105 protein-coding genes, 3 tRNA genes and 1 pseudogene (1 of these 109 running past the window's edge) are annotated in these 115,088 nt (G+C 69.1%); 49 read left to right on the top strand and 60 right to left on the bottom strand.

What is annotated here, in order from left to right; genetic code table 11:
- From rpmE to argS, 8 genes are all read right to left on the bottom strand, one after another.
- A protein-coding gene (rpmE, locus tag NA8_RS19465) for a 50S ribosomal protein L31 (RefSeq protein ID WP_039796334.1) crosses the window boundary here: on the bottom strand, nt 1-99 show its 5' portion. 132 nt of this gene lie to the left of the window's left edge; only the first 99 of its 231 coding nucleotides appear in the window; the start codon lies at nt 97-99; its stop codon lies off the left edge, out of view.
- A 423-nt stretch (nt 100-522) separates the two neighbouring features.
- Nucleotides 523-684: a hypothetical protein gene (locus NA8_RS33860; RefSeq protein WP_157106788.1), complete on the bottom strand. Its 162-nt coding sequence runs from the start codon at nt 682-684 to the stop codon at nt 523-525.
- 34 nt (nt 685-718) lie between these two features.
- Nucleotides 719-2,770 carry a transcription termination factor Rho gene (rho, locus tag NA8_RS19460; RefSeq protein WP_063051790.1) on the bottom strand — a complete coding sequence of 684 codons (2,052 nt, stop codon included), beginning with the start codon at nt 2,768-2,770 and terminating at the stop codon, nt 719-721.
- Between the two features lie 328 nt (nt 2,771-3,098).
- The gene (thrB, locus tag NA8_RS19455) at nt 3,099-4,052 is read right to left on the bottom strand and encodes a homoserine kinase (protein WP_063051820.1); all 954 of its coding nucleotides are present in this window, start codon (nt 4,050-4,052) and stop codon (nt 3,099-3,101) included.
- A 25-nt stretch (nt 4,053-4,077) separates the two neighbouring features.
- The gene (gene thrC / locus NA8_RS19450) at nt 4,078-5,199 is read right to left on the bottom strand and encodes a threonine synthase (protein ID WP_063051819.1); all 1,122 of its coding nucleotides are present in this window, start codon (nt 5,197-5,199) and stop codon (nt 4,078-4,080) included.
- 23 nt (nt 5,200-5,222) lie between these two features.
- A complete protein-coding gene (locus tag NA8_RS19445; protein WP_084466920.1) occupies nt 5,223-6,578 on the bottom strand; it encodes a homoserine dehydrogenase in 1,356 nt (451 codons plus the stop codon).
- On the bottom strand, nt 6,575-7,996 hold the full coding sequence (gene lysA / locus NA8_RS19440) for a diaminopimelate decarboxylase (protein ID WP_063051789.1): 1,422 nt from the start codon (nt 7,994-7,996) through the stop codon (nt 6,575-6,577). Before lysA ends, NA8_RS19445 begins: the two co-directional genes overlap by 4 nt.
- A 61-nt stretch (nt 7,997-8,057) precedes the next feature.
- Entirely contained in the window at nt 8,058-9,716 is a 1,659-nt protein-coding gene (argS, locus tag NA8_RS19435; protein ID WP_063051788.1) for an arginine--tRNA ligase, read from the bottom strand.
- 93 nt (nt 9,717-9,809) lie between these two features.
- Between argS and NA8_RS19430 the strand changes: the two genes are divergently transcribed.
- The 3 genes from NA8_RS19430 (at nt 9,810) to NA8_RS19420 (ending at nt 11,973) form a co-directional block, all read left to right on the top strand.
- A complete protein-coding gene (locus NA8_RS19430; RefSeq protein WP_063051787.1) occupies nt 9,810-10,730 on the top strand; it encodes a thioredoxin-like domain-containing protein in 921 nt (306 codons plus the stop codon).
- A 395-nt stretch (nt 10,731-11,125) separates the two neighbouring features.
- Entirely contained in the window at nt 11,126-11,794 is a 669-nt protein-coding gene (locus NA8_RS19425; RefSeq protein WP_063051817.1) for a DUF305 domain-containing protein, read from the top strand.
- A 106-nt stretch (nt 11,795-11,900) separates the two neighbouring features.
- Nucleotides 11,901-11,973: transfer RNA gene (locus NA8_RS19420), tRNA-Arg, on the top strand.
- Nucleotides 11,974-12,188: 215 nt separating this feature from the next.
- On the opposite strand, the gene NA8_RS19415 is transcribed toward NA8_RS19420, so the two are convergent.
- The 4 genes from NA8_RS19415 to NA8_RS19400 form a co-directional block, all read right to left on the bottom strand.
- Nucleotides 12,189-12,566, bottom strand: a complete 378-nt coding sequence (locus NA8_RS19415) for a hypothetical protein (RefSeq protein ID WP_063051786.1) — start codon at nt 12,564-12,566, stop codon at nt 12,189-12,191.
- 68 nt (nt 12,567-12,634) lie between these two features.
- Complete coding sequence (locus tag NA8_RS19410; protein WP_063051785.1) at nt 12,635-13,009, bottom strand: hypothetical protein; 375 nt, start codon at nt 13,007-13,009, stop codon at nt 12,635-12,637.
- A gap of 254 nt (nt 13,010-13,263) precedes the next feature.
- Complete coding sequence (locus NA8_RS19405) at nt 13,264-13,470, bottom strand: DUF397 domain-containing protein (RefSeq protein ID WP_063051784.1); 207 nt, start codon at nt 13,468-13,470, stop codon at nt 13,264-13,266.
- Nucleotides 13,460-14,362: a helix-turn-helix domain-containing protein gene (locus NA8_RS19400; protein WP_063051783.1), complete on the bottom strand. Its 903-nt coding sequence runs from the start codon at nt 14,360-14,362 to the stop codon at nt 13,460-13,462. The genes NA8_RS19405 and NA8_RS19400 overlap by 11 nt, the downstream gene beginning before the upstream one ends.
- Before the next feature lie 158 nt (nt 14,363-14,520).
- On the opposite strand from NA8_RS19400, the gene NA8_RS19395 reads away from it, so the two are divergent.
- The 3 genes from NA8_RS19395 (at nt 14,521) to NA8_RS19390 (ending at nt 15,992) form a co-directional block, all read left to right on the top strand.
- Nucleotides 14,521-14,808, top strand: coding sequence for a hypothetical protein (locus NA8_RS19395; protein ID WP_063051782.1), 288 nt, complete (start codon nt 14,521-14,523; stop codon nt 14,806-14,808).
- Nucleotides 14,809-14,902: 94 nt separating this feature from the next.
- A complete protein-coding gene (locus NA8_RS33855; RefSeq protein ID WP_157106786.1) occupies nt 14,903-15,073 on the top strand; it encodes a hypothetical protein in 171 nt (56 codons plus the stop codon).
- A gap of 217 nt (nt 15,074-15,290) precedes the next feature.
- Complete coding sequence (locus NA8_RS19390; protein ID WP_157106785.1) at nt 15,291-15,992, top strand: L,D-transpeptidase family protein; 702 nt, start codon at nt 15,291-15,293, stop codon at nt 15,990-15,992.
- A 164-nt stretch (nt 15,993-16,156) separates the two neighbouring features.
- Here the strand turns inward: NA8_RS19390 and NA8_RS19385 are convergent, their stop codons facing one another.
- Both NA8_RS19385 and NA8_RS19380 read right to left on the bottom strand, forming a co-directional pair.
- Nucleotides 16,157-16,840 (bottom strand): hypothetical protein, encoded by a 684-nt coding sequence (locus tag NA8_RS19385; protein ID WP_063051781.1) that lies wholly within the window; start codon nt 16,838-16,840, stop codon nt 16,157-16,159.
- A 287-nt stretch (nt 16,841-17,127) separates the two neighbouring features.
- The gene (locus NA8_RS19380) at nt 17,128-17,502 is read right to left on the bottom strand and encodes a hypothetical protein (protein WP_063051780.1); all 375 of its coding nucleotides are present in this window, start codon (nt 17,500-17,502) and stop codon (nt 17,128-17,130) included.
- A gap of 148 nt (nt 17,503-17,650) precedes the next feature.
- On the opposite strand from NA8_RS19380, the gene NA8_RS19375 reads away from it, so the two are divergent.
- From NA8_RS19375 to NA8_RS19350, 6 genes are all read left to right on the top strand, one after another.
- Nucleotides 17,651-18,052, top strand: a complete 402-nt coding sequence (locus tag NA8_RS19375; RefSeq protein ID WP_063051779.1) for a nuclear transport factor 2 family protein — start codon at nt 17,651-17,653, stop codon at nt 18,050-18,052.
- Between the two features lie 44 nt (nt 18,053-18,096).
- Entirely contained in the window at nt 18,097-19,002 is a 906-nt protein-coding gene (locus NA8_RS35920) for an Rv0361 family membrane protein (RefSeq protein WP_439957402.1), read from the top strand.
- A gap of 145 nt (nt 19,003-19,147) precedes the next feature.
- Nucleotides 19,148-20,425 (top strand): metallophosphoesterase family protein, encoded by a 1,278-nt coding sequence (locus NA8_RS19365; RefSeq protein WP_245663909.1) that lies wholly within the window; start codon nt 19,148-19,150, stop codon nt 20,423-20,425.
- A gap of 109 nt (nt 20,426-20,534) precedes the next feature.
- Nucleotides 20,535-21,557 carry an iron ABC transporter substrate-binding protein gene (locus NA8_RS19360; RefSeq protein WP_063051776.1) on the top strand — a complete coding sequence of 341 codons (1,023 nt, stop codon included), beginning with the start codon at nt 20,535-20,537 and terminating at the stop codon, nt 21,555-21,557.
- 2 nt (nt 21,558-21,559) lie between these two features.
- Nucleotides 21,560-23,113 (top strand): ABC transporter permease, encoded by a 1,554-nt coding sequence (locus tag NA8_RS19355; protein WP_063051775.1) that lies wholly within the window; start codon nt 21,560-21,562, stop codon nt 23,111-23,113.
- Complete coding sequence (locus NA8_RS19350; RefSeq protein ID WP_063051774.1) at nt 23,110-24,162, top strand: ABC transporter ATP-binding protein; 1,053 nt, start codon at nt 23,110-23,112, stop codon at nt 24,160-24,162. Before NA8_RS19355 ends, NA8_RS19350 begins: the two co-directional genes overlap by 4 nt.
- A 100-nt stretch (nt 24,163-24,262) precedes the next feature.
- On the opposite strand, the gene NA8_RS19345 is transcribed toward NA8_RS19350, so the two are convergent.
- Nucleotides 24,263-24,337: transfer RNA gene (locus NA8_RS19345), tRNA-Cys, on the bottom strand.
- A gap of 114 nt (nt 24,338-24,451) precedes the next feature.
- Here NA8_RS19345 and NA8_RS19340 point away from each other — a divergent pair.
- Nucleotides 24,452-25,003 (top strand): MarR family winged helix-turn-helix transcriptional regulator, encoded by a 552-nt coding sequence (locus NA8_RS19340; protein WP_063051773.1) that lies wholly within the window; start codon nt 24,452-24,454, stop codon nt 25,001-25,003.
- Nucleotides 25,004-25,128: 125 nt separating this feature from the next.
- Nucleotides 25,129-26,175: an Hsp70 family protein gene (locus NA8_RS19335; RefSeq protein WP_063051772.1), complete on the top strand. Its 1,047-nt coding sequence runs from the start codon at nt 25,129-25,131 to the stop codon at nt 26,173-26,175.
- A gap of 49 nt (nt 26,176-26,224) precedes the next feature.
- Here NA8_RS19335 and NA8_RS19330 read toward each other — a convergent pair whose 3' ends face one another.
- The 6 genes from NA8_RS19330 to NA8_RS19305 all read right to left on the bottom strand — a co-directional run bounded on the left by NA8_RS19330 (nt 26,225) and on the right by NA8_RS19305 (nt 32,758).
- Nucleotides 26,225-27,046, bottom strand: coding sequence for an enoyl-CoA hydratase (locus tag NA8_RS19330; RefSeq protein ID WP_063051771.1), 822 nt, complete (start codon nt 27,044-27,046; stop codon nt 26,225-26,227).
- Nucleotides 27,043-27,942 carry a 3-hydroxyisobutyrate dehydrogenase gene (gene mmsB, locus NA8_RS19325; protein WP_063051770.1) on the bottom strand — a complete coding sequence of 300 codons (900 nt, stop codon included), beginning with the start codon at nt 27,940-27,942 and terminating at the stop codon, nt 27,043-27,045. Before mmsB ends, NA8_RS19330 begins: the two co-directional genes overlap by 4 nt.
- Nucleotides 27,942-29,021, bottom strand: coding sequence for an enoyl-CoA hydratase/isomerase family protein (locus NA8_RS19320; RefSeq protein ID WP_063051769.1), 1,080 nt, complete (start codon nt 29,019-29,021; stop codon nt 27,942-27,944). The genes mmsB and NA8_RS19320 overlap by 1 nt, the downstream gene beginning before the upstream one ends.
- Nucleotides 29,018-30,157 (bottom strand): acyl-CoA dehydrogenase family protein, encoded by a 1,140-nt coding sequence (locus NA8_RS19315; RefSeq protein ID WP_063051768.1) that lies wholly within the window; start codon nt 30,155-30,157, stop codon nt 29,018-29,020. Before NA8_RS19315 ends, NA8_RS19320 begins: the two co-directional genes overlap by 4 nt.
- A gap of 5 nt (nt 30,158-30,162) precedes the next feature.
- Nucleotides 30,163-31,662: a CoA-acylating methylmalonate-semialdehyde dehydrogenase gene (locus NA8_RS19310; protein WP_063051767.1), complete on the bottom strand. Its 1,500-nt coding sequence runs from the start codon at nt 31,660-31,662 to the stop codon at nt 30,163-30,165.
- A gap of 112 nt (nt 31,663-31,774) precedes the next feature.
- Nucleotides 31,775-32,758 (bottom strand): DUF2157 domain-containing protein, encoded by a 984-nt coding sequence (locus NA8_RS19305; protein WP_063051766.1) that lies wholly within the window; start codon nt 32,756-32,758, stop codon nt 31,775-31,777.
- 278 nt (nt 32,759-33,036) lie between these two features.
- Between NA8_RS19305 and icmF the strand changes: the two genes are divergently transcribed.
- The 3 genes from icmF to NA8_RS19285 all read left to right on the top strand — a co-directional run bounded on the left by icmF (nt 33,037) and on the right by NA8_RS19285 (nt 37,988).
- Nucleotides 33,037-36,255, top strand: coding sequence for a fused isobutyryl-CoA mutase/GTPase IcmF (gene icmF / locus NA8_RS19295; protein WP_063051764.1), 3,219 nt, complete (start codon nt 33,037-33,039; stop codon nt 36,253-36,255).
- Between the two features lie 195 nt (nt 36,256-36,450).
- Nucleotides 36,451-37,521 carry an amidohydrolase family protein gene (locus NA8_RS19290; RefSeq protein WP_063051763.1) on the top strand — a complete coding sequence of 357 codons (1,071 nt, stop codon included), beginning with the start codon at nt 36,451-36,453 and terminating at the stop codon, nt 37,519-37,521.
- Nucleotides 37,522-37,580: 59 nt separating this feature from the next.
- Nucleotides 37,581-37,988, top strand: a complete 408-nt coding sequence (locus tag NA8_RS19285) for a DUF3224 domain-containing protein (protein ID WP_063051815.1) — start codon at nt 37,581-37,583, stop codon at nt 37,986-37,988.
- Here NA8_RS19285 and NA8_RS19280 read toward each other — a convergent pair.
- The 3 genes from NA8_RS19280 to NA8_RS19270 all read right to left on the bottom strand — a co-directional run bounded on the left by NA8_RS19280 (nt 37,973) and on the right by NA8_RS19270 (nt 42,611).
- A complete protein-coding gene (locus NA8_RS19280) occupies nt 37,973-38,770 on the bottom strand; it encodes a helical backbone metal receptor (protein ID WP_281199083.1) in 798 nt (265 codons plus the stop codon). The genes NA8_RS19285 and NA8_RS19280 overlap by 16 nt on opposite strands.
- 260 nt (nt 38,771-39,030) lie before the next feature.
- Nucleotides 39,031-39,798, bottom strand: coding sequence for an SWIM zinc finger family protein (locus NA8_RS19275; protein ID WP_063051761.1), 768 nt, complete (start codon nt 39,796-39,798; stop codon nt 39,031-39,033).
- On the bottom strand, nt 39,795-42,611 hold the full coding sequence (locus tag NA8_RS19270; RefSeq protein ID WP_063051760.1) for a DEAD/DEAH box helicase: 2,817 nt from the start codon (nt 42,609-42,611) through the stop codon (nt 39,795-39,797). Before NA8_RS19270 ends, NA8_RS19275 begins: the two co-directional genes overlap by 4 nt.
- 149 nt (nt 42,612-42,760) lie before the next feature.
- Between NA8_RS19270 and NA8_RS19265 the strand changes: the two genes are divergently transcribed.
- On the top strand, nt 42,761-43,123 hold the full coding sequence (locus NA8_RS19265) for a hypothetical protein (protein WP_063051759.1): 363 nt from the start codon (nt 42,761-42,763) through the stop codon (nt 43,121-43,123).
- 18 nt (nt 43,124-43,141) lie between these two features.
- On the opposite strand, the gene NA8_RS19260 is transcribed toward NA8_RS19265, so the two are convergent.
- Nucleotides 43,142-43,948 (bottom strand): sulfurtransferase, encoded by an 807-nt coding sequence (locus NA8_RS19260; protein WP_063051814.1) that lies wholly within the window; start codon nt 43,946-43,948, stop codon nt 43,142-43,144.
- A 185-nt stretch (nt 43,949-44,133) separates the two neighbouring features.
- Here NA8_RS19260 and NA8_RS19255 point away from each other — a divergent pair, with 185 nt between their 5' ends.
- Nucleotides 44,134-45,333 carry a benzoate/H(+) symporter BenE family transporter gene (locus NA8_RS19255; protein WP_063051758.1) on the top strand — a complete coding sequence of 400 codons (1,200 nt, stop codon included), beginning with the start codon at nt 44,134-44,136 and terminating at the stop codon, nt 45,331-45,333.
- Nucleotides 45,334-45,339: 6 nt separating this feature from the next.
- Here the strand turns inward: NA8_RS19255 and NA8_RS19250 are convergent, their stop codons facing one another.
- The gene (locus NA8_RS19250; RefSeq protein ID WP_063051757.1) at nt 45,340-46,146 is read right to left on the bottom strand and encodes an SDR family NAD(P)-dependent oxidoreductase; all 807 of its coding nucleotides are present in this window, start codon (nt 46,144-46,146) and stop codon (nt 45,340-45,342) included.
- A 67-nt stretch (nt 46,147-46,213) separates the two neighbouring features.
- Nucleotides 46,214-46,705 (bottom strand): Lrp/AsnC family transcriptional regulator, encoded by a 492-nt coding sequence (locus NA8_RS19245; protein ID WP_063051813.1) that lies wholly within the window; start codon nt 46,703-46,705, stop codon nt 46,214-46,216.
- 148 nt (nt 46,706-46,853) lie between these two features.
- Between NA8_RS19245 and pdhA the strand changes: the two genes are divergently transcribed.
- Genes pdhA through NA8_RS19230 form a run of 3 tightly spaced genes read left to right on the top strand, consistent with a single transcriptional unit; the run spans nt 46,854 to nt 50,296 of the window.
- A complete protein-coding gene (gene pdhA, locus NA8_RS19240) occupies nt 46,854-47,966 on the top strand; it encodes a pyruvate dehydrogenase (acetyl-transferring) E1 component subunit alpha (protein WP_063051756.1) in 1,113 nt (370 codons plus the stop codon).
- Nucleotides 47,963-48,946, top strand: a complete 984-nt coding sequence (locus tag NA8_RS19235) for an alpha-ketoacid dehydrogenase subunit beta (protein WP_063051755.1) — start codon at nt 47,963-47,965, stop codon at nt 48,944-48,946. Before pdhA ends, NA8_RS19235 begins: the two co-directional genes overlap by 4 nt.
- Before the next feature lie 30 nt (nt 48,947-48,976).
- Nucleotides 48,977-50,296 (top strand): dihydrolipoamide acetyltransferase family protein, encoded by a 1,320-nt coding sequence (locus tag NA8_RS19230; protein WP_084466917.1) that lies wholly within the window; start codon nt 48,977-48,979, stop codon nt 50,294-50,296.
- A 6-nt stretch (nt 50,297-50,302) separates the two neighbouring features.
- Here NA8_RS19230 and NA8_RS19225 read toward each other — a convergent pair whose 3' ends face one another.
- Entirely contained in the window at nt 50,303-50,725 is a 423-nt protein-coding gene (locus NA8_RS19225; protein ID WP_245663908.1) for an acyl-CoA thioesterase, read from the bottom strand.
- Nucleotides 50,726-50,782: 57 nt separating this feature from the next.
- Nucleotides 50,783-51,748 (bottom strand): AraC family transcriptional regulator, encoded by a 966-nt coding sequence (locus NA8_RS19220; protein WP_063051752.1) that lies wholly within the window; start codon nt 51,746-51,748, stop codon nt 50,783-50,785.
- A 289-nt stretch (nt 51,749-52,037) separates the two neighbouring features.
- On the opposite strand from NA8_RS19220, the gene NA8_RS19215 reads away from it, so the two are divergent.
- Complete coding sequence (locus NA8_RS19215; protein ID WP_063051751.1) at nt 52,038-53,276, top strand: MFS transporter; 1,239 nt, start codon at nt 52,038-52,040, stop codon at nt 53,274-53,276.
- A gap of 5 nt (nt 53,277-53,281) precedes the next feature.
- Here NA8_RS19215 and NA8_RS19210 read toward each other — a convergent pair whose 3' ends face one another.
- From NA8_RS19210 to NA8_RS19185, 6 genes and pseudogenes are all read right to left on the bottom strand, one after another.
- Complete coding sequence (locus NA8_RS19210; protein ID WP_063051750.1) at nt 53,282-53,731, bottom strand: nitroreductase family deazaflavin-dependent oxidoreductase; 450 nt, start codon at nt 53,729-53,731, stop codon at nt 53,282-53,284.
- A gap of 21 nt (nt 53,732-53,752) precedes the next feature.
- Nucleotides 53,753-54,517 (bottom strand): LppU/SCO3897 family protein, encoded by a 765-nt coding sequence (locus NA8_RS33850; RefSeq protein ID WP_157106784.1) that lies wholly within the window; start codon nt 54,515-54,517, stop codon nt 53,753-53,755.
- Nucleotides 54,518-54,646: 129 nt separating this feature from the next.
- On the bottom strand, nt 54,647-55,771 hold the full coding sequence (locus tag NA8_RS19200) for a DUF5925 domain-containing protein (RefSeq protein WP_063051749.1): 1,125 nt from the start codon (nt 55,769-55,771) through the stop codon (nt 54,647-54,649).
- A 126-nt stretch (nt 55,772-55,897) separates the two neighbouring features.
- Nucleotides 55,898-57,328: an NAD(P)(+) transhydrogenase (Re/Si-specific) subunit beta gene (locus tag NA8_RS19195; RefSeq protein ID WP_063051748.1), complete on the bottom strand. Its 1,431-nt coding sequence runs from the start codon at nt 57,326-57,328 to the stop codon at nt 55,898-55,900.
- Nucleotides 57,328-57,645: an NAD(P) transhydrogenase subunit alpha part 2 gene (locus NA8_RS19190; protein ID WP_062971051.1), complete on the bottom strand. Its 318-nt coding sequence runs from the start codon at nt 57,643-57,645 to the stop codon at nt 57,328-57,330. Before NA8_RS19190 ends, NA8_RS19195 begins: the two co-directional genes overlap by 1 nt.
- A 14-nt stretch (nt 57,646-57,659) precedes the next feature.
- Nucleotides 57,660-58,823 (bottom strand): annotated as a pseudogene (locus NA8_RS19185) (Re/Si-specific NAD(P)(+) transhydrogenase subunit alpha); the annotation flags it as partial.
- 407 nt (nt 58,824-59,230) lie between these two features.
- Between NA8_RS19185 and NA8_RS19180 the strand changes: the two are divergent.
- From NA8_RS19180 to NA8_RS19170, 3 genes are read left to right on the top strand one after another with little or no spacing between them, the layout of a single operon-like run.
- Nucleotides 59,231-59,692 carry an HIT family protein gene (locus tag NA8_RS19180; RefSeq protein WP_174550107.1) on the top strand — a complete coding sequence of 154 codons (462 nt, stop codon included), beginning with the start codon at nt 59,231-59,233 and terminating at the stop codon, nt 59,690-59,692.
- The gene (locus NA8_RS19175; RefSeq protein WP_063051745.1) at nt 59,689-60,525 is read left to right on the top strand and encodes a maleylpyruvate isomerase family mycothiol-dependent enzyme; all 837 of its coding nucleotides are present in this window, start codon (nt 59,689-59,691) and stop codon (nt 60,523-60,525) included. The genes NA8_RS19180 and NA8_RS19175 overlap by 4 nt, the downstream gene beginning before the upstream one ends.
- A 6-nt stretch (nt 60,526-60,531) precedes the next feature.
- Nucleotides 60,532-61,185, top strand: a complete 654-nt coding sequence (locus NA8_RS19170) for a Type 1 glutamine amidotransferase-like domain-containing protein (RefSeq protein WP_063051744.1) — start codon at nt 60,532-60,534, stop codon at nt 61,183-61,185.
- A 9-nt stretch (nt 61,186-61,194) separates the two neighbouring features.
- Here the strand turns inward: NA8_RS19170 and NA8_RS19165 are convergent, their stop codons facing one another.
- Both NA8_RS19165 and NA8_RS19160 read right to left on the bottom strand, forming a co-directional pair.
- Complete coding sequence (locus NA8_RS19165; protein ID WP_063051743.1) at nt 61,195-61,704, bottom strand: GtrA family protein; 510 nt, start codon at nt 61,702-61,704, stop codon at nt 61,195-61,197.
- Nucleotides 61,705-61,764: 60 nt separating this feature from the next.
- Complete coding sequence (locus NA8_RS19160) at nt 61,765-62,085, bottom strand: hypothetical protein (protein WP_157106783.1); 321 nt, start codon at nt 62,083-62,085, stop codon at nt 61,765-61,767.
- Nucleotides 62,086-62,319: 234 nt separating this feature from the next.
- Here NA8_RS19160 and NA8_RS19155 point away from each other — a divergent pair, with 234 nt between their 5' ends.
- Together NA8_RS19155 and NA8_RS19150 are read left to right on the top strand one after the other, a co-directional pair.
- Nucleotides 62,320-63,678 (top strand): FAD-binding oxidoreductase, encoded by a 1,359-nt coding sequence (locus NA8_RS19155; protein WP_063051741.1) that lies wholly within the window; start codon nt 62,320-62,322, stop codon nt 63,676-63,678.
- 43 nt (nt 63,679-63,721) lie between these two features.
- Nucleotides 63,722-64,006 (top strand): GNAT family N-acetyltransferase, encoded by a 285-nt coding sequence (locus NA8_RS19150; protein ID WP_063051740.1) that lies wholly within the window; start codon nt 63,722-63,724, stop codon nt 64,004-64,006.
- Nucleotides 64,007-64,091: 85 nt separating this feature from the next.
- On the opposite strand, the gene NA8_RS19145 is transcribed toward NA8_RS19150, so the two are convergent.
- A complete protein-coding gene (locus NA8_RS19145; protein ID WP_084466916.1) occupies nt 64,092-64,397 on the bottom strand; it encodes a DUF397 domain-containing protein in 306 nt (101 codons plus the stop codon).
- A gap of 16 nt (nt 64,398-64,413) precedes the next feature.
- Nucleotides 64,414-64,638: a helix-turn-helix domain-containing protein gene (locus NA8_RS35775; protein ID WP_369690263.1), complete on the bottom strand. Its 225-nt coding sequence runs from the start codon at nt 64,636-64,638 to the stop codon at nt 64,414-64,416.
- Nucleotides 64,639-64,855: 217 nt separating this feature from the next.
- On the opposite strand from NA8_RS35775, the gene NA8_RS19140 reads away from it, so the two are divergent.
- Entirely contained in the window at nt 64,856-65,392 is a 537-nt protein-coding gene (locus NA8_RS19140; RefSeq protein WP_245663907.1) for a DNA-directed RNA polymerase subunit beta, read from the top strand.
- 265 nt (nt 65,393-65,657) lie between these two features.
- Nucleotides 65,658-66,851, top strand: coding sequence for an epoxide hydrolase family protein (locus NA8_RS19135; RefSeq protein WP_245663906.1), 1,194 nt, complete (start codon nt 65,658-65,660; stop codon nt 66,849-66,851).
- 157 nt (nt 66,852-67,008) lie between these two features.
- Here the strand turns inward: NA8_RS19135 and NA8_RS19130 are convergent, their stop codons facing one another.
- From NA8_RS19130 to NA8_RS19115, 4 genes are all read right to left on the bottom strand, one after another.
- Nucleotides 67,009-68,166 carry an acyl-CoA dehydrogenase gene (locus NA8_RS19130; protein ID WP_063051738.1) on the bottom strand — a complete coding sequence of 386 codons (1,158 nt, stop codon included), beginning with the start codon at nt 68,164-68,166 and terminating at the stop codon, nt 67,009-67,011.
- Nucleotides 68,167-68,329: 163 nt separating this feature from the next.
- Nucleotides 68,330-68,992 carry a TetR family transcriptional regulator gene (locus NA8_RS19125; RefSeq protein WP_063051737.1) on the bottom strand — a complete coding sequence of 221 codons (663 nt, stop codon included), beginning with the start codon at nt 68,990-68,992 and terminating at the stop codon, nt 68,330-68,332.
- 228 nt (nt 68,993-69,220) lie between these two features.
- A complete protein-coding gene (gene purE / locus NA8_RS19120) occupies nt 69,221-69,736 on the bottom strand; it encodes a 5-(carboxyamino)imidazole ribonucleotide mutase (protein ID WP_084466914.1) in 516 nt (171 codons plus the stop codon).
- Nucleotides 69,729-70,949: a 5-(carboxyamino)imidazole ribonucleotide synthase gene (locus NA8_RS19115; RefSeq protein WP_063051811.1), complete on the bottom strand. Its 1,221-nt coding sequence runs from the start codon at nt 70,947-70,949 to the stop codon at nt 69,729-69,731. The genes purE and NA8_RS19115 overlap by 8 nt, the downstream gene beginning before the upstream one ends.
- A 39-nt stretch (nt 70,950-70,988) precedes the next feature.
- Here NA8_RS19115 and NA8_RS19110 point away from each other — a divergent pair, with 39 nt between their 5' ends.
- Entirely contained in the window at nt 70,989-71,528 is a 540-nt protein-coding gene (locus tag NA8_RS19110) for a GtrA family protein (protein ID WP_063051736.1), read from the top strand.
- A 1-nt stretch (nt 71,529) separates the two neighbouring features.
- Here the strand turns inward: NA8_RS19110 and NA8_RS19105 are convergent, their stop codons facing one another.
- The 3 genes from NA8_RS19105 to NA8_RS19095 are packed head-to-tail and all read right to left on the bottom strand — an operon-like array spanning nt 71,530 to nt 74,076.
- The gene (locus tag NA8_RS19105; RefSeq protein ID WP_063051735.1) at nt 71,530-72,834 is read right to left on the bottom strand and encodes a sensor histidine kinase; all 1,305 of its coding nucleotides are present in this window, start codon (nt 72,832-72,834) and stop codon (nt 71,530-71,532) included.
- 1 nt (nt 72,835) lies between these two features.
- Nucleotides 72,836-73,513 (bottom strand): response regulator transcription factor, encoded by a 678-nt coding sequence (locus tag NA8_RS19100; protein WP_040865082.1) that lies wholly within the window; start codon nt 73,511-73,513, stop codon nt 72,836-72,838.
- A gap of 17 nt (nt 73,514-73,530) precedes the next feature.
- Nucleotides 73,531-74,076 carry a PH domain-containing protein gene (locus NA8_RS19095; RefSeq protein WP_062971078.1) on the bottom strand — a complete coding sequence of 182 codons (546 nt, stop codon included), beginning with the start codon at nt 74,074-74,076 and terminating at the stop codon, nt 73,531-73,533.
- A 159-nt stretch (nt 74,077-74,235) separates the two neighbouring features.
- Between NA8_RS19095 and NA8_RS19090 the strand changes: the two genes are divergently transcribed.
- The gene (locus NA8_RS19090) at nt 74,236-75,189 is read left to right on the top strand and encodes an acyl-ACP desaturase (protein WP_063051809.1); all 954 of its coding nucleotides are present in this window, start codon (nt 74,236-74,238) and stop codon (nt 75,187-75,189) included.
- Nucleotides 75,190-75,250: 61 nt separating this feature from the next.
- Here NA8_RS19090 and NA8_RS19085 read toward each other — a convergent pair whose 3' ends face one another.
- Complete coding sequence (locus tag NA8_RS19085; RefSeq protein ID WP_063051734.1) at nt 75,251-76,057, bottom strand: biotin--[acetyl-CoA-carboxylase] ligase; 807 nt, start codon at nt 76,055-76,057, stop codon at nt 75,251-75,253.
- A 28-nt stretch (nt 76,058-76,085) separates the two neighbouring features.
- A complete protein-coding gene (locus NA8_RS19080) occupies nt 76,086-76,274 on the bottom strand; it encodes a hypothetical protein (protein ID WP_157106782.1) in 189 nt (62 codons plus the stop codon).
- A gap of 204 nt (nt 76,275-76,478) precedes the next feature.
- On the opposite strand from NA8_RS19080, the gene NA8_RS19075 reads away from it, so the two are divergent.
- From NA8_RS19075 to NA8_RS19065, 3 genes are all read left to right on the top strand, one after another.
- Nucleotides 76,479-78,119, top strand: a complete 1,641-nt coding sequence (locus NA8_RS19075) for an acyl-CoA carboxylase subunit beta (RefSeq protein ID WP_063051732.1) — start codon at nt 76,479-76,481, stop codon at nt 78,117-78,119.
- A gap of 200 nt (nt 78,120-78,319) precedes the next feature.
- Nucleotides 78,320-78,646, top strand: coding sequence for an acyl-CoA carboxylase subunit epsilon (locus NA8_RS19070; RefSeq protein WP_439957401.1), 327 nt, complete (start codon nt 78,320-78,322; stop codon nt 78,644-78,646).
- Entirely contained in the window at nt 78,643-79,275 is a 633-nt protein-coding gene (locus NA8_RS19065) for a nucleoside triphosphate pyrophosphatase (protein WP_063051730.1), read from the top strand. Before NA8_RS19070 ends, NA8_RS19065 begins: the two co-directional genes overlap by 4 nt.
- Here the strand turns inward: NA8_RS19065 and NA8_RS19060 are convergent.
- The gene (locus NA8_RS19060) at nt 79,204-79,980 is read right to left on the bottom strand and encodes a helix-turn-helix transcriptional regulator (protein WP_063051729.1); all 777 of its coding nucleotides are present in this window, start codon (nt 79,978-79,980) and stop codon (nt 79,204-79,206) included. The two genes, NA8_RS19065 and NA8_RS19060, sit on opposite strands and share 72 nt — an antisense overlap.
- Nucleotides 79,981-80,149: 169 nt before the next feature.
- Between NA8_RS19060 and NA8_RS19055 the strand changes: the two genes are divergently transcribed.
- The 3 genes from NA8_RS19055 (at nt 80,150) to NA8_RS19045 (ending at nt 84,142) form a co-directional block, all read left to right on the top strand.
- Nucleotides 80,150-81,067 carry a sulfurtransferase gene (locus NA8_RS19055; protein ID WP_063051808.1) on the top strand — a complete coding sequence of 306 codons (918 nt, stop codon included), beginning with the start codon at nt 80,150-80,152 and terminating at the stop codon, nt 81,065-81,067.
- A 197-nt stretch (nt 81,068-81,264) separates the two neighbouring features.
- Nucleotides 81,265-83,070 carry an acetyl/propionyl/methylcrotonyl-CoA carboxylase subunit alpha gene (locus NA8_RS19050; RefSeq protein ID WP_063051728.1) on the top strand — a complete coding sequence of 602 codons (1,806 nt, stop codon included), beginning with the start codon at nt 81,265-81,267 and terminating at the stop codon, nt 83,068-83,070.
- Between the two features lie 133 nt (nt 83,071-83,203).
- Entirely contained in the window at nt 83,204-84,142 is a 939-nt protein-coding gene (locus tag NA8_RS19045; protein ID WP_063051727.1) for a patatin-like phospholipase family protein, read from the top strand.
- A gap of 95 nt (nt 84,143-84,237) precedes the next feature.
- On the opposite strand, the gene NA8_RS19040 is transcribed toward NA8_RS19045, so the two are convergent.
- Nucleotides 84,238-86,292, bottom strand: a complete 2,055-nt coding sequence (locus NA8_RS19040; RefSeq protein ID WP_063051726.1) for a serine/threonine-protein kinase — start codon at nt 86,290-86,292, stop codon at nt 84,238-84,240.
- Between the two features lie 168 nt (nt 86,293-86,460).
- Complete coding sequence (locus tag NA8_RS19035) at nt 86,461-87,855, bottom strand: serine/threonine-protein kinase (RefSeq protein WP_063051725.1); 1,395 nt, start codon at nt 87,853-87,855, stop codon at nt 86,461-86,463.
- Between the two features lie 30 nt (nt 87,856-87,885).
- Here NA8_RS19035 and NA8_RS33845 point away from each other — a divergent pair, with 30 nt between their 5' ends.
- Nucleotides 87,886-88,059 (top strand): hypothetical protein, encoded by a 174-nt coding sequence (locus NA8_RS33845; protein ID WP_157106781.1) that lies wholly within the window; start codon nt 87,886-87,888, stop codon nt 88,057-88,059.
- Nucleotides 88,059-88,403, top strand: coding sequence for a hypothetical protein (locus NA8_RS19030; RefSeq protein ID WP_063051724.1), 345 nt, complete (start codon nt 88,059-88,061; stop codon nt 88,401-88,403). The genes NA8_RS33845 and NA8_RS19030 overlap by 1 nt, the downstream gene beginning before the upstream one ends.
- A 305-nt stretch (nt 88,404-88,708) precedes the next feature.
- On the opposite strand, the gene lat is transcribed toward NA8_RS19030, so the two are convergent.
- Nucleotides 88,709-90,043, bottom strand: coding sequence for an L-lysine 6-transaminase (gene lat / locus NA8_RS19025; RefSeq protein ID WP_063051723.1), 1,335 nt, complete (start codon nt 90,041-90,043; stop codon nt 88,709-88,711).
- 64 nt (nt 90,044-90,107) lie between these two features.
- The gene (locus NA8_RS19020; protein WP_039796222.1) at nt 90,108-90,560 is read right to left on the bottom strand and encodes an Lrp/AsnC family transcriptional regulator; all 453 of its coding nucleotides are present in this window, start codon (nt 90,558-90,560) and stop codon (nt 90,108-90,110) included.
- A 112-nt stretch (nt 90,561-90,672) separates the two neighbouring features.
- Between NA8_RS19020 and amaB the strand changes: the two genes are divergently transcribed.
- Nucleotides 90,673-92,202: an L-piperidine-6-carboxylate dehydrogenase gene (gene amaB / locus NA8_RS19015; RefSeq protein WP_063051722.1), complete on the top strand. Its 1,530-nt coding sequence runs from the start codon at nt 90,673-90,675 to the stop codon at nt 92,200-92,202.
- Nucleotides 92,203-92,276: 74 nt separating this feature from the next.
- Nucleotides 92,277-92,350: transfer RNA gene (locus NA8_RS19010), tRNA-Met, on the top strand.
- Between the two features lie 228 nt (nt 92,351-92,578).
- Here NA8_RS19010 and NA8_RS19005 read toward each other — a convergent pair.
- Nucleotides 92,579-96,052, bottom strand: a complete 3,474-nt coding sequence (locus NA8_RS19005; protein WP_063051721.1) for an indolepyruvate ferredoxin oxidoreductase family protein — start codon at nt 96,050-96,052, stop codon at nt 92,579-92,581.
- Nucleotides 96,053-96,341: 289 nt separating this feature from the next.
- On the opposite strand from NA8_RS19005, the gene NA8_RS19000 reads away from it, so the two are divergent.
- Entirely contained in the window at nt 96,342-96,821 is a 480-nt protein-coding gene (locus tag NA8_RS19000; protein WP_063051720.1) for a hypothetical protein, read from the top strand.
- Nucleotides 96,822-97,209: 388 nt separating this feature from the next.
- Entirely contained in the window at nt 97,210-98,376 is a 1,167-nt protein-coding gene (locus NA8_RS18995; RefSeq protein ID WP_439957404.1) for a lipase family protein, read from the top strand.
- A gap of 74 nt (nt 98,377-98,450) precedes the next feature.
- Here NA8_RS18995 and NA8_RS18990 read toward each other — a convergent pair whose 3' ends face one another.
- A complete protein-coding gene (locus tag NA8_RS18990) occupies nt 98,451-98,996 on the bottom strand; it encodes a histidine phosphatase family protein (RefSeq protein WP_063051718.1) in 546 nt (181 codons plus the stop codon).
- A 107-nt stretch (nt 98,997-99,103) separates the two neighbouring features.
- Between NA8_RS18990 and NA8_RS18985 the strand changes: the two genes are divergently transcribed.
- The 4 genes from NA8_RS18985 (at nt 99,104) to NA8_RS18970 (ending at nt 107,015) form a co-directional block, all read left to right on the top strand.
- A complete protein-coding gene (locus NA8_RS18985) occupies nt 99,104-104,029 on the top strand; it encodes an ATP-dependent helicase (protein ID WP_063051807.1) in 4,926 nt (1,641 codons plus the stop codon).
- A 120-nt stretch (nt 104,030-104,149) separates the two neighbouring features.
- Entirely contained in the window at nt 104,150-104,944 is a 795-nt protein-coding gene (locus NA8_RS18980) for a DNA-formamidopyrimidine glycosylase family protein (protein WP_063051717.1), read from the top strand.
- A 74-nt stretch (nt 104,945-105,018) separates the two neighbouring features.
- Nucleotides 105,019-106,380 (top strand): hydroxysqualene dehydroxylase HpnE, encoded by a 1,362-nt coding sequence (gene hpnE, locus NA8_RS18975; RefSeq protein ID WP_063051716.1) that lies wholly within the window; start codon nt 105,019-105,021, stop codon nt 106,378-106,380.
- A 59-nt stretch (nt 106,381-106,439) separates the two neighbouring features.
- Nucleotides 106,440-107,015 carry a TetR/AcrR family transcriptional regulator gene (locus NA8_RS18970; RefSeq protein WP_063051806.1) on the top strand — a complete coding sequence of 192 codons (576 nt, stop codon included), beginning with the start codon at nt 106,440-106,442 and terminating at the stop codon, nt 107,013-107,015.
- A gap of 43 nt (nt 107,016-107,058) precedes the next feature.
- On the opposite strand, the gene NA8_RS18965 is transcribed toward NA8_RS18970, so the two are convergent.
- Both NA8_RS18965 and NA8_RS18960 read right to left on the bottom strand, forming a co-directional pair.
- A complete protein-coding gene (locus NA8_RS18965) occupies nt 107,059-108,792 on the bottom strand; it encodes a glycerol-3-phosphate dehydrogenase/oxidase (protein ID WP_063051715.1) in 1,734 nt (577 codons plus the stop codon).
- 132 nt (nt 108,793-108,924) lie between these two features.
- Nucleotides 108,925-109,254 (bottom strand): hypothetical protein, encoded by a 330-nt coding sequence (locus tag NA8_RS18960; RefSeq protein ID WP_157106780.1) that lies wholly within the window; start codon nt 109,252-109,254, stop codon nt 108,925-108,927.
- Between the two features lie 204 nt (nt 109,255-109,458).
- Here NA8_RS18960 and glpK point away from each other — a divergent pair, with 204 nt between their 5' ends.
- Nucleotides 109,459-110,958, top strand: coding sequence for a glycerol kinase GlpK (gene glpK, locus NA8_RS18955; RefSeq protein WP_063051713.1), 1,500 nt, complete (start codon nt 109,459-109,461; stop codon nt 110,956-110,958).
- A gap of 434 nt (nt 110,959-111,392) precedes the next feature.
- Here glpK and NA8_RS18950 read toward each other — a convergent pair whose 3' ends face one another.
- The 3 genes from NA8_RS18950 to NA8_RS18940 all read right to left on the bottom strand — a co-directional run bounded on the left by NA8_RS18950 (nt 111,393) and on the right by NA8_RS18940 (nt 114,628).
- Nucleotides 111,393-112,571, bottom strand: a complete 1,179-nt coding sequence (locus NA8_RS18950; protein ID WP_063051805.1) for an aminotransferase-like domain-containing protein — start codon at nt 112,569-112,571, stop codon at nt 111,393-111,395.
- 88 nt (nt 112,572-112,659) lie between these two features.
- Entirely contained in the window at nt 112,660-113,670 is a 1,011-nt protein-coding gene (locus NA8_RS18945; protein WP_063051804.1) for a DUF8176 domain-containing protein, read from the bottom strand.
- A gap of 73 nt (nt 113,671-113,743) precedes the next feature.
- Entirely contained in the window at nt 113,744-114,628 is an 885-nt protein-coding gene (locus NA8_RS18940) for a hypothetical protein (protein WP_245663905.1), read from the bottom strand.
- Between the last annotated feature and the right edge of the window lie 460 nt (nt 114,629-115,088).

Raw genomic sequence — 115,088 nt, 5'->3', positions numbered from 1 at the left:
GATGTGTCCCGACTCCTTGGTGCTGCGAGTCTGGAAGGTGTTGCCGCAACCACAGACGACCGTGGTGTCGACATACGTCGGGTGAATTCCTGCCTTCATGGATGTCCTCTCGATTGTGGTCGCCGGGTCGCCCGCGCGCGATGCGCTGAGCGTGAACCGGAACCGACTAGGCGGGAGCTCTGCTCACCTGAGCAGACGCAACGACCGTTCAGTATGCCAGAACTGCCGTTACGCTCCCAAAACGCCCCCGGCGGGTGGTTTGTTCCCGACCAGGTAATCCCCTATCCTTCCCGCCCCTGGAAGTCCGGGCACGCGAATCCGCGCTGCCTCCGGGACCCTGAAGTCGGGTAGTCCGCTACTCAGGAACGTGAACAAATTCGTTCATAGAGTTGCGTACCTGGTGCACATCGGCGTGCCGAGACAGGAAGGAGACCCCGTGAACATCCGAATCGCGTCCGCGATCCTCGTTCTGCTGACTCTCGCGGTCGCCGTCGGTTTGTCCGCCCTCCCCGCAGGCACGTCCTATCCGGCGCCGGAGAACGCCGTGTACATCCGGGCTTCCGGGTCCGCCGCACCGAACTCCGGGGTGGGGACGTGTGCGCTCGTCACGAGTTTCCTGATCTGCGGCGCCGCCACGATCGGTTTGGCGTTCTTCAGCCCCGGAGCGTCGAAAGGGTCCCGCATCAGCGGGACCCTTTCGACCGAACAGCTGGTCAACTCACTCGTCGAGCGCGCCGGGCGCTGTCTTGCTCACCTGCATCAGGAACTCGAGGTTGTTCTTGGACTTCTTCAAACGGTCGATCAGCAGATCGATCGCCTGGTGCGAGTCCAGGCCGGACAGTACGCGGCGCAGCTTGTGCAACACCGCCGCCTCGTCGGGGCTGAGCAGTAGTTCGTCCTTGCGGGTACCGGACGGGTTGACGTCCACCGCCGGGAACACGCGCCGCTCCGCGATCTTGCGGTCCAGCTTGAGCTCGGCGTTACCGGTGCCCTTGAACTCCTCGAAGATCACCGTGTCACCGGTCGACCCGGTCTCCACCATCGCGGTGGCGATGATCGTCAGCGAGCCGCCGTTCTCGATGTTGCGCGCCGCGCCGAGGAACCGCTTGGGCGGGTACAGCGCGGTGGAATCCACACCACCGGAGAGGATTCGGCCCGAGGCGGGCGAGGAGTTGTTGTACGCGCGCCCGAGCCGGGTGATCGAGTCGAGCAGCACGACGACGTCCTTGCCCATCTCCACCAAGCGCTTGGCGCGCTCGATGGCGAGTTCGGCGACCGAGGTGTGGTCTGACGGCGGACGGTCGAAGGTCGAGGAGATGACCTCGCCCCGTACCGAACGCTGCATGTCGGTGACCTCTTCGGGACGCTCGTCGACCAGCACCACCATGAGGTAGACCTCGGGGTTGTTGGTCGCGATCGCGTTCGCGATGTCCTGCAGGATCGTGGTCTTACCCGCCTTCGGCGGCGACACGATCAGGGCGCGCTGGCCCTTGCCGATCGGCATGATCAGGTCGATCACGCGGGTGGTCAGCTTGTTCGGCTGAGTTTCCAGCCGTAGGCGCTGGTTCGGGTACAGCGGAGTGAGCTTGCCGAACTCGGGACGGCGCTTGGCCGCCTCGACGTCACCCCCGTTGACCGTGTCCAGCCGCACCAGCGGATCGAACTTCTGACGCTGGTTGGACTGTTCGCCGTCGCGCGGAGCGCGCACCGCGCCGGTGATCGCGTCACCACGGCGCAGGCCGTTCTTGCGGACCAGGTTCATCGACACGTAGACGTCGTTCGGACCGGCCAGGTAACCCGACGTGCGGACGAAGGCGTAGTTGTCCAGCACGTCGAGGATGCCCGCGACCGGCTGGAGCACGTCGTCCTCGCGGATCTCGAGCTCACGGGCCTCGCCGCCACCGGTCTCGCGGTCGCGCCCACGACGACGCTCACGGAAGCGGCGTCCGCGCCGTCCGCGACCGCCTTCCTCGTCGTCACCGCCGCGGCCGCCCGCGCTGCCGTTCTGGCTCTGGCCGCGCTCACCCTGACCACGGTCACTCTGACGGTCACCTTGGCCACGGTCACTCTGACGGTCGCTCTGGCCACGGTCGCTCTGACCACGCTCGCGACGACGCTCGCCGCTCTGCTCGGCGTCCTGCTTCGATTCGTCGGCACGCGTCTCGGCGGGCGCGGTCTCGGTCGCCGATCGCGCCTGATCACGGCCACGACGCTGCCGACCACGGCCTCGCTGGCCGCTCTCCCGGCCGGACTCCTCGGTGGTCTCGGTCGCCGTGGACGATGCCGACTCGGCCGCGTTCGTGGCGGCGGGCGCGGAATCGGCGGGGGCCGTCTTCGCCGGGGCGGGAGCCTCGGTGGGCGCGGCCGATGCCGCGGGCGTCACGTCGAGGGTCGCCTGCTCGGCCTTGGCCGGCGCCGCGGAAGCGGCGGTCTTGGCGGGTGCATCGCCTTTCGCGGGGGTGTCGGCCTTGGCGGTTACCGCGGACTTGGCCTCGCTCTTGGCGGGCTTCTCCGCCTTCGCTGCCGCCCTTCCGGCGGCCTGATTCTCCTTGATGGCGGCGATGAGATCGCCCTTGCGCATCCCGGAGGTGCCTCGGATACCGAGCTCCCCCGCAAGCGCGCGCAACTGCGGCAACAACATTCCAGTCAGCCCCGATCGTGCGACGTCGGTGTGTTCGCTCATCTTCGAAATCTGTCCGGATTCACTTTCGCGGTCGCCCGTCGGGTTCGATTCCACGCCGGGTGTCGCGAGCAGGTCCGTATCTGTCACGGAAATCCTTTCCTTCCCTCGATCGCCGTGTGCTGTTTCGAGGGTTCGTCCCGCAGCCCGGGCATTCTGCCGGACTGGGATGCGTCCGTCCGGGCGCTGTGTGCCGTATCACCTGCTCCGCCGGACCGGCGGCTTCTCCACCATTGGTGAAAGGTGGGGAGAGATCATTCCAGTTGCGCAGCTACGCAGCACCCCCATGGCCTGGAGGCTCGAGCCTGGAGCCTGCTGGAGCGATTGCCCTGATGAAGCACCGGCGTCTGATGCGCACGATGTACGGACTTGCCCAGGATAGCTGTCTATTGCGAATCTCGGCAAGACAGACTCGCCGTCAGTCGACCAGGACACCTTCGGCGATTCCCGGCTCCACCACGCGCAGGCCGTCGGCCGCCGCCAGTTCGCGCAGTTCCGCTGGAAATTCGCTGGTACCCATGGCCAGGATGGTCGGGCCCGCTCCGGAGACGGTGGCCGCGATCCCCGCCGTGCGCAGGCGGGTGATCCAGGCCGTGGTCAGCGGTAGCGCGGGGGCACGCTGAGCCTGGTGCAGACGGTCCGCCGTAGCCGGCATCAGCAGGTCGGGACGCTGCGTCAGCGCCACCACGGCCAGCGCGGCCCGGCTGACGTTGAACGCGGCGTCGCCGTGCGACACGACGTCGGGCAGCAGGCCGCGGGTGTGCGCGGTGGACGAGCGCTCCTCGGGGATCAGCACGATCGGACGCAGCGCGGGATGGGCCTCGAGCCGCACCGCGCGGTAGACGCGACCGTGGTATTCGGTACCGGGAGCCTCGTCGGCGGGATGTTCGCTCTCCGTCCACGAGACGACGATCCCGCCCAGCACACTGGCCGCCGCGTTGTCCGGATGACCCTCGAATTCCGCGGCCAGCTGGACCATTCGGTCGGCAGGCGTGGCCAGCGCCGGGTCCAGCTTCGCGGCCAGGGCGCACCCCGCGGCGAGTCCGCCGACCACCGCCGAGGCCGAGGAGCCCAGCCCGCGGGAATGCGGAATCACGTTGCGGCACACCACATCGAGGCCGTCGGCCCACACGCCGGCCGACTCCAGGCCGCGCTCGATCGCACGAACCACGAGATGTGAAGGGCCCCAAGGGACATCGTCGGCGCCCTCGCCCTCGACCCGGATGGTGAGCCCGGAATCGGTGGTGCGCACCTGGATCTCGTCGTAGATCCCCAATGCCATACCGAGCGAGTCGAACCCGGGACCGAGGTTCGCGGTGGACGCGGGTACCCGCGCGGTCACGGTCAGACCGGCGGGCAGCGTCGCGCTCATGAGCTGGCTCTCGCGCGAATTCAACTCAGGCCAGCTCTAGTTCGGCGGCGACGGCGACCGGGTCGACCGCGACCGGCTGCACCTGCGGCAGGCCCAACAGCGCGGTGTCGGGATCCTTCAGGCCGTTGCCGGTCACGGTGCACACCACGGTGAGACCGGAATCCAGCCAGCCCTCCTTGCGGGCGGCGAGCACACCGGCCACGCCGGCCGCCGACGCGGGCTCGACGAACACGCCCTCGGTGGCCGCGACGAGGCGGTACGCGTCGAGGATCTCCTCGTCGGTGGCGGCGCGGAACGCGCCACCCGACTGCTCCTTGGCCTCGACAGCGCTGTTCCAGGAGGCGGGCGCGCCGATCCGGATCGCGGTCGCGATGGTCTCGGGGTCCTTCACCGGAGCGCCGTTGACCAGCGGGGCAGCGCCGGCGGCCTGCACGCCGAGCATGCGCGGCAGCCCGCCGGTGACGCCGTCGGCGTAGTACTCCCGGTAGCCCCGCCAGTACGCGGTGATGTTGCCCGCGTTGCCGACGGGAAGGGCGTGCACGTCGGGCGCCTTGCCGAGCACGTCGCAGATCTCGAAGGCCGCGGTCTTCTGGCCCTCGATGCGCGCCGGGTTCACCGAGTTCACCAGGCCGACGCTGGGGAAATCGGCGGTGACCTTGCGGGCGAGTTCGAGGCAGTCGTCGAAGTTGCCCTGCACCTGGATGATCTTCGCGCCGAGCATGACCGCCTGGGCCAGCTTGCCCATCGCGATCTTGCCCTGCGGGATCAGCACGGCGCAGCTCATGCCCGCGCGGGTGGCGTACGCCGCGGCGGATGCCGAGGTGTTGCCCGTGGACGCGCACAGCACCGCTTTCTGGCCGCGGTACTTGGCGTCGGTCATCGCCATCGTCATGCCGCGGTCCTTGAACGAACCGGTCGGGTTCAGGCCCTCGACCTTGAGGTACACCTCGCACCCGGTGATTTCGGACAGGTGCGGCGCGGGCACCAAGGGCGTGCCGCCCTCGTACAGCGTGACCGGCTCCCAGTCGGCCGCGCCCGCGAGCCGGTCGCGGTAAGCCGCGATCAGGCCCGGCCAGCGGGAGTGCACTCCGGCCTGGGGCGCGACGCCAGTCGTATGGCCTCCCGGCTCCCGGCCGCCACCCCTCATGGAGTCGCTGCGCGACGCTGTGGTCATTCTTCGGTGCCTTCCAATCTCAGAACGCTGGTCACGGATGTGACGGATGCCATTTCCGCCAGGGCGGCCACGGTGTCCGCGAGCGCCGACTCCACTGCGTGGTGGGTCACCACGACGAGGCGCGCACCCGAGCCGTGCCCTTCTTGACGGACGGTCGAGATGCTCACCCCGTGATTGGCGAATTCGCCCGCCACCGCCGCCAGAACCCCAGGACGGTCCTCGACCTGCAGGTTGACGTGATAGCGGGTGGGCGTATCGCCGATCGGCGCGATCGGTAGCTCAGCATAAACCGATTCGCCCGGAGCGCGACCCCCGTAGAACTTGTTCCGGGCCGCCATCACCAGATCGCCGAGGACGGCGGAGGCGGTCGGAGCGCCGCCGGCGCCCTGCCCGTAGAACATCAGCCGCCCGGCGTTCTCCGCCTCCACGACAACCGCGTTGAAGGCCCCGGTCACCGCGGCCAGCGGGTGCTTGCGCGGAATGAGCGCGGGGTAGACGCGCACCGAGACGCGCTCTTTGCCGCCCTCCTCCGGCCCGGGCTCGCCGGGACCCGCGTCCACCCGCTCGCAGATGGCCAGCAGTTTGACCGTGCAGTCGAGCGCCGAGGCGGTCTCCAGATCCTCGGCGGAGATCCGCGAGATCCCCTCGCGGTACACGTCGGCGGCGGTGACCCGGGTGTGGAAGGCCAGCGAGGCGAGGATCGCGGCCTTGGCCGCGGCGTCGTAGCCCTCCACGTCGGCGGTCGGATCGGCTTCCGCGTAGCCCAGACGGGTGGCCTCGGCCAACGTCGCCGAGTAGTCGGCGCCGGTCTCGTCCATCGCCGAGAGGATGAAGTTGGTGGTGCCGTTGACGATGCCGACGACCCGGTTCACCCGGTCGCCCGCCAGCGACTGGATCAGCGGGCGCACGACGGGGATGGCGCCCGCGACGGCGGCCTCGAAGTACAGGTCGGCGCGGCTGCGCTCGGCGGCGGCGGCGAGTTCGCCGGTGTAGTCGGCCAGCAGTGCCTTGTTCGCGGTCACCACGGATTTGCCCGCGTTCAGCGCGGCCAGGATCAACCGGCGCGGCGGATCGATGCCGCCGATCACCTCCACCACCAGGTCGACGTCGTCACGGGCGACCAGCGCGTCGGCGTCGGTGGTCAACAGGCCCGCGGGAAGACCGCGGTCGGTGTCGAGGTTGCGTACCGCCACACCGCGTAGCACCACGGGGGCGCCGACGCGGGAACGCAGGTCCTCGGTGTGCTCGCGCAGGATGCGCACGACCTCGGTGCCGACATTGCCCATACCCAGGACCGCGACACCGATCGGGCGATCGGTCCCCCACGCACCCTTGTTCGCGTTCGCCGTCACGCTTCCACCTCCAAGCTGAGCAGGTCCGCCACCGTCTCCCGGCGCAGGATCAGGCGCGGCTGTCCGTCCCGCACCGCGACGACCGCGGGGCGGGTCAACTGGTTGTACCGGCTGGACATCGAGTAGCAGTACGCGCCGGTGGCGGCGACGGCGACCAGGTCGCCGGGGCCGACGTCGGCGGGCATCCAGGTGTCCCGGATGACGATGTCGCCGCTCTCGCAATGCTTTCCGACGACGCGCGCGACCACCGGCCCAGCCTGCGACGACCGCGAGACCAAGCGGCAGTCGTAGTCGGCCTGATACAGCGCGGGCCGGATGTTGTCGCTCATGCCGCCGTCGACGCTCACGTAGCGGCGGCGCAGACCGCCGTCCAGCGAGACGTCCTTGATGGTGCCCACCTCGTAGAGCGTCACCGTGCCGGGCCCCGCGATGGCGCGGCCCGGTTCCACCGCGATCACCGGCGTGGGCAGGCCCGCGCGTTCGGCTTCGGCCGCGACCAGTTCGCGCAGGTTCGCGGCGAACCGGTCCAGCGGCGGCGGGTCGTCCGACGGCAGATACGAGATACCCAGTCCGCCACCGAGATCCAGCGTCGCGATCTGCGCGGTGCGCTCGACGCCGAACTTGTCGATGGCCTCCCGCAGCAGGCCGAGCATGCGCCGCGCGGCGATCTCGAACCCATCGATCTCGAAGATCTGCGAGCCGATGTGGCTGTGCAGGCCGACCAGGCGCAGGTTGTCGGCGTCGAAGACGCGCGCGAGCGCCTCCATCGCGTCGCCGCCCGCGATCGAGAAGCCGAACTTCTGATCCTCGTGCGCGGTCGAGATGTATTCGTGGGTGTGGGCTTCCACCCCGACGGTGACCCGGACCAGCACGTCCTGCACCACGCCCGCGCGGATCGCGACGGCTTCCAGGCGCTCGATCTCGATGAGCGAGTCGACCACCACGTGGCCGACCCCGGCGGACACCGCGGCTTCCAGCTCCGCGACGGATTTGTTGTTGCCGTGCAAGGCGATTCGCTCGGCGGGGAAGCCCGCGTGCAACGCGATGGCCAGTTCGCCGCCGGAGCAGACGTCCAGGGCGAGGCCCTCGTCCCGGATCCAACGGGCGACCTCGCCGCACAGGAACGCTTTGGACGCGTAGTGGACTCGCGCGTTCGCCCCGAAGGCGCGCACCATGTCACGGCAGCGGGAACGGAAGTCGTCCTCGTCGACCACGAACAGCGGAGTGCCGAACCGCTCGGCCAGCTCGTACACCGGCACGCCCGCCAAGTGGACGACGCCGGCCTCGTCGCGAGTGGCGTTGCGCGGCCACACGTTGGCGGGCAGGTCGATCATCTGCTTCGGATCGCTCGGACGCTCCGGCAGGTTCGGCGCGTGCGGAATCTCGGCATGCCGGGGACCGGCGGGATGCGCGCTCATTCTCCCACCTCGCTGTGCTCGCTCACTGAGCCTTCCTTCCTAGCTGTGGTCGACCGGCCGGTCACATGCGCTCCGGCGCGCCGACGCCGAGCAGGGCCAAGCCGTTGGCCAGGACCTGGCGGGTCGCGTTGACCAGAGCGAGCCGGGCCGCGTTCGTCGGGGAGACGGGGTCGTCACCGAGCGGCAGGACGCGCAGGTTCTTGTTGGTCTGGAAACGGTGGTACGCGCCGGCCAGCTCCTCCAGGTAGCGGGCCACCCGGTGCGGTTCACGCAGGCTCGCCGCACCGGCCACCACGCGCGGGTACTCGCCGAGGGTGCGGATCAGCTCGCCTTCCTCCTCCGCCGACAGCAGCGCGAGCTCGGGGGTGACGGAGTCGTAATCGAACTCGGCGGCGTTGCGGGCGATGGACGCGGTCCGCGCGTGCGCGTACTGCACGTAGTAGACCGGGTTCTCGTTGCTCTGGCTGGCCCACAGGTTCAGGTCGATGTCGATGCTCGAGTTCACCGACGAGCGCACCAGCGAGTACCGCGCCGCGTCCACGCCGATCGCCTCGACCAGGTCGTCGAGCGTCACCACAGTGCCCGCCCGCTTGCTCATCTTCACCGCGACGCCGTCGCGCAGCAGGTTCACCATCTGCCCGATCAGCACCTCGACGGTCGCCGGATCGTCGCCGAACGCGGCCGCGGCGGCCTTCAGCCTGCCGATGTAACCGTGGTGGTCGGCGCCGAGCATGTAGATGCACAAGTCGAAGCCGCGGGAGCGCTTGTCCTGGAAGTAGGCGATGTCGCCTGCGATGTAGGCGGCTTTGCCGTCGCTCTTGAGGACCACCCGGTCCTGGTCGTCACCGTATTCCGAGCTGGCGATCCACCAGGCGCCGTCCTTCTCGTACAGGTCGCCGGAGTTCTTCAGCCGCTCCACGGCCTGCTCGACCGCGCCGGAGGCGAACAGCGAACTCTCGTTGAAGTAGACGTCGAAGTCGGTGCCGAACTCGTGCAGCGACTCCCTGATGTGCGCGAACATCAACTCGACGCCCTCGGCCCGGAACACCTCGAGGCGCTCGGCCTCCGGCTTGCTCAGCGCGTCCGGGTGCGCGGCCAGGATCTTGTCGGCGATCTCGCCGATGTAGGCGCCCGCGTATCCGTTTTCCGGGGTCGGCGCTCCGGTGGCCGCCGCGACCAGCGAGGCGGCGAACCGATCGATCTGCGCGCCGTGGTCGTTGAAGTAGTACTCGCGCACCACGTCGGCGCCCTGCGCGGCCAGAATGCGGCCCAGCGCGTCGCCGACCGAAGCCCACCGGGTTCCGCCCAGATGCACGGGACCGGTCGGGTTGGCCGAGACGAACTCGAGGTTGATGCGGGTGCCCTTCAGCGTCTCCGCGGTGCCGTACGCGGCGCCCGCGGCGAGTATCCGCTCGATGATCGCGCCCTGCGCGGAAGCCGCGAGGCGGATGTTCAGGAACCCGGGCCCGGCGACCTCGGCGGCGGCGACGCCGTCGGCCTCGGCCAGTGCGTCGGCCAGCCAGGTGGCCAGATCACGCGGCTTGGTTCCGGCGCGCTTGGCCACCTGCATCGCGACATTCGTGGCATAGTCGCCGTGTTCGGGGTTGCGGGGGCGTTCCACGGTGACCTCGTCGGGCAGGACCGCAGGGTCCAGTCCACGTTCGACAAGCACCTTCGCCGCTGTCGAGCGAAGGAGATCTGCAAGGTCAGCTGGAGTCACGAGTCTCTATCCTATGGTCTTGGCGGGTGTACACCTCGGGGTGGGCACTGCGCAGCCAGCGGATCCATCAACGTCGAAAGAGCACACTGAGCGATGCCTAGCAGTCCCAGCGCCAAATCGGCCAAGGCCGCCAAGGCCGCGGCGAAGTTGTCCGATCCCCGCAAGCGAGGCAGACGAGGACAGCTTCCGAAGAAGAAACGGCAGATCCCCTGGCCGGCCATCGGCGCGGCCGTAGTAATCATCGCATTGATCGGCGCACTGGCTTACAACCTGGTCCCCAAGTACCGGGAAAAGGCCGACCTGGACAAGTACACACCGAGCGCGCAGAAGAAGGACCCCTCCGACGGGATCGCGGGTGTGGTGAAGAAGGAATACCCCGCGGGTCTGCACATCGCGTCCAACCAGCGCGTGGCCTACGACCAGGCGCCGCCGTTCGGCGGTCCGCACGACCAGTCCTGGGCGACCTGCACCGGCGTGGTCTACAGCAAGCCGATCCGGGTGGAGAACGCGGTGCACTCGCTCGAGCACGGCGCGGTGTGGATCGCCTACAACCCGGACAAGGTGAACGCCGACGGCATCGCCACGCTGAAGGCGAAGGTCGAGGGCAAGCCGTACACGATGATGTCGCCTTACCCCGGCCTCGATTCCGCCGTCTCGCTGCAGTCCTGGGGTCATCAGCTGAAGCTGGACAGCCCGGACGACAAGCGCGTCGGCCAGTTCATCACCGCGCTGCGGCTGAACAACTACGCCTACCCCGAAGTGGGCGCCGACTGCTCGACCATCGTCTTCGACACCGACAACCCGCCGCCGTTCGACCCGACGCCGCCCGGACCGGACGCGGTTCCGATGGACGGCAAGGGCCTGCAGCAGGACCAGTCCGAGCTCGGTGGTGCGCCCGGCGGCCTGCCCGGTGTGCCCGGCGTTCCCGGTCTTCCCGGCCTGCCGGGCATGCCCGGCGCTCCGGTGCCCGCGCAGCCCGCGCCCGTCCAGCCCGCACCCGGCGCGGGGCAGTAGTGGCCGGCGATCGAAATCGCGCAGCCTCCGCTGCGCCCGGTGATCCCGAAGCCACCGGCTCGGGCCGAGGGAAAGCCGCGAGGTCCGGGGGTGGCGAAGCCACCGGGTCCGGCGACCGCGCGGCGTCTACCGAACCCGGCACTCGTGCGGTGACGGGGACCGGCGGTGGCGAAGTCATCGGGTCCGGCACGTCCGAAACCGTCGGCTCCGGCAGTTCGGAAAGCACCAGCTCCGGCGGTCGCGAAGCGTCGCGCGAAAGCACCGGAGTCGCCCAGGAGGCTCGTATTTCGGCCGACAAAGCACCTACCAGCTCCGACACGGGCGAAGCGCCAGCCGGATCCCACGATCGCGAAGCGACCGGATCGGATGCCCGCGAAGCACCGGCTGGGTCCGGCATCGGGGGACAGTTCCGCCGACAGCGCACCGCCCTGCTGACCCTCGGCATCATCGGAGCCATTCTCATCGGCTTCGCGATCGGCGTACTGGCCCGGATTCCGCTGGACAGGTCCCCGGAACCGGATCCGGGCCCGGTCGACGTCGGTTTCGGCCAGGACATGTCGGCGCATCACGCGCAGGCGGTCGAAATGGCGGGCGTGGTGCTGGTTCGTTCCACCGACACCGAGGTACGCCGTCTGGCCTACGACATCCTCACCACCCAGCAGAGCCAGATCGGGCGCATGCAGGGGTGGTTGCAGCTGTGGGGCGAACCGGCGCAGGGCGTAGACGGGTTCATGGGCTGGATGACCGAACCGATGGGCGGCCACGACCATGCCGGGTCGGACATGCCGCATCACTCCGGCCCGGTGTCCGCCATGCCCGGCATGGCCACGCCCGCCGAACTCGCCGCACTGCGCCAGGCCGCCGGCCCCGCCCTGGACACCAAGTTCCTACAGCTCATGCTGCGCCACCATCAGGGTGGGCTGTCGATGATCGACTACGCCGCCCAGCACGCCGCCACCACAGCGGTGCGCACCCTCGCCGAAACCATGGCCACAACCCAGCGCGGCGAATCCGACCTGATGACCACCATGCTCACCGCCCGAGGCGCCGCCCCCCTCCCCTGACCCGAAACCACACCGCCGCCCGCACTTTTTGGCGGACGGCCACCGATACGATAGGCTGACCCAGCCCGATCGGACCGCCTCCCCGGCCCCGAACGAGCCCTATCCCGCCCTCGTAGCTCAGGGGATAGAGCGTCTGCCTCCGGAGCAGAAGGCCGCAGGTTCGAATCCTGCCGAGGGCACGCACGACAAAGGCCCCGTGACCAGCACACTCGCTGGCAGGGGCCTTTTTCGTCTGCGACCTCAGCCTGCTTCGATGACACGAGATGACACAACCTCGCCCGAAGTCTTCGCCGCGAACGCCGCCGGACACCAGCGCTGAACCGTCAGGTGGCGGAACCACGATGACCGAGCAGATACTCCAGCATCCGAGCCGCGTGGGACTGCGTAGCCGAAGTCAGTCCAGTAAGCGGTGGCAGACGCTTGCGTCCGCGCCACGACCGTATGCCCGTTCGAAGTCCGCATAGTCCGGATCTACCTTGTCGTTCAGGTAGTACGGGACGAGAGCCGCCTCGACGCTGTTGCACACCCATGTCTCACCCGATCCGCTGTTCTGCATGCGGAAGGTGATCCAGTGGTGGCCGGTCAGAGGAGCGCCCGCCGAGGCCGTGCATTCGCGACCTTTGACGGAGCCGAAGTGCGGTAGGTCGATCGTATAGCCGCAGGTGTAGGTCGGCAGAACCTGCGCACCGGCGGCGGGGGCGGTCACCAGACCGGCGGTAGCGGCCAGCAGGAGTACCGGTAGTCCGAGACGGACCGTGCGGGTTGTGCTCATCGCGGTTCCTATTCGATATAGAAATGGGAAGTGACACTCACAGACAGCTGTCTCGCGCGCACCGCGCGTCAGATCGGGCGGCAGTTGCTCGCGTCCACCCCGGCGTTGAGCACCGCCTCCGCCTCGTGAGATCCCATTCCCGGATGAATCGGCTTGCCGAGGTACGGGAATGCGCCACCACACTCCCACTTCTCGCCGGTGACGCTGTTCTCCATCCTGACCGGATAGAAATAATTACCGTCCAGCGGAGCGCCTGGTGACGCCGCGCACCTGCGCGCTCGCATCGAGCTGAAAATCACCAAGTAGCTGGTGATGGGGGTGTACTTGCAGGTGTAGGTCGGCAGCGGAGGCTGCGCCACGGCGGCGGGAGCCGTCGCCAGACCAGCAGAAGCGGCCAGCACGAGCACGGGAAGTCCCAGGAGGGTCAGACGGGTTGTGATCATCAAGGCTCCTACGCGAGAACGAAATCGCTGTCGCACGACCCTTATCGACCGGCCTCGAGGAATCCTTAACGACTGGTAAACACGGCCGGTTGACCCGGCTTCCGTGCCGGGGCTTTCCGACTGGAGTGTCCTGCACCGGCTCACTGGGGATCGGCTACCTCGACCGACCGCGGAGCCGCCGCACTGCTCGCCGACGCCGCCGCGCCGCGGGATCCGCCGCCGGTCAAGGCGCCCGTGAAGCAGGTTGCCGAGTCCTATGCTCGATCGAACCCACCACGGACCACGCCCGCGGTGAAGGCGTCCCACTCGCTGGGCGTGAAGATCAGCGCCGGGCCGGTCGGGTTCTTCGAATCACGGATACCGACCATGCCTCCGGCCAGGTGGGCGACCTCGACGCAGTCGGCTCCACCACCGCTATGGCTCGATTTGAACCACCGGGCGCCGGTTAGGTCAACGGTCACGGTCGAACTCCCTTGCTATCTCTCGCAGTAGGTCTCTGCTCAGGCGGCTGTCCAAGCTCGACTGTTGGAGTACGGCGAACGCCTGGCGGAACCGCAGCACATCTGTCCGTTCCTCAAGGTACGCGCTACCGGTGTAGCTCTCGCAGTAGATGACTGGCGGCTCAGTGAATCTGCCTCGGACATCGGGAGCGAAGTCCAGGATGGTGAAGGGCGGAAGCGGCATCCCTACGGGAATTCCGGCATGAAACGGCAGAATCCGAAGTTCGATGTTGGAGAGAGTGCCGACGTCGGCAAGATGCCTCAGTTGCGGACTCATCACATTCCGGTCGCCGACGATGGTTCGCAGTACCGCCTCCTGGAGCACGAACAGCGCCTTCGTCGGCTGGCGCGAACGAGTCAGGATGTGCTGGCGTTGGACTCGAAGTTGCACACGACGGTCCAGTTCCTCGTCGCTATCCTCGGCAAAGTACCTCCGGTCGATGGCGCGCGCGTAATCGCGTGTTTGCAACAGGCCTGGTATCAGCAAGGGCTGGAATATCGCCAATTCCTCTGCGGCAGCCTCCAAACCGACGTACAAGTTGAACCACGTCGGAATCAGGTCTCCGTATGCGTGCCACCACGACTTCGCCGGAGTCTGCTCGGCCAGACCTTTGGCGACAGCCGTGTTCTCCTCACTCAGGCCATAGATCTCGCAGAGCCCTGAAACGTCGCGGATCCTGACCCTTTCGGTCAAACCGCGCTCCAGACGGCTGAGGGTCGATTTGTTCCACTCCATGAGGGAAGCGGCGCGTTCCAGCGTGAGCCCGGCCCCCTCCCGAGCCTCTTTCAGATATCTGCCGAGCTGCCTTCGCGGCAGTGTGCTGCCCGTATCCTCCGCGCGGTCGTCCGACATGCACGCCTCCCCTGCCGTTGCATTCCGAGCTCTCTGTTTGTTGCGGTCCGCGCAGATCGTAGGCGGCGTTGCACAACCGGAGCTGGCAATTTGCGCGAATTTGTGCACGTAATCCGTTGCCGGAACCGGGCATCCGCACTTCGCACATCCTTTGCCGCATGCCGTTGAACTTCCGACTCAGCAGAACTCAGGCGTACGTGCTGGCAGCACTCGAGCCGGGCGGAATCCTGTCCGTCGATGCGCTGGTGAAGACGGTGGACCTGGCCGGATGGCAGCTCCGCCGCACGTTGCCACAGCTCGAGTCGGCGGGGCTGATCGTGCATGCGGGGCTGATCAGCCGTCGCGGATACCAGATCACCCTCAGCGGCAGGCGGTTGCTCTCCACCTACGGCGGGATCGCCACTACGCGAGGGAGGGGCGACGTTGCGCCGCACGACATTTGGTGATCACACCGTTCTCTGGCAGATCGTCCGAGGGTCCCGGATCGCGATCGAATCCCTGATCGATTATGCCGCGACGACCCCGGCCTATCGGATGAGAATGGACGGCTCCATTGTCGATATCCCGAACGGCGCCCCCGGCGTGGTCTTCTTCGGCGAGGGCAACCACCGCCCCGACCTCGCCCAGGTTCGCGAGTGGTTCCCCAAACACTTCCACCTCTGGAACGCGGTGAAATCCGACTACTGGAACGCCGTAGCGCCCCGTCGATAACGCGAGTGGCACACCACCGAGAAGGCTACTCGACGTTTGCCTCAGCCGAGTGCCACTCGTCGATTCGGCCGCCGGGTGGCGATGCGCCGGTCGGTGGACGGTTTTGCGTTGTCGGGGCGCCTACTATGGCACCGCGTGAGGTTGTTGGTGCTGGCCGTCGGGGCGCGCACGATGCGGTGCAGCGGATGTCCGCCTACCTGGAGGAGCGTGAACAGTATTGGCTGACGGTGCGATTCGGCGCAGATCGGTACTGCGCTGGACCATGGCGGGGATCTTGGCGACGGTCGCGGGGCTCGGGATCGTACTGCTGGCCGAGATCACCGGAAATCGGCCGCCTTTCGATCCGGACGCGGTTCCGGGGACGCAAGTCGTTTGGGTGACAGCCCCGGCAGGCGCCGATCGCGGAACGTTGGAATTGTGGCAGCGGAACCGGTTTCGACGGTGGGAGCGTACGTTGGCGGTACCCGCCTGGGTGGGCTCCGCGGGGATTTCACGGGAGGCCAGAGAAGGGGCGGCGTATACGCCGGAGGGGACATTCGCGTTGACCGAAGGGTTCGGCCGGTTGCCCGATGCAGACGCGAAGCTTCCCTATCTGACAGTGGATGAGTCCGTGTGGTGGGTGTCCGATACGGCGAGCCCGCTGTACAACCAGGAATATCGGTGCGCCGAGGATGAGTGCCCCTTCGACACCGCGCTCAGCGAGAATCTCGGCCGGACCGACCCGCAATACAACTACGCACTGGTCATCGACTACAACCGCTTCCCGGTCGTGCCGAATCGGGGCTCGGCTTTCTTCGTCCATGTGGAGGTCGGCAGGCCGACGGCAGGGTGCGTCGCGGTCGGTGACGACGTCATGCGTACGCTGCTGAGCACCCTCGAGCCGTCGCGGAAGCCTGTTATCGGCATCTATGCGATCTGAATCCGTTGCCGCGACCAGCTCGGTGACGATGTTCGGTCGATCGACCGACCGACGGCGTTGGATACGTAGACGGAAGGGTTTCTCGAATTCCGCCGTGATATGAGCGAAGGGCCCCGGAAGCCGGAGCCCTTCTCGAATGGTGGGTGCCGCCTGCGATCAGAGGGTCACGACAAAGGTTCGGTGGGCTTGGCGGCGGACGTGAGGACACCGGCGTTGGTGAGGTAGGCGAATGCGGGGGCTGTCAGACCAGGCTGGAGAAAGTAGAAATGAGCCTTGGTGACGGTGCCGTTCTCGGTGGCGTCGCACAGGGCGTGCAGGGCGGTGGGGTCGACGGTGAGGGCGGTGAGCTTGCCCGCCTCGTAGTCCATCTCCACCCACTTCGCGTGGATGGCTGCGCTCATGACGCTGCCGGTGAAGCTCTCCCGGTCGGAAGCGGCGCTGAGGCTCAGTTCGAGGCCGTCGTCGAGGTCGGTCGGCGTGTGCTGCCAGCGGCCGAACTCCCACCAGCGCACGAAGCTGACCGGTCCGTCGACGCCGCCGGGCAGCTTTGCCGTCGGCTCCACCGAGCGCACCCAGGCGGGCGCCGCGGCAAGCGGATCGTAAGAGGTCCCGGCGACCTCGTTGTCCTCGTCCCGCCCGAATAGCAGCGCGCGGTCGCCGGGGTATCTGACCAGCGAGTACCAATTGCCCTCGCCGTCGTCGCTGATCAGCCGGCCGCCTTCCACGCCGGCCGTCTGCCCGATCTCCTGTCCGCTCGCGACCCGATCCGTGCGAGTGGCGGCGGTGATCACGTCCAAGACGGTCACGCGCGCCCACAGCACCTCGGGATGCGGCAACTGAAATCCCATGCCGGGCAACGTATCACCGGCCCCTTACGGCGACAACCGATCGGCAACCGGCCGGACAACCCGCTCGGCCGCGCGTGCCCACCCTGGCAAACAGGGGTGGACAGGGCGCTCACAGGGGCACCTTAGGCTCGGAAAGGAGGGGCAAATTCATAGCTACAACAGGGGGCTGGTGCAGCATTCCGCATGGCGAGTTCCGCCGACCTGGTGAACTCCGATCGCTCGGCGCGTCCGGAACGCAGCGCACGAATGACACCAGGTTCGAGAACACGCCCGTGGCGGGTCGCCGATCAGGCGGACTCCGGTTCGGAGCGCTCGGTGCGCCGGGGGCGCAGCGCGTAGGCCGGGATCAGTTGGTCGCGTACGTGCAGGTCCGGGCGACCGTCGGCGAACTGGATGCTGTAGGTCACCCGTCCCATCCAGTCTCCGTCGACGGTGGGGAACCAGTGCGTCAAGGTGCCGGGGCGCTCGCCGCGCATGATGACTCCCGCGCCGTTCACGTGCCGCGGGGTGCCGGGGTCGCGGACCAGGATGGCGTCCAGCCGCACCCACACCGGCCGCGGCGGGTAGGTCAGTGTCCGGTAGTAGTGGCCGGTCCTGTTCGGGTAGACCAGCTCCGGTCCCGTGCCTTCGGTTCGCGGCGTTTCATCGCTAATCGAACCCATGTTCGAATGTTAGCCGGACATATGCGGCAAGCACCAGGCAACCCGGCCTCGAATCGATGACATGACTCCGGCCACACGGCTATGGCAGTCGCGCCTGCCACGTTCTAATATGTTCGTTCTAGAACAATCACTTTAGAAGGAGTAGGACATGTCCGCTAAGAGCGAGGTCGTCAAGGGGTTCTACACCGCGACGCAGACGGGTGACGGACCTGCGATCCTGGCCCTGCTGCATCCGGAGTTCGAAGTGCGCACCGCCCCGGGCATGCCGTGCGGCGCGGGCGGCGCCTTCCACGGCCCGCTGGCGGCCATGGCGCGGATCTGGGGCGCGGTTGCCAGGGACTTCGACACCGCACCGTTCGACGAGACCTGGCAGGAAACCACGGACGGCACCATCGTGGTGACAGGTCACTATCGCGGCGCGGCCCGCGCCACCGGCCGCGAGTACGAGGCCGAGTTCGTGCACCTGTGGCAGGTCGACGACGAAGGCCGCATCACGCGACTGCACCAGTACACCGACACCGCGCGCTGGCACGCCGCATTGGCCGCCTGACGCCGCGGAAACCGTTCGTCGCGAGTCCGGACCCCCTGCAACGCATGGCCCCGTATCGCGGCCACCCGGTATCCACCGTCCCGTCCTCGATACCCCTCGCGTACCGAAGCCGACCGCTGCCCGTCGCCCGCCCGAACGATCCGACCCGTTTGGTTTCCGCTACCCCGGGCACGCCTTGGCGTAAAGATCCAGGCACCGGGGGTAGACCGGAGGACGAGATGGCTTATCCGCCGGGCGGGCAACCGCCGGATGATCGACCGCCCCACCCGCAACAGCCCTCGCCTGGCCACCCACCCCCCGAGCCCGGCCAGGTACCACCGGGCCAGGGCTATCCACCGCCCGAGCCCGGGCAGACACCTCCTGGCCCGGGCTATCCGCCCCCGGGGCAGTCACCCTCCGGCCCGGACTATCCGCCACCCGGCCCCGGGCAGCCCCCCTCGGCCCCTGGTTATCCGCCACCCGGCTACCCGCCCCGGGGATATCCGCCGCCGCCCAAGAAGGGTCACACCGGCTTGATCGTCGGCTTGGTGGCGATAGTCGCTCTGGTGATCGCGGGCGCGGTGATCGCGGGGGTGTTCCTGACCTCGCAGGGCAGAGGTCCGCTCGCCTCGGACGAGAAGCGGATCGAACTCGCGATTCGCGACTTCTACGAGACCCTCGACACGCGCGGCTTTCGCGCGGCGGCCGAGCAGGCGTGCGCGCACGAACGCGCCGCGTTCGAGGCGATGTCCGAGAGCGAGAAGAACGAATTCGACAGCACTTCGATTTCGGTCACGATCGATAGGATCGAGGACATCGTCGTCACCGGGGACACCGCGACCGCGAAGGTCACCGGCAAGCTGACCGTCGCGGTGCCCGGCGAGCAGCCCGATACCGAATCCAGCACGACCGAACATCTGACGAAAGAAGACGGTAAGTGGAAGGTCTGCTCCGCGGAGGGCACGCGCTGATCGCATGCACCCACGCATGAGTTGTTGCGGACCGAACCGCAGAACCGTTCTCGGGGCACTCGGCCTCGCCGCACTCCTCCCCTTCGCCGGTCGAACGAAAGCTCGGGCACTGCCGGACACGGCCGTCGCCACCGATCTGGAAGTCGTGACGATCACAGACACCTCGGTGATCCTCACCTGGACCACGCTGGCCCCCGACCCGGCAGGCCGGCTGATACCCGTCGACGCCGATACCCACGTGCGGATCGGTCCCGCCGATTCGACGCGCGCGCCGGTGCCGGTCTTCGCCGACGACCATCCGACGCCGTTCCACTATGCCGAGATCGGCGGACTCGAACCGGGCCGCGCCTACCGCTTCGAAGCCTGGTCGGCGGGTCTGCGCGCGACGCCCGCACTATCGCTCACCACGTCCGATCCCGCCGCGCCGGAAGCACGCGGCGAGTTCACCACCCTGGTCCCACCGCCCGGCCGCAGGCTGCGCACGCTGGCGCTGGCCAACGACGTGCACTTCGGCGAGCAGGTCAGCGGGCTGATCGTCGGCGACCTGCCGGCCGGCTTCCGGCAGGGCCCCGGCCTCGCGCCCTACCCCGAGGTGATGCTGGCCGCGGTGCTGGACGACCTGCGCCGTCCCGACCGAGGAGCCGAACTGCTGCTGCTCGCGGGCGACCTGACCGCCGAAGCCTCCGAGCTCGACACCCGCACGGTGCGGGCCCTCCTCGACGGGTGGGGGGCGCTCGGCCGCGACTACCTCGCCGTGCGCGGCAATCACGACCGGCCGCACATGGGCGGCGAGTACGCCGGTTGCGCCCCCGCGCCCGCCGACCACCGCGACTGCTGGGCCGATGCCTTCTCCGCGCGCCAGCAACTCGTCGAGCACGAGGTGGGCGGGCTGCGGGTGCTGGGATTGGATACCAGCAGCCTGGACGGCGCGGGCGGGTCCATCGAGCGCGCGCAATTCGATCATCTCGCCGAACGTCTGCGCGCCGATCCGGACCGGCCGACACTGCTGTTCGGCCACCATCCGGTCACGACCGAGTCCGGGCTGACCAACCTCGCCGGGCCGGGCTTCGTGCTCGACGGGCGCGACAGCGGCGAACTGCAAGCGCTCTATGCCCGCTCCCCCGGCGTCTTCCTGCAGCACAGCGGCCACACCCACCGCAACCGCCGTACCAGGCCGGACGTGCCGTGCGCGGTGGAGTTCCTCGAGGTCGCCGCGGTCAAGGAGTATCCGGGCGGCTACAGCCTGCTGCGCCTCTACGAGGGCGGCTACATGGTCAACTTCTACAAGACCCGCACCGAGGACGCGCGTCGCTGGAGCGCGCTCACCCGCGGCGAGTACTTCGGACTGCTTCCGGATTACACACTCGGCACCTGCGCCGATCGCAATCACGTTGTGCTGCGCGATTTCTCGGGGCTGCGGTAGCGGGCGTGCGGGTTCGCTACATCCGGGAAACGTTTGCGCACGTCGGACACTGTATCTTTCTTAGGTAAGGCTCAACAATGCAACGGGGAACGCGGTCGGAAGGACGAGGATGAAGCCGGTCAGATGGAAGACGATTGCCGTTGGATTGGTCCTCGCGATGACGGCGCTGGGCAGCACGGCTTGCTCGAATTCCTCCGACGACGCGAACGAGATCACCGTCTACAACGCGCAGCACGAGTCGCTCACCAAGGAATGGGCCGACGGGTTCACCAAGGAAACCGGCATCAAGGTGACGTTGCGCCAGGGCGGTGACACGGCGCTGGGCAACCAGCTGGTCGCCGAGGGTGCGGCCTCGCCCGCCGACGTCTTCCTCACCGAGAACTCCCCCGCCATGGCGCTGGTGGAGAACGCGGGCCTGTTCGCCGACGTGAACGCCGGGACGCTGGAGCAGGTGCCCCCGCAGTTCCGTCCGTCCACCGGCAAGTGGACCGGCGTGGCCGCGCGCTCGACGGTTTTCGTCTACAACAAGAACAAGGTCCAGTCAGGCCAATTGCCTGCCTCACTGCTCGACCTGGCGCAACCGCAGTGGAAGGGGCGCTGGGGCGCGGGCGTTTCCGGCGCCGACTTCCAGGCCATCGTCGCCGCCCTGCTCGCGCTGAAGGGTGAGGACGCCACCCGCGCCTGGCTGAAGGGCATGAAGGAGAACGCGACGCCGTTTCCGAACAACGTCGCCACCATGAAGGCGGTCAATTCCGGCAGCCCGGACGGTGGCGTCATCTACCACTACTACTGGTACCGCGACCAGGCGAATACGAAGGAGAGCAGCGCCGACACCGCCCTGCACTACTTCAGGAACCAGGACCCGGGCGCCTTCGTCAGCGTCTCCGGCGGCGGCGTGCTGAAGGCGAGCAAGAAGCAGGAGGCGGCGCAGAAGTTCCTGGCGTTCATCGTCGGCAAAGCGGGGCAAGAGGTGTTGCGGGACGGCACGTCGCTGGAATACCCGGTCGCCAGTGGCGTGGCCGCGAACCCGGCGCTGCCGCCGCTGGCCGACCTCCAGGCTCCGGCGATCGACCCGTCGAAGCTCGATTCGAAGAAGGTCACGCAGCTGATGACCGAAGCCGGTCTGCTGTAGCCGTGGCGCTCCGGAACGTCGTCGCCGCGCCCCGGGTCGGCAGACCGGGGCCGGTGGTCACGGGCGTCGCCCTCCTGCTGGTGGCGGCGACATTCGTGCCGCTCGGATACATCGTTTCGACCGTCTTCTCCACTGGAGTCGATCAGGCGGCAGAACTGGTGTTCCGGCCCAGAGTCGGTGAGCTGCTGAGTAATACGGCCGCGCTGGTGGCGTGCACCGTGCCGATCTGCGTGGCGCTCGGCGTCGGGCTGGCCTGGGTGGTGGAACGCACCGACGTACCGGGGAAGTCGTGGTGGGGGCCGGTTTTCGCGACTCCGCTGGCGGTGCCCGCCTTTGTCAACAGCTACGCCTGGGTCAGCGTCTTCCCGACCATGCACGGTCTTCGGGCGGGGGTGGTGATCTCCACGATGTCCTATTTCCCGCTGGCCTATCTGCCCGCCGCCGCTACGCTGCGCCGCCTGGATCCGGCGGTGGAGGAGTCGGCACGGGCGCTGGGCTCGGGGCCGGTCGCGGTATTCGCGCGGATCGTGCTACCGCAGCTGCGCTTGGCCATCCTCGGTGGCGGGCTGCTCATCGGGCTGCATCTGCTCGCCGAGTACGGCGCCTTCGTGATGGTCCGGTTCGACACGTTCACCACGGCCATCTTCGAGCAGTACCAGTCCAGCTTCGCCGGTCCGGCGGGCAGCATGCTGGCCGGTGTGCTCGTGCTGTGCTGCCTGACGCTGCTCGGAGCCGAGGCAGGACTGCGCGGCCGGGCGCGCTACGCGCGGATCGGCAGCGGCGCTCCGCGCGCCGCGGCCCGGATCCGGTTGGGCTCGGGCACGTTACCGGTTCTGGCCGCGCTCGTCGCGGTGACGGCGGCCGCGCTGGGCGTGCCGCTGTGGACCATCGGGCGCTGGCTGCGCATCGGCGGAGCGGCGGTGTGGGATGTCAGCGACATCGGCGACGCGCTCGGGCAGACGGTCGGCCTCGCGGCCGTCGCCGCGCTGCTCACCACCCTGTGCGCGTTCCCGGTGGCGTGGATCGCGGTGCGTTCCACCTCGGCGTTCGCGCGGCTGGTCGAGGGCGCCAACTACGTCACCAGCTCGTTGCCCGGCATCGTGATCGCGCTGGCCATGGTGACCGTGACGATCCGCTGGGCGCCCGCGCTCTACCAGACGGCGGGCATGGTGATCGCCGCCTATCTCCTGCTGTTCCTGCCCCGTGCCCTGGTCAGCGTGCGGGCCGGGCTCGCCCAGGTGCCGGTCGGCTTGGAGGAGGCGTCCCGTTCGCTGGGTAAGTCGGCACCCGCGACGTTCTTCCTGGTCACGCTGCGTCTCGCGGCGCCGGCCGCGGCCGCCGCCGCCGCACTGGTGTTCGTCGCGGTGGCCACCGAGCTGACCGCCACCCTCTTGCTGGCGCCCAACGGGACTCGCACGCTGGCGATGCGGTTCTGGGGCCTGTCCGGCGAGTTGGATTACGCCGCCGCCGCCCCGTACGCCCTGATCATGATCGTCGCCGCCGTGCCCATGACGTACTTGCTGTTCACCAACTCGCAGAAGGCGGCCGGGATATGAGTCGCGTTGTCGTCACCGGTGTGTCGAAGACCTTCGGTCACACCCGGGTTCTCGGTGGCATCACCCTGGACGTGCCGAACCGCACCGCCACCGCCGTGGTCGGGTCGTCCGGATGCGGCAAGACCACGCTGCTGCGCGTGATCGCCGGATTCGAGTCGCCGGACACCGGTTCGGTGTCGATCGGGATGGAAACCGTTGTCGGAGAACGAGTCTCGGTGCCACCGCAGCGTCGCAACATCGGCTACGTCGCCCAGGACGGGGCGCTGTTCCCGCATCTGACCGTCGGCCAGAACATCGCCTACGGCCTGCCCGGCTCGGCCCGCCGCAACCACCGGCGGGTGCGCGAACTGCTGGAGATGGTGTCGCTGCACGCGTCCTACGCCGACCGGCGGCCGCATCAGCTCTCCGGCGGCCAGCAGCAGCGCGTGGCCCTGGCCCGCGCACTGGCGCGCAAGCCGTCGGTGATGCTGCTGGACGAGCCGTTCAGCGCGCTGGACGCGGGCTTGCGCGCCACGACCAGGCAGGCCGTGGCCGACACGCTGCGCGAGGCGGGCATGACCAGCATCCTGGTGACCCACGACCAGGAGGAGGCGCTGAGTTTCGCCGAACAGGTCGCGGTGATGCGGGAGGGACGCTTCACCCAGGTCGGGACGCCGGAGGAGGTCTACGCCGCGCCGAAGGACCTGTTCACCGCCCGGTTCCTCGGCGATTGCGTGCTGCTGGAGGCGGTGGTCGAGGCCGATGTGGCCAAGTGCGCACTGGGCCGGATTCCGGTGCAGCACAACGCCGCGAGCGGACCGGCCACCGTCATGCTGCGACCGGAACAGCTCGTCGCCCAGATCGCTTCGGAGAACGAGTCGGAGAGCGGCCGGATCAGCGCCGTCGACTTCCGTGGCGCCGATGTCATCCTGACCATCGACCTGGACGGCGCGAGCACTCCCATCCGGGTACGCCGCGCCAGCGCCGCCGCCCCTGTCACCGGGCAGCGGGTGCGACTCGAAGTGGTCGGCACGGGCGTGGCGTACGCCGAACCGAACGACGCCGCCTGAAAAGGCGCGCTGCAGGGGGAACCCGGCGTACCGGGTAGAGGTGTGCCTCGAAATGCTCGGCTCGGCGATGACGTGCACCGAGCCGAGCACCGAGGACACTTGGAGCGAGCGGCGGGAATCGAACCCGCGTTAACGGCTTTGCAGACCGTTGCCTAAACCACTCAGCCACGCCCGCCTCGCCCTAGATAGTGCCCCCGGCGGGTAGTCCCGGCCTACCATTGCGCTCACGGTGATCCGAAGCCTGGTCGGATGTCCCCGTCCGGCCGTGGCGGCATGGAATGATCGGAACATGTCTCGGCCACGCCCGCTTCCGAACGACCCGATCGAGGAGGCCCACCGCCAGTGGGTCGGCCACGGCTGGGGAGATGTCGCCGACGGGATGGCCGCGGTGACGTCACTGGTGCGGGCTCAGCAAATCGTGATGGCGCGGGTGGACGAGGCGCTCAAACCCACCGGCTTGACCTTCTCCCGCTACGAGCTGCTCATGCTGCTCAATTTCAGCAAAACCGGCGCGCTGCCGATGGCGAAGGCCAGCGCACGCTTGCAGGTGCACCCCACCAGCGTCACCAACACCGTGGACCGGCTGGAGGCGGCGAAGCTCGTCGAGCGCGTACCGCATCCCAGCGACCGGCGCGCTACTCTGATCGAAATCACCGACGCCGGACGGGAATTGGTGGCGAAGGCGACCGAGGAACTCAACGCGAAGGTTTTCGCGCTCCCCGGACTCCCCCCGGAACGACTGCACACTCTGCTGCAATTGCTCGCCGAATTCCGACACGCCGCGGGCGACTTCGACACCGCGGAGGGAACGGCGCGCTGGTCGGCTACGGCCATAGACTGATTCGACGTACCGGTCGGTCGCATACCCGGTGCGACCGACCGGCGGGTGACGATCGGGCATCCAACCGGCGAATTGCCGGGCATGCCGTCTTGGCAGCGGAAGCGAAAAGGTCCACCATGTAAATCATGGTGCTGGTCTTGGGGGTATCGGCGGGCGCTGGCGGCGCCCATGCGATGCTGACACACTCCGATCAGCCACACCTACCCCCGATCGATCGCTGCGAAGTGCCGCGCCGGGCGGGCGGCGGTGTCGAGGAATCGGTCTTCGAGGCGATCCGCCGGATGAACGGCGCCGCCGACCGGCGTGACGAGCTGATCTCGGGCACGGCGGTGACGTGCCGCTGTCCGCTGCACGCCGACGCCATCCGCGCGGGCGTGCGCGGCCGCGGCGTGACCATCGTCGACGAACCCCTCGCCCAGCTGCGCTATCTGCGCTTCACCGGGCAACTGCCGGACAGCGGATCGGTGATCCTCTACGACCTGGGCAGCTCGGGGCTGACCATCACGCATGTCGATTGCCGCACCGACGCGATCCTGTCCAGCAAGCGCAGCACGGTGCTCGGTGGCGACGGCTACGACGCGCTGCTGCGCTGGCGGCTGGCCCGCGACGGCGTGCTCACCGACACGCCGACCATCCGGCGCCACCGCGAGGAATTGAGCGAGGCCAGGGTGGTCACAGCCATCGACGACGGCACCGGCGACCGGGCCGTCGTCACCCGCAGCGACCTGGCCGAACTGTGCGCGGCGGGCATCCATCACTCGGTGTCGTTCGTGCGGCAGATCATCGACGAGACCGGTGTGCGGCCGGAAGCCATGGTGCTGCTCGGCGGCTGCACGCGCAGCCCGAGCATTCGCGCCGAACTGGCGGAACTGATCGACCTGCCGATCGTCTACGACCCCGAGCCCGAGTTCGTCTCCGCGCGCGGCGCCGTGCTGCTCGCCGCCGAACGAAGGGGCGGCGACGTGCGGATGGCCCGGCTGCGCGCCGGAGCCACCCTCGTCCCGGTCGCCGTCGACCGGCGAAAACTCATCGCGGCGGCCGCGGTCACCGTCGCCCTGGGCGCCACCATCGCCGGACTGCTCGCCGCGGAGAAGGACGCGCCGACGCCGGAGGGCAACAAGGTGCCCCCGCCCGCGGAGATCGTCGCGCCCACATCGGGGCCCTTCGGATAACTCGCGACGAACCCGCCCCGCCGAGGGGATCGGCCGGGCGGGTCGGAGGTCAGCGGTTGGTGAACTTCGCCGGACGCTTCTCGACGAAGGCGCTCATGCCTTCCTTCTGATCCTCGATCGCGAACAGCGAGTGGAACACTCGGCGTTCGAAGCGCAGCCCCTCGGCGAGCGTCGTCTCGAACGAGCGGTTCACCGCTTCCTTGGCGATCATGGCGACCGGCAGCGACATCGACGCGATGGTCTCGGCGACGTCGGCCGCGGTGTCGAGCAGCTCCGCCGCGGGCACGATGCGCGAGACCAGCCCCGCCCGCTCGGCCTCCTCGGCGTCCATGTTGCGGCCGGTGAGCACCAGATCCATGGCCTTGGCCTTGCCGATCGCGCGGGTCAGGCGCTGCGAGCCGCCGATGCCGGGGATCACGCCCAGCTTGATCTCCGGCTGCCCGAACTTCGCGGTGTCGGCCGCGAGCAGGACGTCGCAGATCATGGCCAGCTCACAGCCGCCGCCCAGCGCGTAGCCCGCCACCGCGGCGATGGTCGGCTTGCGGAACTGCGCCAGCCGGTCCCAGCGGGCGAAGTAGTCGTCCATGAACATGTCCATGTACGACTTGGGCTGCATCTCCTTGATATCGGCGCCGGCCGCGAAAGCCCGCTCCGAGCCGGTGATCACGATGGCCCCGATCTCGTCATCGTGCTCGAGTTCGTCGAGCGCGGCGATGACGTCGTCGAGGACCTGCGCGTTCAGTGCGTTCAGCGCCTTCGGGCGGTTCAGCGTGATCCAGCCGACCCGGCCCTTGCGTTCCAGCAGAATCGTCTCGAAGTCGGGCCCACCCGTCGCCCGGCCGCCCACGGAATCGCTCTGCGATGCGTTCATCCTTCTGCACCCTCTTGGTCGGATCGGTCACGGATATCGGTGACGATAGCCGAGAAGTCCCGTCCGGCATCCGTCTGGTTGAAGCGGTCGTAGATCGCGGCGGCCAGCAACCCGAGCTGCCCGTCGATGTTGTTCTCGCGCAGAGCGTTCGCGGCCAGACCCAGGTCCTTCGCCATCAGGGCGGTGGCGAAACCAGGTCGGTAGTCGTTGTTGGCCGGGCTGGTCGGCACCGGGCCCGGAACCGGGCAGTAGCTGGTCAACGCCCAGCTCTGGCCGGAGGCGGTGGAGACCACGTCGAAGAACGACTGATGGCTCAGGCCCAGCTTCTCGCCCAGCACCAGCGACTCCGACAGCGCGATCATCGACACGCCCAGCAGCATGTTGTTGCAGATCTTCGCCGCCTGGCCGACGCCGGAGCCTCCGCAGTGCACGACCTTGCCGCCCATCACCTCGAGCACCGGAAGGGCGGCGGCGAAATCCACGGCGGCCCCGCCGACCATGAAGGTCAGCGTGCCCGCCGCCGCGCCCGCGACACCGCCGGAAACCGGCGCGTCCAGCGCACGGTGCCCGGCGGCGGTGGCGCGTTCGGCCGCGGTCTTGGCGTCGGCCACGTCGATGGTGGAGCAGTCGATGAACAAGGTGCCCGGCGGCGCGGCCGGAAGCAGTTCGGCGTACACGTCGAGGACGAGTTTGCCGTTGGGCAGCATGGTGATCACGGTGTCGGCCGCGGCGGCCTCGGTGGCCGTGCCGACCGCGACCGCGCCGTCGCGCTCGGCCTGTTCGCGCGCCGCGGGCACCGGGTCGAAGGCGAGCACCTCGTAGCCCGCGCGCACCAGGTTGGCCGCCATCGGCGCGCCCATGTGGCCGAGGCCGAGGAAACCGATTCGCTTGCTCATCACGCCACCTCCTGGGTCGGCAGACCCAGCTCTCGATCGCCCAGCTCGGCGAAGTATGCGTCCACCTGCGCGTCCGGGACCGCCTCGAGCGTCGCGGGCGACCACCGGGGGTTGCGGTCCTTGTCGATCACCTGCGCGCGAATGCCTTCGACCAGGTCGTGCGACGACAGCGACGCGATGGACACCCGGTACTCCTCGTTCAGCACCGCCTCCAGGCTCGGTGCGGTGCGGGCCGCGCGCAGCGAACGCAGCGTGACCTTCAGGGCGACCGGAGATTTCGCCAGGATCTCGGTGGCCGCCGCCCGCGCGTCGGGTGCCTCGTGCGCCTGCAACCGCGCGACGATCTCCTCCACGGAGTCGGCTCCGTAGCAGTCGTCGATCCAGTCCTGCGCGGCGGCCAGCGCGGATTCCGGCGCGTCCGTGGCGAACTTGGCGATCGCGATGTCGGCGCTCTCCGTGCGCAGCGTCTCCAGCAGCGCGGGCAGATGCTCGGAGGCGACGAAATAGTCGGCGAAGTTCGCGGCGATGGCGTCACCAGCGCTCATGCGCGCGGTGGTGAGCCCGACGTGCGTGCCGATCTCACCCGGGGTGCGCGCGAGCAGATAGGTGCCGCCGACGTCCGGGACGAAGCCGATGCCCACCTCGGGCATGCCGATCTTGGATCGCTCGGTGACGATGCGGTGGCTGCCGTGCCCGGAAAGGCCGACGCCGCCGCCCATCACGATGCCGTCCATGATCACCACGTATGGCTTCGGGTAACGGCCGATCAGGGCGTTGAGGATGTACTCGTCGCGCCAGAACCGTCCGGTCGCCGAATCGGCGCTGGTCGCGCCGCTTTTCGCGTCGGCGTGGATGGCGACGATGTCACCGCCCGCGCACAGGCCGCGCTCGCCCGCGCCGGTGACGACGACGGTGCGCACCGCGTCGTCCTCGGCCCAGGTACGCAGCGCGTCGGTGATGGCGAGGGCCATCGAGTGATTCAGCGCGTTGATGGCCCTGGGCCGGTTCAGCGTGATCAGGCCCAGCCCGTCGCGCTGTTCGAGAAGAACCTCGGGTTCACTCGTGGTCTGTCCGCTCATGCCGCTCCTACCAGCGCGCGGGCGACGACCACCCGCATGATTTCGTTGGTGCCCTCGAGGATCTGGTGCACCCGCAGATCCCGGACGATCTTCTCCACGCCGTACTCGGTCAGGTAGCCGTAGCCGCCGTGCAGTTGCAGGGCTTTGTTGGCCACCTCGAAGCCGGCGTCGGTGGCGAAACGCTTCGCCATCGCGCACAGCTCCACCTTGTCCGGCGCGTCGGCGTCCAGCGCCGCGGCGGCCCGCCACAGCAGTGTGCGGGCGGCCTCCAATTCGATACGCATATCGGCGAGTTCGAATTGCAGCGCCTGGTTGCGCAGCAGCGGCTTGCCGAACGCCTGCCGCTCGGCCAGATAAGGCACCGTCTTGTCCAGCGCCGCCTGCGCGCCGCCCACCGAGCACGCGGCGATGTTGAGCCTGCCGCCGTTGAGACCGTTCATCGCGATGCGGAAGCCGTCGCCCTCCGCGCCGAGCCGGTTGGCCGCCGGGACCCGGGCATCGGAGAAGATCACCTGGCGGGTCGGTTGGGCGTTCCAACCCATCTTCTTCTCGTTGGCGCCGACGGAGATGCCGGGAGTGTCGGCGGGCACGATGAACGCGGAGATCCCGCGCGCACCGTCGTCGCCGGTCCGGGCCATGACGACGTAGACGTCGGTGGAGCCCGCGCCGGAGATGAACTGCTTGGCGCCGTTGAAGATGTAGTCGTCGCCGTCGCGAACGGCCTTGGTGCTCAACGCCGCCGCGTCGGAGCCGACCGCGGGCTCGGTGAGCGCGTAGCTGGCCAGCAGTTCCATCGCGGTCAGCCGGGGCAGCCAGCGATCGCGCTGGTCGTCGTCGCCGTAGCGGTCGATCATCCACGTCGCCATGTTGTGGATGGAGATGTAGGCGGCGATGGCGGGGCAGCCGGTGGCCAGCTGCTCGAAGATGCGCACGGCGTCGAGCCTGCGCAGGCCCGAACCGCCCACGTCCTCGCGCACGTAGATGCCGCCGAGGCCGAGCGGGCCCGCCTTGCGCAGCACGTCCACCGGGAAGTGCTTCTGCTCGTCCCACTCCAGCGCGTTGGGGGCGAGGAATTCGTCGGCGAAGCCGCGCGCGGTGTCGCGGATCGCCTTCTCGTCGTCGTCGAGGATGAACATCCGGGTCAGTCCATCGTCGGGATGACGAACGCGTTGCTCTCCTTGAGCCCGGCGGGCCAGCGCTGCGTCACCGTCTTGGTCTTGGTGTAGAAGCGGATCGAATCCGGGCCGTGCTGGTTCAGGTCGCCGAAGCCGGAACGCTTCCATCCGCCGAAGGTGTAGTACGCGATCGGCACCGGGATCGGCACGTTGATGCCGACCATGCCGACCTGCACGCGCGCGGCGAAGTCGCGGGCGGTGTCGCCGTCGCGGGTGAAGATCGCCACGCCGTTGCCGTATTCGTGCTCGTTGGCCAGCCGCAGGCCCTCCTCGTAGTCCTTGGCGCGGACCACGGTGAGTACCGGACCGAAGATCTCCTCGCGGTAGATCCGCATCTGCGGGGTCACCTTGTCGAACAGCGTCGCGCCGACGAAGTAGCCGTCCTCGGCGCCTTCCACGACCAGGCCGCGTCCGTCCACCACCAGCTCGGCGCCCTCGTCTACACCGATCTGGACGTAGTTGTTCACGCGGTTCACGCCGTCCTGGCCGACCAGCGGCCCGTAATCGGCGCCCGGGTCGTCGGAACGGCCGACGTTGAGCTTGTGCACCCGCTCGGTCAGCTTGGCCACCAGGCGGTCGGCGGTCTCCTCACCGACCGGGACGGCCACCGAAATGGCCATGCAACGCTCACCCGCGGACCCGTAGCCAGCGCCGATCAACTGGTCGGCGACGTCGTCGAGATCGGCGTCCGGCATCACGATCGCGTGGTTCTTCGCGCCGCCGAAGCACTGGGCGCGTTTGCCGTTCGCGGTCGCGGTCTCGTAGATGTACTGCGCGATGGGGGTGGAGCCGACGAAGCCGACGGCCTTGACGCGCGGATCGTGCAGCAGCGTGTCGACGGCTTCCTTGTCGCCGTTGACCACATTGAACACACCGGCGGGCAGACCGGCCTCGAGGAACAGCTCGGCCAGCCGCAGCGGCACCGACGGGTCGCGCTCGGAGGGCTTGAGCACGAACGCGTTGCCGGTGGCCAGCGCGGGACCGGCCTTCCACAGCGGGATCATGGCCGGGAAGTTGAACGGGGTGATGCCCGCGACGACGCCGAGCGGCTGGCGCATCGAGTACACGTCGATGCCGGTGCCGGCGCCCTCGGTGTATTCGCCCTTGAGCAGGTGCGGGATACCGACGGCGAACTCGATCACCTCGAGGCCGCGCTGGATGTCGCCCTTGGCATCGGCGATGGTCTTGCCGTGCTCGGAGGACAGCAGCGCCGCCAGCGAATCCATCTCGTCCTGCACCAGGGTGAGGAACTTCATGAGAACGCGCGCCCGCTTCTGCGGGTTGAACGCGGCCCATTTCGGCTGCGCGGCCTCGGCGTTCGCGATGACCGCCTCGACCTCGGATTTGCTCGCCAGCGGCACCCGCGCCTGCACCTGGCCGAGGTTGGGGTCGAAGACGTCGCCGAACTTGCCGGAAGCGCCCGGCACATGCTGTCCGCCGATGAAATGGGTGAGTTCGCGAACCATGCCAGTCCTGTTCTCGTAGCGATCGGGACACCGCGGTGCGGTATGCGGTCATCCTATAGTTGGACGTCCAAGTATCAGCAATGCCGGGAGGCCGATGTGATTCATCCCACGCCTACCGCTTCGGCAGGGGAACGACCGGATCGGCTTCCTTCTCCCGCCGCGGTCGCACCAGCCGGAACGCGCCCACCCCGAGCGTGATCGCGCCGAGCGCCACGACCACCGCCGCCGCGCCGAGCGAATCGCCGGTCCATTCCGAGACCGCCTCCCCCGCCGCCACCGCGATGGCCACACCGCCCCCGACGACGAGCACCGCCGACCGCTGGGTCGCGTACAACGCGAAGCAGACCACGGCGATCAGCGCCGTGATCCCGTAGGCCCAGGTCCGGCCATCGATGTCGAAACTCTGCGCGGCCGCGACGGACGTGACGATCGCGATCAGGTATCCCACCCGAATGTCGATCAGCGCGCCGATTCTGGTCAGCGCGAACCACGCGCCACCGAGCAGCAGTACCGCCATGCTGCCCCAGATGTCGTCGAGACCGATCACTTCGGTGAGGATTCCCGCGAGGGCCGCGGGCACGAAGCAGGCGCAGACCAGCATTCCGATCACCGAGGGCAGCGCGAGGTAACCGAGCACGGCGATCCCCGCTCCCGCCGCACAGGCGAAAACCCACGCGGCATCGGTGCTCGCGTTCTCGAGCGCGGTGCCGACGGACCCGGCGAGCGCGACGGACCCGAGCGCGAAGAGCACGGCCGCCAGCCTCGCGCGGGCACTGTGCGCGCTCGTGCGGCCGGTCGGCACCCCGGCGAGCAGAACACCCGCGAACAGCAGACCCGCCGACACGACGGCGAGCACGCCCACCCGGACCGGCCGGTCGAGCGCGTCCCAGGACGAGGCCGCCACCAGGGCGATTCCGCCGAACAGCAAGCCCGCTCCGACGTAGGAGGCGATTTCGGCGAGCACCTTCCCACGCGCCACCACCGCCGCCCGCTCGATGGCGAGTGCCGCGAGCACCGCGTCGGCCTGGTCGCGGGTCAGCACACGCTCGGCGACCAGCCGCCCCAACGCGGCTTCCGCCCTGTCGTCGCTCACCATGGGCCCAGTATGTCCGAGTCGGCCGCCCTGACAACACAATCGGCCGGAGCGGAGCATCGCGCACGGGTGCCACCGTCCGATCGTCACGGCGAAAGGCACCCAGCCCGGTACGCCTTCAACGTCGACCACCGCCGAAATCCGCCGGCCGTCGACCGAAACCGGCACAGCGGCAGCGACGCGGACAACCCGGCGGCGACGCTGGCGATGTGATCGCAGTCACCGTACGATTAGTTTGACGTCCTAGTATCGGGCGACAATGGAATCCCGAGAGGAATCCCGTGGCCGACAGCAGCGCGCTCTACGCGCCCACCCACCCCGTTCGCTTCGTCACCTCGGCGGCCCTGTTCGACGGGCACGACGCGGCGATCAACATCATGCGCCGCATCCTGCAGAGCCAGGGCGCGGAGGTGATCCACCTCGGCCACAACCGCTCGGTCAGCGAGGTGGTCGACGCCGTGCTCACCGAGGACGCCCAGGGCGTCGCGGTCAGCTCGTACCAGGGTGGCCACGTCGAGTACTTCGAATACCTCGCCGACGCCTTGAAGAAGGCCGGAGCCGAGCACGTGCGGATCTTCGGCGGCGGCGGTGGCGTGATCGTGGCGGAGGAGATCGCGCGACTGGCCGCATCCGGCGTGACCATCTTCTCTCCCGAGGACGGACAGCGACTCGGCCTGCCCGGCATGATCAATCAGTTGATCCGCGCCTGCGACATCGACCTCGCGACCGAGCCGCCGGTGCCGGACGCGGTGCTCTCCGGCGAACGCGCCGCCTTGGCGCGCGCCATCACCTGCCTGCAAGCGGACGCGCTGCCGGAGGCCGACCGGCGGAAGCTGGCCGAGGCCGCGGCGGCGCGCACCGTGCCGGTGCTCGGCATCACCGGGACGGGCGGCTCCGGAAAATCCTCGCTCACCGACGAATTGGTGCGCAGGCTGCGTTCGGATCAGCAGGACAAGGTGCGGGTGGCGATTCTCGCGGTGGATCCCACCCGGCGGCGCGGGGGTGGCGCACTGCTCGGCGACCGCATCCGGATGAACGCCCTCGACGGCGAGCACGTCTTCTTCCGCTCGCTGGCCACCCGCGGTGGACGCGAACTACCGGACAATATCGATCTGATCGTGACGGCCTGCAAGGCAGCGGGTTACGACCTGGTCGTCCTGGAGACCCCCGGCATCGGTCAGGGCGACGCCGCGGTGACCGACCACGTCGACGTGTCGATGTACGTGATGACGCCCGAGTTCGGCGCCGCCTCCCAGCTGGAGAAAATCGACATGCTGGACTACGCGGACGTGGTGGCGATCAACAAGTTCGAGCGTCGCGGCGCCGCGGACGCGCTGCGTGACGTGGCCAGACAGTTGATCCGCAATCGCGAGGAGTTCCATGCCGCACCGGAGGACATGCCGGTCTTCGGCACCAGCGCGGCGACATTCAACGACGACGGGGTGACCGCGCTCTACCAGCACCTGACGGGCCTGCTGGCCGGCCACGGCCTGCGGCTGGAGCCCGGCGCGCTGCCCCGGGTGGACACCCGCACGTCCACGCGCTTCGCCCAGCTCATCCCGCCCGCGCGGGTGCGCTACCTGGCCGAGATCGCCGAGACCGTGCGCGGCTACCACGCCGAGACCGCGGCGCAGGTCGCCGCCGCGCAACGGCTGCAACGCCTCGAGCAGGTGGCGGCCGAACTGCCCGCGGACACGGCCGTCGCCGAACTGGCCGAGAGCGCCCGCGCCGACCTCACGCCCGCCAACGCCGCATTGCTGGCCGAGTGGCCCGCCCTCGCCGAGTCCTATCGCGGGGAGGAACAAGTGGTCCGGGTGCGAGATCGGGAGATCCACACTCCGCTGCGCCGGGAGACTCTGTCCGGCAACTCCATTTCACGCGTGGCCTTACCTCGTTTCACCGATCACGGCGAGCTGCTGCGCTTCCTGCGCGCCGAGCACCTGCCCGGGTGGTTCCCGTTCACCGCAGGGGTGTTCCCGTTCAAACGGGACAACGAGGATCCGGCGCGGATGTTCGCGGGCGAAGGCGACCCGTTCCGCACCAACCGCCGGCTCAAGGTGCTCAGCGAGCATTCCGACGCGAAAAGGCTTTCCACGGCCTTCGATTCGGTGACGCTCTACGGCCACGATCCCGCCGAGCGCCCCGACATCTACGGCAAGGTCGGCACGTCCGGCGTGTCGATCGCCTCGCTCGACGACATGAAGGTGCTCTACGACGGTTTCGATCTGACCGCGCCGACCACCTCGGTGTCGATGACGATCAACGGCCCCGCGCCGACCATCCTGGCCTACTTCCTGAACACCGCGATCGATCAGGCGCTGGACCGCTTCGCGGCGGAGCAGGGGCGCCCGCCGACCGACACCGAGGCCGCCGACCTGCGCGCCCGCACCCTGGCCACGGTGCGCGGCACGGTGCAGGCCGACATCCTCAAGGAGGACCAGGGCCAGAACACCTGCATCTTCTCCACCGAGTTCAGCCTGCGCATGATGGCCGACATCCAGGAATGGTTCGTGCGCAACGGCGTGCGCAATTTCTATTCGGTGTCGATCTCCGGCTACCACATCGCCGAGGCGGGTGCGAACCCGATCAGCCAGCTGGCATTCACCCTGGCCAACGGCTTCACCTATGTGGAGGCGTATCTCGCGCGCGGCATGCACATCGACGACTTCGCGCCGAACCTGTCGTTCTTCTTCTCCAACGGGATGGACCCGGAGTATTCGGTGATCGGCCGGGTGGCCCGCCGCATCTGGGCCGTCGCCATGCGGGACCGCTACGGCGCCAACGAGCGGTCGCAGAAGCTGAAGTACCACATCCAGACCTCCGGCCGGTCGCTGCACGCGCAGGAGATGAACTTCAACGACATCCGCACCACACTGCAGGCGCTGATCGCGATCTACGACAACTGCAACAGCCTGCACACCAACGCCTACGACGAGGCGGTCACCACCCCGACCGAGGAATCGGTGCGCCGCGCCCTGGCCATCCAGCTCATCATCAATCGGGAGTGGGGGGTCGCGATGAACGAGAACCCGCTGCAGGGCAGCTTCCTGATCGACGAGCTCACCGATCTGGTCGAGGAGGCCGTGCTGGCCGAGTTCGAGCGGATCAGCGAACGCGGCGGCGTGCTCGGCGCGATGGAGACCGGCTACCAGCGCGGCAAGATCCAGGACGAATCGATGCGCTACGAACAGCGCAAGCACGACGGTTCGCTGCCGATCATCGGGGTGAACACCTTCCGCAACTCCCACGACGAGCCGCACCGGGAGCTGGAGCTGGCACGCGGCACCGAAGCGGAGAAGCAGTCGCAGCTGCGGCGGGTGCGCGAGTTCCAGCAGCGCAACCGGGACAGCGCCCATGCCGCACTCGCCCGGCTCGAAGCGGTCGCCCGCACCGACGACAATATTTTCGAGGTGCTGATGGAGGCCGCCCGGGTGTGCACGTTGCAGCAGATCACCGACACGTTCTTCACCGTCGGCGGGCAGTACCGCCGCAACGTGTGAGCCGGTCGCCGCACGCACCTCGAGCCGGTGCGCCCGCATCGGCCGCTAGGCCCGGCTCGCGCGAGGGACCCGGGCGGGCACCGTGAATCCGGCCGGTGCCGCCGCGCGGGGCGGCTCCCGCGGATAACGGGCCCGCCGTGTGCGGGGCATGTGACAATCGCCGAGCAAACCTTCGGCGCGGTTGGGATGGCAGACATGGAGCTCTCGGGTATTCGGATCATCGACGCACACATCCACCAGTGGGATCCGTTCACCACACCGCGAGATTTCAGCGCCTTGGCGAAGCTGTTCCGGCTGCTGCCGGTCCCGGTGGACGCGGCCAAGCGCCTCGCACCGCGGCGCGACCGCGAGTTCGTCGGAGATCCGGCCGCCTACCTGCGGCCCTACCTCCCGTTCGACTACCGCGCCGACGCCGGCAACGCGCCCATCGAGGTGATCGCGCACATCGAGGTCGAATGGTCGCAGCGGGGACCGCTGGGGAAAGCCGGGGAAACCGCCTGGGTGGCCGGGCTGCCACTGGAGGCGGCCCCGCGGCTCGGCGCGATCCTCGCGGGCGGCGACCCGGCCGACCCGGCGTTCGCGCAGCTGCTCGACGCGCACGCGGCCGCGTCACCGCTGCTGCGCGGTGTCCGCACCATGGTCGCCCACCATCCCGATCCGGGCGTGCGATCGTTCACCGACGCGCCCGGCAAGCTCACCACCAAGGAATTCCTGGACGGCTTCGCGCGGCTGGCCGAGCGCGGCCTCTCGTTCGAAGCGTGGGTGTACTCGCACGCCATTCCGGACGTCACGGCGCTGGCCGAACGCTATCCCGAGGTGCCGATCGTGCTGAACCACCTCGGGACCCCCGCGGGCATCTTCGGCGCGGTCGGCAAACACACCGGTACCAATCCCGGCCTGCGCAGGCAGCTGCTGGTGCGGTGGCGCGACGATCTCGCCGCACTGGCCGCGCGCCCGAACGTGAGCGCGAAGGTGAGCGGACTGATGATGCCGATCCTGGGCCACCCGATCCCGCCGAGGGGCACGCCGACGCCCACGGGGCACCTGCTCGACCGGATCGGCCCGCTGGTCGAGCACGCGCTGGACGTCTTCGGCGCGGACCGTCTCATCTGGGGCTCGAACTTTCCCGTGGACAAGCCGGTCACCAGCATCGGCAACAGCATCGAGGCGATCGCTACCGCCGTCACCGGCCACGGCGGCGGACGGACGGAATTGGAGCAGGTCTTCCGGACCACCGCCCAGCGCGTCTACCGGATCGCGGACTGAACCAGAACCGGCGACCGGGACCGTCGATCATGTCGGTGCCCGTGGTTACCATCGGCCGCGTGAAAGTTACCGGCACCTTCTCTGTGAGCAATTTCGTCCCGACCGAGGTGGTGCCCGATCCCACCATCGCTACCGCGCTGCCGGTCGGCGTCGCCCTCATCACCAAGCAGTTCGCCGGCGCGATCGACGGCCGCTCCTCCACGATCTTCACCGCCGCGTTCGACCAGGCCACGGGCGTGGGAAGCTACACGGCGATGGAGTCGTTCGAGGGCGCGCTCGACGGTGCCGCGGGCACCTTCAACTTCCTGCACGTCGCGAGCACCACCGGCGCGGACCGCACGAACGAGTTCTGCGTGATCGTCCCGCACAGCGGCACCGGTGACCTCGTGGGCATCACGGGCACGGGCGGAATCGGCGTGGACGCCGACGGCACGCACCACATCTGGTTCGACTACGACCTGGGTTGAGCCGCCCGGGCGAGTTGCGCGGTGAGCGTGCCGCGCGCGGTCGCCAGGGACGGCCCGTACCAGGTGAGGGCCCGGCCCTCCACCAGCGCGACCGGGATATCCGGAAACGCCTCGGGCCCATCATCTCCGGTGAAGACATACGGCTCGTCGGGCAGCACCGCGAGGTCGACGCCCACGGTCAGCTCGGCCTCGGTGAGGCGCGGATAGCGATCGGGCCGATCGGCATGCACCAGCCGCAGGCCCAGGCGGTGCGCGATGTCCCCGGTGAACGTGTTCCGGCCGACCACCATCCACGGATCGCGCCAGACCGGAATGACGGCGGCTCGGGCGGGTTCGGGCGGCGGTGGCGCCCAGGCGGATTCGGCTTCGGCCAGCCATGCCGGAACACCGGCGCCGAGCACCTCCACGCAGAGCCGGGTGAGCGAGACCATGGCCTCGTCGACCGTCTCCACCTCGGTGACCCACACCGCGACGCCGGCCGCGCGCAGCCGCTCGACATCGATGCGACGGTTCTCCTCTTTGTTGCACAGCACCAGGTCCGGGGCGAGTTCGATGATGCGCCGCACATCCGGGTTCTTGGTCCCGCGGACCCGTTCGACCGCCAGATCGGCGGGGTGCGTGCACCATTGCGTGGCGGCGACCAGGACTTCCGGGCAGGTGTGCGCCACCGCCTCGGTCAGCGACGGAACGAGCGACACCACCCGGCGCGGGGGTGTGCGGAGGTCCACGGGGGTACCGAGGTCGTCGCGAGGCAACCCGGACGCTGGGCTCTTCCCTGCCACACGGTCAGCCTATAACAGGAGATCTGCGCTGCTCGGCGCTCTCTTCCGGCTGGAGGAGACCGGGGCGACCGTTGGGCAAGTTCGGCGCAAGGGCAGCGTCCGGGCGTCACTGGGGCAGTTCCGTGCCGAGTTCCGCTGCGCGAGACTGGATAACGGCACCCGGTGTCGGGAAGTCTCCGGTCCCTTCGCTCCGCCGGTATCGATCCCGCCCCGACAGACCGGCGGTAACCGACAGCCCCGACGCTGGGTGCCCACCAATGTCAGCGGTCGAACAGCCGATAGAGCGCGGTGAGTTCGCGCAGCCCGGTCGCGGCGGTCGTCTCGTCGGCCGAGGTCATCCGCAGCGCCTTGCGCAGCAGCATCGAATCCAGATCCTCAGGGGCCGGGCGGAATTCGACCGCGGGCAGGTCCGGCAGTGGAATGCGCTCACCGTAGGGGTCATCGGAAGCAGGCGCTCGCGGCTCGCGTTCGATACCGCCGATCAGGGTGTCCAGGTCCAGGCCGCGGAGGGTCAGGATCTCGCGCGGGTGTTCGTCGAGCCGCTCGGCCAGCAGGTAGCAGACCGCCGCCACGTGCTTGCACGGCCAGCCGGGGTCCGGGCAGGTGCAGGTGAAATCCAGCTCCGCCGCGGTGCTCGGCAACAGCACCGGTCCCAGCCCGCTCGGCAACGCGCCCGAGGCGATCTCGGCGAGCATGCCCGGAGCCGAGCGGATGGTCTCGATGAGTTCCTCGAGTTCGTCCTCGCGCAGCGGGCGCACGGTGAACACCGCGGTGAAAGGGCGCGGTTGACTGCCCTGCACTTCCGCCGTCACCGCCCCCGGCTCGATCCGGTAGTTCACCACCTGACCGGACCTGGCGTAATTGCGGCCGCGCGCCAGCCGGCCGGGCTCCGCCATCCGCTCCACCGCTTCCACCAGCGCCTTGCCCCACCAGGTGCGCCCGAAGCCGCCGCGCCTGCTGCGAGCTTCCACGCCACCGCGCACCGGCAGCTTCTTGCCGTACTCGGAGTAGTCGACGAAAGGACTCATTCGCCCACCGCCGCCGCGCCGAGGGTGAACAGGTCGCGCAGTTCGTCGGTGCTCATCTCGGTGATCCAGTTCTCGCCCGCGCCCACGGCCAGATCGGCGAGTTGCCGCTTGCCGTTGATCATCTCGTCGATCCGCTCCTCGATCGTGTCCACGCAGACCAGTTTGCGCACCTGCACATTGCGCCGCTGGCCGATCCGGAAGGCGCGGTCGGTGGCCTGGTTCTCCACCGCGGGATTCCACCAGCGGTCCAGGTGCACCACGTGATTGGCGGCGGTGAGATTGAGCCCGGTGCCGCCGGCTTTGAGCGACAGCAGCATCAGCGGCGGGCCGTCCGGCGCCTGGAATCCGGTGACCATCGCGTCGCGCTTCTTCTTCGGCACGCCGCCGTGCAAGAACGGGATCGCGGCGCCGAACCGTTCGGCCAGGTAGGGCGCGACCAGTTCGCCGAATTCCCGGAATTGCGTGAACAGCAGCGCCTTCTCGCCGTCGGCCAGCACCGCGTCCACGACATCCTCGACGAGGGCGAGTTTGCCGGAACGGTGCGCACCGCGGTGCAGCACACCCGAGCCGTCGCCCAGGAAATGCGCGGGATGGTTGCACACCTGCTTGAGCCGGGTGAGCGCACCGAGCACGGCGCCTTTGCGCGCCATACCCTTGGCGTCCTTGATCTTGGCCAGCATGTCGTCCACGACCGCCTGGTAGAGGGCGGCCTGCTCGACGGTGAGGTTGGCCCGCACGGTCATCTCGAGTTTCTCCGGCAGGTCGCTGATCACCGTGGGGTCGGTCTTCACCCGGCGCAGCACGAACGGCTGGGTGAGCCAGCGCAGGCGGCTGATCGCGTTCTGGTCGCGTTCGCGCTCGATGGGCACCGCGAAGCGGGCGCGGAACGACTGGGCGCTGCCGAGCACCTTCGGCATCGCGAAATCCATGATGGAGCGCAGCTCTTCCAACCGGTTCTCCACCGGAGTGCCGGTCAGCGCCAGCCGATGCCGCGCGGGCAGCGACCGCGCCGCCCGCGCCTGCCGCGTTCCCGCGTTCTTGATGTGCTGCGCTTCGTCCAGGACCACGCGGTCCCAATCCTGTCTGCCGAGTTCCTCGGCGTCGCGCGCGAGCAGCGCGTAGGTGGTGACCACCAGATCCGCGGCGGCGACCGTCTCGTCGAGATCGGCGCCTGCCCGCCGTCCCGCACCGTGGTGCACCCACACCCGCAGGTCGGGCGCGAACCGTTCCGCTTCGCGCTGCCAGTTGCCGACCACCGACATCGGGCACACCAGCAAGGTCGGGCCGGGTCGCTCCGGCTCGGAGGCGGTCTCGCGCTCGTGGACCAGCAGGGCGAGCACCTGGACCGTCTTGCCCAGGCCCATGTCGTCGGCCAGGATCGCGCCGCACCCCATCCTGCTCATGGTGGCCAGCCAGGCCAGGCCGCGTTCCTGGTAGGGGCGCAGCTGGGCCTTCAGGCCGACGGGCGGGGCGAGCGTTTCGGGCTCGCGCGTGCGATCGAGCAGGTCCTCCACCCATCCCGAGGCCGTGACCTCGGTGATCGGCACCTGCGGCACCCGGGAGACCGCGATCTCACCGAGCATGTCCGCGAAGGTGACCGGTGAGTCGTCGGCATGCGCGGCGACATACCGGGCCGCGGCGGCCAGCGCCTTGTGATCGGCTTGCACCCACTGACCGCGCAGCTGGACCAGATCGGACTTGCCGCGCACCAGGCGTTCCATCTCGGCCCGGGTCAACACCATGTCGCCCAGCGCCAGCTCCCAGCGGTAGGACACCAGGCCGCGCAGACCGACCGTGCTCTGCGCGGCGGGCACCGCGCTGTCCACCCGCAGCCGCATGCTCGGCTCCGCGACACTCCAGGCGCGCGGCAGCAGCAACCGGACTCCCGCGGCGTGCAGGGCATTCGCACCGTGCGCGACCAGATCGAGCACCACTTCCGTGGGCAGCAGCAGATCCATGCTGCGCGGATCGCTCGGCAGATCACGCAACCTCGGATACGCGCGCCCGGCCGCCCCGAGCTTGTCCCCCGCGATCCGCACCAGATTCGGATCTTCGTGCAGCGGAACCGTTCTGGGCGCCTCACCGGTCAGGCGCAGGCAGACCTCCAGCCGCCACAGCGCCACCGATTCGTCGGCGAGGCCGAGTTCGCCGTCCGGTTCCAGCAGCCGCAGCACCAGTTCCGGCTCGTCGCCGGTCAGGCTGGCCCGCCAGCGCTCCAGCACCTCGGCGACCTGATAGCTGCCGTTGTCCAGCGGAGTGTCGCCGACCAGGGCGGCCACCAGGGGATGCGGCGAGTCCGGCGGTTCGGCCAGTGACCGGGCGATCGGATCGGTGAGTTCGGTGACCATGTCGTCGAGCAGCGCGACCGGACGCCCGGCCACCCGCAGCGCCTCCGGCATGGCGACCGCCAGTTCGGCCAGCCAGGCTCGTTGCCGCTCCCCGCCGACCAACCGCCAGCGCACCCACCACTGGCCGTCCTCCCTGCGCAGATCCGGCACGACACGCCCGGCGCGCACCCAGCGTTCGATGCCACGGGCGACGTGCGCGAGGTAACGCAGATCCCCGGACACCAACTCCACGGGCAACCGCTGCCGGAGGGCCTCCGCCGCCGCGACCGGGGCCAGCGCGTGCGCGCGGACCTGCTCGGTACCGGCGACGCCGTTCGCGACGACCAGGACCTCGGCACGGTGCCGGAACTTCGACGCCCGCAGCACGCGGCCCAGCGGATCGGGCAACTCCGCGGACGTCGCGGCGACCGGTGCGTCGTGCCAGAGCAGCAACCCGGATCCCGGCGACCACAGTCCGTGCAGCATCACCCCATCCAAGCAGGCGGCTCCGACACGACCGCGCACACCGCGGCCCGAGCGTTGTGGATTTCTGCGCGATACCGGAACATACTGGAATATCCGCAGGTCATCGCAGAATAATCGCAGCTCGGCGTCAACGAAGCGGAGGAAGCAGCATGACAATTCTGCTCCAGGTTCTCGAGCAGAGCTTCACACCGACGACCGCGTGGGAACGGCGCAAATTCACCTTCGTGCACGCCGACAAGATCGTCGGCATGCGGCTGGACGGGCAGTGCGGCGTGTGGCTGGACCTGTCGCGTCCCGGCGAATCCCAGCGGCTGGCCCACACCGCCGACCCGCGCGAGGCGATCACGTTCCTGCTCACCACCTTCGCCAAACTCGCCGAATGCGAAGAGCGCGGCGGCTCGTGGGTGATCGGGCACGACGGAACGCATATCGAGTCGATCGCGGCCACCCGGTTCCCGCCGCGCGCCAGCGAGGTCACCGACGACGGCCTCCTGGCGCGCGCCTGGCTGTAGTGCCTTTACAGCGGCGGGTCAGCTACCTGTCGCTACCGGCCGTTTCGGATCGTTCGACCACTGCGACCACGACCCGGGATACAACGCCGCCTCCACACCGACGATGGCGAGCGCCGCCACCTGGTGCGCCGCTGTGACGCCGGAACCGCAGTACACGGCCACCGGCCCGGAACCGAACCCGGCGAAACGGTCGCGCAGTTCCGGTACCGCGCGGAAGCGCCCCTCGGCGTCGAGATTGTCGGCGGTCGGGGCGCTGAGCGCACCGGGGATGTGCCCCGCGCGGGGGTCGATCGGCTCCACGTCACCGCGGAAGCGCTCGCTCGCGCGGGCATCCAGCAGTACGCCCTTCCAGCGAGCGGCCGCGTCGGCGTCGATCACGGGCAGGTGCCCTGGGCTCAATTCGACATCTCCGGGCTCCGGGTCGGGCTCGGCGCCGGTCGCGACGGAGCCGCCCGCGTCCACCCAGGCGGGCAGTCCGCCGTCGAGGATGCGCACGTCCGCGACTCCCGCCCAGCGCAGCAGCCACCAGGCGCGGGCGGCGGCCATGCCACCGGTGGCGTCGTAGACGACCACCGGATCGCCCTGGCGCAGACCCCAGCTGCGCGCGCACTTCTCCAGTTGCGCGAGATCCGGCAGTGGATGCCTGCCGCGCGCGGGTGACGGCGGCGCGGCCAGTTCGGTCTCCAGGTCGACGAACACCGCACCGGGAATATGGCCGTCGAGATAGTGCTGGGGGCCGTCCGGGTCGCCCAGTGCCCATCGGACATCCAGCAGCCGAAGCCGCTTGTCCGCCAACGCTTCCCGAAGCTCTTCCGGTGAGATCAGTACCGCGCTCAACTCAGCTCCTCGTCCCGAATGACGTCCTCGCGCACCGACTCCCCCACCCTACGCACCGGATGTGCCGATTTCGCCGTACTCTCGCCTCGCGTGCCACCGTCCGGTCCAAGTCAGTCCAGTTTCGCGGCACTGGCAGGCGACACACCCTCGTGACCAGCGGCAATATCCGACCGATGTCGAACGTTTCCGCCGCAGCCACCGCGACACCGGCGCCCGAACGGTCGCCGGCCGGACCGGCGCCGGCGATCAGCGCGGGCATGGTGACCGCGCTGGTCGGTTTCACCAGCTCGTTCGCCGTGGTGCTGAGCGGGTTGACCGCGGTGGGGGCGAGCCCCGCGCAAGCCGCGTCGGGCCTGCTCGCGCTGTGCGTCACGCTGGCGATCGGCATGATGGCGCTGAGTTACCGCTACCGGATGCCGATCACGCTGGCCTGGTCCACGCCGGGCGCGGCGCTGCTGGCGGGGGCGGGCGCGGTGGAAGGCGGCTGGCCCGCCGCGATCGGGGCGTTCGTGATGGCCGGAGCGCTGATCGTGGTCACCGGACTGTGGCAGCGGCTGGGCGGGCTGGTGGCGGCGATCCCCGTCGAGATAGCGCAGGCCATGCTGGCCGGGGTGCTGCTGCCGCTGTGCCTGGCGCCGGTCCGGGCGGTGCAGACGAGTCCGGCGGTGGTGGCGCCGGTGATCCTGGTCTGGCTCGTGCTGCAACGGTATGCCCAGCGCTGGGCCGTGATCGCCGCCTTCGTGACCGCCGCGGCCTGCGCCGCGATCAGCATCGCGGCGGGGCACCGGCGCCTCGACGTCGGCGCGATGGCGCCCCGGCTGGAACTGACGCTGCCGCACTGGAGCTGGCAGGCGTTGATCGGCGTCGCGGTCCCGCTCTACATCGTCACCATGGCGTCGCAGAACATCCCCGGCACCGCGGTGCTGGCCTCGTTCGACTACCGGGTGCCCTGGCGCGCGGCGATGACCGTCACCGGACTCGGCACCGTCATCGGTGCGCCCGCGGGCGGACACGCGATCAATCTCGCCGCCATCAGCGCCGCGCTCTCGGCGGCCCCCGCGGCGCATCCGGACCCGAAGCGGCGCTGGATCGCCGCGTTCACCGCGGGCGTGTCGTATCTGTTGCTCGCGCTGGGCTCGGCCGCGCTGGTCACGCTGATCGCGACCGCTCCGGCGGGCACGCTGGAAACCGTCGCCGGTCTCGCGCTGCTGGCGACCCTGGCCGCGGCCCTCGGGGCGGCACTGCGCTCCGAGCACCGCGAGGCGGGCGTCGTGACCTTCCTGATCGCCGCCTCCGGGGTCGGCTTCGCCGGCATCGGCGCCGCCTTCTGGGCGTTGCTCGCGGGGTTGATCGTGCGAAAGGTCCTGCGCTAGGGCGCGCTACTCGGTCAGGGCGGCCTGGAAGCGGCGCATTCCGTCGAGCCAGCGATCGTAGTCGGAACCCTTGTGGCGGTACATCTTCAGCACCTCGGGATGCGGGAGGATCAGGAAGCGCTCGTCGGCCACCCCGGCGAGCACGATCTCGGCGACCTCCTCCGGGGACAGCACCGCGCCCGCGCTGGTGACGGCCTTCACCGCGAGTTCCGCCTCGGCGGCGTGCTCCGGCGGAACGAGGCCGCCGTGCAGCAGTCGCGTGTCCACGCCCATCGGGCACACGCAGCTCACCCGGACCCCCCGGTTGCCGTAGGTGACCGAAAGCCATTCGGCGAAACCGACGGCCGCGTGCTTGGACACCGCGTAGGGCGCCGATCCGAGCTGGGTGAGCAAGCCCGCAGCCGACGCCGTGGCGACGAAGTAGCCGCCGCCCCGCGCCAGCCATCCGGGCACCAGCAGCCGCGCGGCGCGCACGTGGGCCATGACGTTGACCTCCAGCGCCTCCGCCCACTGCTGGTCGGTGCTGTCCAGCCCCGCGCCGCCGCCGATGCCCGCGTTCGCGAAGTACACGTCGACCGGACCGAACTCCGCCTCGGCGCGATCGATCAGAGTACGGATCACCGCCTCATCCGCCACATCCCCGCCGACCGCGACCGCGCCGGGCCCGAGCGACTCCGCGACCCGCACCGCACTCGCCTCGTCGAGGTCGGCGAGCACCACGCGCGCACCGGCGGCGACGAGCCGGGCGGCCAAAGCCGCCCCGATCCCCGCGCCCGCCCCCGTGACAATGGCAACTCTGCCCGAAATCTCCATTCCCGCACCCTAGCGGGGCGTCACCGGGGCTCTGCCGGGAATCCGCCGACCACCTCGTACCGAGGCCTCAGCTCGATTTCGCCAGGCGGTCCAGCAGCGGAGCGGTGCGCGGACCCACCAGTTCGCGCATCACCAGCGCCATGTTGGTGCGCTCGACGCCGGGAATCTTGAGGATCTGCCCGGCGATGCGATACAAGTCGTCGGCGTCCCGGGCGACCACGCGCACCGTGAGATCGGTGAGCCCGGTCATGCCGCATACCTCGGTCACTTCGGGCACCTCGGCGAGTTCGTCCACCACGGAGTCCAGGCGGTGCTGGTCGACGACGACCGCGACGAACGCCGCGAGCGGATAGCCGAGCGCGCGCGGTTCGACACGCCGCTCGAAGCTGCCCAGCACGCCCCCGGCCTCCCAGCGGGACAACCGGGCCTGCACGGTGTTGCGGGACAGGCCGAGCCGCGCGGCCAGCTCGACGCCCGTCGCCCGGGGATTGGCGACCAGTTCCAGTAACAGCCTGGCGTCGGTGGCGTCCAGGCTCACGCCGGCGTTTTCTCTGGTCATACCACGCAGTATGACATCCTGCCGCAGGTCGCAATTGAGCATTCTGCTCATCCACGGGTCGGCCACTTGCGCAGTTCGCATTCAGGGGGATGCTGTGAGGTAAGACACATCATCGATGTGCCGACCACCTGGTGAGGAGGCGAACACCATGCCGGGCAAACCCGAGTTTCCGGTGCAGTTGGTGCAGCCGGACGGTCGCCGTGTCCTCGATCGTGAGCACGCGGCGCTCGTCGCCGACGTCGGGCCCGACGAGTTGCGGGCGCTGTACGAGGACATGGTGGTCGCCCGCCGGATCGATGTCGAGGCCACCACGCTGCAACGGCAAGGCCAGCTCGGCCTGTGGGCGCCCATGCTCGGACAGGAGGCCGCCCAGGTCGGCTCCGCGCACGCGCTGCGTCCCGACGACTACGTCTTCTCCAGCTATCGGGAGACGGCGGTCGCCTACTGCCGAGGCGTGCCGCCCACCGATCTCACCCGCCTGTGGCGCGGCGTAGCCCACCATTGCTGGGATCCACACGCGGTGAACATGACCAACCCCAATATCGTGGTCGGCTCCCAGGGCCTGCACGCGACCGGCTACGCGTTCGCGGCGCACCTGGACGGCGCCGAGATAGCCACCATCGCCTACTTCGGCGACGGCGCCAGCAGCCAGGGCGATCTGGCCGAAGCGCTCGGGTTCGCCGCGACCTGGAGCGCGCCCGTCGTGTTCTTCTGCCAGAACAACCAGTGGGCGATCAGCGCCCCGGTGCGGGTGCAGAGCGCGACACCGATCGCCCGCCGCGCCTACGGCTACGGCATGCCGGGCACGCAGGTCGACGGCAACGACGCGCTCGCCGTGCTCGCCGTCACCAGGCAGGCGGTGGCCAGGGCGCGCTCCGGCGGCGGCCCGTCGTTCATCGAGGCGCTCACCTACCGGATGGGCCCGCACACCACGGCGGACGATCCCACCCGTTACCGCTCGGCCGCCGAGACCGAGCAGTGGGCGCGGCGCGATCCGATCGACCGGATGCGCAGGCTGCTCGAGCGCGAGGGCCATTGGGACGACGCGTTCGCGAGCCGGGTCGCCGAGCGGTCGGACGCGGTGGCCCGAGCGGTGCGCGCCGCGACCATCGACACACCCGATCCCGCGCCGAGCGAGCTGTTCGAGCACGTCTACACCACCCCGCATCCGCTGATCACCGAACAGCGGAGGGCGTACACGGAGTACCTGGCCGGTGATCCCGGCGGGGCTTCCGCACGAGGAGAAGGAGTCCCGCGATGATCACCACCTTCGCCGCCGCGCTCAACACCGGCCTGCGCCGCGCGCTGGAGGACGATCCGAAGGTCCTGCTGATGGGCGAGGACATCGGCCGCCTCGGCGGGGTGTTCCGGGTGACCGACACGTTGCAGAAGGACTTCGGCGACAACCGCGTCATCGATACCCCGCTGGCCGAATCCGGCATCATCGGAACGGCTTTCGGCATGGCGCTGCGCGGATACCGGCCGGTGTGCGAGATCCAGTTCGACGGTTTCGTCTATCCGGCCTTCGACCAGATCGTCTCGCACGTTGCCAAGATCAACTATCGAACGCAGGGCAAAGTCCACGCTCCCTTGACGATTCGCATACCGTTCGGCGGCGGCATCGGCTCGGTGGAGCACCACTCCGAATCACCCGAAGCCTATTTCGCGCATACCGCCGGGCTGCGCGTGGTGACACCGAGCAACCCGGCCGACGCGTACTCGATGATCCGCCGGGCGATCGCACTGGACGATCCGGTCATCTTCTTCGAGCCCAAGCGCAGGTACTGGGACAAAGCCGACGTCGACTTCGTCGCGCTCGACCGCGACGGCGGCCTGCCGCTGGATCGCGCGCGCGTGTGCACCACGGGATCGGACGCGACCGTCGTCGCCTACGGCGCAACCGTGGCCACCGCGCTGTCGGCCGCGCAGATCGCCACGCGGGAGGGCCACTCACTCGAGGTGATCGACCTGCGCAGCCTGTCGCCGATCGACTTCGACACCATCGAGGAGTCGGTCGCCAAGACCGGGCGGCTGATCGTCACGCATGAGGCGCCGGTATTCGCGGGGCTGGGCGCCGAGATCGCCGCGCGGATCACCGAACGCTGCTTCTACCACCTGGAAGCGCCCGTGCTGCGCGTCGGCGGATTCGACATCCCCTACCCCCCGGCTAAGCTCGAGAAGCACCATCTGCCCGATCCCGACCGCATTCTCGACGCGGTCGACCGCTCCCTCGCCGCGTGAGGCGGGGTTCGCCGTAGTGAGAGGTGCCGCGTGGAAAACCCTGCCCGCCAGGACCTTCCGTCGTCCGTGCTGGAGTTCCGGCTGCCGGACCTCGGGGAAGGCCTGACCGACGCCGAACTGGTGTCGTGGGCGGTGGCCGTGGGCGACGTGGTCGAGTTGAACCAGACCATCGCCGAGGTGGAGACGGCCAAGGCGGTCGTCTCGTTGCCGTCACCGTTCGCCGGCCGGGTGGTCGAATTGCTGGCGCGGCCGGGCGACACCGTCGCGGTCGGCGCGCCGCTCATTCGCGTGCGGGCAGCCGGAGCGGACGACGCGGTGAGCGACACGGGCCGCACTTCCGTCCTGGTCGGCTACGGCCCCGAAGCGGAGGCGACGTCGCGGCGGCGTCCTGTCGGGCCGCCCTCGCACAGCGTTTCACCGCCCGGCGAGGCGGACACCGAGCCGCGACGACCGGGTAACGCGGCAGCGACGCCCGCCGCGCGAAAGCTGGCGCGCGAACTCGGCTTGGATCTGTGGTTCATCGCGGGTTCCGGGCCGGGCGGCGCGGTCACCGTCGAGGACGTGCGCGGCGCGGTGCCCGTCTCACAGCCCCATCCGGCCCCTCCGGCCACCGTGCCCGGCGCGGACAGCGAGGTGGTCCGCCCGTCCGTGCGCGAGGAACGCACTCCGATCAGCGGCATCCGCAAGCGCACCGCGGCGGCGATGTCGAACAGCGCGCGCACCATTCCGCAGGCCGCCGCGTTCGTCACCGTCGACTGCACCGCCTCGATGGAACTCCTCGATCATCTGCGCAGCACGAAATCCTTCGCGGGCCTGGCTTTGACGCCCCTGGCGCTGGTCGCCAAGGCGGCGCTGGCCGCGCTGGCCGACTTTCCCGGCATGAATGCCTGCTGGGACGAGGCCGCTGGGGAGATCGTCACCAAGCACTACGTCAACCTGGGCATCGCGGTGGCCACCGAGCGCGGCCTGCTGGCCCCGAACATCAAAGAGGCGCAAACGCTGAGCCTGCGCGACCTCGCCCGCGAGATCGCCTGGCTGGCCGAGACCGCACGCGCGGGCGGCGCGACGACCGCTGAACTGCGCGGCGGCACGTTCACCATCACCAACATCGGCGTATTCGGCGTGGACACCGGCGTCCCGCTGGTCAACCCGGGCGAGTCCGCGATCCTGTGTCTCGGCTCGATCCGCAAGCAGCCGTGGGTCGTACGCGACGAGATCGCGATCCGGTGGGTGACCACCCTCGGCGTCGGCTTCGACCATCGCATGATCGACGGCGAGCAGGCGGCCCGCTTCCTGGCCGCCACCGCGGGGTTCCTGGAGGACCCGCTCACCCTGCTCGGCCGGGTGTGATGCCGTTCAGTCGGTGACCAGCGCCGCCGCGGCGGTGCGGATGACCTCCGGGATCTCGACCGGCTTGCGGGTCTCGGCGTCCACGTAGACATGTACGAACACACCGGTGGCGGACAGTTCCAGACCGCCGCCGGCCTCCCGGAAGATGGCCAGATCGTAGGTGATGCTGGAGCGGCCGAGCCGGGAGACGCGCAGGCCGACCTGCAACTGGTCCGGGAAGCTGATCGAGCCTTGGTACTGGCAGGAGGTCTGCGCCACCACGCCGAGCGCGGGCAGTTCGCGGATGTCGGTTCCGGTGGCGTGCATCAACCACGCGTTGACCGCGGTGTCGAAGTACGAGTAGTAGGTCACGTTGTTCACGTGCCCGTAGTGGTCGTTGTCGGCCCACCGGGTCGGCACCGGCCAGAGCACCGGATACTGCTGCGTCACCCGGCCGACGATAGCTCAGGGGGACGATGGGGTATCCATCGCGCCGCGTGCGGGGCCCTACGTGGCTACGCGCGCTCCCTCCTCCGGGCCTGACCGCACGCGGCTGTGCCGGTGGTCACGCGGAGAGACGCCGAAGTGCCGTTTGAACGCGGTGCTCAGCGCGAAGGCGCTGCCGTACCCGACCTGACGGGCGATGGCCTCGATGGTGGCGTCCGACTCCTGCAGCAGGTCGGCGGCCAGTGCCAGCCGCCATTCGGTGAGGAACGCCATCGGCGGCTCGCCCACCAGATCGGTGAACCGGCGCGCCAGCGCGGCCCGCGACACACCCACCGCCTCGGCCAGGCCCGCGACCGTCCAGCCGTGCGCCGGATTGTGCTGGAGCAGGCGCAGGGCCTTGCCGACCAGCGGGTCGCCGTAGGCGTGGTACCAGGCGGGCGCGTCGTTGCGGGCGAACCAGGCGCGCAGCGCGGCGATCAGCACCAGGTCCAGCAGGCGGTCCAGCACCGCGCTCTGCGCGGGCTCGTCCTTGGCCACCTCGTCGACCAGGATGTCCAACACCCGGCTGTCGAACTCGCCGCGCCGCAACACCAGCACCGACGGGAGCGCGCGCAGCAGGCGCTGGCCTGCCGCACCCGCGGACTCGTAGGTTCCGGTGACCATCAGGGTCGCTCCGTCCGGGTCGGTCCCCCACTGCCGGACACCCAGGCTGAGTGTCTCGCAGAGGATTTCACCCTGCGGCGTCTTCGTCACCTGACCGGGATGGATGACGATCTGCGGTTCGGTCGCCGGATCGTCGGCCACCGTGTACGGCGCGGGCCCGCGGAAGATCGCGACGTCGCCCGCGCCCAGCTGCCGCGGCGCGCCCTCGTCGGTGACGATCCACGCGCCACCGCGGATCATCGACAACACGGTCAGCGGGGCCTCGTCCTGGATGCGCAGCGACCACGGCGGATTCAGCAGCGAACACATCAGGAACGCGCCGCGGGCGCGGGGGCCTTCGAGCAGACTTGCGAGCGCATCCACGTGTCCAGAGTAGACGTGCCCAGAGTAGACGAATGCGCATGTTTATGCGCCGTCGAACCAAGATCCGTCTCTGACGCGACGACGTGCCCGCGCGGTGGCGGAGAGGGCCGTCAGCGGAAATCCGGAATGTCGCGGCCTCTCGAGACGTTGAAAACATAAACAGACCCGCTCGCGGACGTGGCGCGCAGAGCCGAGCGCCACGCACGGTCGCACGACCAGGTCAACGATGCCCTGAACCGCCGCCGCGGGCGGGGCTGGCTAGATCGGACGATCCGTCGGTACCGTCGAAATGGTGTTGAGCCCGACGGTCGATCGCCCGATCCGCGTCGCGCGCGCCGCGGTGTTCACGGTCTTCGCGTTGAACGGCTTCCTGCTCGCCATGTGGGTGGTGCACATCCCGGTCATCACCGACCGCACGGGCGTCTCGAAATCCATGCTGGGCATGTTCATCCTGCTGATGTCCGGGGCGGGTATCGCCGGGATGCGGCTGGCGGGTCCGCTCGCCGATCGGTTCGGTAGCAGGACGCTGGTCGGCACGGCCGCGTGCATCGCGTCGGTGGCCGTGGTCGGCCCCGGCCTCGCCACCGGACCGTTCACCTTGGCACTTGCCCTGGCCTGTTTCGGTTTCGGCAACGGCGCGCTGGACGTGTCGATGAATACCCAAGCGGTGCTGGTGGAACGGGCCTACCGACGTCCGATCATGGCCGCTTTCCACGCGCTGTTCTCCGGCGGCGGCCTGCTCGGCTCACTGCTGGGAGCCGCCACGCTGCGGGCGGGCTGGGATGTCCGGGTGACGCTGGTCCTCGCCGCGGTGAGCTGCGTCGCGCTGATCTTCACCCTGGTACCGCGGTTGCTGCGGGAAACCGAGTTCCACGACGTCATGTCGATCGGCTCCGACGCCGCGCGGTCGTCGGACCAGCCCGGCCATGACCGGATGACGCGCGATCACGTGACGACGCCCTTCGACGCCCGTGATCGCGGCCGAAAGGTGTTCGCGCTGGCCGCGATCGCCTTCGCCCTGCTGCTGGCCGAAGGGGTGGCCGCCGACTGGAGCGCCTTGCAGCTGCGCGAGCATCTGAACGCGGACGCGGCGACCGCGGCGCTCGCCTTCGGAGCCTTCTCCACCACGATGACGATCGGGCGTTTCGGCGCCGACCGGGTCAGCCACGCCTTCGGCCGGGTCGCGGTGGTGCGCTACGGCTCGCTCATCGCGGCCGCCGGCCTGGCGGTGATCGTCGTCTCGCCGTGGATTGCGCTGACACTGCTCGGCTGGACCATGGCCGGGCTCGGACTCGCGGGCGGCATCCCGCAGATCTTCACCGCGGCGGGGAATCTCGGCTCCACCGGGGCCGCTACCGACATGTCGCGGGTGTTCAGCATCGGCTATCTCGGACTGCTCGCCGGTCCCACGGTCATCGGCTGGCTCACCGCCGTGATGTCGCTGACCACGGCGATGGTCGTGCCGATGATCGCGATCCTGCTCTGCTGCCGGTACGCGAGCGTCGTCGCCACACCGCGTGCCGACTGACCGGATCAAAGATCCATGGTCAACTCGACCATCGGCACCTCATCGATGCCGGTACCCGTGGCTTCCTCGACTATCCGGCCGAGACTCCGGTATGCCCGCGGATGGTCGCGCCGATAGCCCACGAGGACGGCGGCGGATTCATCCGGGCTCAGCACCCGGGCCAGTGCCGGAATTCCGGAGTGCGCGCCGATACTCACGTGACAGCACGGTTCGGCGGCGAGATTGCGGAACCACTGCGCCTGTGTGCCGAAGCCGGACGCGATCACCACGCGGTCGCGGCTCGGCCGCGCCACCGTCTCCAGCACCACATAGCGTAAACGGCCCGAGCTGCGGCCGGTGTGCTCCAGCAGCAGGAGCCGCCCTCCGAACAGGAAGCCGAATCGAGCGCGAAACAGCGAGATCGGCGCACGCACGAACCATCTGGTCCGCAGCAACCGCGCGCCGACGCTCGTCATCGTTCCAGGCTAGCCGCGCACCTACTTGGGCGGCACCAGGCACAGGGTGATCGGCTCGGGCTTGGGGTAGACGATCGTGTCGTTCTCGGTCGCCTTCGCTCCGCACGCGGATTTGTCCGCGGTGCCGCGCACGATCCGGCCGATCTTGAAGTCCGCCGTCGACCCACAGGCCACCTTGGTGCTGGCGCCGAGGAAACCGCCGTCGATGCAGTCGCCCTCCTTGACGTTCAGCCGCAGGCACAGCGTGTATTCGTTGCTGCCGGTCTGGTAGTAGCTGGCGTAGTCCTTGGTGGCGCAGTCCGCGTTCGCGCCGTCGAGCCGTTGCGCCACCACGTAATTGGCTTCGGCATCGGAGCATTCCTTGGTTTCGAATTCCGCTTTGACGGTGGTGCCCGACAGCTTCGCGCACTGACCGATATCGATCTTCTCGCCGTCCGAACGGAACACGGTCCGACCGCCGATGACCAGCAGGCCGATCACCACGACGACACCCAGCACGGCGAGGATCTTGCCCACTCCGCCACCGCCGCTGCGATTCTGCTGGGGTGGCGGTCCCGGCGGCGGGAAACCCCCACCGGGATAGCCCGGCTGCTGCGGGAAACCTCCCTGCGGCGGATAGCCCGGCTGGCCGGGGTAGCCGGGCTGGGGCTGCGGCTGACCGGGATAGCCCTGCTGCCCGGGGAAGCCCTGTGGTGCAGCGGCAGGCGGTTGCTGCGGATAGCCGGGCTGCCCTGGCGGTGGATAGCCGGGCTGCCCTGGCTGCGGATGGTTCGGTGGTGTGGTCATGGATCCCCTCCCCGGGTCTCGCGTGGTTCCGTGCGCACAGGCGACGGGCGAACCCATGGAATCTAGCCGATCACTGCGAGCCGCGCCGGACCGGTGAACCGCCGCAACGGCTTCGGCGCACGCGAATTCTCACAGATACAGTCCCGGATTGACCGCATCCCGCGCGACGGCATCGATCCTGGCCTCGCCGTCACGCACCGCCACGAGCTCGGCCAAGGTCGCGCCGTCCGGATATGCGCCTGCCTCGCCCCGCTGCTCCCGGTCCAGCCAGGCCGCCGCCTCCACGCCGGACAGCCGCCCGATCTCGATCCGCGCCAGGCACCGGCCCGGCCGCGTCACCGCGGGGTGCAGGCGCGACAGGTCCTCGTTGGTGGTGATGGCGACGAGCACGTCCCGGCCCTGGCCGAGCATGCCGTCGGTCAGGTTCAACAGCCGCGAGAGTCCCTGCCCCGCCGCTTCCTTGGCTTCGCCACGGATCAGCTCGTCGCAGTCTTCCAGGACCAGCATCCGCCAGCGGGGCGCGTCGTCCTCGTCGGCATTGTCGACGCCCGCGGCCACGTCCATCAGATAGCCGGGCTTGCCGAACATCACCTCGGGATCGAGCACGCAATCGAATTGGCACCAAGCACCCCAAGCGCGTGCCAGCGCGCGCAGCGCCGTGGTCTTCCCCGTGCCGGGAGGTCCGTGCAGCAGCACCAGGCGGCCGCGGACGTCGGCGGCGCTGAGCGACATCAGGCGATCCATCGCGGTGGCGACCTCGCCCGTGTAGTTACCGCGGATCGACGACCACTCGGGCGCCGAGATCGAGCGCGCACGCCGCTGCGGGCCCTGGGTGTGCATGTGCCAGAAGCCCATCTCCACGGTGTCGCCCACCTCCGGCGGCGCTGCCGCATCCCGGATCGCCTCGGCGAGCAACTCGTCCGCGAGCGTCTCGGTGACGGCGGTGACCTCGACCATCGCCGAACCGCCCGACCAGCGCACCGACCGCAGCGACCAGCCGGGCCCCACCACCAGCGTCACCCCGCTGTCATTGTCGCGCACCGTGCGCACCACGCGGCCGCGGCCGGGACGCAGCGGCGCTTCCGGCCGCACCCGCTCCAGATGCGCGGTGCGCGCGCACGGCTGATCGCCGCGCAGGAACGGACCGAGCGCGAGGGCATCGATCGCGTCGCGGATCGAGTACGTGGAATCGACTACGACGGTCCACGGCAGCCGCTCGGCGGGATCGGCCGAGGGCTCCCCGGGACCGATCAACCGAAGAGGCTCATGACGTGCGGACACCCGGAGAATGATCCGGGGCGGCCTGCCGCGATGTCCATCGAATTACGAAAACGCCCCTCCACCGGAAAGGTGAAGGGGCGCTTCGCGGGAACCTCCGGCCTACAGCGCCTTCAGTTCCTCGGTGACTGCTCCGACGGACTTCTTGGCGTCGCCGAACAGCATGGAGGTGTGGTCGGCGTAGAACAGCGGGTTGTCGATACCGGCGAAACCACTGTTCATCGACCGCTTGAGCACGATGACGCTCTTGGCTTGGTCGACGTTGAGCACGGGCATGCCGTAAATCGGGCTGGAGGCGTCCTCGCGGGCCGCGGGATTGGTGACGTCGTTGGCGCCGATCACCAAGGCGACATCGGTGCGATTGAATTCGCCGTTGATGTCGTCCATTTCCTTGAGCGCGTCATAGGACACCTCGGCCTCGGCCAGCAGCACGTTCATGTGACCGGGCATGCGACCGGCGACCGGGTGGATGGCGTATTTGACCTCCACACCCTTGGCCTCCAGCAACGAAGCCATCTCCTTGACCGCGTGCTGCGCCTGCGCGACCGCCATGCCGTAACCCGGCACCACGATCACCTGGTTGGCGTACGCCATCTGGATCGCGGCGTCCGCGGCGGAAGTGGCCTTGGCCTGCTTCTGCTCGCCGCCCGCGGCGCCGGGGGCCGCACCGCCGCCACCGAAACCGCCCGCGACGATGGCCGGGATGGACCGGTTCATCGCCTTGGCCATCAGGTTGGTCAGGATGGTGCCGGACGCGCCGACGATCATGCCCGCGACGATCATCGCGGTGTTGTTCAACGCCAGACCCGCCGCGGCGGCCGACAATCCGGTCAATGCGTTGAGCAGCGAGATGACGACGGGCATGTCCGCGCCGCCGATCGGCAGCACGACCATCAACCCCAGCACACCGGCCAGCACCAGCACCGCGATCATCCACAGCTGCGACACCCCCTCACCGGTGGCGCCGACGCCGATCACCACCGCCGCGGCGACCGCGCCGAGCAGCAGCAGCAGGTTCAACGGTTGCTGCAGTTTGCCGATCCCGATCGGGCGGCCGGGCAGGATCTCCTGCAGCTTGCCGAACGCGATCAGCGAACCCCAGAACGACACCGAACCGATGATCGCCGCGAACAGCGACCCGATCACGATGTGCACTGTCGGTTCCTCGTCGAAGTGCGAGAAGCCCTGGGAGTTGATGAATTCCGACCAGGCGATCAACGCGACGGTGCCACCGCCGACACCGTTGAACGCGGCCACCAGCTGCGGCATCGCGGTCATCTTGGTGTACTTCGCGGGCGGCACACCCAGCACGACACCGACCACCAGGCCGGCGACGATGAGAATCCAGTTGTCGGTGTGGCGGATCGAGATCAGCGTCGCGATCACCGCCAGCGCCATGCCCACCGCGGCGATCAAGTTGCCGCGCACCGCGGTCTTCGGGCCGGTCAAGCCCATCAGACCGTAGATGAACATGCCGAAGGCAATAATGTAGAGACCGTTCACCAGATAGGTGACGTTGTCGAAGGTGTGCATCACTCACCCGCCTTCTGCGCGGCAGCGGGCTTCTTGCCCTTGAACATCCCCAGCATGCGGTCGGTGACCACGAAACCACCGATCACGTTCAGGGTTCCGAACACCACCGCGACGAACAGGATGATCTGCGTCAGGATCGACGGGTCCTGCACGTTACCCAGCGTGACCAGCGCACCGAGCACCACGATGCCGTGAATGGCGTTGGTGCCCGACATCAGCGGCGTGTGCAGCGTGTTGGGGACCTTGGAGATCACGGCGAAACCGACGAACCCGGACAGCACCAGGATCGCGATATTCGCCAGCAATTCGGTATACATCAGTTCTCCACCTTCGCCTCGGTCGCGTCGTTCACCTGCGCAGGCTCCGCCGATTCGGTCGCGTCGGCCGCCGCACGGGTGACGCAGGAATCCGCCAGCACCTGGTCGCTGAAGTCGGGTGCGAGCGTGCCGTCGACCAGCATCAACTCCAGCAGCGCCGCGATGTTCTTCGAGTACAGCTCCGAGGCGTGCTCGGGCATGGTGGCGGGCAGGTTCAACGGCGAGGCGATGGTCACCTCGTGCTTGACCACTGTCTGTCCGGGCTCGGTCAACTCGCAGTTGCCGCCGGTCTCACCGGCCAGATCGACGATCACGCTGCCGGGCTTCATGCCCTCGACCGCCGCGGCCGTCACCAAGCGCGGGGCGGGCCGCCCCGGCACCAGCGCGGTGGTGATCACCACGTCGAAGCCCTTGATCGCGTCTTCCAAAGCCTGCTGCTGCTTGGCCTTCTCCTCGTCGGTGAGCTCGCGGGCGTACCCGCCCTCACCGGCGGCGTCGATCCCCAGATCCAGCCACTGCGCACCCACCGACCGCACCTGATCGGCGACCTCGGGACGCACGTCGTAGCCGGTGGTCCGCCCGCCCAGACGCTTGGCCGTGGCCAAAGCCTGCAAACCCGCGACACCGACACCGAGCACCAGCACCGTCGCCGGCTTCACCGTGCCCGCCGCCGTGGTCAGCATCGGGAAGAACCGCGTCGACTCCGACGCCGCCAGCAACACCGCCTTATAGCCCGCGACGTTCGCCTGCGAGGACAACGCGTCCATCACCTGCGCGCGCGAGATCCGCGGAATCGCCTCCACCGCAAACGCTTGCACCCCGGCCGACTTCAGCGCGCCGATCTGATTGTCGGCGTTGCGCGGCGCGAGGAAACCGATCAGCGTCTGCCCCGCCGACAGCTTGCCCACCTCGGCGTCACTGGGCGGGGCGACCTTCACCACCACATCCGCCGACCACGGATCACCGATCGTCGCGCCCGCCTCCACATACGCTTCGTCGGGAATGAGCGCGCCCTGTCCGGCCCCGGACTCGACGACGACCTCCACGCCCTGCTTCACCAGGCTCGGGATGATCTTCGGCACCAATGCGACACGTCGCTCGCCCGCGTTCGATTCGCGAACGACACCGACACGCGCGCCGCGCGGCGATGGATCGCCTACGCTCTGCGTTGTCTCCACTTGTCAGACTTCCTTCTCTTACCGAGCTTCAGGCAACGGGTAGACGACCGGACGATGTTACCGTCGAGTAAGTTCGCCCAAATCCTCGCAACTGTACCTGGCCCGCCGTGAGCCTAGCTGAGATGCCCGTTACACACGCCGGGCGATTCGCGCCGGTGCGCCGGGGGTTCCCCGGTCGCCACGGAGCGAGCCGTCTTCCATCGAAGCCGCGGTTCACCCTTTTCCTTTTCGCTCTGTGATCGTGGTCGCCACAGGTGAACACGGCAAGACCGTACGTAAAAGTCTGTTACCAACCTCGAGGTGGGGGCCTGATCGGAGGCCCGGCGTCCCGGTGAGCGGACGCGCGCGTCCTGCCGAACGACGCTCCGGGGTGTTCCGCTCGGCTCGTACGCCGTATGGTCCAGCGTGTGAACGACTGCGTCTTCTGTCGCATCGTGGCAGGCGAGGCGCCGGCGGCGAAGGTGTACGAGGACGACGCGCTCTGCGCGTTCCTCGACATCCGGCCGGTCGCCCGCGGGCACACGCTGGTCATACCGAAGCGGCACGCCGCCGAGTTGGAGGACCTCGACGCCGAACTCGGCGCTCGGATCTTCCGGGCCGGGCACCGGCTCGCACTGGCCGTCCGGCGCAGCGGCCTCGCCGCCGACGGCGCCAATCTGGTACTCAACGACGGAATCGCCGCGTTCCAGACCGTGCCGCACGTCCACCTGCACGTGATCCCGCGCAGGCACGGCGACAAGCTACGGTTCGCCACGGGATTCCTGCTGCGGCGCCCGCACGATCCGGTGACCACCGCCGCGGCCATCCGGGACGGCATCGCCGCATTGGACAACGAGGGCGAACGCCCGGAAAAGGAAGTCGACGGATGACCGAGACGTTCGATCGGGCCACGGTGATCGACCTGCTGGCACGGCAATGGGACGCGATCGACGCGCTGGTCGCTCCGCTGGACGAGGACCGCTGGCGCACCCCGTCGTCGCTGCCCGGGTGGACCGTGTTCGACGTCCTCGCCCACATGGTCGGCACCGAGTCCTGGCTACTGGGTGACCGCCCGCCCGCGCACGACCCCACCACCGCGAAGACCGACGTGCGCACGCTCCCCTACGTGCGCAACGAGACCGCGGTACTCAACGAGATCTGGGTAGACCGGTTGCGCCCGCTGTCCGGCGCCCGGCTGCTCGAGTTCTATCGCGACGTCATCGCGCGCAGACGCGCCGCGCTCGCGGCCATGGGCGACGCCGAGTGGGAGAAGGAAACGATCTCGCCGATCGGGCAGGTGACCTACGGCAGGTTCATGCGGGTGCGGTTGTTCGACTGTTGGATGCACGAACTCGACATCGCCGACGCGCTCGGCGTGCCGGTGGAAGAGGGCGGCCCACGCGGCGAGCTGGCGTTCGCGGAGTTCGCGGGCAGCGTCCCGCGCGTGGTGGCGAAGAAGGGCGAGGCGCCGGACGGCGCGCGGATCACCTTCGCGCTGACCGGCCCCTTGGCCAAGACCCTGCACATCGAGGTGGCGGGCCGGGCGCGCTACGTGGACGCGTTCGACGAACCCGCCACGGTCGAGATCGGCCTGGATTCGGGGCTTTTCGTGCGGCTCGGCGGCGGACGGACGACCGCCGAGGAGCACTTGGACGAGATCACCATCCAGGGCGACGCCGAACTCGGGCAGCGCATCGTGCGCCACCTGGCCTTCACCATCTGATCCGCGATGCGGCTGTTCCTGTCCAGCTACCGCTTCGGGGCGCACTACGACCGGCTCGCCGCGCTCGCGGGCCCGCCCGGCCGGGTGGCGCTGATTCCGAACGCCTGCGACGCCTGGCCGCAGGCGTGGGCGGGCGCGGTGACCAGTGACATGGCACCGCTGCGCAAGCTCGGCTACCGGCCCGAGGTGCTCGACCTGCGCGAGTACGCCGGTCGGGAAGCCGAGCTGGAACGGAAGTTGGCCGAATTCCCGCTGGTGTGGGTGCGCGGCGGCAACACCTTCGTGCTGCGCGCCCAGTTCGCCCGCAGCGGCGCGGACCGAGCGCTACCCCGGCTGCTCGCCTGCGACGCGCTCGTCTACGCCGGTTACAGCGCCGGGGCCTGCGTGATGACCCCGGACCTGCACGGCCTGGAGTCGGTGGACGATCCCGGCGAGGTCGCCCCGGCGTGCGGCATCGAACCGCGATGGGACGGATTGGGATTGGTCGACCGCCGGATCGTGCCGCACATCGATTCGGCCACCGATCCCGACGGTGAGTGCGCTGGGCTCGCCGCCCGCTACCGCGCCGAAGGCGTCGAGCACTGGGCCCTGACCGACGAGGACGCGATCGTCGTCGACGGCGCGCGCACCGAGGCGCTGATCAATCCGGCGGTGTCATGACCGCCGTCTTCACCTCGGGTCCGGCGCGAGTTCCGATTCCGGCTCGGCGGTCCGGCGGAAGACCACCCAGCGCATCGCGCTGTACATGTAGACGGCTTCGCACGCACCCGCCAGCAACCGGGACAGGTGGTACTCCAGCCCCAGCGCGGTGAGTCCGCTGCCGACGCCGAGGATGAACGCGAGGTAGTTGACCACGACCACCCCCACGTACACCGTGGCCTGCCTGCCGACCGGCGCGTGGGAATGGAAGTTGAACGTACGGTTGAGCACGAAGGCGAGTCCGAACGCGCACACGTACGCCACGGTCACCGACAACCACACCGGCAGATCGAACCAGCCGTGCAAAACGGTGAGCAGCGCCAAGTCGACGGCGAAGGTGCCGCTGTTGATCAGCGCGAAGCCCAGGAAGGTCGGCGGGACGAGACGGTCCAACCCCAACGGCAGCCGCCGCACGACCGCCTCGCACCAGTGGGTGAACCGATCGGCGATCGTCTCGGCGGTCTCGGACAGCTCGTGCACGCGACCAGGGTGCCAGCGGCAGATGTCCGGCAGATGAGCAGGCGGCGACCGCCCGGTGGCTCAGCTGATCTGCGCCCGGCCGGGACCGTCCTGGGCCTGGTCCAAGCCGGCCCAGGCCGCCAGGCACCGCCGTCGCGCGACATCGTCCGCGTCCGCCAGCAGCGCCTCCAGCAACTCACGGGGCTCGCGACGCCAGAGGTCGGCAAGCTCGGCGAGGGCCTCCTTGCCGAAGACACCGGAGCGGTCCAGCGCGGTCAGCCACTCCTCGTGCTCGCCCGCGTGCACACGGCGCAGCACGTCCGGGTCGATGCCGCCCTCGACGAACTCGCTGGAGAACATCGCGGCGACCAGTTCCCGGCGACTGGGTTGTTCGCCCTGCATCCGTTCCATCCCTCCAAGTGGTACGCGGCGAACCGCATGGTCGGCCTGCGCCACGACACGGCGGCGCCGGGAGAACTCGATGCCCCGAACACTAAGCCCCTGTGGGCATTCTGGTCTCCCGACAGCGGTAATACCACTGTGGCGGGTGACATCACATTCCGGGGCTTTCGCGCGCCACACGCGCACGGGTCGGCCGATCAGCAAATCACGGGCACGGGGAGCTAGCGTGAAGTTGTGGACCTGCATGACTTGATCGCCGCCCTCCCCGACGGCACGGTGCTCACCGACGCCGATCTGCTGGCGAGCTACCGCCAGGACTGGGCGCGGGATCCGGACGCCGGGACCGCCCTCGCCGTGGTGCGGGCGACCAGCACCGACGACGTGGCCGCCACGCTGCGATGGGCCACCGCGCATCGTGTCCCGGTGATCCCGCGCGGAGCCGGATCCGGGCTGTCCGGGGGCGCCACGGCGGTCGACGGAGCGATCGTGCTCACCACCGAGCGGATGCGGGATATCACCGTCGACCCGGTCACCCGGACCGCCGTGGTGCAGCCGGGCCTGCTCAACGCCGAGGTCAAGCGCGCGGTCGCGGAGCACGGCCTGTGGTATCCGCCCGACCCGTCGTCGTTCGAGATCTGCTCGATCGGCGGTAACGCGGCGACGAACGCGGGCGGACTGTGCTGCGTGAAATACGGCGTGACAACCGATTACGTGCTCGGGATGCAGGTCGCGCTCGCCGACGGCACCGTCGTGCGGCTGGGCGGTCCGCGATTGAAGGACTCGGCCGGACTGTCGCTGACCAAGCTGTTCGTCGGCAGCGAGGGCACGCTCGGAGTGATCACGGAACTGACCCTGCGGCTGCTGCCCGCGCAACCGCCGCAGAGCACGGTCGTCGCGAGCTTCCCCACACTCACCGCCGCCACCGAGGCGATCCTGACCATCACCGGCGAACTGCGGCCCTCGATGCTCGAGTTCATGGACTCGGTGTCGATCAACGCCGTGGAGGACCAGCTGCGGATGGGATTGGACCGGCAGGCGGCCGCGCTACTGGTCGCGCGCTCCGACGCACCCGGCGAATTCGCCCGGCGCGAGGCCGAGATCATGGCGGCGGCCTGCGAGAAAGCCGGGGCCACCGAGGTTTTCCACACCGAGGACCCCGCCGAGGGCGAGGCGTTCGCAGCCGCCCGGCGTCTGGCGATTCCCGCCGTGGAGCAGCTCGGCCCACTGCTGCTCGAGGATGTCGGCGTGCCGCTGCCCCGGCTCGGCGACCTGGTGAGCGGCGTCGCCGAGATCGCCGAACGCAACGCGGTGACGGTGTCGGTGATCGCGCACGCGGGCGACGGCAACACCCACCCGTTGATCGTGCACGACCCCTCCGACGCGGATCTCACCGCGCGGGCGCATCGCGCCTTCGGCGAGATCATGGACCTGGCCATCGCCCTCGGCGGCACCATCACCGGGGAACACGGCGTCGGCCGATTGAAGAAGGCCTGGCTGCCCGATCAGCTCGGCCCCGACGTGATGGCCCTGACCAGGCGCATCAAGGACGCCCTCGACCCGGACGGCATCCTCAATCCCGGCGCGATCCTGTGACCGCCTCGGAACATTCCACGCGCACAAGGAGTTCTACTCGAACATGACGACCAGGCTCGAACACAACGTCGCCGATACCCGTTTCGAGATCTACATCGACGACACCCTCGCCGGGTACGCCGACTACGCCGAACGCGAAGACCCCAAGGTCCGCGACTTCCACCACACCATGACCTTCCCCGAGTTCCGGGGCCACGGAGTAGCCGCCCAGGTCGTCGAATACGCCCTCGACGACTCCCGCAAGGAGGGCTTCTCGGTCATCCCCACCTGCTGGTACGTGGAGAAGTACATCGCCGAACACCGCGAATACGCCGACTTGGTGAACTAACCCACCCCGACGACGCACGCCCGCGAGTGGCGCACCAGCGAGAGGTCTACTCGCGTTTCGCCGCAGCCATGTGCCACTCGCGGAGCTACTGGGTGGGCGGCAGCTTCTCGCCTGGGCACCGTGGATCCCACCACGGAAGCTCGACGTGCTCGGAGAGGGCACTCCGTGGCGGGCTCCTCAGCGCTCGAGAACGCTGGAACTTCCCGGCCGCTACTTCAGCGGTGAAGGCGTCCCACTCGCCGGGTGTGAACACCAGCGCCGGGCCGGACGGGTTCTTGGAGTCCCGCACGCCGATATGACCTTGTTCGAGGAAAGCGACCTCGACGCAGGCTTTGTCAGCTCCGCTGTAGCTGCTCTTGAACCACTTGGACTCGGAGCGATCGGTATTCACGGTGCATACTCCCTTGCTATCTGCCGAAGCAGGTTTTTGCTCTGCTCCGGACCCAGCGCCGCGCGCTCGAACTGCTGGTAGGCATCGCGGTCTTGCCGACCTCCATCCGCTGAACGGTGCTGACGCTCCACTGCATCCGTTCGCCCACATCGGCCAGAGTTAATCCCGCCGCCTCGCGTCCGTTCCGCAGGTGCCTACCGAGCTGACGGCGAGGGAGGGTCGAGCCACCACTTTCGGCCATGCCGGGTTCCTGTCTACTCAGGCGGCCCAGGCTTCTCATCTCCGGGCCAATTCTCAATGCAGGATGAAAAACATGCTGGTGGAGCTGATGAGATTTCATCTTTACGTATTCCATCCCGCTGGTCCAGTGGTTCCCTGAGGTAGCGCCTCACGGGGGATGCGAAAACGTAGACCTCACAACCTGGTTCGCTCCCCTTCGGGGTTTCGTTCAAGAGCCGTTGGAGTTCGGGCGCACCCATGAACCCTTCGATGAAGCAGAGGTCTCGTTGCGCCACACAGCGTTTGGAGACACGCCGTTGTCTCGCTGCCACTACTACCGACAGGTGTGCAGCCTCCCCGCGACGGTCGACCCTCCCCAAATCGGCCGGATCATCGTCCGAACCGGGATGGTCTGGGCCATAACCATGCCCGCCGTCCTGGGCCAGCACGTGAAGGCGTGGATGCAGTATCACGGCCACGAGCTGGGACCGGTCCTGTCGCATCCTCGATCGAAACGCTGGACGTTCATCATCCGGCCGGACTTGCCGGACGACGTACCGCTGTTCGCCGAGATGTTCCGCTTGAACGTGTCCATCATCCGCTACGGGGGGACGATCGCATTGCCGAGCCCCGCAGATCGCGGAACCCAGTTCCGCGCGTGGATAACGCGGCCCAACACGGCATTTCGCCCCTCCGGCCGGGTGGTCGTCGCGGCGATCCGTGGCTGCGTGGCCGACAAGCTCGCGCGCCGCCGGCGATGGGCGGCATATGCCTGATCGCGCGGCATCCCCCATCCCTTCCGAGCCGGATGTTCACCTGTCGGTGTTCTGGCACGGCGCCCGCCTGGACTTCGTCGCCTGCGTGACGGCCGCATGCCTTTTCGTCCAGGAGTGGCGAGCCCGCCACTGGCACGACGCAGTCGAAGTATCCACAGACGACACCGACGGCTACCCGAGACTGCCGTGCGAACGGCTGTATCTACACCCCTGACATCGCCTTCATCACCGCCCGCGAGACGTCGCGTTCCAGATTTGAAACGGAATGATCCGTTCTGTATATTCAAACAGAACGAAGCATTCCATTCCAAAGGAGATCGCCATGAGCACCATCAAGCCCTTCCGTATCGACATTCCGCAGACCGAGCTCGACGATCTGGCCGAGCGTCTGCGCCGCTCCCTGTGGCCGAGCGAACTGCCCGGCGTGGGGGACTCCTATGGAGTCCCCCAGGATCGGGTGCGCGGCCTGGCACAGTACTGGCTGGAGACCTTCGACTGGCGGGCGCTCGAGGCGAAGCTGAACGCCTACCCGCAGTTCACCACTGAGATCGATGGCGAGAACATCTACTTTCTGCACATCCGGTCATCTCGCGCGGACGCGCTGCCGGTGGTCCTGACTCACGGCTGGCCCGGCTCGGTGCTCGAGTTCCTCGACGTCATCGAGTCGCTGACCACGCCGGACTCTGCTGAGCATCCCGCCTTCCACCTCGTGATTCCGGCATTGCCCGGCATGGGCTTCTCCGGCCCGACGCACAGCACCGGCTGGACCATGCGGCGCGTCGCCAAAGCCTGGATCGAGCTGATGGATCGGCTCGGCTACCAGCGCTTCGGTGCGATCGGCAACGACGGCGGCTCGATGGTCTCCCCGGAGATCGGTCGCCTGGCACCGGACCGGGTGGTGGGTGTGCATGTGACACAGCTGTTTTCGTTCCCGTCCGGCGATCCGGCCGAGTTCGTCGACCTCTCGCCGGAGGATCTGGCGGCACTCGAACACTTGAAGTGGTTCCAGGACGACAAGATGGCCTTCAACATCCTGTGCAGCCAGCAGCCGCAGACGCTGGCCTACGCGCTCTCCGATTCGCCGATCGGCCTACTGGGCTGGAACGCACAACTTTTCGGTGAGAGTCTGGACGCCGATTTCATCATCGGCAACGTTGCCCTCTACTGGCTGACCGGCACCGCCGCCTCCTCGGTCCGGTACTACTACGAGGAGGCGCACAGCGCCGACCGCCCGACCGGCTCGACCACGACCCCTATCGCACTCGCCATGTTCAAGGGCGATTTCCAGTCGATCCGCCGGTTCGCCGAGCGTGACCACAGCAATATCGTCAGCTGGAACTCCTACGACGCAGGCTCGGCGATCGGCGGTCCGAACGATGCCGCAGGCCACTTCGCCGCGCACGAGGCACCCGAACTGCTCGTCGGCGACATCCGGCGGTTCTTCGCCGAAGTCGGCTGAGTCCGGCCACGCGAGACAGTCTCTCGCAGCAGCATCACTGTCACTCGTTTCGACGACGAGGCAGCACGGCTATTCGGGCGGCCTGGGCACTGACGGCCTGACGAGGGCCTGAGATGCATTCCAGAACCGCCCGAACGTCACGTGATCTACAGAAACCTCACTTCAGCAGCGCGCGGCTCATGACCAGGCGCTGGATCTGGTTGGTGCCCTCGTAGATCTGGGTGATCTTCGCGTCACGCATCATGCGCTCCACCGGGAAGTCGGTGGTGTAGCCCGCGCCGCCGAACAGCTGGACGGCGTTGGTGGTGACCTCCATGGCGACGTCGGAGGCGAAGCACTTGGCGGCGGCGGAGATGAAGCCGAGGTTCTGCTCGCCGCGCTCGGCGCGGGCGGCCGAGGTGTAGACCATGAGGCGGGCGGCCTCGATCTTCATCGCCATGTCGGCGAGCATGAACTGGGTGTTCTGGAAGTCGGCGATCGACTTGCCGAACTGCTTGCGGTCCTTGGTGTAGGCGATGGCCGCGTCCAGCGCGCCCTGGGCCAGGCCGACGGCCTGCGCGCCGATGGTGGGGCGGGTGTGGTCGAGCGTTTGCAGCGCGGTCTTGAAGCCGGTGCCCGGCTCGCCGACGATGCGGTCACCCGGCACGCGGCAGTTCTCGAAGTACAGCTCGGCAGTGGGCGAGCCCTTGATGCCCAGCTTGTGCTCCAGCGGACCGACCACGAAGCCCTCGTCGTCCTTGTGCACCAGGAAGGCCGAGATGCCGTTGGCGCCCTTCTCCGCGTCGGTCACCGCCATCACGGTGTACCAGGAGGACTTGCCGCCGTTGGTGATCCAGCACTTGGAGCCGTTGATGATCCAGTCGTCACCCTCGCGCTTGGCCCGGGTGCGCATGCCTGCCGCGTCGGAGCCCGCCTCGCGCTCGGACAGCGCGTAGGAGGCCATCTCGCCGTTGACGATGTCCGGCAGCACCTTCTGCTTCAGCTCCTCGGAGCCGTTCAGGATCAGGCCCATGGTGCCGAGCTTGTTCACGGCGGGGATCAGTGAGGACGAACCGCAGACGCGCGCGACCTCTTCGATCACGATGCAAGTGGCCACCGAGTCGGCGCCCTGGCCGCCGTAGGCCTCGGGCACGTGCACGGCGTTGAAACCGGAGGCGTTCAGCGCCGTCAGCGCCTCCTCCGGGAAGCGGGAGTTGCCGTCGACGTCCTTGGCGTGCGGAGCGATCTCCTTCTCGGCGAGAGCGCGGATCGCGGCGCGCAGCTCATCGTGGAAGTCCTCGAGCTTGAACAGGTCGAAATCGGGGTTTCCCGCCATCGGGCTTCACTCCTGGTCGTCGGTGGTGATCGCCGCTTTCCGCCGAGAAAGCAACGCGTCGGCACTCAGTGCCACACATGAGTCGAGTATACCCGCATGGACGCGTATCACATGGGAAGATGACGTGGCACTCAGTGTCAGATTGGTCGCACTCAGCGCCACCTCACAGGGTGCCGAGCTTGCGGACCAGCAGGTCCGCTATCTGCCTGGGCGCGGCATCGCGCGGGAACACGGCGACGACCAGCTCGTCGGGGTTCACGGCACGCCCCGCGCCGCGCGGGATCGCGGCCAGCTCCAACCGCAGGTCGGCGGCGCCCGCGTCCGACTCGCCGCGCACCATCCGGCGCAGCAGGTAGTTGTGCGTCGCCGTCACGGCAGCGGCGAACTGCACCCGCGCCAGATCGGGAACATCGGGCAGCCGCTCGCGCAGGTAGTCGGTGAACAACCGTTCGTAACGGAACACCGTGACGATCTCGCGCTCCCGCAACGCGGGAACCCGGCGCACCACCTGATACCGCCGCGCCGCGATCTCCCGCCACTGCGTGAATCGCTCGAACACCTGCACCACCGCCGCGCACACCGCCTCCCAAGGGTCCTCGCGCGACGCGGATAGGAACTGCTCGGCCTGCGCCAGCTGAGACTCGTGATCGGCGAAGATCACGTCCTCCTTGGACCGGAACTGCCGGAAGAACGTGCGCCGCGAGATCCCCGCCGCCTCGGCGATCTCATCGACCGTCGTCGCCTCGTACCCCTTCTCGGCGAACAACCGCAGCGCCTGATCCACCACCGTGAGCCGAAAATGCGCGGTGTCGTCGCCTCCCCGCATCCGAGCGATATCCCCTGTAGTCACGACCTCACACCGTAGTCAGCAACCGAAACCCCCAGTTCTCCGCGCCGGAGATTCCGCCATTTGTCGCGGCGGCCTCGTCCGTCGAACTCACCACGCGACAGGCGGCACACATGGTGAACGTGTCGCGGCGCTGGCATCCTCGGTGGTCCCCCGCCCGGTGACCGAGGCGCACCCGCCGAACTCGAACCAGGCGAGCAGGCCGTGTCAGCCCAAGAGCTTCGTGCGCAGTGCGTCGTCCTTTTCCAGCACCATCTGCTCGAGTCCGGCCTGGAACTGTTCCATCCGGGTGCGCAGGGCCGGGTCGTGGGCGGCGAGGATGCGGGCGGCGAGCAGGCCGGCGTTGCGGGCGCCGCCGATGGAGACGGTGGCGACGGGGACGCCCGCGGGCATCTGCACGATGGACAGCAGGGAGTCCATGCCGTCGAGGTACTCGAGCGGGACCGGCACGCCGATCACCGGTAGCGGTGTGGCGGAGGCGACCATGCCGGGCAGGTGGGCCGCGCCGCCCGCACCGGCGATGATGACCTTCAACCCGCGACTCGCCGCGTCACGCGCGTAGTCGAGCATGCGCTGGGGAGTGCGGTGCGCCGAGACGACGCCCACCTCGAAGCGGATCCCGAATTCGGCCAGCGCCTCCGCGGCGGCCTCCATCGTCGGCCAGTCGGAGTCGCTGCCCATGATCAGGCCGACAGCCGGGCCGATGGCCACTTCTTCACTCATGCGGATCCCATCCGTCGGTCCAGATCGCGTGCGACATCCAGTGCGCCGCCCGCTCGGCCTTCTCCCGAACCTCGGCTACATCGTCGCCGAGGATGTTGACGTGTCCGATCTTGCGATCCGGACGCTCGCCCTTGCCGTACAGGTGCACCTTCGCCTCCGGGAGCCGGGCGAACAGGTGGTGCAGCCGTTCGTCCATCGACATTTCCGGGGCCTGCGGCGCGCCGAGGATGTTCGCCATCACGGTCACGGGCGCCAGCGGCGCGGTGTCGCCGAGCGGGTAGTCGAGCACGGCGCGCAGATGCTGTTCGAACTGCCCGGTGCGGGCACCGTCCATCCCCCAGTGCCCGGAGTTGTGCGGGCGCATGGCCAGCTCGTTCACCAGCAGGTTGCCGTCGGTGGTCTCGAACAGCTCCACCGCCATGACGCCGACGACGCCGAGTTGCTTCGCGAGGTTCAACGCCATCGTCTCCGCCGCGGCGGCCGTGTCCTCCGGCAGGTCGGGCGCGGGCGCGATGACGACCGCGCACTGGCCCTTGCGCTGCACGGTCTCCACCACCGGCCAGGTCGCCGCCTGCCCGAAGGGCGAACGGGCCACCATCGCCGAGAGCTCTCGTTTCAGCTCGATCTTCGCCTCGGCCAGCAACTGGACGCCGTACGCGAGCTGGTCGGTGACGATCGCGCCGACCTCGTCGGCGGACTCGGGCATCCACACGCCGCGTCCGTCGTAACCGCCGCGCACCGCCTTCAGCACGATCCGCCAGCCGTGCTCGTCGCCGAAGCGCACCGCGTCGGCGACCGAGGTCACCGGCGTGAACGCGGGCACGGGCAGCCCGAGCCCGCTCAGTTTGCTGCGCATCACCAGCTTGTCCTGCGCATAGACCAGCGCCTGCGGCGGCGGCTGCACGTTGACGCCCTCGGCGACCAGCGCCTCCAGGTGCTCGGTCGGCACGTGCTCGTGGTCGAAGGTCAGCGCGTGCGAGCCGACCGCCGCCTTGCGCAGTGCGCCCAGGTCGGTGTGACTGCCGAGCACCACCTCGGGGCTCACCTGGGCGGCCGGGTCCTCGGGGTTCTCGGCGAGTACGCGCAGCCGCTGGCCCAGCGCGATCGCCGCCTGATGCGTCATGCGCGCCAGCTGTCCGCCACCGATCATGGTGACGGTGGGCATTGCCGATGGATCGAAGGAACGTGCGCTCACGTCGGACAATATTGTCATGTCCGGCGCGAATGGTCGGTACCGGTACACTCCGGTCTTGTGTCATTCGTCGACGACGTGGTCAGCGTCCTTCCCAAGCCGCTGCAAGATATCGCGTACCGGCATCGGGAGTTGATCAAATTCGCGATCGTCGGGGCGACCACGTTCGTGATCGACAGTGGCATCTTCTACGGACTCAAGTGGACGGTACTCGCGGAGAAACCGGTCACGGCCAAGATCATTTCCGGCGTCATCGCCGTGATCGCGTCCTACATCCTGAACCGGGAATGGTCGTTCAAGAATCGCGGCGGGCGCGAACGCCATCACGAGGCGCTGCTGTTCTTCGCCGTCAGCGGCGTGGGCGTGGTCCTGGCCTTCACCCCGCTGTGGATCTCCAGCTACGTCTTCGACCTGCGCCAGCCCAACGTGAGCTTCACCGTCGAGAACATCGCCGACTTCATCAGCGCCTTCATCATCGGCAATCTGCTGCAGATGGCCTTCCGTTTCTGGTCGATGCGCCGCTGGGTCTTCCCGGACGAGATGAAAGAGCTCGAAGCGGAGTTCGTGGACCTCGTGGAAGAGGAACTCGGCCGCAGCTGAGTCAGCGCGGCTCGGCCACCACCGCGTTCGCCGGACGGGCCTTCGAGGCTCCGAGGAACACCGCGAACAGCGCGGGCCTGCGCCGTTGCAATTCCAGGCGTCCGCCGTCCGCCTCGACCAACGCCCGCGCCAGCGCGAGCCCGACTCCGGTGGAACCGCCCGCGGAGAAACCCCTGTCGAAGATGTGCGGCGCCAGTTCGTCACGAACGCCGTGCCCCTCGTCGGCGACCTCGACGCACACCAGCGGCTCACGGCCGACCCCCGGCCGCACCGAGCGCACCGACACCGTGCAGGTCCCGCCGCCGTGCATGAGCGCGTTGTCCACCAGCACCGCGACCGCCTCGCGCAGCCGCGAACCCGTGATCGGGGCGCGCAGCGACTCGTCGCCGGTGAGCATCAGCGTCCGGCCCGCCTCGGTGAACGGGTGGGTCCATTCGGCGACCACACCGCGCAACTCGTCCATCACCGGCACCGGATCGCGATCGGCCGCGTCCTCATCCCGGGAGGCGCGGACCAGATCGTCGATCGCGTCGGTGAGGCGGTCGACCTGCGCCATCGCCTCCTCGGCCTCGTGCACCACTTCCGGATCGGGATGCGCGGACAGCTCGTCGAGGCGCAGCCGCACGGCGGTCAATCTGCTGCGCAGCTGATGTGAGACGTCCGCCACCAGGGCGTGTTCACGCTGGAGCCGTCCGGCGATCTCCACGGTCGCGGAATCGAGCACGTCGGAGACGCGGTCCAGTTCCGCGATGCCGTGCCTGCGCGGATCGGGGCGGAAATCGCCCATCGCCAGCCGCGCCGCGCGCGCCGCGACGTCCCGCAGCGGATCGGCCACCCGCCGCGCGGTGACCACCGCTACCGACACCGCCGCGCCGAGTGAGGCGAGCACCGCCAGCGCGACCACCGCGACGGCCTGGCGCTGCATGGCGTGCATCGGCGCCGAGGGCACCTCCAGGCGCAGCGACGCGGACTTGCCCATCGACAGCGACTCGACCAGCGGGTCGGGCACCTGGGCCACACCGATGTCGCGCCGGGAAGCGTTGTCCTGCTGCGACGGGTAGACGAGGGTGAGCTTCCCGTTCTCCGGCACCAGCGGCGCCACCGACCGGATGTCCAGCTCGCCGGGCACCGTGCCGTCGCGCTCCTGCGCGATGATCTCCGCGGCGATCCGGTCCAGCCGGTTCTGCAGGTCGTTGCGCGTGATGTCCTCCACCCACAACCACGCCGTGTAGATGAGCGGCACGCCGAGCACCACCGTGGTGAGGGTCAGCACGGTGAGCATGGAGCGCAGGATCCGGCGGCGCACGTCAGTCGGTATTCAGCCGGAAACCGACCCCGCGCACGGTGACGATGCGCCGTTCGGCCATGGGGCCCTCGTCGCCGATCTTTCGGCGCAACCAGGACATGTGCATGTCCAACGTCTTGGAACCGCGCAACTCCGCGTCGCCCCACACCTCGCGCAGGATGGTCTCGCGCGCCACCACCTGGCCCGCCCGGTCGATCAGTACCTTGAGCAACTCGTATTCCTTGTTGGCCAAACCGATTTCGACTCCGTTGACCAGCACGCGCCGCGCCGCGGGCTCCAGGCGGATCCCCCCGACCTCGACCGTGTCGTCGCCGATTCCGCTGCGCCGCAACAGCGCTCGCACCCGGGCCAGCAGCTCGGCGAGGCGGAACGGCTTGCCGACGTAGTCGTCTGCGCCCGCGTCCAGCCCCACCACGAAATCCACTTCGTCGGTGCGCGCGGTGAGCATCAGCACGGCCAGATCCGCGCCGCGAGCGCGCACCTGACGGCATACCTCCAGCCCGTCCATGCCGGGCAGGCCGAGGTCGAGGATGAGCAGATCATGGCCGCCTTCCAGGGCTCGTTGCAGCACGGCCGGGCCGAAACTCTCGACGGTCACCGAGTAGCCCTCGCGGCCGAGCGCGCGCGACAGCGGGGCCGCGATGGCGTCGTCGTCCTCGGCCAGCAGTACAGCGGTCATACGCCCAGGTTACGGGCTCACCGGTAGCTGCGACGGTCGTCCCGGCGCTCGTCTCGGCCATCGCGATGGCGTTCGACCTCGAACACCTGGTGGTACAGCAGCGCGTGCACCTGCTGGACCGACGGGATGTCGTCGTATTCCAGCGGCTCCGAGGAGGACGACTCGATGATCAGCGTCCCGGTGCCGAGCAGCCGATCGAAGAGTCCGTGCCGGAACTGCACGCTGGAGATCCGGCTCATCGGGATGTCGATTCCGCTGTGGGTGAGCACGCCCTGACGCACCAGCACCCGCCGGTCGGTGATGATGAAATGCGTCGACTTCCATCGGATAACCGGTGCGGCACAACGCCATAGCAGGATCGCCAGATACACCACGAGCACCGTGACGAGCAGCGCCGAGGCGGTGGTGCCCGTGGCCTTCTGCGAGACGAGTCCCCCTGCGAAACCGGCGAGCGCGGTGGCCACGATGAGCGTCACGATCGGCCAGAAGAGCATCTTCCAATGCGGGTGGCGATGCAGCAGCAGCTGTTCCTCGGGCGCCAGCACATCCTCCGGATAACCCATGTCAGGAACACTACCGCCTGAAGATGTCGGAACGGCTGACACCGCAGCGCGTCATGCTGCACAATCGGCACCCTGCGTGTGACGATTCCGCGCAGTGGCTCTCTGTATCGCGCAACGCCCGGCTCACCATCATCGTCGATTCCGACCGTGGAGGAACGCGTGACCAAAGACCTGACCCCGCTGCAAATCCTGGCCGAACTCGAGCCCGTCGCCGAAGAGAATGTCAATCGGCACCTGTCCATGGCGAAAGACTGGAACCCCCACGATTACGTGCCGTGGAGCCAGGGCCGCAATTTCGCCGCACTGGGCGGCGTCGACTGGGAACCGGAGCAATCGCACCTCAGCGAGGTCGCCCGGGTCGCCATGATCACCAATCTGCTCACCGAGGACAATTTGCCCTCCTATCACCGGGAGATCGCGCAGAACTTCTCCGAGGACGGTCCGTGGGGCACCTGGGTCGACCGGTGGACCGCCGAGGAGAATCGCCACGGCATCGCCATGCGGGACTACTTGGTCGTCACCCGCGCCGTCGATCCGGTCGCCCTGGAACAGGCGCGGATGATCCACATGAGCAACGGCGTCCAGTCACCGGAGGGGTGGGGCGGATTCCTGGCGAGCGTCGCGTACGTCACCTTCCAGGAGCTGGCCACCCGTGTGTCGCACCGCAATACGGGCAAGGCGTGCAACGACGCCGTGGCCGACCGCCTGCTCCAGCGCATTTCCGCCGACGAGAACCTGCACATGATCTTCTATCGCTCGGTGTGCGGCGCCGCGCTCGACCTGGTCCCCGACCAAGCGCTGCCCGCGATCACCAGGATCGTGCGCAATTTCCTGATGCCCGGCGCCGGGATGCCGAATTTCCGCCGCTACGGCGTGCTGATGGCCAAGCACGGCATCTACGATCTGCGCCAGCATCTGGAGGAGGTGCTCCAGCCGGTGCTCAAGCAGTGGAACGTCTTCGAGCGCTCCGATTACGGGCCGCGCGGCGAGCAGGCGCGCGACGAACTGGGCGCGTTCCTGGAGAAGCTGAGTAACGACGTGATCAAGTTCGAGGAGCAGCGCGATCGCGCCCTCGCCCGGGATGCCTCGCGCGGCGTCGCCCAGCGCGTCTGAGGCACGCAGCCGCACGTTGCCGGCGGCGCGGCGCCCGCCGCGCCGCCGGGCGGTCCGGCGCTCAGTACTGGGCGCGCAGATGCGTGACGTCGCCGGCGGATACCGCTTGCCCGCCGATGAGCAGGCGGCCGTACTCGTCGACGCCCTCGGCGACGCCGGTCAGCATCCGGTCCCCGGGCAGTTCGGCACGGACCTCGGCGCCGATCGTGGCGCACCGCTCGCGATAGGCGGCGGCCAGTTCGTCGATCGCCCAGTCCGCGTCGCGCCACGCGGTGAAGCGGCGGGCGAACTCGGTCAGCAGGGATCGCACGAGCACCGTGCGATCGGTCTGCCGCGCGCCGGCGATGGTGAGCGAGGTGGCGTGCGGCACCGGCAGTTCCTCTTCGGTCAGGCTCACGTTGAGTCCGAGCCCGATCACCACGGCGGGCGCGCCGCCCTCCGCGCTCGCCGCGACCTCGGCCAGGATGCCGGCCACCTTGCGGCCCTCGATCAGCACGTCGTTGGGCCATTTGAGTTCCGCGGGCACGCCCGCCGAGGCCCGCAGCGCGTCGACCACGGCCACGCCGGTCAGCAGTGCCAGCCAAGCGAGCGAGGCGGGGCCGATCCCGGGCAACCGCACGAGCAGCGACATCGCCAGCTGCGCCCGCGGCGGGCTGACCCAGGTGCGCGCGTGCCTGCCGCGACCCTGCACCTGGGTCTCCGCCAGCAGAACCACGCGGTCGGCGGCCGGATCGGCCGCCCGTGCGATCAGATCCGCGTTCGTGGACCCGGTCGACTCGACCACGTCGATCCGCGTGAAGAACGACAGCTCGGGCGACTCGACGGCACTGCGCCGCAACTGCTCTGCATCCAACGGTGGCCTCTGCACACCGGCAGGCTACTCGGCGTGCCGGGCGCTACCCGACCAGGTCATACGAGATAATCGGGTCGCGCGCCGCCGCGCCCATTCCGTCGCCGTCCTCCCGCTCGCCTTCGGCCGCCTCGGCCCACACCTCGGGCTCGCCGTACTTCGGCGGCGCCTCGGCGGTCCGCGTCCACGCCGTCTCGGCGGCGTACTCCGCGCGAGTTCTACCCCATTCCCACATGACGTGCTCCTCCCCCGCTCGGAAATCCGTCGCCCTCAGGCTAGGTGGGCAGGACCGGTCGGCGATACTCATTTTCCGCCTTCCGAACCCTGCTACCGACCAGGAAGTTTGCCTGGGAAAATTGATCTAGCTGCGGTTTTCTACTCGCCGGTAGCCCGGTCTTGGTTAGAAAGTAAACGCTGGTACTGGTTACACTCCGATGCCATGACGAGTGTCCAGCAGCAGCCCGCATCAGGTCCGGCGGGCTCCCCCGATATCCACACCACCGCCGGGAAGCTGGCTGACCTGCGGAATCGGCTGGAAGAGGCCAAGCACCCGATGGGTGAGGCCGCGGTCGACAAGGTGCACGCGAAGGGCAAGATGACCGCCCGCGAGCGCATCCTGGCGCTGCTGGACGAAGGGTCCTTCGTCGAACTCGACGCCCTGGCCCGCCACCGCAGCGTCAACTTCGGCCTGGAGAACAACCGCCCGCTCGGCGACGGCGTGGTGACCGGTTACGGCACCATCGACGGCCGCGACGTCTGCATCTTCAGCCAGGACGTCACGGTGTTCGGCGGCAGCCTCGGCGAGGTCTACGGCGAGAAGATCGTCAAGGTGATGGACCTGGCGCTGAAGACCGGCCGCCCGCTGATCGGCATCAACGAGGGCGCGGGCGCCCGCATCCAGGAGGGCGTGGTCTCGCTCGGTCTCTACGGCGAGATCTTCCACCGCAACATCCAGGCCTCGGGCGTGATCCCGCAGATCTCGCTGATCATGGGCCCGGCCGCCGGCGGCCACGTGTACTCCCCGGCGCTGACCGACTTCGTCGTCATGGTCGACGGCACCAGCCAGATGTTCGTCACCGGCCCGGACGTCATCAAGACGGTCACCGGTGAGGACGTCACCATGGAGGACCTGGGCGGCGCGCACACGCACATGACCAAGTCCGGCGTCGCGCACTACGTCGCCTCCGGCGAGCAGGACGCCCTGGATTACGTCAAGGACCTGCTGTCCTACCTGCCGAGCAACAACCGGGCCGATGCGCCCCGCTTCCCGGCCACCGACCCGATCGACGGCGCGATCGAGGACTCGCTCACCGACGAGGACCTCGAGCTGGACTCGATCATCCCGGACTCGCCGAACCAGCCCTACGACATGCACGAGGTGATCCGGCGTCTGCTCGACGACGACGAGTTCCTCGAGGTGCAGGCCGAGCGCGCGATGAACATCATCGTCGGCTTCGGCCGGATCGACGGCCGCAGCGTCGGCATCGTGGCCAACCAGCCCACCCAGTTCGCGGGCTGCTTGGACATCGACGCCTCGGAGAAGGCCGCACGCTTCGTGCGCACCTGCGACGCGTTCAACATTCCGATCATCACCCTGGTCGACGTGCCCGGCTTCCTGCCCGGTACCGGGCAGGAGTACAACGGCATCATCCGGCGCGGCGCGAAGCTGCTGTACGCCTACGGCGAGGCCACTGTGGGCAAAATCACGATCATCACCCGCAAGGCCTACGGCGGCGCCTACGACGTCATGGGTTCCAAGCACATGGGCGCCGATGTGAACCTCGCCTGGCCCACCGCCCAGATCGCCGTCATGGGCGCTTCCGGCGCCGTCGGATTCGTCTACCGCAAGCAGCTGCAGCAGGCCGCCAAAGAGGGCGGAGACGTCGATGCGCTGCGGCTCGAGCTCCAGAACGAATACGAGGACACGCTCGTGAACCCGTACGTCGCCGCCGAGCGCGGATACGTGGACGCGGTGATCCCGCCGTCGCACACGCGCGGCCAGATCGTGTCCGCGCTGCGACTGCTCGAACGCAAGATGGTGACCCTTCCGCCGAAGAAACACGGCAACATCCCGCTGTGATCGAGCGATACGCTCGATAGGCCGCGCACAAAGGATGGCATCGGCCTCGGTAACACTTACTCTGGCGTGTACCGGCTTGTTGCAGAGACGCAATGAGTGCATCCGAGGACGATTGCTTCATCCGTAGCTAGTCGGAAAACGGGAATAGCCTGATCAGTCCGCTGATAGAGGCGAAGAGAGGACCTGGCACTGTGACGACCGTGGCAGAAGAAGATGTGTTGAGCGCCGTCGAACTGGATCTCACAGTCGACCGGATCGCAGACGAGACCGGTGCCTCCACCGGCTCGGACGCGGCCGCGCTATCCGCCGAGGCCACCGCTGAGCCGTTCTTCCGTGTCGTGAAGGGCTCGCCGAGCGACGAAGAACTCGCCGCGCTGGTGTGCGTGCTGTCCGCCGTGGCGAACAGCGCCGCGCCCACCGGCCCCGCCGGGCCGCCCGATATGTGGGGCCACCCGACGCTGATGCATCGCGGCTCTTCGCCGTTCTCCCCGTACGCCTTCCCGCAGCTGTCCCACTTGCGCGGGTGACGCGGCTGATCCTGGCTTCCGCGTCCCCGGCCCGCCGGGAGGTTCTCCGCTCGGCGGGCATCGACCCCATCGTCCGGGTCTCCGCCGTGGATGAGGACGCGGTCGCCGCCGCCCTCCCCGAGGGCACGCCACCCCGCGCGATCGTGGTGGAACTGGCGCGCGCCAAAGCGGCCGCCGTGGCCGCGGACATTCCGGAGTTGGCCGGCGACTGCGTTGTGGTGGCCTGCGATTCGATGCTGCTCGTCGACGGCGAGTTGCAGGGCAAGCCGCACACCCCCGAGGTAGCTCGCGCGCGGTGGGGCGACATGGCCGGGCGCAGCGCGGATCTGATCACCGGCCACTGCGTGGTGCGGATGCGGGATGGCCGGATCACCGCCGAAGCGGTCGACTGCAGCAGCACCACCGTGCACTTCGCCAAGCCGGAGCCGGACGAGCTGGACGCCTACATCGCGACCGGTGAGCCGCTCGAGGTGGCGGGCGCGTTCACCCTCGACGGGCTGGGCGGCTGGTTCGTCGATCGCATCGATGGCGACCCGTCCAGCGTCATCGGCATCGGGCTACCACTGCTGCGCCGACTGCTTGGCGATGTTGGGATCAGCGTTACGCAGCTGTGGGGCCACACGGCCTGACGGCGCGGTGAACGCCTCGGCGTCCCCGCCCGGGGACACCGGCGTCGCCTCCTGGGCCTCGGCGCGCTGTGCCGCGATGAGTTCCAGCCGGGCCACGCACAGCTCCGGTTCGACGAACGAGTGCATCCGCACGTCGATCGTCCCGTGCGCGCCGCCCCGGTCGAGCACCTCTTCGAGCAGGCCGAGGTGTACGCCGCAGACCACCTCGGAGTGTGTCCGCGCCAGTTCGCGCAGCGGGCACGCCGTCAGGCGGATCAGCACCTTGCCCTCGGTCTCCGAGGACGGGTCGCGCTCGGGCGCGAAGCCCAGTTCCGACATCAACGTCATGGTGAGGTCCTTGGCGTCCTCCAGCGACTCCACCCGATGGTCACCCACGTCGAGTCTGCTGCCCCAGGCGCGGCCCGCGGCGATCGCGGCCTCGGATCTGCGCCGCGAGTCGGGGCCGAGCTGATCGGCCAGCACTTGCGCCAGGTCCTGGTAACCCACCGATCGCTGCACCGCGCTGTATCCGATACGCGGCCGCCCACGGCCGCGCGGCGGCTGCTGGAACTGCCGGACGAGGGATTCCCTGGTGAGCACATCGAGATGAAACCGGACCGTGGTGACGTGCTGTCCGGTGATTCTGGCCAGTTCCTGGGCGTCGAGAGGCTCGCTGGCGCCACGTAGGATCGCGAGCAGTCGCCGCCGCGGCCAAGAATCGGACATAGCTCACCCCTCCTCCCGGGAGACTTTATCGGATGTAGGTGCCCTTTATTCGGCCCTCATCCGATTTGTGATCTGAAACGAGAGTCACTGTCGCCGCACACCTACCATCGCTGTGAGGCCTCGAACCGCTGCCACCGCCGTCCACCCATGCATGAAGGACCCGAACACCGTGCCCGTCGCTCCGGACCCTCATCCCTCACTCGGTTCCTACGCACACCCTCACCGACTAGTAACCACGGAGTGGCTGTCGGCAAACATAGGCGCGCGGGGACTCGAGATCATCGAGGCCAATGAGGACACGCTGCTGTACGACATCGGGCACGTTCCGGGCGCCACCAAATTGGATTGGCGAAGCGATCTGAACGATCCGGTCACGCGCGACTATATCGACGGAACCCGCTTCACCGAACTCATGCGCGCCAAAGGCATAGATCGTGACGACACAGTCGTGATCTACGGGGATCGCGGAAACACCCAAGCGGCGCACACGGCGTGGGTGTTCACCCTGTTCGGGCACGAGGACGTGCGCCTGCTCGACGGCGGACGCGCGGCCTGGATCTCCGAGGGGCGCGACACGACGTTCGAGCCCGGCTATCCGGCGCGCAGCGCCTACCCGGCCGTGCGCCGGGACGACAGCACCTTCCGCGCCTTCCGCGAGGACGTGCTCGCCCACCTCGGCAAACCGGTGATCGACGTGCGCTCGGCCGAGGAATACTCCGGCACGCGCGTGCTCGACGCGGCCAATCCCGAGGACGCGGCGTTGCGCGGCGGCCACATCCCCAGCGCGTCGAACGTCCCGTGGACCGAGGCGGTCGCCGCCGACGGGAGTTTCCGCTCGCGCGCCGAACTCGAGGACGTCTACCGCGCGTCGGCCGGCCAGGACGAGGTGATCGTCTACAGTCGAGTCGGCGCGCGATCCAGCCACAGCTGGTTCGTCCTGACCTACCTGCTCGGGCGCGACGGAGTGCGCAACTACGACGGGTCCTGGACCGAGTGGGGAAACTCGGTGCGGATGCCGATCGCCAAGGGAGACGAACCCGGCGAAGTGCCTGCACGCGGCGGTTCTCGGCGCACCCGGAGCAGGTGAGTCGGGTGCGGTCCCAAACACAGACCGCGTGCGTTGTGATCCGCGACCTACTGTTGAGTAGGGCTAGCCGAGTTCGGCGTCTGTTGGCAGACTGCCTACACTCGCCCGAGACGTAAACAAGTCGATTTTGGGAGCGGAGGCTGCACAGCGACCCCACCCCCGGCGAAGCGACCAGAAGAATGCACACAGGAGGCTCAGTGCCCAGCCATGCCAGCGCGCGGATCACAAAGGTACTCGTAGCTAACCGAGGCGAGATCGCCGTGCGCGTGATCCGGGCGGCCAAAGACGCCGGTATCGGCAGCGTCGCGGTCTACGCCGAGCCGGACGCCGATGCCCCGTTCGTCAAGCTCGCCGACGAGGCATTCGCCCTGGGCGGCCAGACCTCGGCCGAGTCGTACCTCGTGTTCGACAAGATCCTCGACGCCGCTGCCAAGTCCGGCGCCGACGCCATCCACCCCGGTTACGGCTTCCTCTCCGAGAACGCCGACTTCGCCCAGGCCGTCATCGACGCCGGGCTGATCTGGATCGGCCCCTCCCCGCAGTCCATTCGCGACCTGGGCGACAAGGTCACCGCGCGGCACATCGCCGAGCGCGCGAAGGCGCCGATGGCCGCGGGCACCAAGGACCCGGTCAAGGACGCGACCGAGGTCGTCGAGTTCGCGAAGAAGTACGGTGTGCCGGTCGCGATCAAGGCCGCTTTCGGTGGTGGCGGCCGCGGTATGAAGGTCGCGCACACCATCGAGGAGATCCCGGAGCTGTACGACTCGGCCGTCCGCGAGGCCACCGCCGCCTTCGGTCGCGGCGAGTGCTTCGTCGAGCAGTACCTGGACAAGGCCCGCCACGTCGAGGCGCAGGTCATCGCCGACAAGCACGGCAACGTCATCGTCGCGGGCACCCGCGACTGCTCGCTGCAGCGGCGCTTCCAGAAGCTCGTCGAGGAGGCCCCCGCGCCGTTCCTGTCCGACGAGGTGCGCGCGAAGATCCACGCCTCGGCCAAGGCCATCTGCAAGGAAGCCGGCTACTACGGCGCGGGCACCGTCGAGTACCTGGTGCAGGGCGAGACCGTCTCCTTCCTCGAGGTGAACACCCGGCTGCAGGTCGAGCACCCGGTCACCGAGGAGACCGCGGGCATCGACCTGGTTCGCCAGCAGTTCCGCATCGCCAACGGCGAGAAGCTGGAGATCACCGAGGACCCGACGCCGCGCGGCCACGCCTTCGAGTTCCGCATCAACGGCGAGGACGCCGGCCGCGGCTTCCTGCCCGCCCCCGGCCCGGTCACCGTGTACAAGGAGCCGTCGGGCCCCGGTGTGCGCGTGGACTCCGGCGTGGTGGAGGGCAGCGTGATCGGCGGGCAGTTCGACTCGATGCTGGCCAAGCTGATCGTCACCGGCGAGAACCGCATGCAGGCGCTGGAGCGGGCGCGGCGCGCGCTGGCCGAGTTCGAGGTCGACGGCCTGGCCACGGTCATCCCGTTCCACCGGGCGATCGTCGAGGATCCGGCGTTCATCGGTGACGGCGAGAAGTTCGACGTCTACACCAAGTGGATCGAAAACGAGTGGGTCAACACCGTCGAGCCGTTCACCGGTGCGGGCGCCCCTGCCGACGAGGATGAGGATCAGCCGCGTCAGAAGGTCGTCGTCGAGGTCGGCGGCCGCCGGGTCGAGGTCTCGCTGCCGGGCAACTTCACCGTCGGCGCCGGTGCGGCCGGCGCGGCGGGTAACGGCGCCGGTGTGATCCGCAAGAAGCCCAAGCCGCGCAAGCGTGGCGGCGCCGGCGGCGGCGCGGCCTCCGGTGACGCGGTCACCGCTCCGATGCAGGGCACCGTCGTCAAGGTCGCCGTGGAAGAGGGCCAGTCGGTCGAGGCGGGCGATCTGATCGTGGTGCTCGAGGCCATGAAGATGGAGAACCCGGTCAACGCCCACAAGGCGGGTGTGGTCACCGGCCTGTCCGTCGAGACGGGCGCGGCGATCACGCAGGGCACCGTTCTCGCAGAGATCAAGTAGCAACGTCGCGGAGCGGGCGCGGGACAACGAGGTCCCGCGCCCGCTCCGCTGTTCACACGGCAGTCCCTCCGTCGTCACGCGTGCTGCCTCCGCTGGACCGGATCCGCACACCGAGGTGTCGTATCGTGTTGCGGTGACCAGCTCGACAAGCCTCTCCCCCGTCGCGGAGGTGATCCGCGCGAGGCGCGCCACGGCCGGCCGCGCCGACGGTCACCGCCTGGTGCTGGTGATAGAGGGTGGCGGCAGCCGGGGCGTGTATTCCAGCGGCATGGTGTCGGCGCTGGAGGAACTCGGGCTCGCCGGGGTGTTCGACGCCGTATACGGCACGTCGGCAGGCGCGATCAACGGCGCCTGGCTGCTGTGCGGGCGTGCGATCCCCGGCATGCGCTCCTGGACCGACCCGGAGATCATGCGCCGCGCCGTCGACCCGGCCCGGCTCCTGCGCGGGCGTCCGGCTTTCGATCTGCGGTATCTCGTGCACCAGGTGTACGACGGCGTCGAACCGATGGATTTCGACGCGATCCTGGCCAACTCCACGACCTTCCATCCGATCGCCACTGATATCCGGACCGGGCAGGCGGTCGATCTGCATCCGCACATCACCGACAAGCAGACGCTCATGCGTGCGTTGCGCGCGTCGGCGGGCCTGCCGATCCTGGCCGGGCCGCCGGTCGCCCTGGGCAGTTCGGCCTACTTCGACGGCGGTCTCTCCGAGACAGTGCCGATCCGCACCGCGGTCCGCGCGGGCGCCACCCATGCCTTGGTCCTGCGTACCCGGAGGGTGGACGAACGGCGCCCGCCCGCCTCGCGCCTGCACCAGATCGTCGGCGGCGGCTATCTACGCGCCGTGGCCCCCGGCGCGTACCGGGCCTGGCTCGAACGCCCCCGGCAACAGGACCTCGAGGACCGGGCCCTCGCCGAACTCGGCGACTCCGTGCTGCAGATCCACCCGCCCCTCGGCTCTCCGGACGTGGACAGCGCCGCCCGGGACACCACACTGCTCGCCAGGGCTCTGCAAATCGGCCGCACAGCCGTGCTCGGCGCGCTCTCCGCCGTCATCCCAGCCGCCTGACCGACTTCGGCCCGCCTCCGCTCCAGCGGGCGCACGGTAAATATTCATCGCGGGTCAGCTCAACGGCGCGGCGCGGTGGTGAGGCGCCGAGGCGTTCAGGCGATGTGGACTCGCACGCCACCGGAGAGGACGAAGTCGTGCAGTTCCAAGTGGTCGGGGGTCGCCGTCCGGGGCAGGTCGAACACGAGCTGGGTGGTGGCGGACTGTCCGGGGCGCAGCTCGAAGGAGTAGCCGAGGCGCTGCTGGGTGTTCTGCCACATGGTGGCTGTGGCGTTGTGGTCGAAGGGCGTGTTCTGCGCGTCCAGCAGGCGTTGGCCCATCGGGAGGAACCACTTCGTCTCGTCGGAGATATTCCGGACGGTCAGCGTGACGATCAGGAACGCGCCCGTGGCCCGCTGCAAACCGACTCGTGCCACACCCGTGTCGACGTTCGTCACGAGGAACTCGAATTTGCCGTCGCGCACGGGACTGCCCACCGGCGCCACGGCGGCCGGATCGGATGCGCGGTCGTCCCCGGGTGGCCCGGGGTTCTCCACCGCCACCGCCGAGGGCGGCAAGGTGGGCGCGGGCGCGCCGGAATCGCCGGCCCTGGTTCCCGCCGCGATCAACGCGACACAGCCCGCCGCGAACGCGAACGGCGCCAGGAACACCACGATCAGCGCGCCGATCATCTTCGACAGCAGACTCCGGTGACGTCGCGGCCGACGCTGCGGGACCGGGACGCCCGGGCGACGCTGCGCGACCGGCGGTGCCGGACGCTGGACCGCTGGGAAGACCTTTCGCGCCGGCGCACGATACGGCGATGCGACCGGGCCGTGCTTCGGGGGAAGCACGCGAGCGAGCAACCGTTCCTGCCACCCCGGCTGTGCGCCCCGGACAGGTTCGGCGGGATACGACCCGGTCCGGTACCACCGCCCTGCTGGATACGACTGTCCTGCAACGGGATAACCGGTGGCTGCGGGCGGACGCTGCGCACCGGCGTATCTCTGTGGTGACGAGCCCGGACTCGGAACACGCTGAATCGGTCCAGGATTGGGCGCGACTGTCGACCAGTCGAGCCTGGTGGCCACAAGGGTCGGCATAGGGCCCGGGTTCGGCATAACTTTGGTCGGGGTAGGGGTTCGCCGCAGTGGCTCGGAGCCCACGGATTCCGGTGCGGCCGCGTCGGCTTTCGAGTCCGTTCGAGGCGAAGGCCTTTCCTGCGCAGCGGGGTTCGCCAGATCGTCGACTCCGGAGCGGTGCGAAGACCCCGAGGCCGGCACGGAATCGACACCGGTCAACGGCTTCGTCGCCGGGCGATCCGATCCGGACGGCGGCACGGCTACCGGCTCCGGAGCGGACGCGCCGATCGCGGCTCGCGCGGCAGCGGCGAATTCTCCTGCGGTGGGAAATCTTTCGCTCGGCTCCTTCGCCAGACCGCGAGCGATCACGGCGTCCAGCGCGGCGGGGACGGCGGCGCACACCGAACCGGCACGTGGGGGCGGCGCCATCAGGTGGGCATGCATCTGCTGCGCGGGATCGGTGTCACCGTAGAGCCGCGCACCGGTGAGGCATTCGTAGAGCACGCAGGCCAGCGAGTAAACGTCGGCGCGTCCGTCCGCCTTGCCGCTGAACCGTTCCGGGGCCATGTACGCGAGGGTGCCGATCGCCATGCCGGTGGCGGTCACGGCCGTCTGTCCGAGCCCGTGCGCGATGCCGAAGTCGATCAGATAGGTGAAGCCACTGGGATGGACGACGATGTTCGACGGTTTGACATCGCGGTGCACCAGCCCGGCCCGGTGCGCCACATCGAGCGCGGCGGCGACGTGGCCGATGACGCCGATCGCGACGGCCGGTGACATCGGGCCCTCGGCCACCAGCTTGCCCGCCAGGTCGGCGCCCTCGACGAATTGCATGTCGATGTAGAGCCGGCCGCCGATCTCGCCGAATCGGTGGATCCGCGGCACGTGCGGGTCGCGCAACTGCGCCACGGCTTCGGCTTCACGCTCGAACCGCTTGCGGTATCCCGGCGCGGCCGCGAGATCGGCGGGCAGGAGCTTCAACGCCACCCGTCGCGCCGCTACCATGTCGTACGCCAGCCAGACCTGACCCATGCCGCCCTTGCCGAGCGGTCGCTCCAGCCGGTAACCCCCGAATCGCACCTCCCCCATCGCGAACCTCCAGTCACCGTTGACATCTGGTCGACCCGGCCGCCACCCGTGGAAAACGGAAATCAGCAGCTCACCGCGCCGACACCGAAGAAGCGGCCTCATTCGGAGCGTAACCGCACCCCGCGTCCCGCACCACTGTGTGCTCGACGACAGTCCGCGACGGGCCGGCTACTTACCCGGCTTGGCCTTGGGCTTGCCGTTGCCGTTGCCGTTGCCGTTGCCTTGGTTCGCGTGATCGGGCTTGCCCCGGCCGGGCTTGTCGTCGGAGGCGGGCTGTCCGGACAAGTTCGAGTCGTCGACGTTCTCCGCGGCGACACCGCCCGCGTCCGGCGCTGCCGGAAGCCAGCTCGACCGGTCCGCCAACGGAGTGCAGGTCAGCTCGAGGCCGTCCACGGTGACACTGTGCAGGTCCACCACCGGGTCGCACGGCTGACCCGCGCCGGGCAGTACCAGGATCGGCGCCGAGATGGGCACCGGCATCCGCGTGGCCGGCACGTGCGACGGCGGCGCGGACGGTTGCTGCTTCGGAGACGGGACGGGAGCGGTGGCCGGTCCCGCGTCGGCCGCGTCCGGGTGCCCGAGCCACAGCGACCCGGCGACCAGCGCGACCAGCGCCGCGAGAGCCACCAGCGCCAGACGCGATCCGGAAGGCGTTCGCGCTTCGGACGCGGGGCCGGTCCGGACGACCCCACGCGGCGGCGGGAGCACGAAGGTCGGCACCGACGACGCGAGCTCGACCGTGGTGGCGTCCTGGCCCGTCAGGGCCGCGTACCCGGCCGATGCCAGTTCCCCGGCGCTGGACCAGCGCAGGCCGGGATCTTTCGCCATGCCGCGTGCGATCACCGCGTCCAGCGCGGGCGGCAGGGCCGGATCCAGTGCGGAGGCGAGCGGAGGGGTTTGCATCAGGTGGGCGCGCATCATGCGCGGCGGGTCGCCGTCGTCGAACGGCCGTCGCCCGGTGAGACACTCGTACAGCACGCAGGCCAGCGCATACTGATCGGACTGGGGCACCGCCGAGCCGTCGAACCGCTCCGGCGCCATGTAGGCCAGCGTGCCCACCACATTGCCGGTGGCGGTGATCGCGGGCTGGTCGCTGCGCTGTGCGGTCCCGAAGTCGATCAGGTAGGCGGTGCCGTTGGGCGTCACCATGATGTTGGACGGCTTCACGTCGCGGTGTACCAGGCCCGCACGATGCGCGATGTCGAGCGCGGCGGCTGTCTGCACGACGATCTCGATCGCGCGCTCGGGTTCCAGCCGCCCCGCGCGCCGCAGCAGCGCGGCCACGTCGGAGCCTTCGATGAACTCCATATCGATGTACAGGCGGCCGTCGAGTTCGCCGAACGAATGGATCGGCACCAGATGCGGCCCGCGCACTTGGGTGGCGAGCCGAGCCTCCCTGGTGAAACGCTGCCGGAATTTGGCGTCCGCCGCGTACGCGGCGGTCAGTACCTTCAACGCGACGGCACGGTCGGCGGTGGTGTCGTGCGCGAGCCAGACCTCGCCCATCCCGCCGCTGCCTATCAGCCGATCGAGGCGGTAGTGGCCGAACCACAGCTCGCCCATGTCGTAAAACCTCCCGCTAGCCTCTTCCTCATGACCGAGCTACCCCAAATCAGCCTGGATACCGCGAAACGCGCGAAAATGGCGGCGCGGCCATCCGATCATGTCGCAGCCAGGCCGGTCGGCGTCGCGGAATTCGGCGGAGTGGTGACCGACGCGCTGGTCGCCGCGGCCAGCTACGGGCGCGGCGCAACGGGTGGACGGTGATGGAGCCGATCGAGATCAACGCGGGTGCCTGGTATCTGCGCGCCATGCGCGCCGACGACCGCATCGATGACCGTCCTGCCCTGGCCGAGGGTGGCATCACCGAGCCGGACTATGTGGCCCGGCGCAGTGCGGGCTGGGCGGAGGAGACGCATTTCTCCTGGGCGGTCTGCGAACCGACCACGGCCGAGTTGGTGGCCGAGATCGGAGCGACGCCTGCGGGCGACGGCACCGCGGCGGTGACGGGGTGGGCGCGCCCGGGCTACGAAGCGGCCCTGGACGCCGGGCTGACGTCCGTCCGCCGTTTCGTCGAGGGGGGTTTGGGCTTGCATCCGGTCATATCCTGACCACTCGACGACCGGCGCGCCGGTGCCAGGGCGGCGCGTCACGCCGTACGCCCGTCGGGATAACGGCCGGATGGTGAGCCCGTGCGGACCTTTCCGAGGGGGTGCGCACCAGAGGATTCCGGGTGATCGGACAGCACGGAACGGAGGCGACGAGTGGGACGCGCGGCACCGGTACATCCGCTGTCGGTTCGAGTGCCGTGCCTTCTCGGCGAGTGGTGAAGACATGGATGCTGAGCCCAGGAGGAGGATCCGGGATTCCGGCGCACCCGCTGGGCGCACCGGACCCGGATCCTCCTGTTCGTGGGCTATTCCAGGCCGGCCAGGACCCGGTCCAGGGCGTCGACGGCTTCGTCCAGCTCGGCGCCGGTGACCGTCAGCGGGGGCCGGAACCGGATGCCCCGCTCGCCGGTGCCGAGGATCAGCACCCGCTCCCGCTCACGCAGCGCGGTGAGCACCTCGTCGCGCAGCCGGGACGACGAGAGCGTGATCGCGCACATCAGGCCGCGCCCGCGCGGCTCGCTGACATCGGTGTGCCGGGCGGCGAGCGCGCCCAGCCGTTCGAGCAGGTGCGCCCCCAGCGGCCGGGACCGTTCGATCAGCTCGTCCCGCTCGAGCACCTCCAGGATGCGCCTGCTGCGCACCATGTCGGCGAGGTTGCCGCCCCAGGTCGAGTTGAGCCGGGAGCTGACCGCGAACACGTTGTCGGGCACCTCGTCCACGCGGCCACCCGCCATGACGCCGCACACCTGGGTCCGCTTACCGAAGGCGACCACGTCCGGCGCCAGGCCGAGTTGCTGGTAGGCCCAGGCCGTTCCGGTCATGCCGACGCCGGTCTGCACCTCGTCCAGCACGAACAGCGCGTCGTGCTCGTGACACAGTTGCTGCACGGCTTGCAGGAACTGCGGACGCAGGTGCCGGTCGCCGCCCTCGCCCTGGATCGGCTCGGCGATGAAACACGCTATGTCGTGCGGGTTTTCCTCGAACGCCCGCCGCGCCTGCGCCAGCGCGCACGCCTCGGCCTCCTCGATGTCGAAGGCGTCGGTGACGTAAGGGGACTTGATGCGCGGCCAGTCGAACTTCGGGAAGCGCGCCGTCTTCACCGGATCGGTGTTGGTGAGCGACATGGTGTACCCGCTGCGGCCGTGGAACGCGCCGGTCAGGTGCAGCACTTTGGTACCGAGTTCCGCTGCCCGGCCCTGGGATTCGTTGTGCCTGCTCTTCCAGTCGAACGCGATCTTGAGGGCATTCTCCACCGCGAGGGCGCCGCCGTCGATGAAGAACAGGTGCGGTAGCCGCGGATCGCCGAGCACCCGCACGAAGGTCTCGACGAAGCGGGCCATCTCGACGGTGTAGATGTCGGAGTTGCTCGGCTTGTTCACCGCCGCGGCGGTGAGTTCGGCCAGGAACTGCGGGTCCTCGGCGAGGGCGGGATGGTTCATGCCCAACGCGTTGGAGGCGAAGAAACCGAACATGTCGAGGTAGGGGCTGCCGTCGCGTTCGTCGACGAGGCGGCAGCCACGGGAACGGTTGAGGTCGAGCACCAGGTCGAAGCCGTCGGCCAGGATGCTCGCCGACAAGATCTCATGGACCCGGGCGGCGGGGGTGACCGCCGGGCGGGTGCGTTCCAGTTCGATGGTCACGCCCTGAGGGTACGTAAAAATTTACGGAACCTCTATGACTATCCGTACTAATTACACAGAATCGCTACCTGTCATAGAATGTCTGCAAGATGATGGTGCTCCGGGTGCGCACGTTGGCGGTGGCTCTGATCTCTTGGAGCAATTGCTCGAGGTGCCGCGGAGACGCCACACGCACCAGCAGGATGTAGCTTTCCTCCCCGGCCACCGAGTGGCACGCCTCGATGCCGGGGATGTGCTGCAGCACCGCGGGCGCGTCATCGGGTTGCGACGGGTCGAGAGGAGTGATCGCGACGAATGCCGACAGCAGTTGACCGAGCGCTTCGGGATCGACGTGTGCGGTATACCCGCGGATCACACCGCGCGCCTCTAATCGGCGGACCCGGGACTGCACCGCGGACACCGACAGACTCGCCTTCTCGGCCAGGTTGGACAGAGTGGCCCGTCCATCGGCCATCAGTTCACGAATCAGCAGGCGATCGATGTCATCGAGTACGGGTCTTGCCGGTGTATCCGCCATCAGCGAAGGCTAACTCAGGCGGCGCGCCTCGTGTCCGAAACCTGACCTCCATCCTCCCACTCGAGGGAACAGACACGCCGCGACGCGGCCGAAAGGTACGGCGGAACAACAGATGACCGAGGTATTGGACGTTCAGACCACCCGGCAGCTCACCGCCCGCGCGGAGGCGACACTGCGCCGATTCGGCGCGCTGCCAGCGGAACCCGGCGATCTGCCCGCGCGCACTCCGATCACCGGAGGGCAGCTGACCACCCTGCGGTCCAGCTCGCCCGACGAGGTCGATGCCGCCATCGGCCGGGCCGCTACCGCCTTCCGGGGCTGGCGCGGCGTTCCCGCTCCCGTCCGGGCCGGTGTCGTGCGCAGGCTGGGGCAGCTGCTCACCACACACAAGAGCGACCTGGCCGAGCTGGTGACGCTGGAGGCGGGCAAGATCCCCGCCGAGGCCGCGGGCGAAGTGCAGGAGATGATCGACATCTGCGAATTCGCCGTCGGCCTGTCCCGGCAGCTGTACGGCCACACCATGCCCTCGGAACGTCCCGGCCACCGGTTGATGGAGACCTGGCATCCGCTCGGTGTGGTCGGGGTGATCTCGGCGTTCAACTTCCCGGCGGCGGTCTGGGCGTGGAACACGGCGATCGCGCTGGTGTGCGGCGACACCGTGGTCTGGAAACCATCGGAGACGACGCCGTTGACGGCGCTGGCCTGTCACGCCTTGCTCCGGCGCGCGACCGGCGAGGTCGGCGCGGATCCCGAGATCCATCAAGTGATCCAGGGCGGGCGCGAAGTGGGCTCCCGACTCGTCGACGACGGACGGGTCGCGCTGGTGAGTGCCACCGGGTCGGTGCGGATGGGCCGGTTGGTGGCGCCGCGGGTGGCCGAGCGGCTCGGGCGCTGCCTGCTGGAGCTGGGCGGCAACAACGGCGCGATCGTCACCGCGTCGGCCGATCTCGACCTCGCGGCGCGGGCGATCGTGTTCGCGGCGGCGGGCACGGCCGGGCAGCGGTGCACCACGCTGCGGCGGCTGATCGTGCACCGGGACGTGGCGGGCCCGCTGATGGACCGGCTGGAGCGGGCATACCGGCAACTGCCCGTCGGCAACCCTTTCGACGAGGGGGTGCTGGTCGGGCCGCTGATCGACGGCAAGGCCTACACCGGGATGCGCGCGGCGCTGGACAAGGCGGTGACCGACGGCGGCGAGCTGATGTGCGGCGGTGAGCGCGTCGAGGGATTCGGCGAGGACGCCTACTACGTGCGGCCCGCCATCGTCCGCATGCCCGCCCAGACCGCGGTGGTGCGGGAGGAGACCTTCGCACCGATCCTCTACGTGCTCACCTACGACGACTTCGATCGCGCGATCGCCCTGCACAACGAAGTGCCGCAGGGTCTTTCGTCCGCGATCTTCACCACCGACCAGCGCGAGGCCGAACGCTTCCTCGCCGCCGACGGATCCGATTGCGGCATCGCGAATGTCAACATCGGCACCTCCGGCGCCGAGATCGGCGGTGCCTTCGGCGGTGAGAAGCAGACCGGCGGCGGACGCGAATCCGGCTCGGACTCCTGGAAGGCCTACATGCGCCGAGCCACCAACACCGTCAACTACTCCACCGAACTGCCCCTCGCCCAGGGCATCGAGTTCGGCTGAACCACTCGCCGCACCCGCTCCCACCAGGCGATTGGGTTGTTCGCACCACCCTGTGTAGTGTTGTCCTTACCCGACGCGGGGTGGAGCAGCTCGGTAGCTCGCTGGGCTCATAACCCAGAGGTCGCAGGTTCAAATCCTGTCCCCGCTACTACAGGCCCGGTTCAGACGGTTCACACCGTCTGAACCGGGTTTTTCTTCGCCGCCATCGGGCACGCAGGGCACGGCAGCAACCCAGACGCCGCGGATTTCATCGAGTGGATCGGCTGACCCCGGGTGAATCGTTCGCGTGCTTGTGCCTTCGCGCGGCCTCGGCCGGTCGGCCTCCGGGTGACGCGGCCGGTGGCACCGACCAGCAAGCACCGCCGGAAAACACCCGTCACCATCGCGGCGGCTCGATGCCGAGTTCCCGCAAGCCTTCGGCGTAGCGTGCGACGCCGGCGAGCTTGATGTCTTCGTAGCCGCGCACCACGTCGGCGAGCGCCGCCGCCCGCACGGCGCGGTCGTAGCCCGATCGGTCCAGCATGTCGGCCAAGTTCGTGACCATCGCGGTGTAGTGCGTGCGCAGCTCGCGTTCCACCCGTCGGACGTGCGCGTAACCGAACGGGTCGAACGCCGTGCCGCGCAGCCGCTTTCCCTTGGCCAGCAAGCGAAGGGCGAAGTGACTGCCCGGCCGCATGCCGATCTTCTTCTTCCGTCCCAGCGCGCGCAGCAGCGGTGGGTGCAGCCGGTAGGTGAGGTTCGCCCCCTCGGGGACCTGCGTGGCGACCTCGGTGAGGAAGGCCGGGTCGGTGAGCCGGCGCGCCACCTCGTACTCGTCTTTGTACGCGGTGAACTTGTACAGTCCGCGCGCCACCTGCTCGCTGAATTCGGTACGGTCGGTCACCCGGCGCTCGGCCGCCCAGATGCGTTGCATCGTGCGGACGTAGGCGCGTGCCACCGCCGCGCTCTGGAAACCGATCAGCTCGACGGCCCGCAGCTCGATCAGGCGCCGCGTCTCTCCCGTCGCGGTCAACCCCTCGAACAGGTCCGCGGGCACCACGACCGGAGCCGGTTCGGCCGCGCGGCGAGTGGTCGCGGCGGCGAACTCCGCCGGCCGTGCGATCGCCACCCGCCCCCAGCGGAACGCGGCGAGATTCGCCGCCACGGCCACTCCGTTGATCTCGATGGCCTCCTCGATCGCGGCGCCCGGCAGCCGCAAGCCGCCGAGCTGATAGGCGGCGCCGATCAGCAGGAAGTTCGCGGCGGCGGTGTCGCCGAAGAGGACCTGCGCGGCGGCCAGCGCGTCGAAGGACCGCACCGACCGCGAGACCTGCTCCAATCGCCGCAACAGCGCCGCCTCGTCGGGATAGGCGACCGACTTGTCGTAGACCATCTCGCCGGTCGGCGTCTTGCTGGTGGAGGCGATCGACACGGTCGTCGTGGCACACCCGTAGGCCAGATTCTTGGTGTCGGTGGCGGCCAGCAGGTCGAAGGCCACGAGGCAATCGGCCGAAGCGGGGGCCAGCCGGTTGGCGGGCTCCAGCGCGTCCACGGCGAAGCGCAGGTGCGACACCACGGGTCCGGCCTTCTGGCTCATGCCGATCTGGTCGAGACTCGCCACCTCGTACCCGGCCCGCATCGCCGCGGTCGCCAGCACCTGGTTCACGGTGACGATGCCGGTGCCGCCGATGCCGGCGAGAAAGACGTTCTGCGTGGTCGCCGGCGGTTCGTGGGGCAGATCCGGCAGTCGCGGTGGCTGTGGCCGCCTGCTCGTCGCGCGCTCCTTCCGTTTCGCCGGATCGGGCAGCTCGACCGTGACGAACGAAGGGCAATCGCCGTTGAGGCAGCTGTAGTCGGTGTTGCAAGAGGTCTGGTCGATTCGGGTCTTGCGCCCGAACTCGGTGTCCACCGGCTGCACCGACAGGCAATTGCTCTGGACGCCGCAATCACCGCAGCCTTCGCACACCGCTTCGTTGATCACCACCCGGGTGCGGCGCACCGGCAGGGCGCCGCGCTTACGCTGCCGCCGGGCGTCGGCAGCGCAGTGCTGGTCGTAGATCAGCACCGTGACACCGGGGATCTCGCGCAGCGCGCGCTGGGCTTCGTCGAGGCGGTCCCGGTGCCACAACAGGGTGCCTGGAGCCAGATCGCGCTTGCGGTAACGCCCGGGTTCGTCGGCGCAGACGATGATCCGCCGGACACCCTCGACGGCGAGCTTGCGGGTGAGCGTCGGCACCGTGAGCGCTCCCTCCGCGTGCTGCGCGCCGGTCATCGCGACCACGTCGTTGTGCAGCAGCTTGAAGGTGATGTTCACTCCCGCGGCGACGCACGCCTGCACGGCGAGCTGGCCGGAGTGGAAGTACGTTCCGTCGCCGATGTTCTGGAACAAATGCGGCACGTCGGTGAACGGGGCTTGGCCGATCCACTGCGCGCCTTCGCCGCCCATCTGGGTCAGCCCGGTGACTTTGCTGTCGGTCCGGTCGGACATGGTCACCAAGGTGTGACAACCGATGCCGCCGCCCGCCAACGAGCCTTCCGGAACGGCTGTGGAGCGGTTGTGCGGGCAACCGCTACAGAAGTAGGCGGCGCGCTTGGCGGGCAGCACCGACAGCGACAGCGACTGCGGCAGTGGACGTTTCAGCGCGAGATGTCCGTCGAGTACGCGGCGCAGCGGTGCGGCGATGCGCCCGGAGGTGAGTTCGCCGTCGGCGCCGAACAGCGGGCGGCCCGCGTGGTCGCGCTTGCCGACGATCTCGGGCGCGCCCGCGACGCCGTACAGGATGTCGCGGATCTGCGTCTCGACGAAGGCCGTCTTGTCCTCGACGACGATCAGCCGGGTGAGCCCGGTGGCGAACTCCCGGACACGGTCGGGCGCGATCGGATACGGCATCCCGATGCGCAATAGCCGGATTCCCGCGGCGTGCAGTGCGTCGTCGTCCGCGCCGAGGTCGAGCAACGCTTGACGGACCGCGTCGAAGGTGGTCCCGGTGGCGGCGATGCCGATCGTGGCGTGGGACGGGTGGACCTCGATCACGTCCAGGCCGTTGCGTGTGCTGTAGGCGCGCACCAGCTCCCAGCGGGGACCGTAGAGATCCGCCTCGGCGAGCAGACTGTCGGCCGGGGCGGCCATCGGTCGCTGCCGGTAGTGGAAGGGCTTTCCCTCCCAGTCGATTTCGGGCACTACGAGGTCGATGTCACCCACCGAACCGTCGACCGTCCAGGCACCGTCGGCGACATCGGCGACGATCTTCAGCGCCACCAGGCAGCCCGAGGCGCGCGACAGCGCCACCCCGTGCAGGCCCATGGTGATGATCTCGCGGGCGTTGCGCGGGAACAGCACGGGGATGTTCATCGCCGCCAGTGAGCGCTCGCTCACCGCGGGCACGGTGGACGACTTGGCCGCTGGATCGTCGCCTACCAGCAGCAAGACGCCGCCGCGCGGATTCACGCCGTACATGTTGGCGTGCCGCAGAGCGTCGGTCGCGCGGTCCAGACCGGGACCTTTGCCGTACCAGACACCGACAACGCCGTCATGGGTCGCGGCGCCGGCGGGCAGATCGGCCTGGCTGCCCCATACGGAGGTGGCGGCCAGTTCCTCGTTCAATCCCGGGACGAACGAGATGTCGTGCTCGGCGAGAACGTCCGGCATGCCGGCCAGCATCTTGTCGACGCCGCCGAGCGGGCTGCCCTGATACCCGGAGACGAACGTCCCCACCCGCCGCCCGGCGCGCAGATCCCGCACGTGCTGCTCGACCAGCTGCCGCGCGATGGCCTGGACGCCGGTGAGGACAACGGTCCCCGAGCCGACACGGTATCGGTCGGCAAGGTCGTAGGGAGCTGCGATCAGATCGCGGTCGGCGAGCTCGGTCATACAGATCCACCCGTCCGCTCGGCCCCCGGTCCGGCGGCCTCGCATCGTTGAGCACTTGTTGCCGATATCGTGTCTCTGAAGATCTGAACGCACAACCTCCATTGAATTGACTGAGCATTCTGCCCAATTTCTGGATCGTCAAATGGGCACGCCCTAAGCACAGTGCCAGGTTCATGTGACGGCGAACACAAGGACGCGTCCAGGCATTCGATCGTCTGCGGCGAGCCGAGCCCGTGCCGCACCGCGTTTCCTCCGCCGCCCCCACACCCACCTGTGTGAAGGTGGAAAGATGGCAATGCTGAGGAGGGGCGCGGCGATCGTCGCCGCCTCGATGTTCGGGATGCTGACCGCGTGCGGGCAGCACGCGGACCCGGCCGCCCCCTCCACGCCGGAGCGAACCGCGGAAGCGCCGGCGGGCACGCGGGCCGATCCGGGACCCCGGCGAATCGCGGGCGGCACGATGATCGTCGTCCCGCATGCCGCGGACCTGGAGCCCACGTCGGCGATGCCCTTCTCGGAGTACGACATCGAAGACGGGACGAACAAGCTCGCGATCCACATCCCGGGTCCGGTCGGCTGTCCGAGCATCGGATTCACCGCGCGCGTGGAAGAATCGACCGATCGGGTGAGCGTGCGGCTGATCCGTGGCCTGCATCGCGGCATGCCGCCCTGCCAGGGCGCGAACCCGGAGCAGAAGCGCGAATACGGCGTGGTCGTGGTCGACCTGCAACGCCCGCTGGGCGAACGGACGGTACTCAGCTTCGCATGAGCCGCGCGAGAGGCAGATCCGGTGTGCGGGCGGGCAGGCCGCCTCCTTTAGTGATCTTGCCGAAGGGCGGGCCACGGGTTTTGTGACATGTCCGGTTCGTCTGTTCCGATGCGACGCTCCGATCGGTGGAGCGCTATCTTTCGCAGCGGATGGTGCCGCCTTCGCGGCTACCGGCGGTCCCGGAGCCGAAGGAGGTGCGGCAGTCCGTCATGATCGACTCAGGGTCGTTGCGGCGGTTCCTTCTGCTCTGTCCCGCAGCGAACGTTCGCTGCGGTTTTCCGTGTAGTGCCGGTCCGTCCGAAGCACCGACGCCGCGGCGGGGCCGCGGGGCGGTGGGTCGGTGACGGCTGACTTTCGAAGGAAACCCGTGTTCAGAGTTCCATCCAGGATTGCGATCTTGCTGGTGAGTATCCTCTCGCTCGGCCTGCTCGGCCTGCCCGCAACGGCTCAGCCCCTCTATCCCACCCCCGATCCCGACGCCTTCTATACGGCGCCGCCCGACCTCGAGGCGCTCGCCCCCGGCGACGTCGTGCGCAGCCGCAGGATCGACACCGGCCTCTATGTCGGGACCGAAGGCTGGCAGGTGGCATTCCGCTCCACCAATTCGCAGGGCAAGCCCGTCATGGGCATCACGACGGTCTTGCTGCCCGCCGGGGTCAAGAATCCGCCGCTGGTCTCCTATCAGGCGCTGATCAATTCGCTCGGCACCCAGTGCAATCCGTCGCGCTCACTGTTCAATGGTGAATTGCAGGACGCGGTCGGCGCGATGCTGCCCATCGGACGCGGATGGGCGATCTCGCTGCCGGACTACCTGGGCCCCACCTCCGCCTACGGCGCCGCGCGCCTGGCGGGCATGATGACCCTCGACAGCGTGAAGGCCGTCCGCAAGGTAGCCGATCTCGGTCTCTCCAATTCCCCCGTAGCCATCGCGGGCTACTCCGGCGGCGGCATGGCCACCTCGTGGGCGGCCGCCATGCAGCCCACCTACGCGCCGGAGCTGAAGCTCACCGCCGCCGTGGCCGGTGGCATCCCCGCCGACCTGGAGGAGATGGCGATGTCACTGGGCTTCGCGCCGCATCCCGGATTCGGCCTCGCCTTCGCCGCCGCCATGGGACTGGAGCGGGAGTACCCGGACCGGCTGCCGATCTCGGACCAGCTCAACGAGAACGGTCTGTGGTTCCGGGAATTCACCCATGACGCCTGCCGCCGGTTCCTGCTCTTCCACGGCGCCTTCCGCAGCGCGGAGCAGATGGCGGCGTCCAAGAGCCTGATGGACAGCCCCGAGGCGCACGCTGTCCTGCGGGAGAACAGTCTGCGGTACTTCGATGGGGTGCCGACCGTGCCTACCTACCTCTGGCAGGGCCGCTTCGACGAGATGACCTTCTACCAACCCGTCGCCGAGGTCGCCGACCGATACTGCAAAGCGGGTGCGCCGGTGACATTCCACACCGTCGACATCTCCGAGCACATGACCGCGGCCGCCGCCGGATTCGCCGACGCGTGGAACTACGTGGAGGCCAGGTTCCGCGGCGACCCGGCACCGACCAGCTGCTGAACCCAGACGAGCCGCGGCCCGGGAGATGTTCTCCCGGGCCGCGGCTCGTCCCGCATGCCACGCGCGTTCGGGCGTCAGGCGGTGAAGTGCAGCGTCCATTCCCCGCGATAGTGCAGGCGGGTGACGCTGCCGGGCGGAATATCGATGCGCCAGAACGATTTCGGCGGAGCGTCCAGCGTCACCAACAGCGCGGCCCGGACCACGGCGGGATGGGTGACCGCGATCGTGGACACCGACTGCGCGGCCACCTCGGCCATCCACAACCTGGTCCGTTCGATCACGTCCAGCACGGATTCGCCGCCGTGCCCGCGGAACGCCGGGTCGGTGAGCCAGGCGTACAGCTCGTCCTGGGGTACCGACATCAGTTCGCCGCCGCGCCAGGCGCCTGCGTCCAGGTCGCGCAGCCGGTTGTCCTCCTCGCCCGGCAAACCCAGCAGCGCGGCGGTCTCCACCGTCCGGCGCTCCGGGCCGGTGAGCACCCGCGCGGCGGTGAGCGGTCCGCACTCGGCCATCGCCCGCCTGCCCGCCTCGGTGAGCGATTCGTCCACCGGGAAACGTGCCTTCCGCATCGCCTCGGTCATTCCGTGGCTGACCAGGTCGAGTCTGAGCACTTTCTGCACCTGTGGAAGCGTACGGCCCGGCGTCGGCGGCTGTTGTTCGATTGCTCGCGCTTCGCTCGCGAAACGGTACGGGCGTGCTTGTCGGTGTCCGGGTGCACACTGAATCCATGGCCCAGTTCTCCCGCGCGACCCAGGAGTGGTTCGACGGCGCGTTCCCAGCGCCTACCTCCGCGCAACTGGGGGCGTGGAAGGCGATCGCGGCGGGCGAGCACACGTTGGTCGTCGCGCCGACCGGGTCGGGGAAGACGCTCTCGGCGTTTCTCTGGGCGATAGACCAGCTGGCCACCCGGGAGCAGCGGCCCGAGCGGGCCGGCACCTCGGTGCTGTACGTGTCCCCGCTGAAGGCGCTGGCGGTGGACGTGGAACGCAATCTGCGGGCGCCGCTGGTCGGCGTCACGCAGACCGCCGGGCGCCTGGGACTGGAGCCGCCGGAGATCACCGTCGGCGTCCGTTCCGGCGACACCAGCGCCTCCGATCGGCGGTCCATGCTGCGCACCCCGCCGGACATCCTGATCACCACGCCGGAGTCGCTGTTCCTCATGCTGACCTCGGCGGCCCGCGACACGCTGCGCGACGTCGGCACGGTGATCGTGGACGAGGTGCACGCGATCGCCGGCTCCAAGCGCGGTTCGCACCTGGCGCTGTCGCTGGCCCGGCTCGACCTGCTGACCGAGCGGCCCGCCCAGCGCATCGGGCTGTCGGCGACGGTGCGGCCACCGGAGGAAGTCGGGCGGTTCCTGGTCGGCAACGCGCCGATCACCCTGGTCGCGCCCCCGGCGCCGAAGACGTTCGACCTGTCGGTGCGGGTGCCGGTAGCGGACATGACCGACCCGGGCGACTCCGATCAGCCGGGCTCGATCTGGCCGCACGTGGACGAGGCGATCGTCGAACTGGTGCTGGAGCACCGGTCCTCGATCGTCTTCGCGAACTCTCGCAGGCTCGCCGAGCGGCTCACGGCGCGGTTGAACGAGGCCTACGCGGCACGACTCGGCGAACCGGTGGAGACCGAGCACAAGCCGCCCGCTCAGCTCGGGCCGTCCACCGAGGTGATCCACGGCGCCGGGCCACTACTGGCGCGAGCGCACCACGGGTCGGTCAGCAAGGAGCAGCGGGCGCTGATCGAAGACGATCTCAAGAGCGGGCGGCTACGCTGCGTGGTCGCGACCAGCAGCCTGGAACTCGGCATCGACATGGGCGCGGTCGACCTGGTGGTCCAGGTGGAGGCGCCGCCCTCGGTGGCCAGCGGGTTGCAGCGGATCGGGCGGGCCGGGCATCAGGTCGGCGAGATCTCGCGCGGGGTGATCTTCCCGAAGCACCGCACCGACGTCATCCACTGCGCGGTGGCGTCGCAGCGGATGACATCCGGGCAGATCGAGGCGATCCAGATCCCGACGCACCCGCTGGACATCCTGGCGCAGCAGACCGTCGCCGCGTGCGCGCTGGATTCGATCGACGTCGACGGGTGGTTCGACGTCGTGCGCGGCACCGGGAGTTACGCGTCGCTGCCGCGCTCGGCCTACGAGTCGGTACTGGACCTGCTCTCCGGGCGGTACCCGTCCGACGAGTTCGCCGAGTTGCGTCCCCGGCTGGTCTGGGATCGCGACGCGGGCACGCTCACCGGGCGGCCCGGCGCGCAGCGGCTTGCCGTGACTTCCGGCGGAGCGATCCCCGATCGCGGCATGTTCGCGGTGTACATGGTGGGTGAGAAGGCCTCCCGGGTGGGGGAGCTCGACGAGGAGATGGTCTACGAGTCCCGGGTCGGCGACGTGTTCGCGCTCGGGGCGACGAGCTGGCGGATCGAGGAGATCACCTTCGATCGGGTGCTGGTGACGCCCGCGTTCGGGCAGCCGGGGCGGTTGCCGTTCTGGCACGGTGACGGGCTCGGGCGGCCCGCCGAACTCGGCGCGGCGCTCGGCGAGTTCGTCCGCACGGTGGCGCGGGAGCGCGTCGCCGAACCGGCGGGGCAGGCGAGCACGAGGAAGAGCTCGCGACGCGACGGCAGTGCGCCGAAACCGCCCCGCGCGCGGGAGCAGCCACGACACGACGGGGCCGAGCCGACCATGGGACGCGCGGCGCGCGGCGCGTTCACCGATCCGATGCCGGAGAGCGTCGCACGGCTCATGGGCACCGCCGGTCTGGACGACAACGCGACCACGAATCTGCTCACCCTGCTGGACGAGCAGCGCACCGCGACCGGGCACCTGCCCACCGACCGCACCCTGGTGGTGGAACGGTTCCGCGACGAACTCGGCGACTGGCGGCTGGTGCTGCACTCGCCCTACGGCCTTCCGGTGCACGCGCCGTGGGCGCTGGCCATCGGAGCGCGGCTGCGCGAACGGTTCGGCGTGGACGCCGCGCCGAACGCTTCCGACGACGGCATCGTCGTGCGGCTGCCCGACACCACCGACGATCCACCCGGCGCCGAACTGTTCGTCTTCGAGTCCGACGAGATCGACGACATCGTCACCGAGCAGGTAGGCGGATCGGCGCTGTTCGCCTCCCGGTTTCGGGAATGCGCCGCGCGCGCGTTGCTGCTGCCGCGCCGTGATCCGGGCAAGCGAGCCCCGCTGTGGCAACAGCGGCAGCGCTCGGCGCAGCTGCTCGACGTGGCGCGCAAGTTCCCCGAGTTCCCGATCCTGTTGGAGACGGTGCGCGAATGCCTGCGCGACGTCTACGATCTGCCGTCGCTGCGCGACCTGCTCGGCCGGGTGGGGCGGCGCCAGATACGGCTGGTCGAGGTGGAGACGGCGACACCGTCCCCGTTCGCCAACGCCCTGCTGTTCGACTACATCGGGCAGTTCATGTACGACGGCGACAGCCCGCTGGCCGAACGGCGCGCCGCCGCGCTCTCGCTCGATTCCGGGCTGCTCGCCGAACTGCTCGGCCGGGTCGAGCTGCGCGAACTGCTCGATGCCGCGGTGATCGAGCAGACCGAGCGGGAACTGCAGCGGCTCACCCCGGAGCGGCACGCACGGGACGCCGAGGGCTTGGCGGATCTGCTGCGCCTGCTCGGGCCGCTGACCGCCGCCGAAGCCGCCGAACGCTCCGACGAGGACCCCACCGCCTGGTTCGAGAGCCTGGTAGCCGCACGCCGGGCGCTGGCGGTTTCCTTCGCGGGTCGCAGCTGGTGGGTGGCGGTGGAGGACGCGGCCCGGCTGCGGGACGCGCTCGGGGTTCCGCTGCCGATCGGCACGCCTGCGGCGTTCATCGAGCCGGTGGCCGATCCGCTCGGCGACCTGGTCGGCCGCTACGCACGCACGCACGGCCCGTTCGGCACGGAGGCGGTGGCGGCCCGGTTCGGGCTGGGCGCCGCGGTCGCCGCCGGCGCGCTGCAACGCCTGGCCGTCGAAAAACGGGTGGTGGAAGGCGAATTCACCCCAGGAGCAGCCGGGGCCGAATGGTGTGACGCGCAAGTGTTACGCCGGCTGCGCCGCCGGTCGCTGGCCGCGGCGCGGCACGAGGTCGAGCCGGTCTCGACCGCCGCGTTCGGGCGCTTCCTCCCGTCCTGGCAACACATCGGCAGCGGCGAGCTGCGCGGCGTCGACGGCGTGGCTGCCGTGGTGGAACAGCTCGCGGGCGTGCCGATTCCCGCCTCCGCCTGGGAGTCGCTCATCCTGCCCGCGCGGGTGCCCGGCTACACCCCCGCCATGCTCGACGAACTCATGGCGACCGGCGAGGTGATCTGGTCCGGGCACGGCGCCATCACCGCCAAGGACGGCTGGATCGCCCTGCATCTGGCCGAGCAGGCGCCGTTCACCCTCGCGCCGCCGGACGAGCTCGACCTGACGGATGCGCAAGCACGCCTGCTCACCGCCTTGGGCGCGAGGTTCGTGCCGTGGACGCCGCCCGGCCCGGCGCAGGACGTCCCGGATCGCACGCCGGTGTCGTTGGACGAGCCGGATTCACCGTCCGGCAGTGCGGGCGACGGTCGCGGCGGGCACGGGCGATCCGGCGACACGGCCGATCACACCGGCGGCGCCGCCGCACCGATCGGGTACGAGCCGGACAATGGTCGGCCCGCACCGGTCGACTCGGCATACGCGACCGGTGCGGGGCATCGGCCCTCCGGCGCCTCCGCCGAACGACTGATCCCGGTGCCGCAGGGCGGCGGCGCGTACTTCTTCCGGCAGCTCTCGGACGCCACCGGTCTGCTCGATGACGCCGCGGTGGCCTCCGCACTGTGGGAATTGGTCTGGGCGGGTGTGGTTTCCGGTGACACTTTCGCACCGGTGCGAGCACTGCTGTCCGGCACGACGCGGACCACGACTGCCCACCGCACGCCCCGGCGCGCGCCGCGGGGCCGGGCCTACCTGCCCCGTCCGAGCATGCCGACCCGTTCCGGTCCGCCCTCGGTCGCCGGACGATGGTCGCTGCTGCCGGAGCGGGTGTCGGACAACACCGTACGCGCACACGCTACGGCGGATCTGCTTCTGGAGCGATACGGCGTGCTGACCAGGGGCTCGGTGCAGAACGAGGGCGTACCGGGCGGGTTCGCGCTGATGTACCGGGTGCTCACCGAGTTCGAGGATCGCGGTCGTTGCCGCCGCGGCTATTTCGTCGACTCGCTCGGCGGCGCCCAGTTCTCCACCACCGATGTGGTGGACCGGCTGCGTTCCTTCGACGCCGAACGCGCCCGTCCCGAATCCAGGCAACCGACCGGCACGGTGCTGGCGCTGGCCGCGTGCGATCCCGCGAATCCGTACGGCGCCGCGCTGGCCTGGCCGAAGAGCGACGTCGAGGGCGGGCATCGGCCCGGACGCAAGGCCGGGGCGCTGGTCGTGCTCGTCGACGGTGAACTGGTCCTGTATCTGGAACGGGGCGGCAAGACCCTGCTCACCTTCACCGAGGATCCCGACGCGCGCCGTGGCGCCGCCGGTGCGCTCGCCGACCTGGTCCGGCGCGGCCGGGTGGACTCGCTGGTCATCGATCGTGTCAACGGAGACACAGTGCACGGCAACACGTTCGCCGAATTCCTCACCGAAGCGGGTTTCTCCGCCACCCCACGCGGTTTGCGCCTGCGGAGCCGCCCGTGAACGCGCACCCCGGCATCGACTCGAGGTTGCGGGAAGCCACGCCCACGCGAACCCACACAGGCAAGCGAGAAGGGTCCCGTCCGTCCAGCGGTGGGCGCGGTGCCGGGCCGGAGCTGTCCCATGCCTGAGGGCGACACCGTCTTCCTGGCCGCCAAACGGCTTCGTGCCGCATTGGCGGGAAAAGAATTGACCCGCAGCGATTTCCGGGTGCCGCGATACGCCACGGTCGATCTGCGCGGACAGGTGGTCGAGAGCGTCGGCAGTTACGGAAAGCATCTGTTCATCCGCACACCTACCGTGAGCGTTCACACGCACCTGAAGATGGAGGGCAGCTGGCGCGTGTTCCACTGCGGACAGCGCTGGACCAGACCCAGGGTGGCCGCGCGGGTCGTGTTGAGCACCACGGATATCGAGGCCGTCGGCTTCTCGCTGGGCAAAGTCGAGGTGGTGCGCGTGCGCGACGAGCACCGCATCGTCGACCACCTGGGGCCCGACCTGCTCGGTCCCGAGTGGGATGCGGCCGAAGCCGTCCGCCGACTGGAGCGATATCCGGATCAACCCATCGGCGTCGCCCTGCTGGACCAGCGCAATCTGGCCGGTATCGGCAACGTCTTCCGCAGTGAGGTCTGCTTCCTGCGCCGCGTCCATCCAGCGACCAGGGTCGGGGATGTCCCGGACCTGCCGGCAGTGGTCAACGAGGCACACCGCATCCTGACCGAAGCGGTCCGAAAGCCTCCGCGACGGCCGCTGGCCTACGGCCGCACGCACCGCCCGTGCCAGCGCTGCGGCACACCGCTGGTCGCCGACCTGCTCGGTGACACCGCACCCGATTACGACCGCGTGGTGCAGCGAGAACGCGGCATCTTCTTCTGCCCGCAATGCCAGCCCGATCCGGGTGCGCCCGGCGCAGCGTGAAAGACCGCTCCGCCCTTGACGAGTCACCGCCCGCCCAATAACTTACAACTTGCAAGTTAGGACGGGAGAGCACCATGAGCGACCCACGGCGATACGTGGTGATCGGCGGCGGCCTGGCAGGGCTCGCGTCAGCGGTCTGGCTGGCGGAGGCGGGCAAGCAGGTCACCCTCCTGGAGCGCAGAGGACAGCTCGGCGGACGCACCCACGCCATGCGGGCCGAGGCGGTGGACGATCCACCGGACAACGGCCAGCACGTGATCGCCAGCGGATACGACCACCTGTTCCGCTATCTCACGAGCGTCGGCACCCGGCAGTACATCGCCTTTCCCCACGGTGCCACGCTGCGCTGGCCCGACGGTCGCAGCGTCATGCTGCGCACCAAGGGAATCGCCGCTGTGCGCACGCTGTTCGGCGCGCATCCCGACGCGAATCCGCTGGAGCGCGCGCGGGCGGCGGTCGCCACCCTCCGCCTGGGCCGGCAGTGCCTGAACCAGCCCGCCGACCTGCCCGACCTCACCACCGAGCAATGGTTCGATCGGGTCGGCATGCCAGCGAAAGCGCGTGAGGCGCTGTGGGATTGGCTGGCGCTCGGCATCGCGGCCGAGCCGGTGCAGCAGGAGTCGGCGAAGGTGTTCGCCGATGTGATGGCCACGGGCATCCGGCTGGGCCTGCGGCACCGACGAGCCGTCGGCATCGGTTACCCCACCACCGATCTGGACACGCTGTATGTCACCGGGGCGCTGCGTGTCTTCGACAAGCACGGTGTGCAGGTGCGCTACCGGGCCGTGGCCCGCCGCATTCACATCTCGGACGGCGAAGTCACCGGCGTCGCACTGGCCGACGGCACCACGATCCCGGCCGACGCGGTGGTCTGCGCGGTGCCCAACTCGAACATCGGGGGCCTGCTCGACGAACTGCCCGAGCACGCCGAAATCTACGCGGCCGCGGACAAACTGGGATACACGCCGATCGTCAGCACCAACCTCTACCTCGATCGCCCGCTGGGCACCGCGGCCGAGTTCGAGGCCCTGATCGGCGGCACCGGCGTCATCGATGAGGTGTTCGATCGCCAGCGGATGACCGGACGCAGTACCGCGAAAGCCTGGCTGTATTGCCTGACCACCAGCGGCGCCTACCAACAGATCCACAAGACCAGCGACGAGATCGTCGACGAGCAAATGGCGCTGCTGCGCCGCTACTACCCGGCGGCGCGCGCGGCGAACGTCGTGCAGGCGCAGGTCGTACGCATGCCGAAAGCCACCTTCTCGCAGGTGGTCGGCACCCACGCGTTACGACCGGAGCAACGGACCTCGGTGCCCACCTTGGTGCTCGCGGGCGACTGGACCGCCACCGACTGGTCGGCGACGATGGAGAGCGCGGTACAGAGTGCTGCGCGAGCGGTCGATCTCCTGCTCGAGCTACCGTCGACTGCGTGACCACGGATCGCTCCACGGCCGAGCGCGCGAGCACCGAGCCCGCACGGCCGAAGCGCCGGATGTCCGCCGCCGACCGCCGCACCCAATTGCTGGACGTGGCGCGCGACATCGTCGCCACAGAGGGCTTCGGCGCGGTGAGCATCGATCGGGTGGCGCGCGAGGCGCGGGTGGCCCGCGCGCTGGTGTATCAGCAGTTCACCGACTTGTCCGGGTTGACGGCGGCGCTGCTGGATCGCGAGTCGGCCATCGCGTTCGCCGGTGTGCGCAGCGTGGACTGGGACCACGGCGACGTGGACCGTGTCGGCCGCGGCATCCTCGCCTACCTGCACGCCGCGCCGACCAGCTGGCGCATCATCCTCAGCCCGTTCGACGGCGGTCCGCCCGAACTGCGTGAGCGGCTCGCGCTCGGCCGCGCCTACGCCAGGGCGATCGGCGCGCGCCACCTGTCCCGATATCTCGGGGTCACCGTGGATCCGAACGGCCCGACGGAGCGAATCCTGTTGACCGCCATGGAGGAACTGGCCCGCCTGCACCTCATCGACCCGATCGAATACCCGGACGAACTGGTGCTGCGCTATCTGCACTCCCTGGTCGACTGGGCGATGCGGATGGAAGCGCCCGTCGGCGAGAATTGATTGCACTCCGGGGTGCGACCGTCCACCGGGTATACCGGCCGGCTCACCCTTCGGATGGCACCGGCTCCAGAATCTCGGGGCGCGGCTCAGGAGCCGCGATCCGCAGGGCATCGGCCGAGGCATCGTCCGGTTGGGTCTGCGAGTGGACCTCCGCGTCGACCCGCGCCTGATAGGTCTGGACCTCTCGGTCGATCTCCTCGTCGTCCCAGCCCAGGATGGGTGCGATCAGCTGGGCCACCTGCTCGGCACAATTGGCTCCGCGATGCGGATACTCGATCGAGATCCTGGTCCGCCGGGCCAGGACGTCGTCCAGGTGCAGGGCGCCCTCGGCTGCCGCCGCGTAGACCGCCTCCACCTGTAGATAGGATGGTGCGTCCGTAATCGGCTGCAGGAGTTCGGGTTTGTCGGCGGCGAAGGCCATGACCTCCTCGATGAGCGATCCGTACCGGTCCAGCAGGTGCTTGATCCGGTACGGATGCACGCCGAAGGTCTCGGCCAGTTGCACGGTCTGATTGACCAGCGCGAAATACCCGTCGGCGCCCAGCAGCGGCACCTTCGCGGTGACCGACGGCGAGACCCGGGCCGGAATGTCCTCGGCCACTTCGTCTACCGCGTCGTAGGCCATCACGCGATAGGTGGTGTACTTGCCACCCGCGATGCCGATCAGACCGGGTGCGACCCGCGCGACCGCGTGCTCGCGCGACAGCTTGGACGTCACGTCGCTCTCTCCCGCCAGCAGCGGGCGCAGCCCGGCGTACACACCGTCGATGTCGTCGGGGGTGAGCGGCGTGACCAGCACCTCGTTCACCCGCTTCAGCAGGTAGTCGATATCGGCCTTGGTCGCGGCCGGGTGGGCCAGGTCGAGATTCCAGTCCGTGTCGGTGGTGCCGATGATCCAGTGAGCGCCCCAGGGGATGACGAACAGCACCGAAGTCGCGGTGCGCAGGATGATCGCGGTGTCGCTGACGATCCGGTCTCTGGGCACCACGATGTGCACGCCTTTCGAAGCCCGCACGTGGAACCGGCCCCGCTGGTGCGACAGGGCTTGGACTTCGTCGGTCCACACGCCGGTCGCGTTGATCACCACATGGCCACGGACCTCGCCGGTACGCCCGTCCTCGGTGTCGCGCACCTTCACGCCGACCACCCGGTCGGACTCCCGCAGGAACCCGACCACCTGCGTGGACGTGCGGATCACCGCGCCGTAGTGCGCGGCCGTGCGCGCCACCATCATGGTGTGGCGCGCGTCGTCGACGACTGTGTCGTAGTAGGCGACACCGCCGATCAGCGAGTCGCGCCGCAGCCCCGGCGCCAGCCGCAGAGCGCCCGCGCGGGTCAGATGCTGTTGACCCGGCACAGATTTGGCGCCGCCCATGGTGTCGTAGAGAACCAGGCCGGCGGCCACATACGGTCGCTCCCAGACCCGGTGGGTCAGCGGGTACAGGAACCGCAGCGGCTTCACCAGGTGCGGCGCCAGGGTGGACAGCGTGAGCTCGCGTTCCCGCAGCGCCTCGCGCACCAATCCGAACTCCAGCTGTTCCAGATACCGCAGCCCGCCGTGGAACATCTTCGACGACCGGCTGGAGGTGCCCGACCCGAGATCGCGGGCCTCGACCAGGGCGACCTGCAACCCACGCGTCGCCGCGTCCAACGCGATGCCCGCCCCCACCACGCCACCGCCGACGACGACCACATCGAAATGATCCTTGCCGAAGCGCTCCCAGGCCACCCTGCGCTGCTCCGGCCCGAGGGCCTGCGAATCCGGTTTCTTGGCCATGCTCGACTCCTCCAGCCGACGCGGATGTGTCCGATCGAGCGTTCAGGTCCAGGCTAGGCGAACCGCCACGGATCGACCGCCCGCGCCCCGGTTCGTGTCGCCCCGGCCTACTCGCCGGTAACAAGATCCACCCTAACCGAGCGTCGGGTATCCCCCCACCGCCCAGTGAGGCAGCCGACACCACGCAGCACTCACCATCCACTCCGTTTCGACCGCGCTCCCCCTCGAAAGGCTGGAAAGGGCCGGGACGCACCGGCCGCAATCGGGCGCCGGGGAAGTCAGCGCGCGCAGCCGGTCGATGCCGTTGGTTCGAACCAGGCATTCCATGAGCGTCGCGAACCCGCGGTGGCCGCCGCCGTGTGCCGAAAACCGCGAGTCATCGCCGCGCTCGGCGTCGACCATGATCTCGATCAGCCGGATGAAGGCGCAGCGGTAGCCGTCGTCGTAGCCGAGTACTTGCACCCGCGTCCAATCGGTAGCTGCCTCCAAGCCATCCATCAGCTGGTCCCGGTGAGACCTGCCGCCGGTCGAGCTGCGCTGCCGGAACCTGCACACCAACGCGCCCAGCAACACCTCGACCCCGATTTCGAGCGAAGCGAGACCGGGCATGCACCGTTCGCGGCCCGAAGGCGCTGGAAAACCAACACAGCCAAATACACTGCACGCATGCGTCGCTACGTGGCCGCCATCGATCAGGGCACGACCTCGAGTCGGTGCATCGTCTTCGACCGGCAGGGGCACGTCGTCGGCGTCGCCCAGCGCGAGCACGAGCAGATCTTCCCGCAACCGGGCTGGGTGGAGCACGATCCCGAAACCATCTGGCGCGATACCGAATTCGTCCTCGGTGACGTGTTGCGGCGCAGCGGGCTCAGCGCTGAGGACATCGCCGCGGTGGGCGTCACCAATCAGCGCGAGACGACAGTGGTGTGGGACCGCGCGACCGGGCGGCCGGTGTACAACGCGATCGTCTGGCAGGACACCCGCACCGACCGGCTGTGCGCCGAACTCGGCGGCGACGCGGGACCGGCCCGCTACCAGCATCGCACCGGGCTCCCGCTCTCCACCTATTTCGCGGGGCCGAAGCTGCGCTGGATCCTGGACAACGTGCCCGGTGTGCGAGAGCGCGCGGAGGCGGGCGAGCTGTGCTTCGGCACCGTCGACAGCTGGCTGCTGTGGAATCTCACCGGCGAGCACATCACCGATGTGACCAACGCCTCCCGCACCATGCTGTTGGACCTGCGCTCCTTGCAGTGGGATCCGGAGATCTGCGCGGAGTTCGGCGTGCCGGAGTCGATGCTGCCGCAGGTGCGCAGTTCCTCGGAGGTCTACGCCCCCATCAGTTCCGGACCGCTGGCCGGGGTGCCGGTCGCAGGCATCCTCGGCGACCAGCAGGCCGCCACCTTCGGCCAGGCTTGCCTGTCGCCGGGCGAGGCCAAGAACACCTACGGCACCGGCAATTTCATGCTGCTCAATACCGGCACCACACCGGTGTTCAGCAAGCACGGCCTGCTCACCACGGTGTGTTACCGCCTCGGCGACGCGGACGCGGTTTACGCCTTGGAAGGCTCCATCGCGGTCACCGGCTCGCTGGTGCAGTGGTTCCGTGACAACCTCGGCATAATCTCCGCCGCCGACGAGATCGAACCGCTGGCCCGCAGCGTCGGCGACAACGGCGGCGCCTACATCGTCCCCGCCTTCTCGGGGTTGTTCGCTCCCCGCTGGCGTCCGGACGCGCGCGGCGTGATCGCCGGGCTCACCCGTTTCGTCACCAAAGCGCACCTCGCGCGCGCGGTGCTGGAATCCACCGCGTTCCAGACCCGTGAGGTGGTCGACGCGATGCGCGCGGACGCCGAGTCCCAGCGGCTCGGCCTGGAGCTGACCACGTTGAAGGTGGACGGCGGCATGGTCGGCAACGACCTGCTCATGCAGTTCCAATCCGACATCCTCGACGTGCCCGTGGTGCGCCCGGTGGTCAACGAGACCACCGCGCTCGGCGCGGCGTACGCGGCCGGGCTCGCCGTCGGCTACTGGGCGGGCACCGACGACATCCGCGCCAACTGGACCGCCGACAAGACCTGGCAACCCGCGATGTCGGACGCCGACCGGGCCGAGCACTACGCCGCGTGGAACAAGGCCGTCGAGCGCACCTACGGCTGGGTGGACTGACGACCGCACCGGATGGGATTTCGCTCGCCGTACCGCATCCATTCCACTAGCCCGTCCCACCCGGCCCGGAAGCGACCGGTGACCGCCGCGTGCCGATTCTGACGAGCTTTGCGCGGGGCAGTGTCGCCGGACGCCCGGTTTCGCCGTAGACCCGCGAGACGAAGATCGGGCCGGTTCGAAGATCGAACCGGCCCGATCGAGGTAGCCGAGACTGGGTCCCGGCCGGCGACTCGGCTAGCCCGGATGGCACCACGTCGTCACCGGCTGGCAGTGGTGCGCCGAAGCGACACCCGGCACCAGCGAGACCATGCCGACGGCAATCACAGCGCTCGCAAGCATTTTCACGATCATCGAATTACTCCCCTCCTATTGGATGTGCGCAACCCTATCGGGTGAATCCATCCGGAGGCAATCGAAACTCGTTGCGCCCGAATCTATTCACCTATCGCGTGTGCCAAGCGCGCGACCGCCTCCCGAAGCGTCGCCGCCTCGGAGGTCGTGAAGCACAGACGCATCGAATTCCGATGAGCGCCGGAGACCGCGAACGCCTCGCCGGGGACGTAGGCCACGCCGAGATCGACGGCGCGGGGCAACAGATCCACGGTGTCGGTGCCGTCGGTGAAATCGACCCACACGAACATGCCACCCGCGGCGTCGGTGCTCACCAGCCGGTCACCGAACCGCATGCGCAGCTCGTCCACCAGGACACGCGCTCGCGCACCGTAGACGCGCCGGATCTCCCGCACATGCGCCCCCAGCCAGTCGGCATCGGCGAGCAGCTCGGCGGCGATCTGCTGGGTCAGCGCGGATCCGCACAGGTCCGCGCCCTGCTTCAGCAACTCCACACCTCTGCACACCGCGTCGGGCGCGGTCATCCAGCCCACCCGTAAGCTCGGGGCCAGCGTCTTCGACGCGCTCGACAGCCGGATCACGTGGGGCGAATACGCCGCGACCGGCTCCGGCGACGGGCTATCGAACCACAACTCGCCGTATGGATCGTCTTCGATCACCCAGAATCCATACCGCTCGGCGAGTTCGGCGAGCTCACGACGACGCACCGGGCTCATGGTGACGCCGCGCGGATTGTGGAAATTGCTCACGGTGTGCACCAGCGCGGGCCGCTCGCCGCGGCCGAGCAGGTCGGCCAGTGCGTCGACCCGCATGCCCTCGGCATCCAGCGCGACGGTCACGATGCGCGATCCGGCGGCACGGAACACCTGCAGCGCGCCGACGTACGCCGGATCCTCGACCACGACGAGCGCACCCGGATCCAGCAGCACCTCGGCGAGCAGCGACAGCGCCTGCTGCGAACCGTGGGTGACGAACACCTCCTCGAGCGGCACCGGCCGCCCCAGCCGCACGGTCTCGCGTGCCGCGAGCACGTCACGCAACGGGCCCCAGCCCGCTGATTCGGTGTATTGCAGTCGCGCCCGGTCCGCCAGCGCCGACTCCGCGGCCTGCGCGATCCGGTCGCGCGGCATCAACTGCTCATCGGGCAGGCCGCCCGCCAGACTGACGACGTCGTCGCGCGCGGCCACCTTCAACAGATCGCGAATCGCCGAACTCTGCAGACCACCGAGACGCCGGGCCAACGGTGGAGTGATCGACGACATGGACACCTCCGAGGAATGCGCGATACCCCACTGTCGCACATTCATACCAGAGTCTGAAATCAGAATCTCATATTTTGAGAAGATGAGGTCAATCGATCAGATAGATGAGGGTCCGTCCGTCCAGGTTCACGGTCGTGATCACGGGGAAGTACTTGGCCTCTGTGCCATCGGGGCGGCGTTCGGTGAGCTCGACGTTGAATCGATCGGGGGCCATCTCCGCGATCCGTAGGCAATAGGCCGTGCCCTGCGGGATGTGCTGGTCGATGGTTTTCTGCAGATCGACAGGGGGTTCGACGTTCGCGTCCGGCGCTACGAAAGTGTGCGCGCGGGTGGCGCTGCGCTCGGAATAGTACGCATGCTCGAAGCCGAGAATCGCTCGGATCCCACTGCTCGTATCACCCGGGCCGTTGCCGAAGGTGACATTGCCCTCGGTGCGGGTCGGGCAGTTCATCGCCACGGCGCTGGTGGCGGCCGAAGCAACCGTGCCGTCCTGGCCGTCATCGCTGCCGCCGGCCATCACGATGGTCACCGTCAGCGCGACCAACGCCACCACCGCCGCGAGCGTCCCCAGCACGACCCAGCGCCGCGAGGGGCTACGCCGCGCAGGCGGGGGCTTCTCGGGAAGGCGCAGCGCAAGCCGCATGGCGATCGGGTCCTCGGCCCAGGACAGAGCCGACTCCGAGGGCGGCGGAGGCTTCGGAACGCCGCCTTCCAGCGTCGGCCGGTTCCACCAGGAGTCCTGCTCGCCGTCCTTGGACTGCGGGCGCGGGGCCTCCGCGGCGGGCGGCTGGGGCTGGGCAGCCGCGGGCGGCGCGACCGGCCGCTCGGAGTAGACCGTCGAATCCGGCGCGCGAAACTGCGGGGACAGTGCGGGCGTCGTCTCCGGCTCTCCTGCCGGACGCCAGGTTAGTTCGGGGTGGTCGGTCGACTGCTGCGGCACCCGCCAGCCCGGGCCCGCGTTCGCGCCCATCGGGGGACCGAATTCCGCGACGGGCGGCCCGAACTCGGAAACCGGCGGCCCGAACTCCCCCAACGACGGACCGAACTCCGAACCGGACTGGTCGGATTCGCTCTCCCTCGCATCACCCTCGGAGGTCACACCCAATCCTTTCCCAGGACACACAAGTGGGGCGGCCGCGAACGGCCGCCCCACCCGTCGAAAACAGCACGTGTCAGTACTGGAGTGAACCACCCCACTGCGTGGTGGCACCACCCACGTCGACGGTTTGCGGAGCGAAGTCGCCCGGCTGAAGCGGAAGCTTAACCTGTGCGGCGGCTTCCAGGGCGGCCGCGCCGCCCGGCTGCTCCCGGATCCAGTCCTCCACCGCGGCCTTGGCCTGGTTCAGCTGCGTGGTGTCGAACACCGCGGTGGTGTTGTTCGAGGCCAGACCCTCGCCACCGGTGTAGGTGGTCAGCTTGACCGTGTTCTTGTCGACGAACTCCACCGAGACACCGGCTTCGCCCGCGCCGGTCGGCGTGCGGTAGCCGATGGTGCCGACGTACCCGGCCTCGTTGCTGAAGTGGTGGGTATTGGCCACGTGGCCCGGCAGCAACGCGCCGCCGTCGATGTTCGCGCCGATCTCCGCGTGCGGACCGGTCATCTCCACGACCGGGGCGGCCGGGGCGGCCTCCATGCGTGGCGCCTGCCAGCGCGGCTGCGCCTGCGGCTGCACCAGCGTGGAACTGTCCGGCTGCCGTGCCTGGGCGTTGCCGCTCTGGGCGTCCGGCTGCGGCGCGGCCTGCTGGCCGGGCTGCGGAGCCGCCTGCTGCCCGGGCTGCGGCGCGGCCTGGTCCGGCGAGACCGCGGCCTGCGGATCGCTCGGCTTCTGCTGGCCGGGGACCGGCAGCGGCGCCACACGAGGCGGGGTCACGCCCGGCTGGGTCGGCTTGGCGAGCTTCGGATCCTTCTGGTCGGGCGCGGCGTGGTCCGACTCCGGCGTGGTGACGCCCGGCTGACGCGGCGTCGGCTTGCTCTCCGGCTTCTCCGGATCCTGCTTGGACTCGGGCTTGTTCGGCTCCGGCTGCGTGGTCTCCGGGGTGCTCGGCGACTCGTTCACGCCCGGCTGCGTGGGAGCAGGCGCCGGCGGAGTGGTCGGATCGTTCGGAGCCGCACCCGCAGGAGCAGCGAAGAGAGTGGCCACTGCAGCCGCTGTGGCCAGTGGCAACGAGGTGCTCGCCATCGCTCGCTGCGCCCGACTCGGCTTACGATGTTTCACTTTTCGCGCTTCCTTCCCGGGTGCGGCCGAATCGGCCGCATGCAGTTGTCCCTGGGTGAGACGCCTGATCGTCGAACGACCCGGGCCGTTCGCCGTGCCGATTCGGAAAGGACCCTTCCCCCCACACCGAACTCCGCGACCGTCCTTCGATCGCATCTCTGCCGAGAGTGAACCACATGTGCGCACGATGGGCAACGCGGCGAATAGCCATGGGTGGCAAGAGCGCCCGCATCCCGCGCCTGCCCCGAGTTCACCGGGCACGATGTCCGGGATCGGACACGGCACCGGGTGCGCCGAAATG

Origin of the sequence: Nocardia arthritidis NBRC 100137 (assembly GCF_001612765.1) — a bacterium.
Lineage (GTDB): Bacteria > Actinomycetota > Actinomycetes > Mycobacteriales > Mycobacteriaceae > Nocardia > Nocardia arthritidis.
The sequence above is the reverse complement of the archived record's forward strand: the minus strand, read 5'-3'. Positions and strand labels throughout refer to the sequence as shown.

Bases quoted from the DNA above. Each gene is read 5' to 3' on its own strand.
- NA8_RS33860 (WP_157106788.1), bottom strand. From the start codon at position 684: ATGCGGGACCCTTTCGACGCTCCGGGGCTGAAGAACGCCAAACCGATC.
- thrB (WP_063051820.1), bottom strand. From the start codon at position 4,052: ATGAGCGCGACGCTGCCCGCCGGTCTGACCGTGACCGCGCGGGTACCC.
- thrC (WP_063051819.1), bottom strand. From the start codon at position 5,199: ATGAGGGGTGGCGGCCGGGAGCCGGGAGGCCATACGACTGGCGTCGCG.
- lysA (WP_063051789.1), bottom strand. From the start codon at position 7,996: ATGAGCGCGCATCCCGCCGGTCCCCGGCATGCCGAGATTCCGCACGCG.
- NA8_RS19430 (WP_063051787.1), top strand. From the start codon at position 9,810: ATGCCTAGCAGTCCCAGCGCCAAATCGGCCAAGGCCGCCAAGGCCGCG.
- NA8_RS19415 (WP_063051786.1), bottom strand. From the start codon at position 12,566: ATGAGCACAACCCGCACGGTCCGTCTCGGACTACCGGTACTCCTGCTG.
- NA8_RS19410 (WP_063051785.1), bottom strand. From the start codon at position 13,009: ATGATCACAACCCGTCTGACCCTCCTGGGACTTCCCGTGCTCGTGCTG.
- NA8_RS19400 (WP_063051783.1), bottom strand. From the start codon at position 14,362: ATGTCGGACGACCGCGCGGAGGATACGGGCAGCACACTGCCGCGAAGG.
- NA8_RS19395 (WP_063051782.1), top strand. From the start codon at position 14,521: ATGCCGTTGAACTTCCGACTCAGCAGAACTCAGGCGTACGTGCTGGCA.
- NA8_RS33855 (WP_157106786.1), top strand. From the start codon at position 14,903: ATGGACGGCTCCATTGTCGATATCCCGAACGGCGCCCCCGGCGTGGTC.
- NA8_RS19385 (WP_063051781.1), bottom strand. From the start codon at position 16,840: ATGGGATTTCAGTTGCCGCATCCCGAGGTGCTGTGGGCGCGCGTGACC.
- NA8_RS19380 (WP_063051780.1), bottom strand. From the start codon at position 17,502: ATGGGTTCGATTAGCGATGAAACGCCGCGAACCGAAGGCACGGGACCG.
- NA8_RS19375 (WP_063051779.1), top strand. From the start codon at position 17,651: ATGTCCGCTAAGAGCGAGGTCGTCAAGGGGTTCTACACCGCGACGCAG.
- NA8_RS35920 (WP_439957402.1), top strand. From the start codon at position 18,097: ATGGCCCCGTATCGCGGCCACCCGGTATCCACCGTCCCGTCCTCGATA.
- NA8_RS19360 (WP_063051776.1), top strand. From the start codon at position 20,535: ATGAAGCCGGTCAGATGGAAGACGATTGCCGTTGGATTGGTCCTCGCG.
- NA8_RS19350 (WP_063051774.1), top strand. From the start codon at position 23,110: ATGAGTCGCGTTGTCGTCACCGGTGTGTCGAAGACCTTCGGTCACACC.
- NA8_RS19340 (WP_063051773.1), top strand. From the start codon at position 24,452: ATGTCTCGGCCACGCCCGCTTCCGAACGACCCGATCGAGGAGGCCCAC.
- NA8_RS19335 (WP_063051772.1), top strand. From the start codon at position 25,129: ATGGTGCTGGTCTTGGGGGTATCGGCGGGCGCTGGCGGCGCCCATGCG.
- NA8_RS19330 (WP_063051771.1), bottom strand. From the start codon at position 27,046: ATGAACGCATCGCAGAGCGATTCCGTGGGCGGCCGGGCGACGGGTGGG.
- mmsB (WP_063051770.1), bottom strand. From the start codon at position 27,942: ATGAGCAAGCGAATCGGTTTCCTCGGCCTCGGCCACATGGGCGCGCCG.
- NA8_RS19320 (WP_063051769.1), bottom strand. From the start codon at position 29,021: ATGAGCGGACAGACCACGAGTGAACCCGAGGTTCTTCTCGAACAGCGC.
- NA8_RS19315 (WP_063051768.1), bottom strand. From the start codon at position 30,157: ATGTTCATCCTCGACGACGACGAGAAGGCGATCCGCGACACCGCGCGC.
- NA8_RS19310 (WP_063051767.1), bottom strand. From the start codon at position 31,662: ATGGTTCGCGAACTCACCCATTTCATCGGCGGACAGCATGTGCCGGGC.
- NA8_RS19305 (WP_063051766.1), bottom strand. From the start codon at position 32,758: ATGGTGAGCGACGACAGGGCGGAAGCCGCGTTGGGGCGGCTGGTCGCC.
- NA8_RS19290 (WP_063051763.1), top strand. From the start codon at position 36,451: ATGGAGCTCTCGGGTATTCGGATCATCGACGCACACATCCACCAGTGG.
- NA8_RS19275 (WP_063051761.1), bottom strand. From the start codon at position 39,798: ATGAGTCCTTTCGTCGACTACTCCGAGTACGGCAAGAAGCTGCCGGTG.
- NA8_RS19270 (WP_063051760.1), bottom strand. From the start codon at position 42,611: ATGCTGCACGGACTGTGGTCGCCGGGATCCGGGTTGCTGCTCTGGCAC.
- NA8_RS19265 (WP_063051759.1), top strand. From the start codon at position 42,761: ATGACAATTCTGCTCCAGGTTCTCGAGCAGAGCTTCACACCGACGACC.
- NA8_RS19255 (WP_063051758.1), top strand. From the start codon at position 44,134: ATGTCGAACGTTTCCGCCGCAGCCACCGCGACACCGGCGCCCGAACGG.
- NA8_RS19250 (WP_063051757.1), bottom strand. From the start codon at position 46,146: ATGGAGATTTCGGGCAGAGTTGCCATTGTCACGGGGGCGGGCGCGGGG.
- NA8_RS19245 (WP_063051813.1), bottom strand. From the start codon at position 46,705: ATGACCAGAGAAAACGCCGGCGTGAGCCTGGACGCCACCGACGCCAGG.
- pdhA (WP_063051756.1), top strand. From the start codon at position 46,854: ATGCCGGGCAAACCCGAGTTTCCGGTGCAGTTGGTGCAGCCGGACGGT.
- NA8_RS19235 (WP_063051755.1), top strand. From the start codon at position 47,963: ATGATCACCACCTTCGCCGCCGCGCTCAACACCGGCCTGCGCCGCGCG.
- NA8_RS19215 (WP_063051751.1), top strand. From the start codon at position 52,038: ATGGTGTTGAGCCCGACGGTCGATCGCCCGATCCGCGTCGCGCGCGCC.
- NA8_RS19210 (WP_063051750.1), bottom strand. From the start codon at position 53,731: ATGACGAGCGTCGGCGCGCGGTTGCTGCGGACCAGATGGTTCGTGCGT.
- NA8_RS33850 (WP_157106784.1), bottom strand. From the start codon at position 54,517: ATGACCACACCACCGAACCATCCGCAGCCAGGGCAGCCCGGCTATCCA.
- NA8_RS19195 (WP_063051748.1), bottom strand. From the start codon at position 57,328: ATGCACACCTTCGACAACGTCACCTATCTGGTGAACGGTCTCTACATT.
- NA8_RS19190 (WP_062971051.1), bottom strand. From the start codon at position 57,645: ATGTATACCGAATTGCTGGCGAATATCGCGATCCTGGTGCTGTCCGGG.
- NA8_RS19175 (WP_063051745.1), top strand. From the start codon at position 59,689: ATGACCGAGACGTTCGATCGGGCCACGGTGATCGACCTGCTGGCACGG.
- NA8_RS19170 (WP_063051744.1), top strand. From the start codon at position 60,532: ATGCGGCTGTTCCTGTCCAGCTACCGCTTCGGGGCGCACTACGACCGG.
- NA8_RS19160 (WP_157106783.1), bottom strand. From the start codon at position 62,085: ATGCAGGGCGAACAACCCAGTCGCCGGGAACTGGTCGCCGCGATGTTC.
- NA8_RS19150 (WP_063051740.1), top strand. From the start codon at position 63,722: ATGACGACCAGGCTCGAACACAACGTCGCCGATACCCGTTTCGAGATC.
- NA8_RS35775 (WP_369690263.1), bottom strand. From the start codon at position 64,638: ATGGCCGAAAGTGGTGGCTCGACCCTCCCTCGCCGTCAGCTCGGTAGG.
- NA8_RS19135 (WP_245663906.1), top strand. From the start codon at position 65,658: ATGATCCGTTCTGTATATTCAAACAGAACGAAGCATTCCATTCCAAAG.
- NA8_RS19130 (WP_063051738.1), bottom strand. From the start codon at position 68,166: ATGGCGGGAAACCCCGATTTCGACCTGTTCAAGCTCGAGGACTTCCAC.
- NA8_RS19125 (WP_063051737.1), bottom strand. From the start codon at position 68,992: ATGCGGGGAGGCGACGACACCGCGCATTTTCGGCTCACGGTGGTGGAT.
- purE (WP_084466914.1), bottom strand. From the start codon at position 69,736: ATGAGTGAAGAAGTGGCCATCGGCCCGGCTGTCGGCCTGATCATGGGC.
- NA8_RS19115 (WP_063051811.1), bottom strand. From the start codon at position 70,949: ATGACAATATTGTCCGACGTGAGCGCACGTTCCTTCGATCCATCGGCA.
- NA8_RS19100 (WP_040865082.1), bottom strand. From the start codon at position 73,513: ATGACCGCTGTACTGCTGGCCGAGGACGACGACGCCATCGCGGCCCCG.
- NA8_RS19095 (WP_062971078.1), bottom strand. From the start codon at position 74,076: ATGGGTTATCCGGAGGATGTGCTGGCGCCCGAGGAACAGCTGCTGCTG.
- NA8_RS19080 (WP_157106782.1), bottom strand. From the start codon at position 76,274: ATGTGGGAATGGGGTAGAACTCGCGCGGAGTACGCCGCCGAGACGGCG.
- NA8_RS19075 (WP_063051732.1), top strand. From the start codon at position 76,479: ATGACGAGTGTCCAGCAGCAGCCCGCATCAGGTCCGGCGGGCTCCCCC.
- NA8_RS19060 (WP_063051729.1), bottom strand. From the start codon at position 79,980: ATGTCCGATTCTTGGCCGCGGCGGCGACTGCTCGCGATCCTACGTGGC.
- NA8_RS19040 (WP_063051726.1), bottom strand. From the start codon at position 86,292: ATGGGGGAGGTGCGATTCGGGGGTTACCGGCTGGAGCGACCGCTCGGC.
- NA8_RS19035 (WP_063051725.1), bottom strand. From the start codon at position 87,855: ATGGGCGAGCTGTGGTTCGGCCACTACCGCCTCGATCGGCTGATAGGC.
- NA8_RS33845 (WP_157106781.1), top strand. From the start codon at position 87,886: ATGACCGAGCTACCCCAAATCAGCCTGGATACCGCGAAACGCGCGAAA.
- NA8_RS19030 (WP_063051724.1), top strand. From the start codon at position 88,059: ATGGAGCCGATCGAGATCAACGCGGGTGCCTGGTATCTGCGCGCCATG.
- NA8_RS19020 (WP_039796222.1), bottom strand. From the start codon at position 90,560: ATGGCGGATACACCGGCAAGACCCGTACTCGATGACATCGATCGCCTG.
- amaB (WP_063051722.1), top strand. From the start codon at position 90,673: ATGACCGAGGTATTGGACGTTCAGACCACCCGGCAGCTCACCGCCCGC.
- NA8_RS19005 (WP_063051721.1), bottom strand. From the start codon at position 96,052: ATGACCGAGCTCGCCGACCGCGATCTGATCGCAGCTCCCTACGACCTT.
- NA8_RS19000 (WP_063051720.1), top strand. From the start codon at position 96,342: ATGGCAATGCTGAGGAGGGGCGCGGCGATCGTCGCCGCCTCGATGTTC.
- NA8_RS18985 (WP_063051807.1), top strand. From the start codon at position 99,104: ATGGCCCAGTTCTCCCGCGCGACCCAGGAGTGGTTCGACGGCGCGTTC.
- NA8_RS18980 (WP_063051717.1), top strand. From the start codon at position 104,150: ATGCCTGAGGGCGACACCGTCTTCCTGGCCGCCAAACGGCTTCGTGCC.
- hpnE (WP_063051716.1), top strand. From the start codon at position 105,019: ATGAGCGACCCACGGCGATACGTGGTGATCGGCGGCGGCCTGGCAGGG.
- NA8_RS18970 (WP_063051806.1), top strand. From the start codon at position 106,440: ATGTCCGCCGCCGACCGCCGCACCCAATTGCTGGACGTGGCGCGCGAC.
- NA8_RS18965 (WP_063051715.1), bottom strand. From the start codon at position 108,792: ATGGCCAAGAAACCGGATTCGCAGGCCCTCGGGCCGGAGCAGCGCAGG.
- glpK (WP_063051713.1), top strand. From the start codon at position 109,459: ATGCGTCGCTACGTGGCCGCCATCGATCAGGGCACGACCTCGAGTCGG.
- NA8_RS18950 (WP_063051805.1), bottom strand. From the start codon at position 112,571: ATGTCGTCGATCACTCCACCGTTGGCCCGGCGTCTCGGTGGTCTGCAG.